Here is a 115,343-nt window from a genome sequence, read left to right as displayed (position 1 = left end):
TGCAGCAGTCGCTCGTAGGCGTAGAACCGGCGCAGCACCGCCTTCACGTACGCCCGGACCCCCGGGTGAGGCGGCACTCCGCCGTACTTCTGCACCGCCCCGGCGCCCGAGAAGTAGCCCGCCGCCACCAGCACCATGTCTCCCCCGAAGCGATTGGCGAGCAGGCGCAGGAACTTGGCCCCGCCGTAGATGCTCTGCCGCGGGTCGAACGGCTGCTGGACCCCGAGGAAGCGCGCCGTCGACGGCATCAGCTGCGTCAGCCCCATCGCGCCCGTGCTGCTGACCGCGCCCGGATAGTAGTTGCTCTCGGTGTGAATCACCGCGCGCAGCAGCGACTCCGGCAGCTGATACAGGCGCGCCGCCCCGCGGATGTGCGTCTCCCAGCGGCGCGAGCGTTCGTCGGCCAGCGCCTCCGCGACCTCCACCTGCGGATCGCGGCGTGGCGCCGCAGGTTCGGCCTCCGCTGCCGCGGTCTTCGGCGCCCCTTCGCCGCCGCTGCCGGGCATCTCCTCGACCTCGCGCCGCCCACCCGCGCCGACAGCGCGGACCGGCGTCACGTGGACCACCCCCTGCGCGTCCGTGTAGCGGCGGTACGTCGGCTCGGCCGCCGCTATCGGCCGCGCCGACAGCCCGACCAGCATCGCCGCCGCCGCGTGGATCGGCCACCGACCCGCGCGTCGCTGCAGCATGGGCCGATTCGCTCCCACGTGTCCAGCCTATCGCCGCCGCGGACCCTTGTCGACCGGCCCCGCCGCTCTGCTACTTTCGCCGCACGACCATGACCGCCAGCACGCCGATCCACCATGCGCGCTACCTCGTGCTCGGCAGCGGGCTCGCGGGCCTCTACTTCGCCCTCGAAGTCGCCGATCGCGGTCCGGTGGTGATCCTCACCAAGCACCGCGCCGAGTCGAGCAACACCCGCTGGGCGCAGGGCGGGATCTCGGCCGTGTTCTCCGGCGACGACTCGCTCGAGGAGCACATCGAGGACACGCTGGCCGTCGGCGCCGGCCTGTGCAACCGCGACATGGTCACCTACGCCGTCCAGCGCGGCCCCGGCCTCGTGCGCCGCCTGGCCGAGCGCTACGGCGTGCGCTTCGACCGCGTCGGCGGCGACGAGCACGCCCCGTTCGAGCTCGGCCGCGAGGGCGGCCACTCGCGCCGGCGGGTCGTGCACCACCGCGACACCACCGGCCACGAGATCGAGCGCGCCCTGCTGGCGGCCGCGCACGCCCACCCCAACATCACGATCCACGAGCACCACACCGTCATCGATCTCCTCAGTTGGTCGAAGGTCGACGGCAGCCGTGGTTGTTTCGGCGTGTACGCCCTCAACAGCGCCGCCGACCGGGTCGAGGCCTTCGTCGCCCCGATCACCGTGCTCGCCACCGGCGGCGCCGGTCGCGTCTACCGCTACACCACCAACCCGGCGGTGGCCACCGGCGACGGCGTCGCCATCGCCTACCGGATCGGCGCCGCGGTGGCGAACCTCGAGTTCATGCAGTTTCACCCGACCTGCCTGCATCACCCGGACGCCAACACCTTCCTCATCTCCGAGGCCCTGCGCGGCGAGGGCGGCATCCTGCGGCGGGCCGACGGCAGCGACCTCATGGCCGAGCGCCACCCCATGGGCTCGCTCGCCCCGCGCGACGTCGTCGCCCGCGAGATCGACGCCGAGCTCAAGCGGTCGGGCGAGCGCTGCGTGTTCCTCGACATGACCCACCTCGATCCCGACTACGTCGTGGCGCGTTTCCCGGCGATCCACGCCCGCTGCATGTCGGTCGGCATCGACATGCGCAAGGATCCGATCCCCGTCGTCCCCGCCGCCCATTACATGTGCGGCGGCGTCGTCGTCGATCGCCACGGGCGCACCGAAGTCCCCGGCCTGATGGCGATCGGAGAGGTGGCCATGAGCGGCCTCCACGGCGCCTGCCGCCTCGCCTCCAACAGCCTGCTCGAGGCCGTGGTGCTCGCCGACGGCGCCGCCCAGGCCTGCGACGACTTCGGCCGCGGGCCACCCGCCCAGGTGCACCCATGGAACGAGGGCGCCGCGCGCGACAGCGACGAGGCCGTGATGGTCTCGGCCAACTGGGAAGAGGTGCGCGCCGCCATGTGGAACTTCGTCGGCATCGTCCGCTCCGACAAGCGGCTCGAGCGCGGGCGCCGGCGCCTCGACCTCATCCGCGAAGAGATCCTCGAGTACTACTGGAAGTTCCGCGTCACCCGCGACGTGCTCGAGCTGCGCAACATCTCGCTGGTCGGCAGCCTCATCATCGAGTGCGCCCGCCAGCGCAAGGAGTCGCGCGGCCTCCACTACACCATCGACTACCCCGGCCTGCGCGACGACCAGGCCCACGACACCATCCTCGACAAGCGCTCCGGGCCGCGGGCCTGACGCCTGGCCTTTGTGACAGGAACCTCCCCACCTGTGCGAAGCATTCGTGACGATTCCGAGCGACGCGCGCGCCTGTCCGCGCCGTCGCGCTGCCCTCGCCGGGCGCCGGCGCGCCGGCTCCTCGCCTGTGTCCTGCTGGTCGCGGCCTGTCGCGGCGGTGCCGGCGCGCGCAGCCCCGAGGCTCTGCGCGAGGCCTATGCCCGCGCTCTCGCCGCCGACGATCCCGCGGCCGCCTACGCCCTGCTCGGCCCGGATCTGCGCGCGGCCACCTCCAAAGAGGCCTTCACGGCCCGCTGGAAGGCGCAGGCGGCCGAACGGGCCGCCGCGAAGGCAGCGCTCGACACGCTGCCGCCTGCTCTGCAGGCTCCTGTCCGCGGCGGCGAGACCCTGCACGAGGGCGCGGTGCTGTCCTGGGCCCAGGTCGGCGACGACTACCAGGTCGTGTCGGGTCTGCCGGGCCTGCCCGACCTGTCGACCCCGGCAGGCGCGATTCGGGCCTTCGTGGCCGCGGTCCGAAGGGCCGATCTCGGCGCGCTCTCCGCGCTGCTCGCGGACGATCTCTCTTCCAGGCTTCGCGACGACTGGAACCGCCGTGCCGACCTGCTGGAGCAACTCCTGAAGCAACCTGGGTCAATTGAGTACACCCCGGGGATGGAGCGCGCGATCCTGCGCTACGAGCCCGGGCGGGCCCTGACGCTCGAGCAGACTCCGCAGGGATGGCGGATAGTGGCCCTGCAGTGAGATATGCCAGGTTCACACCGTTCTTTTCACTGGACGCGCCTTGGCCGGCTGCTATCTACTTTGCCCGACAGGCGGGCAAACCCGCTCGCTCTGAGGTGGCGACAGTCGTGGCCACCTGACTTGCGGTCCGTCGGCCCTGTGTGACCCGGACGGCAAGTGGCCGACCGGTGTCCGGGCGGCCGTCCGCTCTCGACCCCCTTGGCTTGTCGCTGTTCTTTCGCCCTTTCCGCCGCGCCATCGACCGGCCGCGCAGTCAACCCGCAGTAATTGCTCTCAAACGGCCTCTTTGGCCCTTTTTCCGCTTAAAAAGAGCAATCTGCGCCGAACTGGCGAGCTGGCCTGCACCGGGCCCAACTGTCCCGAACTACTTGAAGGTGGGGGATTTTCACCCCACGCCGGACGCCGACGAGTCGGCGGCACAAGAGGTGCAGAAGGGCGCGCGCAAACGCCTGGAGACGAACTGCCGATGCAACCCCGATTCAACGTTGGTGAGAAGGCCGTTTACCCGACTCACGGTGTCGCCGAGGTCATGGCCCTCGAGACGAAAATCATCGAGTCGCGCCCGTTCCAGTTCTATCACCTGCGCGTCCTCGGCTCCGGACTCAAGATCATCGTCCCGGTCGCCAAGGCCGAAGAGAACGGCATGCGTCCGCTCGCTGACGGTGAGATGATCGACGAGCTCTACGATCTGCTGCGCGACCACGAAGTCCCGTGCGATCGCCAGACCTGGAACCGGCGCTACCGCGGCTTCATGGAGAAGATCCGCACCGGTTCGCTGTTCGAGGTCGGCGAGGTCTACCGCGATCTGAGCCTGCTCAAGCACACCAAGAACCTCTCCCACGGCGAGCGGCAGATGCTGCAGACCGCCCGCAACCTGGTCATCCGCGAGCTCTCGACCGTCCGCAACGAGCCCGAGTCCGCCATCGCCGCCGAACTGGACTCGATGCTGCAGGCTTGAGTAAGGTCCGCGCGTGGCCACCGACATCAACGAGTCCGTCGAGATCCAGATCTCGACCTTGCCCTGGGAACAGATCGCGGTCGACGCATTCGTGTGTCCGACCAACTCCGAGGGCGTGATGAGTCACTTCCCGGCCAACAAGATCCGCGACCTCGCCGGTCGTGAGGTCGAGGCCATGGTCAAGGAGCACACGCCGCTCGCGATCGGCGCCGCGTTCGTCACGCCCGCGGGCAAGATGAAGGCGAAGTACCTCATCCACGTGCCCAACACCGATCGCCCCGGCGGTCGCGTCCAGGTCGAAGACGTCCTGCGGGCCACGGCGGCGGTGTTGGTCGCATGCAAGGTCAAGGGCTTCACCAGCGTGGCGGTCCCGCTGATGGGAGCGTTCGAGCTCGGGATCCCGGCCGAGGAGGCCGCGCGCGCGATCCACAGCGAGCTCAAGGTCTACCGCGGCGACCGCCCCCTGCGCGCCTTCCTGATGGCCAAGGACGCCGACGACGTCGAGGTGTTCGAGCTCGCCATGGAAGGGAACATCCCGTAGATGGGCCCGCTGCTCGACTACTTGCCGCTCGCGGCCGCCCTCGGCTTCGTCGGCGTGATCGCCGGCCTGGTCCGCGCCCGCGTGCGACCGGCGACGCCCGACGCGAGCGAGAGTCTGGTCCAGCTGCGCCCCCGCCGACCCGTCGACGCCGGCGGACTGCTCGCCCTCGCCGGCCTCGGCTTCGCCCTCGTCCTCGCCCTCGTCCTGTTCGCGCCGACCGCGGCGGTGTGCCTGTCCAGCACGACATGTCCTGAAGGACCTGCCCTTTGGGTCAGTGCCGCCGGCCTCGGCCTGCTCGGCCTGGCCACCGCGATCGCCTGGCCCTCGCTGACGCGCGCGCCATGACCCTCGCGGTCGTCGCCTCCCCTGCGGCCCCGGAGGCCGCCGGTCCCGAGCCTGTCGCGGGCTCGCACGCATGCCCGGTCGGGGTGCAGTCCTTCGCCGGCGCGCCACTGCTTGCGAGCCCGAGCGTTGCAATACTCTCGCAAGTCGGCGCCCACTCGCTACCGCTTGCGAGCCCGAGCGTCGCCACGCTCTCGCAACCGCGGTCGAGCTCGCGCCGCGCCGCAAGCCTCTGCCTCGCGCTCGGGATGCTCGCGCTCGTCGGCTGCGCCGCTCCACCGACCGGCGTGCGCGCCGAGCCGTCGACGCTGGTGTTCACGCCCGCGGCCGGGCGGCTCGAGCTGCGCCTCGTGAACCATGGCGACACGACGGCGCCGCTGACGGCGATCCGTTTCGACTCGCGCACCCCGGACTGGAGCGCCTTCGCGATCGAGGATCGCGAGTACCCGCGGGAGATCGCTGCCGGGGGAGCCGTGAGCCTGCGCCTCCGGGTCGACCACGACCACTTCACGCGAGGCGGCGCGCCGCGGTCGGGCGGCGCGCGCCTCCTCTTTGCGGCGGGCGCGGCGCCGCAGAGCGTCGAGCTTCGCTACGCGCAGCCCGACCCGACAGGCGATCTGCTGCGCGCCGGGGTCCGCACGGCGGTGCTGCTGGCGCTCGCCGCGCTGGCGTGGCTCGGGACGCGACGGCTCAAACCGCCGCTGGCCTGGCCGGCGTGGTTACCGCTGATCGCCGCGTTCGCGCTGCTGCCGTTCGGCCCCGGTTTCTGCCCCGACGCGATCGGCCGATCGCTTTCCGCTGCCGACGTCGAGCAGTGCGCCGCAGGTCGCGGCGGCGTCCCGCTCGCACTCGTCGCCGTCGGCGAGGGCTGGCTCGTCTATCTCGTCGCGCTGGTGATCGCGTCTCTCGGTCGTCTCACCGACACCACGCCGCTGGCACGGCGGCTCGCGTCGCGCGACCTCGCCCTTGCGGCCGCATTCGCCGGTCCCCTGCTGGCCTTTGGGACCCTCGATCCACGGCGACTCGTGGGCGAGCAAGCTGTGGGTCTCTTCCACGACGCCGCGATCTTCCCTAGCTGGAGTCTCGTCGTGCAACCGATCGCCGCCGCGGTGGCGGTCGCGGTCGCGGCCGCGCCGCCGGCGGGACGACTCGAGCGACTGGGCTTCGCGGCGGCGTTCGTCGCCTGCTTCCTCGGGGGTGCCGGATTGCCGATGTTCCCCCTCGCCGGCGCCGTCCACGGCCTCGCGCTGTTCATCGGCGCAGTCGTGCTGGCGGCGAAGATCGCTGCCGTCGCATGGCTCGTGCAACGACTGCACGCGACGGCCTGCGGCTCGCGTGCGCGCGCCGCTCTCTTCTTCCTCGAGCGGGCCGCGATACCCCTGGCGCTTGCGAATTTGCTGGTGACGTCGGCGTACGCCCTGCTTCGCTGATGCCGCTCGCGAGCAGGACTTGTCGGCCAGGTCCCGAAAGACTCGTTCCGCTTGCGCACTCAGCGCGCGGCTCGTCGAGTGTCTCCAACGTAGCTTTTTTCCGAAGCAGGTGTTAGCGTGGCCCGCGAAAAGCCTTTACCGCAGGCTTGCCCGGCGAGCGCGGATGCTAGTTCGGACGCCAAACCTCGTAATCCGAGTGAGACGGGACACACGCGACGCCGTTACGGCCCCACGGACCTGGGCTGAGATGGCGTCGCCGCAGGCTCGCGTGAAGAACCTGTCCCAAAGATATGAGCAGGCGCGGTATTGTACCCAGACCAATCTCGTGGGGAGCTGTCCCCGCGATCGCGGTCGCGGCCCATGCGGGCCACGGGGAGGCAAGTAATGGCAACCACGATCGCCCAGATCGGTGGCTTTGAACTTTGGGACATCCTGCAACTTGCGCAGACGTCGCGCATGTCGATCAAGCTGTCCGTCGAGTCGCCGCACGGCGTCGGCGCGATGTTCTTCCAGGGCGGCAACCTCGTCCACGCCGAGACCGGCGCGGCCCAGGGTGACGACGCCGTCAACACCATCCTCGACTGGCGCGAGGGTAGCGTCTCGTCTTCGCAGTTGCCCGAGAACTGCCCGCAGACGGTGCGACACACGTCGATCGTCGCGCTGTTGATGGACCGCGCCCGCCAGCGCGACGAGGCCTCGCGCAACGAGCCGCCGCCGCGCAACGAACCACCGCCGCGCAACGATCCTCCGCCGCGCGCCGCCAACCCGCCCTCCCCTCCGCCGGTGCCCGTGATCGAGAAGCCGCAGCGCGCTGCGCCGGTCACCGTGCCGCCACTTCCGCCGCTGCCGATCACGACGCCGTCCCCGGTATTCCCGGCTGCGCCCAACCTTGCATCGCGCGACAAGGAGCTGTCAGACATGGACCTGAAGGTCGTGAAGGCCATCCTCGAGGAGCTCGACGACCACCTCATGGGCGGCCTCATCAGCGTCGACATCATCAGCAAGGCCTCGGGCATGTCGCTCGCGGGGATCAACTCGGCGCCCAAGGCGTGCGCCATGTTCAACCGCCTGTCCGAGCAGCTGCACACCGCGCTGACCCGCTCCGAAGACGCCCTCGCCAAGGGCATCAACAAGTTCATCATCGAGGGCGACAACGGCCTCCTGATCTTCGTCATCGAGCTCGACGAGCGCCACCGCTGGGCGATCCTCGTCGACGGCGTCAAGGCGCAGCTCGGCTGGGTGTTCGTCATCATCCCCGAGCTCCAGCCGCGCCTGATCGCCGCGCTCAAGGGGCGTTGAGCTGTCCTGGGGGACATGCCCTTCGAGGCATGTCCCCTGGCACATGCACCTCGGCACCTGCCCTGCCATACCTGGCCGATCGGACAGCCCCGTGGTCTACATCAGCAAGGTCTACACCAAGTTCGGCGACCGCGGCGACACCATGCTGGCCAGCGGCGACACCGTCGGCAAGGACGCCCCGCGCGTCGCCGCCTACGGCGAGGTCGACGAGCTCAACGCCGTGCTCGGCGTGCTGCGCGTCGAGCTCGCGCGCGTCGAGCCCGCCGCGCAGCGCGAGCTGCTGGCGGCGCTGGACGCCCAGCTCGGGCGGATCCAGCAAGAGCTGTTCGACCTCGGCGCCGAGCTGGCGACGCCGGGCGCGACCGAGGGCAAGGCCCCGCTGCGCGTCGAGGAGGCCGACGTCACGCGGCTCGAGCAGGAGCTCGACGCGTGGAACGCCGACCTGCCGCCGCTGCGCAGCTTCATCCTGCCGGGCGGCGGCCCGCTCGGCGCCTACGCCCACCTCGCCCGCACCGTCTGCCGCCGGGCCGAGCGCACCGTGGTCGCGCTGACGCGCGTCGAGCCGGTCCGCGCCGAGGCCGTCCGCTATCTCAACCGCCTCAGCGACTACTTCTTCGTCGTCGCCCGTGCCGTCGCCCACGCGTTCGCCGTGCCCGAGGTCCTGTGGGATACGCATCGCCGGAGCTCCACCCCGTGACCCAGCCCGGCCCGCCCCTCCTCAAGTTCCGCTACGAGTACCCGCCCGGCGAGGCGCACTTCCTCGAGGCGCCCTCGGCCGAGGCCGCGGTCCGCTTCCTGCGGCGCACGTACCCGCACAACCCCGTCGACGTGCTGCCGACGCTGCGCGAGATCTCGCGCTGGCCCGCCTTCTGGAAGACCGTCGACGCCCAGGGGCTCGTCGTCCCCGACAGCGCCAGGCCGCGCTCCTGAGCCGTTCTGGCGCGCCGAGCCTCGCTTGACAGGTCCCGGGGCCCCGCCCACCCTCCGGGGCGATGGCCGACGACGATCCGATCACCGAGGGTTACTTCGATCGCCACCTGCATCGACCGCTCGCAGCGTGGGTCCTCGGCCGGGTGCGACCGGCGCCGAGCCTCGAGCTGCTGACCCTCGCCGGGCTCGTGGTCGGCCTCACCGGCGCCGTCGCCGTGCTCCTCGCCGCGCCGCGCAGCGTCGACTGGATCTTCCCCGCGTGGCTGCTGTTCGCCTTCACCGTCGCCAGCAGCGCTCGTCGCCTCCTCGCCAGCAACTCGGGCGCCGAGCCCGAGGCCGGGATGCTCGAGTTCGCGATCGGCGCCGCCTTCTGGATCGCGCTGACGCTGCGGGCCGCGCCGGACAGCGCGTGGACGTGCACCGTCGCCTCGATCGCGCTGGTCAGTGCGCTGGTCCACGTCGGCCTCCACGCCGAGCTGCGGCGTCGCTTCGCCGAGCTCACCGGCGGTGACGGCGACGTCGCGCCGCCCTCGCCGCGGCCCTCGGTGGCCGCGCTGGCGCGCGGGCTGGCGCCGGCCGTGTTCCACGACCTCGCGGCCGCGCTGCTCGGGCCCGAGCACCTCGGCGGCCGGCCCCCGCCGGGCGCCGCGCGCTCGCTCCTCGCCGCGCCGATGCGCATGGCCGCGTGGCTGGGTCACGACACCCACCTCGCCCTGCTCTACGTCGCCACCGCTGTGGCCGCGGTCCGCATCGACCTGGCCTTCTGGACAGTCGCCCTCGCGGTCGCGGTCGGCCTCAATCTGTGGGCGCTCCTGGTCGTGGCCGGCTGGCGCCGCGCCGAGGCGCTGGTCCGCCGGCTCGCGCCCGTGTGAGGCCCGGCCGAGGAGCGGGCGAGACGACCGCAGCGCCCGGCGAGCGACGCGCCTGCGGAGCCCGCGACGACGAGCGCGCCCGGGCTGCGACGGACGCAGCGCGGGCGCGGAGGGATGGCCGATCGCACATGTCCCGAGGACCCTGTCCTCGGGGCCATGCACCGGGCTCAGGACGCGGCGGCCTGCTTCTCTTGCAGCGTCTTGTGCAGCAGGTCGACCAACTCGTTGATGTTGGTCAGCTTGTTGAGCTCGGCGCGGGGGATCTTCACCTTGAGCTCGCGCATGCTGCAGGAGACGACCTCGACGATGTCGAGGCTGTTGGCGCCGAGGTCCTTCATCGACTTCGCGGGGTCGACCTGGGCCGAATCGATCCCTTCGACGGTGTCCACGAGGTGGCGCTTGACGACGGCCAAGACATCATCGCGGGTGCTCATTCTCGGTTCTCCTTGGTGGGCGCGGGGCAGACGGCCCGCAGCGAATCTCGCAGGAAATGAAGCTCAAAAACTCAGCCCGTGGCGCTCGCGCGCAGAGAACAGGCGAACGACGTTGTCGGCGAAACCGAGCCCTCTGTCCAGTAGCAGAATCTGCCCCTTGACCCCGTCCATGAGGCCGCTGCAGAGGGCCAGCGCCGCGGCCGCGACCTCGTCGGGGTCGATGAACCAGCCCTCCGAGTAGTACTTCTTGCAGAACGGCACGAAGTCGGGCCCGAAGGTCGCCTCCAGCGATGCAGTCTCGACCGGGTTCGCGCGCAGGATGTTGATGCGAACATCCTCACTGAGCAGATCTGCCGTGAGGTAGCGACAGAAGGTCTCCATCACGGTCTTGCTCGCGGCGACGAAGTCATAGCCCGGCAGGAAGTACTCGGGCCCGCGCGACGACATTCCCACGGCGTACTTCGGCCAGCGGCCGAAGGTCTCGCGCACCGCCTGCAGGTAGCCGACGAACGGCCACGCGCTGTAGCCGAGGCTGCGCAGGAACGACTTCTTGTCGAGGTCCTCGTGCGACTTGCTGACGTGGGCGAACGACACGTTGCTGATCAGCGCGAACACGGCGTCGTGGTCGCGGCGGATCAGCTGCATCAGCGCCTCGGTGTCCTCGTCCTGCGACGCGTCGGCCTCGACGATCGTCGGCGCCGGGGCGCCGGCGGCCTCGAACTGCGCGCGCAGCTCGTCCTCGTCGGCCGAGCCCCAGCGGTGCGTGAGGTACACGTGCGCCCCGTGCTTGCCGAACAAGAGGCCCGTCGCCAGGCCGATCCCCGCCGTCCCGCCGGTGACGACGACGACCTTCCCCTTGAGATCGTTGCGGAGGATCACGACGCCGTCCCTTCCTTGTCGGTGCCGGCGACGAGGCGCGGCCCCAGCGTGGCGATGTTGTCGACGAACGCGGCCCCGCGGTCGAGCGTCAGCACCTGCCCGCCCATCGCGTCGAACAGGCCGCTGCACAGCGCGAGCGCGGTGTCGGCGACCTCGTCGACGGTGCACGCGAACTCGGGGAACTTGCCGGCCAGCGCGCGCTGCTCGGCGGCGAACATCTGCTCGTAGCTCTCGGTCATCACCTGGCGGGTGCGCAGCGCGTTGACGATGCAGCCGTGCTCGTACAGGTGCGTGCTCATGTAGCGCACGAACGTCTCGAGCACCGCCTTCGCCACCGCCACGTAGTCGTAGCCCGGGTAGTGGGTGTCGGGGCCGTCGGACGACATCGCCAGGGCGTAGCGCGGGTAGCGACCGAACGCGGCGTGCAGCGCCTGCAGGTAGCCGACGAACGGCCAGCTCGAGTACTCGAGGCTCTTGTACAGCGCGCGCCGCGAGTGGCTCATCGGCCCGTCGCCGCGCTGGACCACGCACACGTTGCTGATGAAGGCCCACACGCCGTCGCACTCCTCCTTGAGGCGCGCCGTCAGCTTGTCGGTGTCCTCCTCGCGCGAGGCGTCGGCCTCGATCACCAGCGGCGCCGGGGCGCCCGCGGCCACGAACCGGGCCCGCAGCGCGTCCTCGTCGGCCGAGCCCCAGCGGTGCGTCAGCACCGTGCGCGCGCCGTGGCGGCCGAACGCGAGCGCGCACGCGAGGCCGATGCCCCGCGTCCCGCCCGTGATCAAGACGACCCTGTCCTTCAAGTCATGCAGCAAGCGTCTTCCTCCGTTGCCTCGTCCGTGCGCTACCCGGAGCCCTTGGCGTAGTTCGTGCGGATCCGCGCCACCGTCTCCGGGTCGGCGAAGCATACCTCGTGCATCATCGACTCGACCGTGCGCGCCTCCTCGAACGCGCGCCGCCGCGGCAACGCCAGCGCACGCTTGAGCAATAGCAGCGCAGCGCGCGGCTTGTCGGCGATCCGCGCCGCCATGTCGATCGCCCGCGGCAGCACCTCGGCGCGCGGCACGACCGCGTTGACCTGGCCGCGCCCGGCCAGCTGCTCGCCGCGGAAGTACTGCCCGCCGAACAGCATCTCGGCCGCGACGTACTCGCCGAACGCGAACTGCAGCAGCCGCGTCGAGCCCATCCCCGGGGTGAAGCCCAGGTCCATGAAGTTGGCGCCGTAGCGGCTCTCGCGGGCCAGCACGACCATGTCGCAGGCCAGCCCGAACACGAGGCCGCCGCCGACCGCCGGCCCCGCCATCGCCGCGACCGTCGGCACCGGCGCCTCGAGCAGCGCCCGCGTCAGCACCAGGTCGTACGGCGCGATCGTGCCCTCGGCCAGGCCGAGCAGCACGTCGCGGTCGCCGCCGGCCGAGAACACCTCGGGCAGCCCCGCGATCACGCACACGCGCACGTCGGCGCGCCGGCCGAGGTCCTCGAGCGCCTGCGTCAGCGCGGCCGCGAACGCGCGGCTGAACGCGTTCTTGCCGGCCGCGTCGCGCATGGTCAGGACCGCCAGCCCCTCGCGCTCGAGCGTCACGTCGACGAGGCTGTCTGTTGAGACATGCGCGTTCATTCCTGTCCTTTCAGCCTGGCGAACCACGGCGGCGCCTGCCCGTCGGCCAGCAGGGCCGCCAGCGCGGCCCGCAGCTCGGGGTCCTCGAGGTCGGCCGCGGTCTGGGCCACCCCGCCCTGCCCGCCCGTCCCGGTGATCCGCTTGAGCGTCGCCACCGCCTGCGGGCGGGCCCGCAGCAGCGAGCGCAGGAGCCCGCGCAGGGCCGAGTTCGGCTCGGCCGCGACCACGTCGACGAGCCCCCACGGCTCGGCCTGAGCGGCCGTCACGACCTCGCCGGTGAGCGCCAGCCGGCGGGTCCGCCGCGCGCCGATGCGCGCCTCGAGGGCCGGCAGGATCACCGCCGGCACCAGCCCGTAGCGCAGCTCCGGCAGCGCGAACGTGGCCGAGGGGCCGGCGATCACCAGGTCGCAGGCCGCGGCCAGGCCGACCCCGCCGCCGCTGGCCGCGCCGGTGACCACCGCGATCGTCGCCAGCGGCGCGCTCGCCAGCAGCTCGAGGCAGCCGGCGTAGCGCTCCATCGCCGCGCGCATCGGCCCCGTCCCGGTCTTCAGCGCCGCTGCCAGGTCCATGCCGGCGCAGAACTCCGCCGCCTCGCTGGCGATCACCAGCGCCCGCGCCGCCGCGGCGACCGCCTGCTCGACGGCCCCGGCCAGCGCCGCGATCCCGTCCGGGTCCAATGCAACATGTCCCCCAGGACCTGTCCCGAGGTACAGCCGCCAGATCAGCTCGCCCTCTTCGCAGCGGATGCGCATGGCTCAACTCCTGGGCCGAGGGGCGGACGGGCGCGGCATAACATGTCCCTCAGGACAGGCGGTACTCCCGCTGCCAGCCGCGCACCGCGTCGAGGACGAGCCGGCCCTTGCCGGCGTAGGAGCGCTCGTACAGCCCGCGCAGCCCCGATTGGTCGACCTCGTAGTCGCTCTGATCGATGTAGCCGGCGCGCAGCCGCTCGAGCGCCTCGTACTCGGCGATCGTCAGCGGCATGCGGCGGTCGAGGCCGGCGGCGATCTGCTGGGCGGCGACCCGCTCGCGCGCGCGCTCGCCGACGATCGCGCGGTAGAACTCGGCGCACGAGCCCGAGCCGTAGGAGAAGATCGACACCTGGTCGCCGGCGCGCAGCTCGGGGTCGGCGTCGATGAGCCCGAGCATGGCGATGAAGGTCGCCGAGGTGTAGGTGCCGCCGAAGCGCGAGTTGTAGCGCAGCGCGGCCTTCGACTTGCGCTCGAAGTGGGCCTTCGCCTCGCGCAGCGACATCTCGTGCGGCCCGCGGCGCAGCAGCGCCCGGTGGGCGCGGAACGTCATGCCGCCGAACGGCACGTGGTAGATGTGGCGGGCGAACGCGGCGTCGTAGTCGACCATGCCCGAGCGGGCGACGAAGTGGTCGTACGCGCCCTCGAGCGCCTCGAGGTAGCCGTACAGGCTGGTGTCGGCGTGGCCGACCTCCTTGGTCGACGTCGGCCGGTAGGTGTCGAAGATCTCCTGCGTCCAGTAGCCGCAGGTGTCGAGGTCGATCTCGAGGACGTCCGGCTCGGCGCTGACCAGCATCGCCGTGGCCGCCGCGCCGAGCACGTACTCCCACGGCTGCCCGAGGTGCACGCGGCTCTGGTCGGTGCACACCACCAGCGCCTTCTTGCCCGGGGCCGCGCCCGACGCGACCCAGTGGGCCGCCATCATCAGGCCACCGGTGCCGCCGTAGCAGGCGTGCTTGGTCTCGAAGTTGCGGCAGTTGGCCGTGAGCCCGCAGTAGCGCTGCACGTAGGTCGAGATCGGCTTGCCGAAGTCGACCGACGACTCGGTGCCGACGATCACGAGCTCGATGTCCTCGCGGTCCTCGGGCCCGACGATCTGCAGCGCGGCGTTGACCGCCATCGTCACCGGGTCCTCCCACGCGGGGTTCAGCGACCGTTCGCTCACCCACAGCTCCTCGAGCGGGTGGCGCGGATCATGGTCGCGCGCCTCCGCGAGCAGCTTCATGTCGAGCGAGAGCGTGCACGGGTAGGCCGTGATCCGCTCGATGCCGACGCGCGGCCGGTGGTGCCCCATCGTCTTCCCCCTCTCAGTACGTCCAGTCGAGGCCGCCCGTGACCGGCACGACCTGACCGTTGATGAAGCTGCCGCCCTCGGCGAGGAACAGCACCACCGCGGCGAGCTCGTCGAGCGTGCCCATGCGCCCCTTGGGCATCGGGCAGTACTGCTGCCAGTAGTCCTTGGCCGCCTGCGGCATCGTCTCGCGCGTCATGTCGGTGTCGAAGAAGCCGGGCACGACGACGTTGGCGGTGATGCCCTTGCGCCCGTACTCCTTGGCGAGCGACTGGGTGAAGCCGTGCAGGCCGGCCTTGCTGGCGGCGTAGTTGGCCTGGCCGGCCGCGCCGTTGTGCTGGATCGACGAGATGTTGACGATCCGGCCGAAGCGCGCCGCCAGCATCTGCGACAGGAACGCGCGCACGACGTAGAACGGCCCGTGGAGGTTGGTGGCGATGACGTCGTGCCACTCCTCGTCGGACATCGAGACCACCAGGTTGGCGCGGTTGATGCCGGCGCAGTTGACCACGACCTCGACGCTGTCGAAGTCGTTCAGCACCTCGTCGGCGACCTCGGCGACCCGCTCGGCGCGGCTGACGTCGAGCGCGTAGCCCTTGCACTTCGCGCCCGGGCGCAGCGCCGCCGCCTCGGCCTCGATCTTGCGCGCGGCCTCGTCGTTGCTGCGGTAGGCGAACGCGACGTCGTGGCCGGCGCGCACCGCCGCGAGCACGATCCCGGCCCCGATCCCCCGCGAACCCCCGGTGACGAAGAAGTTCATGGCGCGGCTCACAGGGCGTTCGGGTCCCACCGGCGGTACAGCGCGCAGCAATTGAGGCCGCCGAAGCCGAACGAGTTCTTGACCATGAGGTTGATGCGGTGCTCGACCGCCTTGTTGGCGCACACGTCGACGTCGACCTCGGGGTCGAGCTCGTCGATGTTGATCGAGGGGTGCAGCACGCCGCCGCGCATCTGCAGCAGCGCCGCGACCGTCTCGACCGCCGGCGCCGACCAGCAGGTGTGGCCGAGCATCGACTTCGGCGCGTTGATCTTGAGCCGCCTGGCGTGGTCGCCGAACACCTTGCGGATCGCGTTGAGCTCCGACAGGTCGCCGAGCGGCGTGCTGGTCGCGTGGGCGCAGATGAAGTCGATCTCGTCCGGCCGCACCTGCGCGCGCCGCAGCAGGCGCTCGAGCGTGCGCGCCTGGCCCTCGGTCGACGGCGACGGCAGGTGACAGCCGTCCGACGTCGAGGTGCAGCCGAGCACCTCGGCGTAGATCGTCGCGCCGCGCTTCAGCGCGTGGCCGAGCTCCTCGAGCACCAGCGCGCCCGCCCCGTGCGACGGCACGAAGCCCTCGCGGCGGGAGTCGTAGGGCCGGCTGGCCAGCTCGGGCGTGTCGTTGAAGCTCTCGAAGGTGATGGCGCCGAGCAGCGCCATCGCGTGCACGCCCATCTGCGAGAAGTCGAGCACCGCGCCGACCACCATCGCCATGTCGTGGTCGTGGTGGCGGATCTCGTCGATCGCGTTGCGCAGGGCCACGTTGGCGCTGGCGCACGCGCCGCCCAGCGTGTAGCAGGCGCCCTTCCAGCCCAGCATCTCGCTCACCGATCCGGCGTGGTCGGTGTCGAGCATGTGCAGCGCCGCCATCGAGTCGATGTAGTCGGGGTCCTCGGTCTGGAAGGTGACGTAGTTGTCGGCGAAGTAGCGCTCGTTGAGGTTGTGGCCGCCGACCAGCACCGCGCAGCGCGTCGGGTCCGCGACCTCGACCATGCCGGCGTCGCGCCAGGCATCCGCCGCGCACAGCACCGACAGCGACGTCGAGAACGGCGCCTTGTTGCACAGCTGGCGGGCCCGCTTGTGCACCTCGGCCGGCAGCACGTCGCGCAGGCGCGCGAGCTTGGCCTTGACGTCGTACTCCGACAGATCGCCGCCGATCTTCGAGTAGACGCCCTCGTTGTTGTGCCACTTCCAGCGCGTGATGGCCGACTTGCCGGCGACGAGGTTGGCGTAGAACGTGTCGAGTTCGTCGCCGAGCGGCGTGTTGATACCGAGGCCGGTGACGACCACGCGGCGGGGCGATTGTGCCTGCGATGAGACCATGCGTGCTCTCTGCGTGCTCTCTGGGGTCAGTCCATCAGGTAGACCTCGAACACCGCGAGGGCCTGGACCTCCTCGCCGCGGAGGGCCTGACCGACGCAGGTCGAGACGTAGTCGCTGTGCTCGAGCGAGCGGGCGAGCAGCGTCAGCCGGTCGCCCGGGCGGACGCCGCCCTGGAACAGGGCGTGGTGGACCTTGAGCAGCCGCAGCCGCGCCGGGGCGTCGCCCGGATCGATGCTGGCTGTCCCTTTGGCCATGAGGTGCAAGAGACAGATCCCGAGCTGCCCGATCGCCTCGACCAGCAGCACGCCCGGGTACACCGGGTCGCCGGGGAAGTGGCCGGCGAACACGGCGTCGCCGGCGTCGATCGTGCGCACGCCGCGGATCATCCCCGGCACCTCGGCGCCGCGCGGCAGCTCGACCGCGTCGATCGCGTCGACGAACAGGAACGGGTCGCGGTGCGGCAGCATCCGCTCGATGTCCCTGCGGCCGAACTCCACCCGCGTGGAGCCCTCCCCGGGCACGAACACCGGCCGGCGCCGGTGCTGCTTGATCAGCGTGTCCAGGCCGCTCAGCTCGTCCACGACGCCTCCTGAGCCTTGTCCTTGCGCGTCGTCGGCGGCAGGTGCTGGCGCAGCGCCGCGAGCACGCCGGCGAGGTGCCCCGCCGCGTCGTCGCGGCTGTCGGTGGCGTACTTCGGGCGCGTCGACCACTTGCGGTCGAGCAGGTTGTGCAGCACCTGGCGCGGGCCGACCTCGACGAACACCGCGCCCGGGTGGCGCTCGGCGACCCGGTCGATCGACTTGCGCCACAGCACCGGCGTGTGCACGTGCGCCGCGAGCAGGTCGACGAATTCGGCGGTCGTCGGGGCCGGCACGAACTCGCCGCGGCGATTCGGCAGGTACGGCAGCCGCGGCGCGCGGAAGCGGGCCCGCTGCAGGTGCGGGCGCAGGGCCGCGCCCACCGGCTCGAACAGCGACGAGTGCATCGGCACCTGGCGCTCGATGATCGTCGGCACCACGAAGTGCTCGTCCTCCAGCAGCGTCACCGCGGCCTCGACCGCGGCGGCGTCGCCCGACAGCACGTGCTGCCTCGGCGAGTTGAGGTTGACGATCTCGAGCACGCCGAGGCCCTGGCCGCGGATCTGCTCGACCACCTCCTCGAGCGTCTCGAGGTCGAGCGGCTGGACCGAGGCCATCATGCCGCGCGGGCCGGCGTCGTAGGCCTCGCCGCGGGCCTGGACCAGGCGCAGCGCCTCCGGCAGCTCGAGCGCGCCGATGTGCACGAGGTGGTTGTACTCGCCGAGCGACAGCCCCAGCGACAGCTCGGCGTCGACGCCCTCGGCCTGCAACAGGCTGAGCATCATGTGGTTGGCGACGAACACCCCGACCTGGACGTCGACGTTGCGCTCGAACGCCGTCGGGTTGTCCTCGCTGGTGTGGGCGTTGAGGTCGCGGCCGAGGACGTCGCTGCAGACCGCCAGCACCTCGGCCGCGCGGCGATGCAGCCGGGCCAGCTTGCCGAGCATCCCCGGGTAGCGCGAGCTCTGCCCTGGGAACATGAACACCAGCGTCGTCATCGTCGTGCCCCCTGCCCTGTCCCGCTCACTCGGCCGCCTCGTCGACGCGGCCGCGGATGATCGTGTCCTCGAGGATCTCGAGCGCGCGGTCGAGGTCGGCGCGCGTGTGCGCGGCCGTGATCGCGACGCGGAAGCGCAGGCCGTCCTCCGGCACCGAGGGGTAGTCGACCGGCGCGAGGAACAGGCCGCGGCGGTGCAGCGTGCGCGTCAACTCATACAGCCGCCGTCGATCCGATCCGACCATGATCGGCACCACCTGACTCGAACCGTGCCCGAGGTCGAGCCCGATCTGCAGCGCCTTCTCGCGGAAGTAGCGGGTGTTGGCCCACAGCGTCTCGCGCAGCGAATTGTCGCGCGTCGCCACCTCGAGCGCCTTGCGCAGGCCGGCCACCACCGCCGGCGGCAGCGCGCAGCTGAAGCCGTAGGCGTTGATGTAGTAGCGCATGTAGTGCAGCAGCGCGCGCGGCCCGACGGTGAAGCCACCGCAGCCGGCGAACGCCTTGCTGAAGGTCGCGAACTGCAGGCCGATCGACTTCTCGGCGCCGTAGTGCTCGACCACGCCGCGGCCGTTCGCGCCGTACACGAGGATCGAGTGGGCCTCGTCGATCAGCACGCCGACGCCGTGCTTCTCGGCCACCGGCAGCAGCCGCGGCAGGTCGGCCGTGTCGCCGTCCATCGAGTACACGCCCTCGACGACCACCAGCCGGCGCGCGCCCTCGCTGTCGGTCAGCGCCTGGTCGAGCGAGTCGGGATCGTTGTGGTCGAAGAACACCAGCTTGGCGCGCGACAGCTTGACGCCGTCGATCGAGCACAGGTGCGTCTTGGCGTCGAGGACGGCGACGTCGCCCTTGCGCAGCACGCCCGCCAGCGTGCCCATGCCGCCGGCGAAGCCGCTGTTGAAGAGGATGCAGTCCTCCTGGCCGAGGAACGCCGCGAGCTCGCGCTCGAGCCCGCGGTGCAGATCGGACAGCCCCGACAGCAGCGGCGAACCACAAGCCCCGGTGCCGTAGGTGCGCAGGGCCTCCTGCGCCGCCTCGACGACCTCGGGGTGCGTCGCGAGCCCGAGGTAGTTGTACGAGCTGAGGTTGATGACGTCGCTGCGCTCGCCGGCCCGCTCGATCGCCATGCGCGGTGCGACGGCCCCCAGCATGTGGGGCTCGTACATCGACATCGCCCACGAGCCGGCTTCGGCCCACTGCACGAAGCCCTCGGGCGGACAGAGCGGATCGTCGCTGTCCGAGAAGTAGAAGTCGGCCAAACTGTGCTCGGCTTCGCGGCCCATCACGGAACTCCCCTGTACGTCGGGGCCCGGCGTAGTTACAGCGAAAGTATCGCGGCTGTCACGGAAATTTTGTTCGCCAGCGGTTCTTCGGCGCTGTCGAGCACGTGTAGCGCGCGGTGTCGCGTCGCTGCGTGTGTTGCAGAACGCATCGCGCTGGCCTTATCGCCGAACTTTTTAAACCGGTGCATAAGTTGATGCGGGGAAATGCGGTCGCATGCGGCGGGTATGGCCGCTGCTAGTTAATCTCGAGTGCAACAATCTCGCAGGCTCAACGAGCGACCTCGACGGTCTGCTCGCGCATGCGCTCGCGTGTGGACTGCGAAACGCGTCGCACACTGTCTGAATGTCACGCGGGCGCGGACAGCCGACCGCAGAGCGTCGAACGCGTGGCGAAGCTCTCGGGTCCGATGTCACAGCCTTGACGTCGCACCGACCGGGTGGTTATCCCCCGCGTCGTGAGCACGAAGGTGGTCGTCACCGGCGCGAACGGGTTCATCGGCAGTCACCTCGTCGATCGGTTGCTCGCCGAAGGCCACGCGGTGCGGGCGATGGTCCGCGCCGGGGCCAACCTCGACAACCTCGCCGACGCGTTCGCGCGGCCGTTCGGGCGGCCCGAGTTGGTCCACGCGACGCTCGCCGACGTCGACGCGATGACCGCGGCGTTCGACGGCGCCGACGTCGTCTATCACGTGGCCGGACTGACCGCCGCGTTCACGCGCGAGGAGTTCGCGCGGGCCAACGCCGTCGGGGTCGCCAACGTGCTCGCGGCGATCCGCAACGCGCCTCGTCGGCCGCGGAGGCTGGTCTACGTGTCGTCGCTGATGGCCGCCGGCCCCTCGCACCCCGAGGTCGCGCGCCGCGAACACCACGCCCCGCGCGTCGGCTTCACCCTGTACGGCGACAGCAAGCTCGACGGCGAGAAGCTGGTCTTCTTGGCCGCGCGCGCCGGCGACGTCGAGGCCGTGATCGTGCGCCCGCCCGCGGTCTACGGCCCGCGCGACGGCGACATGCTGCAGATGATCCGCTCGGCCAAGTTCGGCGTGATCGCCCAGCCCGGCCTGCGCCCGGCGTGGATGTCGTTCATCCACGCGCTCGACCTCGTCGACGGCATCGCCCGCGCCGGCGCTCGTGGGCGCCCGATCCCCCGCGACGGCGAGCACGCGCTCGACGATCGAGGCTGTCCCTTCGACCATGTCTCGGAGGACCCGTCGCACCCGGCCGGCGCGGGCATCTACTACTTCACCGACGGCCAGCGCAGCACCGTCGTCGGCTTCGGCCGGGCCGCCGCCGCCGCCCTCGGCCGCCGCGCCCTCGCGCTGCCGATGCCGCGCGCGGCCGTGTGGACCGTCGCCGGCATCAACCACGCGATCGGCCGGCTCCGCGGCAAGGCGCCCGTGCTCACCCTCGACAAGGCCCGCGGCAGCATGGCGCCGGGCTGGTGGTGCGACGACAGCAAGGCCGTGCGCGAGCTCGGCTACGCCCCGCAGTGGCCGCTCGCGCGGGGGCTCGAGCACACCGTCGCGTGGGCGCGCGCCGCAGGCCGCCTGTGAGCGCATCAGCATGACCCCAAGCGACCTCGCCGGTCGCGCGTCACCAGCGATGTGGCTCGCGACTGCGAGTCGACGTCGACCTCGCGCCGGGGCCAGTCCGCATCCCCCGCGCAGTCGACGGCCGGCGCCGGGAATCGCCGGGGCCTTCGTCGCCGCGTCTCGATCTCGCGGCCCGCACGTGACCTTCGCCGGCGTCGCTCGACCGATCGACGAACGTGGAGTAAGACCAGCGCGTCATGGTCCGCCCCTCGGTCGCCGACATCGCCTTCGACGCCGCCCTGTTCGACGCCCTCCGTGGCGCCCTGGCTCGCGGCGAGCTGAGCCCCACGCGTTCGCGCTTGCCGGCGCCGCCGCGGCCGCTCGGCGAGGGCGACCTGCTCGACCTCGACCGGGTCGACGCGCGCCCGCGCTGGCGCGAGCGCGGCGAGGCGGCCCTCGGCGCGCGCAAGGTCGCGGCCCTGATCCTCAACGGCGGCATGGCCACCCGCTTCGGCGGCGTGGTCAAGGGCGTGGTGCCGGTGCTGCCCGATCGACCTGACCTTTCGTTCCTGGCCGTCAAGCTAGCCGGGGTCCGCGCCGCCGGCGTCCCCGCGGTCGTCATGCACAGCTTCGCCACGGCCGCCGCCTCCGGCGATCACCTGGCGACCATCGGTTGGTCGGGCGTGCCGGCGGGCGACCGGCTCGAGTTCCTGCAGTCGCTGCTCCCGCGCGTCCTGCCCGACGGCACCCCGCTGCTGAGCCTGCCCGGCGCCGACGTCCTGCCCGACACCACCGTCTACGCCGCGCCCGGCCACGGCGACACCCTCCGCCGCGTGCGTGACAGCGGCGTCGTCGCCGAGCTGCGCGCCCGCGGGGTCGAGCACGTCCTCGTCTCCAACGTCGACAACCTCGGCGCCTCGCTCGACCCGACGATCTTGGGCGCGCACCTCGAGGCCGTCGAGGCCGGCGCCGAGCTCAGCGTCGAGGTCGTCCCGCGCGCCCCCGACGACGCCGGCGGCTGCGTGGCCGAGGTCGACGGCCGCCCGATCATCGTCGAGTCGTTCCGCCTGCCCCCGGGGACAGCCCTCGATCAGTACCCGCACTTCAACACCAACACCCTGTGGATCTCGCTGGCGGCGCTCGAGCGCACGCACCCGCTGACGTGGTTCCCGGTCGAGCGCACGATCGAGTGGCCTGGCCGGGAGGACATGTCCGTCGTGCAATTCGAGCAGTTGATCGGCCAGCTCACCGAGTTCGCGCGCACCGCCTGCCTGCGGGTCGATCGCCGCCGCTTCTTGCCGATCAAGACGCGCGCCGACCTGGCCCGGGCGCGTCCGGCGATGGCCGAGATCGTCCGCGGCGTCGGCCTCGACCCCGGCTGACCGACCGCTTCACCAGGGCACCGGGCAGCTGTTGACAATCCCCACCGTCCAGTAACAACACGCCTCGGGCCGCCGCGGATCCGGCCCGCACATCTCGACGAACTCGACAGGCTCGCAAAACGGGCAGCCATCGATCGCATGATTCGCCGTCTCCGACAGCCGATCGGGACACGCGCTCGGATCGGCGTCCCACAGGCACGCATACACGAGCTGGAGCGGCTCCCTCTTGCCGAACCAGTCGCACGTCACCTCCGCCGGCACATCCGGAAGCACGTCGCAGTCCGGCGCCGGCACCGGCTCCGGCTCGACCGACGAGAGGTCCTCCGCCGGCGCCGGCAAGTCGAGCTTCGGCAGCTCCATCCCCGTCGTCACCGCTCCGCTCGTCGTCACCACTCCGCTCGTCGTCGCGCCGCCGCTCGACGTCACCGTCGTCGACCCCGCATCGCTGCTCGCCTCGGTCGCATGATCGGGCGCCCGCGGCCCACAGCTCGGCGCGAGACAAACTGTCAGCAACACGATCTTCGAGCCCCGGGCGCGCATCACATCCCGCATCATGCCAGCACCGCCCAACCTCGTCGCCCCCCGCTTGCTCGTCCGCCCGAGCTCGTCGCCCAGCACATCGTCGCGCCACGAGCGAGCGCCGGATACCGCGCCCAGAGGTCCGTCCGAGGGATGGCCGGCCCCGGCCGTCCCTCGGGCGGAGTGCACCTGCTCGAAAAGACAGCTCCCAGCGAAGCCCGCGACCGGCGCTCGGGCCACCCACGGGTGGGCCGTGCCAGCGGTCGGGGATGCGGTCCTCCGACCATCCGCAGAGAGATGGGCCCGACGAAGGAGGGTCCATCCGCGAGGACTGGGCGGAGGACCGCATCCCCGGCCGCCCGCGAGGCGCATTCGGCAGTTCGCGAACCCCGAACGCCGGCCCGCCGCGCCCCCCGAACACCAGCCCGCCGCGCCCCCCGAACACCAGCCCGCCAAGAACCCCGAACATCAGCCCACCGGCCCCAGCCGAGGCAGCCGCCCGCCCGCAGCGGCTCGTCGACCCCAGCCGTCCCCGCGCGACGCTGCTATAAAGCGCGCACATGGCCGACACACTCGACCACTACCTCACCTGGCGCCTTTACCGTGCCGAACTCGACATCGAGCTCGACTTCGCCGACGCCCAGCTCGACGAGCCCTCGCTGACCGCCAACGCCTCGCGGCTCGAGGCTGCGCTCGACGCTCTCCACCGGATCGAGGGCGGAGCCGTCGCCAACATCGACGAGGGGCGCATGGTCGGGCACTACTGGCTGCGCGACCCGGAGCGGGCGCCCGACCCCCAGATCGCCGTCGCTATCCACGCCAGCTGGCGGAGCATCGAGGCCTTCGCGGCCGGCGTGCGCAGCGGCCAGATCGCCGGCGACGACGGGCGGCCGTTCACCGGCGCGATCCTCGTCGGGATCGGCGGCAGCGCGCTCGGGCCGCAGCTGCTCGAGGCCGCGTTGACCCCGCGCGACAGCGGGCCCGGCTTCCGCCTGCGCGTGCTCGACAACACCGATCCGGCCGGCATCGCCGACCTGCTCGCAGAGACAGGTACTTTGGCGCAGACGCTGATCCTCGTCGTCTCCAAGTCGGGCTCGACCACCGAGACGCGCAACGGCATGCTCGAGCTGCGGGCCGCGTGTGCGCGCCAGGCCATCGAATTCCCGAAGCGAGCCGTCGCCATCACCATGGAGGGCAGCCAGCTCGACGAACTGGCGACGCGCGAGGGCTGGCTGGCGCGCTTCCCGATGTGGGACTGGGTCGGCGGGCGCACCAGCGTCCTCTCGCCCGTCGGCCTGCTGCCGGCCGCGCTGCTGGGGCACGACTGGCGCGGCCTGCTGCGCGGGGCCGCGGCCATGGACCAGTGGGGCCGCGTGCGCCCGGCGCGGCGCAACCCGGCCGCGCTGCTGGCGTGGCTGTGGTACCAGCAGGGCCAGGGACATGGCCTTCGGGACATGGTCATCCTGCCATACAAAGATCGCCTGTCGCTGCTGTCGCGCTACCTGCAGCAGCTGGTGATGGAGTCGCTGGGCAAGCGGCTCGATCGCCAGGGGCGCGAGGTGTGGCAGGGCCTCGCGGTCTACGGCAACAAGGGCTCGACCGACCAGCACGCCTACGTGCAGCAGCTGCGCGACGGCCTTCACAACTTCTTCGCGGTGTTCGTGCGGGTGCTGCGCGACCTCGACGGCCAGGTCACGGGTCCGGGCCAGGTCGAGGTCGAGCCGCGCGTGAGCTCGGGCGACTGCCTCGACGGCTTCTACCAGGGCACGCGCGCCGCCCTGGCCGAGCGCGGGCGCGCCAGCGCGACGCTCGTGCTGCGCGACGTCGACGCCGCCGCGGTGGGCGCCATGATCGCGCTGTTCGAGCGCGCGGTCGGGATCTACGCCGAGCTGATCGACGTCAACGCCTATCACCAGCCCGGCGTCGAGGCCGGCAAGCAGGCGGCGAAGGGCGTGCTGCAGCTGCAGGGCGCGGTGCTTTCGGCGCTGCCCGGCGGCCCTGGAGGCAAGACCTGTCGCGAGCTCGCCGAGGCGCTCGGCGCCGATCCCGTGGCCGTGTGGCAGGTCTTGCGCCACCTCGCCATCAACGGGCGCGTGAGCGTCGACAGCCTCGTCGATCCGGCGGCTGCCCAGTTCACGCGCGCGCCCTGACGCGCGAGACGGCGCGGGCGCGAGCGAGTATCCTCCCGCGCCCATGTCCACGGCCCCGGGACTCCGCGCGCTCATCACCCTGGCCTGGCCGATCGTGCTCGCACGCTCGGCGCAGTCGGTGATCAGCTTCAGCGACGCCGCGATGGTCGCCCCGCTCGGCGACGACGCGCTCGCGGCCGCGACCACCGGGGCCCTGAACTCGTTCGCGCTCCTCGTGCTGCCGATGGGCATCACGTTCATCGTCCAGAGCTACGCGGCCCAGCTGGCCGGCCAGGGCGACCTCGCCAGCGCGCGCCGCTACGCCTGGTACGGCCTGTGGCTCGCCGCCCTGGCGATGCTCGCAGGCGTCGCTGCGATCCCGGCGATCGACCCGCTCCTCGCGCTGACCGGCCACACGCCGGCGGTGCGCGAGGTGATGGCCGACTACATGGCGATCCGCATGGTCAGCGCCGGCGTGGTCGTCGGCGCCGAGGCGCTCGGCAACTGGTTCGCCGGCCTCGGCGACACGCAGGTGGCGATGCGCGCCAGCTTGACGGCGATGGTCGTCAACATCGTCCTCAACTGGGTCCTGATCTACGGCAACCTCGGCGCGCCGGCCCTCGGGGTCCAGGGCGCCGCGTGGGCCAGCGTGCTCGCCAGCGTCGCCGGCTTCGCCGTCGCCTGCCACGCGTTCTGGCGCGCGCGCAAGCAGTCCGCCGTCGACCCCGCGATGCTCGGCCCCGTCGAACACGCCTTACCTGTCCTTCCAGCCAGCTCGGACGGCCGCCTCAACGCGCGCGAGTTCTCGCGGATGATGCGCTTCGGCCTGCCGAACGGCCTCAACTGGTTCCTCGAGTTCGCGGCCTTCCTGATCTTCATCAACGTCGTGCTCGCCGAGCTCGGGACGGTCGCCGTCGCGGCGCTCATGGCGGTGAGCGCGGTCAACTCGGTGTCGTTCATGCCGGCGTTCGGCCTCGCCTCGGCCGGCGCCGTGCTGGTCGGCCAGGCGATCGGCGGCGGCCACCACGACCAGGTGCCCCGACTCGTGCGCCAGACCTTCTCGGTCGCCGCCTGCTGGCAAGGACTGGTCGGCCTGCTCTACTTCGCCGTCCCGGTGCCGTTGATGATGATCTTCGCCCGCGACGAGGTCGCGGGCTCGAGCGCCGTGGTGGTCCTCGGCGCCCAGCTGCTGGCGATCAGCGCGGTGTGGCAGCTCCTCGACGCCGCCGTGATGACGATCAACGAGGCGCTGCGCGCGGCCGGCGACACGGCGTGGCCGCTCGCGGCCCGCATCACCGTCTCGTGGGCGATCTGGCTGCCGCTGGCGTGGCTCAGCGTGTTCGTGTGGCAGGGCGGCGCGGTCGCGGCGACGTGGAGCATGGTCGTGTACATGGTGTTCCTCGCGCTGGTGCTGGTGCTGCGCTTCCGCAACGGGGCGTGGCGGCGCATCGACCTCACCGGCCAGGGCTCCTAGCGCCTCCCTTTCTCTGGCGAGAAGGACATGTCTTGAGGAGCATTGTCTTTCAGACATGCTTGTTCGGGCATGTCTCTTGTCGCAGGGTGCGGGGCGCGAAGGCCTGGTGCTCGTGCTTCGCGAACTGCCGAATGCGCCTCGCGGGCGGCCGGGGATGCGGTCCTCCGCCCAGTCCTCGCGGATGGACCCTCCTTCGTCGGGCCCATCTCTCTGCGGATGGTCGGAGGACCGCACCCCCGACCGCTGGCACGGCCCACTCGTGGGTGGCCCGAGCGCCGGTCGCGGGCTTCGCTGGAGGCTGTCTCTTCGCGCAGGTACATTCCGCCCGAGGGACGGCCGGGGCCGGCCATCCCTCGGACGGACCTCTGGGCGTCCTATCCGGCGCTCGCTCGCAGCGCGACGATGTGCTGCGCGACGACCTCGCTCCGCGACGATCGACTGCGACAAGGCCGCGTCGGCGTCAGCGGCCGGTGAAGGCGGCGAGCAGTTCGGCGGCGGCGTGGTCGGGGCTGAGGCGGCCGCTGCGGACGGCGGCTTCGAGCTCGGGGCGGCGGGCGAGCACGGCGGGGTCGGCGGCGAAGCGGCGCATCAGTTCGGCCTCGATGGCGCGCCAGAGCCAGTAGACGTGCTGCGCCTCGCGCTGGGCCTGCCAGGCGGGACCTGACTGAAGGGCCAGGCGGTGACGCTCGACGGTCTGCCACAGTGCGGCGAGGCCGGCGCCGGTGACGGAGGAGGTGGTGACGACGGGCACGGACCAGCCGGGGTGCTTGGGGCGGATGAGGCGCATCGCCAGGGCGTACTCGGCGCGGGCTCGCTCGGCGGCGGCGGTGTTGTCGCCGTCGGCCTTGGTGATGGCGAGGATGTCGGCGAGCTCGAGGATCCCGCGCTTGATGCCCTGCAGCTCGTCGCCGGCGCCGGCGAGCATGAGGACGAGGAAGCAGTCGACGAGCTGGGCGACCATGACCTCGGACTGGCCGACGCCGACTGTCTCGACGAGGACGACGTCGAAGCCGGACGCTTCACACAAGAGCACGGTCTCGCGGGTGTGACGCGCGACGCCGCCGAGCTCGCCGAGCGAGGGCGAAGGCCGGATGAAGGCGCGAGGCTCGCGGGCCAGCTCCTGCATGCGCGTCTTGTCGCCGAGGATGCTGCCGCCGCTGCGCACGGAGCTGGGATCGACGGCCAGGACGGCGACGCGGCGGCCGAGGTCCCGCACGAGGTGAAGACCGAGCGCCTCGATCAGGGTGCTCTTGCCGGCCCCGGGACTGCCGGTCACGCCGACGCGCAGCGAGCCGCCGGCGTCGGCCTGCAGCTCGGCCACCAGCTCGCGCGCGAGCGCCTGATCGTCGGCGCGCTGGCTCTCGACCAACGTGATCGCCCGCGCCAGCACCGCCCGCTCGCCTGCCCTCACCCCCGCCGCGTACGCCTCGACGCTGAGCCGCCCCCGTGCCATCGCCGCCGCACCATACCCGCAGGCCGGTCGGCGCGACAAGCGGCGCGCGTCGAAACTGTCTCTTGGGACCTGTCCCGTACTGCCGAGACACGGACGCGAGAGCGACGACGTCGGCGAGGCGTGCCCGCGGTCAGAAAGCTCGACAGCCGACGCGGACGGCGCCGGCTCTCGCAAGGCGAAAGGCTCTATCAGGCTGCTCGCACGCGGCGGCTGGCGCGTCAGGGCGCCGCAGACGCTTGAGCGGCGGCACCACGGCTGGTCGGGCGGCTGTAGAACAGGGTGATGGTCAGGCAGTGAAACTCGCTGTCGGAGCTCTGGGTGACCACCTTGTCGACGATCTCCACGCCGGGGTTGGCCTCGAGCCACTCGTTGATGCGATCGCTGATCTGCTCGCGCTCCCAAGCCTTGGTCGCCGAGAACACTTTGACTCCCGTAAATGCCACCATGTGCCTCTCCCTCTTGCAGCGCCCGGGGGATGATGCGTCACAGCCAACCCCTCATGGGTCGCCGTCGCCGGAGGCGCCGCCCAGATCTGGCCCCGAGGTATGGCAGAGGCTCCGGGGCGAATAAAGTTAAAAAGTGCGCACGGGCCCGCGGGCCGCGTGTCCGGAGCAGCCTATGCCGTTTTTGTAATTGAGCATGCAATTTGATCCGTCGAGTCTGCGACGAACTCGCCTACACTGCCGCGCCATGCGAGAGACAGCAGAGACGAGCGCCGAACCGTGGGCGACGCTTTTGGTCCAGCTCCGCGGCCGGTCCGAGGACGACGGCGCGAGCGATGGCATCGACCCCACGGAGCTGGCGGAGGCGTCGGAGCGGCTCGAGGCGCTGGCGACGCTCATCGCCGAGGACCCGCGCGCCGCGGGCGTCGAGACGCGTGACGCGTCGACCCTCGGCAGTCGGTGCGAGATCCCCGAGTTGACGATTTACACCACCCCCGACGGCCTCGAGGGCCTCGTCGCCGAGGTCGAGCGCCTCGCCGCCGAGCTGCGCCTGGCGCTGCGGCTGACCCCGGCGGTCCGCACCGACGACGACTGGCGCGACACGTGGAAGCAGTTCTACGCGCCGATCGTGTTCGCGGCCGCGAGCACGACGCTGCTGGTGCGGCCGAGCTGGATCGATCGCAAGGACGGCGACCCCGAGCTCGAGCTGGTCCTCGATCCGGGCCGCGCGTTCGGGACCGGGCAGCACGAGACGACGCGGCTCTGCCTCGAGGTGCTGGTCGCCCTGGCCGAGGCCGGCGCCCGCCCCGACCGCGTGCTCGACCTCGGCTGCGGCTCGGGGATCCTGGCCCTCGCGGCGGCGCGGCTGTTCCCGCGGGCCGCCGTGGTCGCCGCCGACAACGACCCCGACGCCGCCGACACCGCCGCCGAGAACGCCGCCGCCAACGCGCTCGAAGACCGGCTCGAGATCCGGGCCGCGACCGTACTGGAACTTTCGGACAGCTTCGATCTGATCCTCGCCAACATCCGCCCGGGCGTGCTGATCCCGATCGCCGGCGAGGTCGCCCGTCGCCTCGCGCCCGGCGGGACGGTGGTCCTGAGCGGCGTGCTCGGCGAGGAGGCCGAGGCGGTGCTCGCGGCCTACGCGGCGGCGGGGCTCGAGCAGGTCGATCGCCGCGACCTCGCCGAGTGGTGCGCGCTGGTGCTGCGGGCCGCCCGATGAGCACGCGGGTGTTCGTCGGCGCGCCGGCCGATCCGGCGCACGTGCTGCTCGACGCCGGCGAGTCGCACTACCTCCGCCGCGTGCGGCGGGTGGCCGACGGCGCGAGGATCGACGCGATCGACGATCGCGGCGGCCTGTGGACCGCCGAGGTCGTCGGCGGCGACGCGCGCGGCACGGTGGTGCGCCTCGTGACCGAGCGGGCGGCGCCGCAGCCGGCCCGCGAGGTCGTGGTCCTGCTCGGGATGCCGGAGCCGGCCGCGGTGCTCGACCTGTTGCCGGGGCTGTGCGAGCTCGGGGTCGCCGAGGTCGTGCTGGTCCGCTGCGCCCGCAGCCAGGGCGCGGCGCCCGGCGCCGACCGGATCGCGCGGGTGCTGCGGGCGGCGCAGCGACAGTGCGGGCGACCGCGCCGGCCCGCGATCTCGGGCCCCGTGGATCTCCGCGAGGCGACGACCCGGCGCGCCGACCTCCCGGGTTTGTTCGCGTGGGAGGAGTTGCGCGCGACATCGAGCGACGCACTGATCGTCAGCGCCGGTGCGCGCGTGTGCGTCGGCCCCGAGGGCGGCTTCACCCCCGACGAGGCCAGCGCTCTGCTCGCCGCGGGCTTCCGCGCGCTCAGCCTCGGGCCCTACACGCTGCGCACCGAGACCGCGGCGCTGGTCGCTGTCGCTCGCGTCATGTTCGCCTGAGCGGCCGCGCCGGGACCGGCCGGGAGGCCCGGGGCCGTGATATGGTGCGCGCCGATGGCGTTTTGGACCCGCAAGGAGCGACCCGCCCCGTGTCCGAGCTGCGACGCGGCGCTGGACATCGGTCTCGTCAAGGACGGGAGCCCGACGTGCCCCGCGTGCGGGCAAGCGCTGGTGCCGGTGCGCGTCGCCGGCTTCTGGCGCCGCCTCGCGGCCGCGCTGGTCGACGCGGCGCTCCTGCTGGTGACGGCGGGCCCGCTGCACCTCGGCCTGCAGCGCGTGCTCGGTCAGCCGAGCCCGGTGCGCGGCGGGTTCTCGTGGGCGGGCCTGCTGCAGCTGCTCACCGTCGACCCGCTCGAGATCCTCGTGTGGTTCGCACCGCTGCTGGTGATGGTCGCGCTGTACTTCGTGCTGTTCATCGCCCTGTCCGGAAGGACACCCGGGCAGAAGCTCACCGGGATCCGCGTGGTCCACCGCGCCGGCGGCAAGGTCGGTCCGGTGCGCGCGACGGTGCGGTTCGCGGGCACGGCCGTCGGCCTGGTGCCCGGCGGCCTCGGCTCGCTGTGGATGGCCTTCGACCGCGAGAAGCGGGCCTTCCACGACTACCTGACGGGCACCTACGTCGTGAGGGAACAGTGAGCCTCCTCCTGCGCCACCTCGAAGCCAACGGTCCGCTGTCGCGCGCCGATCTCGAGGCCGCGACCCGGCGGCAACAGCAGGCCGGCGGCAGCCTCGACACCGCGATCCTCGAGCTCGGCCTGATGACCCCGCTCGCGCTCGACGCCCTGCTGCAGAGCGCCTGCGGCCTCCCGGGCGCGCCGGTGCGGCTGCTCGAGCGCGGACCGACCCGGCCCTGGGAACATGTCCCGAAGGACCTGGTCGACATCGGCTGGGCCATGCCCCTCGCGGCCGAGGACGGGCGCCTGATCGTCGCCGTCCACCCCGACCTGCCCGACGCCAAGCTCGGCCAGCTGTACCGCCTGATCCGCGGCTTCTACCCGGTGGTCGCGCCCGAGTGCTGCCTGGCCAAGGTCGCCGTCGAGCGCACCGGCGCCATCCTGGCCCCGCGCTACGCGCTGATCCTGCTCGACTACCTCGAGGCGCTGCGCAGCACGACCCCCACGGTCCACCTGCCGGCCTCGGACGCGCCGCTCCAGGACGTACCTGTCCCGGGGGACAGGCAGAACGCCGGCCCGCGCCCGGCCGCGATGTCGGGCCCGGCCGTGGCCGCGCGCGCCAGCTCGGCGCCGCCTGTCTCTTCGGACAGCAGCGCGAGCTCGCCGGCGGCCACGCCTGTCGCTTCGGACAGGGCCGGAGCCGCGGACAGCAGCGGCGCGACGCCGGTCTCTGCCGACCTGGCCGCTCCGGTTCCCGAAAGCGTTGCGGATTCACCTGTCCCTTCGGGCAGCAGCGCCGAGGCCCAGGCCACGGCTGTCGTCCCGAGCGGCGCGCCCGACCGTTCGGACGACGGCGTCGAGCCCCGGCCCGCCGCGCCTGACCGTTCGGACAGCAGCGCCGAGGCCGCACCCGAACCTGCCTCTTCAGACAGCACCGAAGCCGCACCCGAACCTGCCTCTTCGAGCAGCACCGCGGCCGCGCCCGAACCTGTCCCCTCGGACAACACCGCAGCCGCGCCCGAACCCGTCTCATCGGACAGTATCGCGGCTGCGCCAGAACCTGTCCCTTCGGACAGCATCAGCGCCGCGCCCGAGCCTGTCCCTTCGGACAGCACCACAGCCGCGTCCGAACCTGCCTCTTCGGACAGCACCGCGGCCGTCGCCCCGCCCACGACCGTCGGGTCGGACGCCCACGACCTCGCCGCAGCTTCACCGGCGCCGGACACCAGCACGGCGCAGGCCGAGGCGGACCGCGCGGACGCCCCCTCCCCGCTCGCCGTCGAGCCGGCGAGTGCCAGCGCGGCGGCCCCGGCCCCTCCTGCCCCAGAGGATAGCCTCGAAGCAACAGCGCCCGCGACCTCGACGGCCGGGCCCTCCGGCGCCGAGCCGGCCGGACCGCCAGCTCCTGCCTCACGCGGACCCGAAGCGCCCGCGCGATCCGAATCTGTCCCGGCAGACAGGGCCGAAGAAGCAGCTCCGCGCCCGGCGCCGTCGGTCACCGACGCCCCCGCCCCCGAGCTCGCCCCCAGCCGGGCCACCGGGACCGCGCCGATGCCGATCGCCGCCGCCGTCGCCAACCGCCCGCCCGTCGGGATGGAGGCGGTCCCGGTGGCTCCCGACGCGCCGCTCGTCGCCCCGCGCGGCTTCGAGGGCTTCGGCGGCGCCTCGCTGTCGGGGCTGGCGATCGCCCCGGACACCCCGCTCATCATCTTGCCGGCCGAGGGCGCCGCCCCGGAGCGCACCGGCCCCGCCAAGTTCGCGGTCACGCCTGTCTCTTCGAGCAGGGAGACCGCGGCGTGGCCGGCCGCCGCCCGTGAGCGGCCCAGCCAGAGCCCGGCGCTCGAGCGCCCGGCCGCGGCCCCCGCTTCCGAACGGCCGTCACCTGTCTCATCGGACAGCCACGCGCCCACCCCGGCCGCGCACGGCCCGAGCAACGGCGTCGCCCACCCGACGGCCGCCGCCGTCTCCGCCCCGATCACGCCTGTCCCGACGGCCAGCTCGAGCCCGGCCGAGCCGGACCAGGATTCACCTGCCTCTTCGACCAGCCATGGGATGGTCGAGTCGTCGTCCCGCAAGCCGCCGCCGCCGCCGCAGGCGATGGTCATGACCCTGGCGCAGCGGCTCGACGCCGCCCGGGCCGCGCTGGCGACCGCGCGCGAGCGCGACCGGATCACCGAGGCGCTGGTGCGCGCGGCGTCGCTGATCGCCCCCCGCGTCGCCCTGTTCGGGGTCAAGCGCGAGGGCCTGCGCGTCCTGGCCGCGCCCGGCAGCGCCCTGCAGCTGGCCGAGGGCGTCGTGCTCGCCTTGCCCGAGGGCGGCCTGCTCGATCGCGCCGTCACCGGCCAGGGTCCGCTGCACCTGCTGGCCGAGCCGAGCCTGTCGTCCGCGGTGGGTCAGCCGCTCGGGATCCCCTGCGTCTTCGAGCCGGTCCTCGCCGGGGGCCGCACCGTCCTGATGCTCTACCTCGACCGGGCCGGCGTCGCCTTCGATCCGCGCGAGCGGACCGTCGTGCGCGAGCTGTGCGACACCGCGAGGCAGAGCCTCGAGGCCCTGCTCCGACTGCTCGGATGGGTCGTGCCCGGCGGCACGCCCGGGGCGGGTCCGGCCGATCGCTCGCGCCCGGCCGCGCGGCCGCACCTCGCGACGCCGGTGGTCACGGTCGACGAGAGCGACGCCGCGAGCACGAACGACGCCGAGGACAGCGCGCCGCAGGTCGCCGCGTCGGCCCCGGCCGAGCCCACCCCCGCGGCCGAAGAGCACGAGGCGTCCCTGCCCCCGGCCGGCGGCACCGTCGAGCCCGGCTTCGGCGACAGCGCCTCGACCAGCCGCTCGCGCGGCCGCGGCAACAACCGCGGGCGCGCGATCATCACGCTGAAGAACCCGATCCGGCGCGACGAGCTGTCGACCGTGACGCCGCTGCCGGTCCGCCCCGAGAGCTCCGCGGCCACGCGCGCGCCGACGCTGGTGCCCGAAGAAGCGCCCACCGAGGCCGACATCGACGCCGACGCCGACGAGTCCGGCGGGCTCGACGCCGCCGAGCTCGAGCGCGAAGAAGAGGAGGACCGCCGCGACGGGCCCGGCCTCGGGCTCGCGCCGGTGCCGGTGCCGCTCGGCCCCGAGGGCGGGGACAGCCCCCTGGTCGCCCGCTTCGCCGCCCTCTACTCCAAGCCGCTGCCGTCGGTCACCATCGACCTGTCCGATCGGCCCAATACTTTTGGACATGCGCGAAGCGACATGTCCTCCACGCCAGCCGAGAGCGGACCCGACATGCCCGGCTGGATCGCCTCCTCCGAGGCCTCGGGCATCGAGGATCCGCTGCCGATGGCGGACGCGCTGCGGGCCGCGGCCGCCGGGGCCGAGCGGGGCCCCGACCTCGATCCCGCCGCGACCTTGCCGGGCGCGCCGCGGGTCGTCCTCGACGAGGCCGCGCGGGCGCGGGCGGCCGGGCCCGACCCCGAGTTCGACGCCTGGCCGCGCGCCGCCTCCGACACGCCGACGGTCCTCGACCTCTCGCCGCCGCCGGCCCACGAGCCGCCGGTGGTGGAGACGCGCGCGGCGCCGGATGCCGAGACGGTCCTCGACATCCCGCCGCTCGATCCCGCGGTCCCGCCGTCGACGTTGATCCCCAACCTGATCGCCCCGCCCGGGACCCCGGGCGCCGGCCGCCGCCGTCGCACGCCCGCGCCGGTCGAGGAGGAGCCGGTGCTCGTGATCCCGAAGACCCTGCGGCGCCAGGGCGGGCTCACGGCCACCCCGCACCCGATGGCGCGCCGCAGCGATCCGAGCGACAGCGAGGACAGCACGGCCACGCTGTCGATACCGACCACGCTGATCGGCCCGCGCAGCGGGCGGCGCCGCGGCAAGCAGGAGCCGCGCTCCGAGGCCTCCTCGAGCGCGCTCAGCATGCCGCGGCTGGTCCGCGAGTCGGGGACAGGCGACGCGCTCGACGAGCCGGCCAGCGCCTCGACCTCCCGCGGCGCCATCCGGCACGCCCCCGACGATTCGGCCAGCGCCTCGACCTCCCGCGGCGCCATCCGGCACGAGCCCGACGATTCGGCCAGCGCCTCGATCTCCCGCGGGGCCACGCGGCGCGGCCCCGACGATTCGGCCGGCGCCTCGACCTCCCGCGGCGTCATGCGACACGGGCCCGACGAGCCGGCCAGCGCCTCGACATCTCGCGGCGCCATCAAACATGTCGTCGAGGACATGCCCCCGGCGACCGGTCCCGAAGAGCAGGTCGCCGAGGACAGCCAGACTCCGGCCCCCGCCCCCGCCGAGGAGCTGGCCGCCGAGGAGCCCGAGGCGACCGGCGCCGGCGCGGCCCTCAGCGACGACGAGATCGACGCGATCATCGAGGGCTTCCTGCAGGACCCGGCCGAATGGACCAGCGTGTCGCGGCTGCGGGCGCTCGACCAGCGCGGCCTGGCCCGCCTGGCCGCGCGCTTCCCCGGGCCGATCGACCTGGCGAACGCGACCAACTTCCCGCCGCCGAGCGCCCACGGCCCGCTGCTGCGCGCCTGCGTCGAGCTCGGGCACGCGGTCAGCCCGCACATCCTGGCGCTGTTCGCCAGCGTGCGGCCGCAGATCCGCTTCTACGCCGCGTTCCTGTTCCAGGAGCTGCGCGACCCCCGGTGCCTGCGCCCGCTCGGCGAGCTCGCGTTCGACACCGACCCCGACGTGCGCCTGATCGCCACCCGCGTGCTCGAGTCGTACAGCCGCGTGCCCGACTTCGTCGCGGTCGCCGCCGAGATCCGCGAGGACCTCGACAGCCGTGACCGCGACCGCCAGCTGCTCGCGGTCGAGGCCGCCGGCACGCTGCGCGACACCCTCGCCGTGCCGCGGCTCATCGACCTCCTTGCCGTGCGCGACAAGCACGTCCGCGAGGCCGCGCTCGAGGCCCTGTGCTCGATCACCGCCAAGCACCACGGCTACCGCGCCGCCCGCTGGCGCGCCTGGTACGCCGAGCACGGCCACGAGCCGCGTATCGAGTGGGTCATCGACGGCCTGCGCCACCGCGACGAGGCCGTCCGCCGCTGGGCCGCCGACGAGCTGGCGCGGATCACCGGCCAGCGGATCCCGTTCCCCGCCGAGGGCGACCGGCGCAGCCGCGACCTCGCCCTGCGCGCCTGGCAGGCCTGGTGGGACAGCAACCGCGAGGACTTCACGCCGGCGGCCGAGGCCCGCCCCGACGAGGCACCCGCCGCCGGCGAGGACTGACCGCGGGCGGCTGCTGCGGCCCGCGGTTCAGGACATGTCGTCGAGGACATGTCACTGAGGACATATCGTCTGCCACATGTGAAAAAGGACATGGCGTCACGGCCATGCCCTTTCAGTCAGGAGCCGCGCGGCTCAGAACTCGTCGATCACCGCGCCGCCGGTCTTCGGGCTGGCGATCTTCCCCATCTTGACCCTGGGCGGCTCGACGGGCGGCGGCGGCGGCTCCGGGGCGACGGCGATGTCACCCATCAGCGCGGGCGGCGGCGACGGCGGCTCCGCCTCGATCGGGACGGCTCCACCCATCAGCGCCGACGGGGGCGGCGGAGCGACGACCGGCGCCGCCGTCTGGCCCATCAGCAGCGAGGGCGGCGGCGGGGCGAAGCCCGGCTGCGGATCGCAGGGCTCCTTCACCTCGGGCATCGCCTCGCCCATCTTCACGTGCTCGACCGGCGGCGCCACCTTGCCCATCAGTTCCTCCGTCACCGGCGGCGGCGGCGGCCGGACCGGCTCCGGGGCGCCCATGAGCGTCGGCGGCGGCGGCGGCGGCTCGACGATCGGGGGCGTCGGCGGTTTGATCTGCTCGCCGAGGTCGGCCACGTTGCGGCACACCTCGTGGCCGCGCGGGAAGTGCATCGTCGTGAACGGCCCGGTCTGGACCTCGCAGCCGCCCTCGGGCGAGGGCTTGGCGTCGCGGGCCATGGTCTCGATGGCGATGTCGCCGAGGTCCTGGATCGGCGGGCCATCGCCGTGCGGGGTGCAGGCCGCCAGCATCATCGCCGCGAAGGCCGTCCGCGCGGTGCGGAGGCGCGACACGGGGACCACGGGCGTGTCGCGGAACGCGATCTGGCCGTCTTCCTGGTTCGAGTAGCGCACGCACAGGTGCTGGCCCTTGTTCGCCTCGAGGAGATCGGTGGCGGCCTGTCGGGTCATCGCCGAGAGGTTGTGCACGTGCTTGGCGCAGACATCGCAGAAGCGGCGCGCATCATCGCCGTGCATGGCGTCCCACGACTCGTGGCAGGGGCTCTTGATCTCGACGTTGCGACTGTGCATGGCGGCGGGACAACGCGCGTGTTCGGGGCCGGGTCTCCGGCGGAGGCCGGCCCGCCGCGTCGTGAGGACCAGCGTATCCCCGGCCCGTGAAGCTTGGTATAGGGGCGACGTGCCCCACGTCCCTGCCCTCTTGGCGCGACTGCGCGACGAGCCGCGCTACCTCGCCGCGCTGGCGACGCTGCTGGTCGACGAGGCCCTCGCAACCCCGGCGCGTCGCCTCGTCGATCCCGCGCGGCTGACCCCGCTGCTCGTGACCGGCCTGCAGGCCGTCGCCGCCACGCCCGGTCACGCGGCGTGGCTCGAGCAGCGCCTGCGCGACGCGCTCGGGCGGATCCGCCCGCGCCCGACCACGCTGCGGGCGCGGATCCCCGGCGACCTGCAGCCGCTGCTGCGCACCGTCGTCCGCAGGCCGTACACGCCGAGCCGCGTGCTCGTGCGGGCCGTCGTCGATCAGGCGACCACGCGCGACCTCTCGCGCACGATCCTCCACACCACCCTGCTCGACTTCGCCAGGAAGGTCGGCTCGATCTTGCCGGACACCAGCAAGATCCCCGGCGCCGGCGTGACCTCCAGGCTGTTCGGGGTCGCCAAGGGCGTCGCCTCGGCGGTCGGGCTCGACGCCTCGGTCGAGGATCGCGTGCGCGGCTTCGTCGACGGGGCCGTCGGTCGCGTAATCGACATGATCGTCGATCGCGTCAGCGACCCGAAGAACGCCGGCGAGGGCGCGGCCTTCCGCGCCGACGTCCTGGCCTCGCTGCTCGATCTGCCGGAGTCCGCCGTGCACGCCGAGCTGGTCAAGCTCGACCCTGCGGTGGTCGCCGCCGACCTCCACGCCGCCCTCGTCGGGCTCGCCGCGTGGGACCGCCTGCCGGCCGAGATCGAGGCCGCGCTGACGGAGGTCGTCGACGGCCTCGGCGACGCGACACTCGGCGAGCTGCTGGCCGGCTCGGGCGAGGTCGAGGCGTGGCGCGGCGCGGTCGAGGCCGAGCTGGCGCTCCACCTCGGCCACGCCTTCACCGGCGAGCGCTTCGCCGCGTGGCTCGGGCATCTGGTCGAAGGGACATTGCCCGAAGCGCATGTCCCCGCAGACAGCCCGGCGACGTGACGCCGAGCTCGGGTACCTGGCTGAAGGGACATTGCTGGGAGCGCATGTCCCTCCGCGCAGCCCGGTGACGTGAGCCGCGCGGGGCGCTCACGCGCCGGCGGCCTGCGCCACCTCGCCGAGCGGGCGGGCGCGGCCGATCGCCGGGTCGGCCGACGCGAGCTCCTCGTAGGCCTCCGGGTTGGCCTGCTTGAGCGCCCCGCCGGGCGCGTCGGCGGTGCCGATGAGCTCGCGGATCCCGCGGAACGATCCGTAGTAGTTGCCGTTGTTGTGGTCCTCGTCGCTGTTGCAGCGGCGGATCAGCGAGCGGGACAGGCGCGGCAGGTGCAGCATGTCGAGCGCCATCTCCCACAGGCCGTCGACGAAGTTCTGGTCGGCCGGGAACTCGAGCAGGCCCGCGAGCAGCAGCAGCAGCCCGGCGCGCTGGCCGAGCGGCGTGTCGAGCGGGGCGGCGTCGCCGAGGTAGCCGAGATCGATCGCGCGCCACCACGCCTCGGCGCCGACCAGCAGGCGCTTCAGCTCCTGCGCGCTGTGACTGAGGTGGCTGTGGAACAGCACGTCGGCCGCCAGCGCCTCGCCGGCGGGGTCGCGGACGTAGCGGACCACCGCGGGCAGGCGCCCCAGCTCGCCGCGCGGGCCCTTGCCGGCCGGCACGTCGCGCGGCGGCTCGGCGCCGCTGAAGAAGCCGCCGGCCCGGAACGCGTAGAGGAGCTCGGCCTGGCCCGGCAAGCTGTCCCAGAGTTCAGAGTACTGCGTGACCCGGTTGAGGCTGCCGGCGGCCCAGCCGAGCCCGCGCGCCGCGTCGCCGCTGATCTGCGACGGCGAGGCGCCGGGGTCGCGCGGGACCGCCGAGTCCTTGAGGCTCTCGGCGATCTCGACCAGGCGGAAGTCGAGGAAGCCGTCGTAGTAGTCGGCCTTGCCGTCGCGGTTGATGTCCTGGTAGCGCGCGACCACCAGCGGGTGGGCCGGGCCGATGAACTGCACGAAGTCCGGCGTGCGGCTCTGGCGGTGGTGCCACTGGGCCTTGCGGATCCGCTGGTCGATCGCCGCGAAGTCCTCCTCCTCGGCGAGCCCGCGCAGGATCGCCACGAAGCAGTCGATGCCCTCGGACGCGACCACCTTGTCGTGCTCGCCGGTGCGGAAGTACGTCGAGTCCCAGCTCGAGAAGATGTCGGCGTCGGGGAACATGCGTGCGACGGCGAAGCGCGTGGTCAGGCCGGCGCACTGGCAGTTCATCATCAGCTTGTAGCCGACCTGCTGGGTATGGATCGCCGAGGCGCGCATGTCGTAGGCGCCGAGGTTGGCGTGGCGGCTGACCAAAAGGCCGGTGAAGAATTCCTGCGACATCTCGAAGTTCTCGTCGCGCGGCGCGGCCGAGCGGGCGAACACCACGATCTCGCGCCCGCCCTTGCCGACGAACGGGGCCTGCAACACCTCGTAGCCGCCGCCCCACATGTTCGGCGGCTTCGGCGTGCCCTCGGGCGCGGCGATCCTGGTGAAGCCGTATTTGGTCTGCAGCAGCTCGACCTCGCCAGGGAAGAACTCGGCCGCCGAGGCGAGCGCGAACCGCCACGGGCCGGACAGCTCGGCGTACGGCGGGGCCTGCCGCGACAGCGAGCGCAGCAGCGCCTGCGCGCGCGCCTGCTGCTCGGGGCGCAGGGCCGGACCGCGCAGCGACAGCAGCGAGATCGCGTGCGCCCGCAGCTCGCTGCGCCCGCCGGGCCCGGCCTCCTCGTCGACCAGCCGGAAGATGCGCTCCGCAGCCGCGTCGGCGGCGGCGCGGAACTCGGGGTCCTTGAGCGCGGTGGCGACCACGTGGGACAGCACCGTCAGCGCCGCGGAGCGCAGCTGCACGGCGTCGTCGACCGCGGCGTTGGGCCCGCCCGGGGCCGCGGCCGCGAGCACGGCCTCGACCTGCCCGAGCAGCGCCCCCGCCTGGCTCGGCGTGAGCCGCTCGGTCCGCAGCGGCTCGTCGGGGAAAAACGCGCTCGGCGGGAACAGGCGCTCGAAGCTCGACGTCCGCCGGGCCGAGATCCAGCGCGCGGCGGCGACGAACACCGGCAGCGCGGACATGTCCTTCGGGGCAGGTCCGGCGGCGTCGCCGGCCAGCTCGCCGCTCGCCAGCAGGAACAGGGGCGCCGCCCCGTGGATGCCCGCGGTCAGGTCGAGCGCGGCCGCCTGCGGCCCTGGCCTGTCCTGAAGGCCCTGTCCCGAGAGACTGGCGAGGCGCTGCCGGACGGCGCGGCGGCCGGGGAAGTCGAGGAGGATCTTGTGGCCGAGGGCGGACAGCAGCAGCGCCCGGTCGGCGGCCGAGGGCTCACCGGCGAGGGCGAGGTGGTAGTTGCGCTCGCCGGTGAGGTGGAGCTGCACGCCGGCGCCGCTGCGGGCGCGCTCGAAGCTGCGGGTGGCCGTGCTGCCCGACTTCACGAGGACAGCGGCGAAGCGGGGCGCCTGATCGCCGCGCCCGATCCGAATTTCGACTTCCTTCATGTCAGCCTCCGAGAGGCCGCGATCGTAGCACGGGGCCACGACCGGCCCTGCGCGCGCGCCGTGGCGCGCCCGCGCGCGGCCGAGGTGGAGCGAACGAAGATGTCCTTTCGGACAGACGTTCACCCGCGCGAGCACATGCGTCGCGCGGTTCGATGTTCCGCGCCTACTTCAGCGCGCCGCGATGGGCGTGCGATTCCGGCGGAACGGGGGGCATCCCCGCCTGCGGAGCGCCGCGGTACTCGTTGAGGCGGTACTGGATCTTGCGCGGCGAGATCCCGAGGATCTTGGCCGCCTTGCTGGTGCTGCCGCCGACGTGCTCGAGCGTCCGCAGGATGGCGTAGCGCTCGATCTCTCGCAGCGACGCGCCCGGGATGACCGGCGCGGAGTCGTCACCGCGCATCTTCGACATCAGCTCGCGCGGCAGGTCGCGCGGCTCGACCTCGGTGCCGCGCGCGAGCACCACCGCCCGCTCGACGCTGTTCTCGAGCTGCCGGATGTTGTCGGGCCAGTCGCAGCCGAGCAGCACGCCGAGCGCCCGCTCGCTGAAGCCGACGACCGGGCGGTGCGCCTGGGCGGCGAACTGGCGCAGGAAGTACATCGCCAGCAGCGGGATGTCGTCCCGGCGCTCGCGCAGCGACGGCATGCGCAAGCTGACGACGTTGAGGCGGTAATAGAGGTCCTCGCGCAGGCGGCCGTCCTGCTTCGCCGCGCCGATCTCGTGGCTCGTGGCCGCGATCACGCGCACGTCGGCGTGCAGCGGTTCGCTGTCGCCGACGCGGCAGAACCCGCGCTCTTGCAGGAAGCGCAGCAGCGCGGCCTGGACCCCGTGCGGCAGCTCGTCGACGTCGGCGAGGAAGAGCGTGCCGCCGTCGGCCTCGCGCAGCCGACCCTCGCGCAGCACGGCGCCACCGTCGCGCACGCCGAACAGCTCGCGCGCGCAGGCCTCGTCGGTGAAGCCGCTGCACTGCAGGCAGACGAACGGGCCGCGTCGCCCGCTCCACTGGTGGATGAGGCGCGCGAGGTGCTGCTTGCCGGTGCCGCGCTCGCCGGTGACGAGGACCGACACCGGCGAGTCGGCGACTTGCCGCGCCAGGCCGAGGAGGTCGCGGAACACCTTCGACTGGCCGATCACGCCGGCGCGCTGGTCGGCGCGCTGACTCTCGAGCGCCGAGCGCAGGTGCCTCGCCTCGCGCTGCAGCGCGCGGTGACGCAGGACCCGCTGCAGCACGATCAGCAGCTGCGGCAGGTCGACGGGCTTGCTCAGGTAATCGTCGGCGCCGAGATGGAGCGCCTCGACCGCGCCCTCGACCGAGCCAAATGCGGTCATCACGACGACAGCGACGTCAGGGTAGATTTCACGGAGCTTGGATATGAGCTCCAGACCACTGAGTCCCGGCATCTTCACGTCGGTGATCACGACGTCGGGCTCCCACTGATCGATCCGTCCGAGCGCCTTGTAACCGTCGGCGGCGGACTGGACCTCGTAACCTTCCTCTCGCAGCAGCTCGCTCAGCGCTGAGCGAGCGCTCGACTCGTCATCGACCACCAAAATTCGGGTCGGCCTGGATTCTTCAAAGTTCGTCATAGGCGGTACCTCCGCGGGCTTCGCCTACTCTGCGGGCGGAAGATGCGCGGGTGTAATGCATACTTTGCGCGCTCGCGCAAACCCGCGACCCCCCGCCGGGATCGATTCTCCTATTGTTGCGGGGTTTTCTCCGCTGGCACGAGATCCGCAACCTGCCGGTCAACCACCGGTGGTTGCGTCGCTCGGAGGCGGCGCCTCGGTGTCGCGCGGCGCTTCACCCTGCTGCTGGCCGTCCGGCTGCCCGTCGGGCATCCCCTGGCCATCGCCCTGGCCCTGGCCCTGACCACCCTCGGGAGGCGGCTCCTCGACCGGCGGCGGTTCGGCGGGCCGCTCCTCCGGCTGCGGCTGGGGTTCGGGCTCCGGCGGCGGCGGCAGCGTCGACGGCGTCGGCGGCGGCTCGGAGGGCTCCGACGGCTCCGACGGCTCCGGCGGATCGGACGGGCGGGCGTCGATCTCCGGCATCTTGTTGTCCCTGTCGGACCCGCCGGTGTCGCCGCCGACCTGCGGCCCCTGGTTGCGCTCGAGCGCGTCCTCGGGCGACTCGCTCTTCTTGGTCGAGCGCGCCTTGCTGCGGGCCTTGCGGGCCGCGTCGCGCTCGGCGTTCTTCTGCCGCCGCTCGAGCATGCGCTCCTCGGCGGTCTTGCTCTTGATGCCCATGAAGCGCGGCTTGCCGACGGTGCCGCGCAGCTTGAAGCCGAGCCAGCCGTCGTCGGGCGGATCCATCTTCGACGACGGGCCGGCGGTCTGGACCGCGAAGCGCAGCGTCTCGCTCTTGTCCTGCAGCGCCTGCGTGACCAGCAGCTTCATCTGGAACGCGAACTCGGACCGCGAGAACGGGTCCTTCAGCGGCATGTCGCCGGTGACCTCGAGCTCGATGTCGGCGCTCTTGGTCTTGAAGTCCTCGACGGTGACCCTGCCCTCCGCGACCTTCAGCTTGCCGATCAGGGTGCCGAGGTCGATCTCGGGGATCGTGATGCCCTTGGCGGTGATGCCCGACGAGCCGGGGATGAACAGCAGCTCCTCGCCGTCGCCGATGGTGCACGAGGCACACTCGAGCGAGATGCTGCCCTCGGCCTTCTCGAACAGGTTCTCCGGCATCGTCATGTCGACGTGCAGGGCGAACAGGCCGCGCAGCGGGGCGCCCAGGGCCTGCTGCATCTTCGGCACCGAGCCGAGCGGCAGCTCGGTGATGTCGATCTTGATGCTCGACTCGCTGTCGCTGCGCGCGTACTCGGCGTGGATCGGCGCCTCGTCGAGCAGGGTGTCGACCTCGACGTCGACGTTGCCGAGCAACATGTACTTGAGGACAGAGAAGTCGACGTCGACGCTGTCGAGCACCATCTGGTGCGGGATCTGGCCCGGGTGCGACGGCGCGTAGGTCCACGTGACGTTGTAGAGCGTCGCGCTGCCCCACGGCCGCACCGACATGTCCTCGATGTCGATGAGGTAGCCGGCGTTGCGCGCCTGCTGACCGATCCGCCAGGCGAGCGCGCGGGTCGGCAGGCTGATCCAGATGAAGGTGAAGAACACGAACACGGCCAGGAACACCCAGCCGGCGGAGCTGCGGAGGCGGCGCGACAGCAGGCGCAGGCGATCGCCGAAGCCGCCGATCGGGGTCGCGGGCGCGACGAGCGTGCCGCTCGGCGGCGGCGCGGACGGGAGGGTGGCGTCGCCGCCGCGGCGCAGGCTGGCGAGGCTGGGCAGGCGGATCTTCACGACTCTCCCTCCTCGGCCGCCACCGGCGCGGCGCCCTCGTCTTGCTTCTGCAGCTCCCAGGTGGCGAGCTCGACCTCGGCGTTGAGGCGGTCCTCGAGCGCCGACGGCGAGCGCAGCATCAGCCGCTCGACGAACAGGATGTTGCCCGGCTGCGCCTCGAGCTTGGCGAGGAAGTTCAGCAGCTCCTCGAGCGCGACGTTGCGGACCTCGAACGCGACCACGGTCTTGACCAGGCCCTTGTCGTCGACGGCGACCGGCGGGCGCACCTCTTCGCCGCGCAGCGTGCCGGTGACGAGGTCCTTCTGCGCCTCCTCGAGCAGGATGGAGAACACGATCGGCTGCGCGTTGGCGATCTTGGCCTCGCGCGCCTCCTTCTCCTTCTTCTTGGTGTCGTACGCGGTGCCCTTGGTGCGCACGAGCGCCAGGCCCTCGCGCAGCTCGGCGATCTCGGCGCGGGCGGCGTCGAACGAGCTCTTGCGCATCATGAACAGCACGCCGACGGCGGTGACGAAGAACACCAGCATCAGCACGCCGAGCAGCGCCCGCTCCCGCGGGTTGAAGCGGGACATGAACCCGAACAGGGTGGAGTCGATGGCGCTCACGAGTCGGCCTCCGTGCTGGCGTAGCAGTCGTGCTCGATGGTCGGGTCGAACACCTTCTTCATGCCCTCGTCGCGCACCTTGGCGGTGGGGAACGGGACGACGCAGGGCAGCGCCTGCAGCAGCTTGGTCTTGAACCGCTCCTGCGCCGACGAGCGGGTGGCCGAGGCGCGGAACTGGATCGCGCGCGGCCGGATCTCGATCAGCGACAGCACGAACTCGTCGTCCCACTGCAGGCCCGCCGTCGGATCGACCGAGGGCAGCTGGACGGTGGTCGGGCCCGCGGGCGTGACGCTCGCGCCGTCCGACGACTCGGGGCTGACGCTGCCGTCCTCGCCGACCGCCGGCGCGAGCACCGGCGCCGGCTTCGCGCCGCTCGGCGTGGCCGCCTTGACGAACCCGGCCAGCACGTCGAGCGCGCCGCGGGCCGGGATGAGCCTGGTGATGTCGCGGCCGTCGACGGCGTTGAGGCGCTCCTCGATGTCGTCCTTGGAGGTGAGCGCCTCGCCGAACACCTTGTGGCTGGCCTCGCCGAGCTCCTCCTCGTAGGCGAGGCGCTCCGCCTCGAGCGCGCTCATGCCGACCACGGTGTCGACGACGCCGAACGCGAGGATGGCGAAGCCGAGCGCGGCGACGGTGGCGATCCGCTCGGCGATCCAGCTGCCGTCGCTGCCGCGCTGCACCGCGGCGTCCTTGTGCAGCTGGATCAGCGGCCGGCGAGCGCAGCCGACCGCGCCGCCGAGCGCGGCGCACGTGGCCGTCCAGTCATGTCCCGAGAGACCTCTGAGCCCGAGGCCCTCGCGCGGGCGGGCGCGCTCGGTCGGCAGCCCGAGCTGCTCGGCGAGGTAGGCGTCGAGGCCGCGGAGGTTGGCGCCGCCGCCCGACAGGCGCAGCTGCACGACCTCGCTGCCGAACTCGGCGCGCAGCCACATGCGCGTGTGCTCGATCTCCCGCACCACCGGCTCGAGCGCGCGGGCCACGATCGTCGCCGACTCGAGCTGCTCGGCGCTGAGGTCGCCCTGGCCGCGGTGAGGCAGGAACGCGTTGGTCCGCTTGGCCACCTCCGCGTCGGCGTCGCTGAGCTGGTAGCGCTGCTGCAGCGCGCGCGTGACGTGCACGCCGCCGCGGCGGAGCATGCGGGCGGCGACGGGGCCCTTGGGCCCGAAGGCGACCAGGTCGGTGGTCGCGTGGCCGATGTCGAGGCCGAGGACCACCGGCGTGCGGGCGTCGGCGGTCGCGCCCTTGGCCGGCTCGGGCAGGTCGGCGGTGAGCACCTGCGCGGTCGCCAGCACGTCGACGGTGATCAGCTTGAGGTCGATCGTCGCCGCCTTGAACGCGGCCTGCACCTGGTCGATGGCCGAGCGGCGCACTGCGACGGCGAGCGCCTGGCCGCCGCCGCCCGCGGCGGTCGCGGGCACGTGGTCGAGCTCGAGGTTCTCGAGCGGGACCGGGAACTGGCCCTCGGCCTCGAACGCGATCGCCTGGGCGATCCGGCGCGGGTCGTTGAACGGGAACTTGAACACGCGATAAGCGGCGAAGCTGCCCGGCAGCACCACGCCGATCGGGTAGTGGTTCCAGCCGCGGCGGCGCAGCACGGCGATGCCGATGTCGAGCGCGGCGGCCAGCGAGGTGTCGCCCTGCGGCGCGAGCGTGACCGGCTCGACGACCACGTCGAGCACCTGGATGGTGCGCAAGCCGGCGTTGATGAGCACGGCCTTGACTTCGGAGGTGCCGAGGTCGAGTCCTACGTACTTCTGAGCCACGGGCTGCTGTCCTTGCGGTTGAAGATGGGAGCCATGGAGGTCAGTCCTCGCGGAGGTAGAGCCACGCGCCGGTGCCCTTGGTGCCCTCGCTGCGGACGAATTGCATGTCGTAGATGGAGGTGACGCGCTTCTTCACGGCGCCGACCTCGGCGATGATCTCGATGCGATAGACCCGCTCGGGCGCGATGGTGGCGATGTCGCTGAGGCCGCCGAGCTGCTCGCCCGTGCTCTTGTCCTCCTCGCTGTTCTCGCGGATCATCATGCCCTCGGGGATCCGCGGCAGGTTGGCCCGGTTGAGCGCCTGCGCGGCCGAGCCGCCGCCGCCGAGCGCGGCCAGCGGGTTCATGAACTTGTCGGGCTTCTCGACGAACTCCTTGAACGCCTTCATGTCGGCGAACAGGCTCATGCTCCGCGAGTCGACGACGTAGCGGGCCAGCGGCAGCGTCTTGATCAGGAAGTTCTCGCCCTCGGTCTTCCACTTGTCCTCGGCGGTGACCGCGTGGCGCAGCACGAGCGCGATCTGGTCGGCGCTGGCGAAGTTGAGGTTGACCTTGCAGCCGCCGTAGACGGTGAGGTCGGCGGCGATCGCCGTCATCAGATCGTCGTCGACGCCCTGGACCAGGTGCAGCTCCTCGATGCTGTCGATCCGGGCGTTGCGCGGCTGGTACGGGTCGAAGATCTCGGTGTAGCGGTAGCGCTCCTGCGTCGACGACGACGCCAGCTTGACCATGTCCCACGCCTTGATGTCCTCGTCGATGTAGTCGACGATCGCCCTGATGACGTCGGCCCGGGTGTAGCGCTGACCGTCGCTCTTCTCCTCGTCGAACAGCGGGTCGTAGAGCGTCGGCATCAGCATCGCCTCGAGCGTCTCGACGGTGCGCGCCTGCGAGTTGTCCTTGCCCTGCCCCGCCTGCGCCAGGCAGTTGACGTTGAGCTTGCCGCTCTCGGCCTCGACGCGGATCTCGAAGCCGCCATGCTCGATGGCGAGGTCCTTGAAGGTCGAGTTGTCGAGGCCGACCAGCCCGGCGATGCCCTCGTGGCCGTCCTTCGTGCCGAACGCCGACATCAGGTACGGCGCGACCTGGGTGATGTCCCAGGTCCCGAGCATCTGCCGGAACTGCTTCTGGTTGAACACCATGCGCTGCAGCTCGAACAGCAGCAGCGACAGGCGCATGCCGCCGCGGGTCAGGTTGCGCGCCGAGATCTCGTCGCGCAGGTTGATCGCGGCCTGCCAGTCGACGCGCGTGGTGTAGCTGAACGCGGCCGTGAACGGCAGCAGCACGGCGATGCAGGCCAGGACCATCAGCAGGGCGATGCCGTGCTCCTTGCCGCCGGCGCGGCGCCGGCCCGCGCCGGACCTGGCCTTACGGACATGTCGATCGGGCGGGGTATGTGCGGGGGTCGCGGTCATGGCGGGGGCTCAGCGGGAGAAGTCGATGCGCTCCTGCAGCGGGATGAGGGCCTGGGTGACGTACTTGACCTCCTTGCCGAGGTCCGGGTCCCACACGCCCAGCGTGATCTTGACCCGCTCCGGCAGGCGGTTCGGCTGCATGTCCTGCTTGATCGTGCGCCACTCGTCGCGCCACTCGATGCGCTTGTTGTCCCAGTACTTGACGTCGAACGACTTGACGTCCTCGCAGAACACGTAGGCCGGGAAGAACTCCTCGAGCTTCTCGGGCAGGTCGCCCATCAGCCGCCGCGCCTCGCGCTTGTACAGGTGGGTGCGCGTGCCGTCGTTGGGGTCCTTGAAGAGGAAGTACTGGATGACCGACTGGTCGCTCTCGTTGGCGTCCTTGCGCATGCGGATGTGGGCGAACGCCGAGAACGTGAGGCTGTCGGAGTAGAACTGGTCGCGGCCCTCGAACAGCGTGTAGTGCTTGTCGTCGCCGGCCGGGCGGTTGTGCGACAGGTAGGCCATCGACAGCTCGGCGCCCATGCGCGCCAGGCAGTTGCGCAGCACCGCGTACTTCTGCTGCACCTTCTCGGCGTGGCGCATGCTGGTCGCGGTGGTGCTGAAGCTGGCGTAGACCGAGGCGATCATCATCGTGATCATGGTGACCGCGACGAGGATCTCGATCAGCGACATGCCGCGCTGGCGAGCTGCTCGCGGGGACATGACCGGAACGACATGGCGGATGGGACTCATCGCTTCATCCCTCCCATCTGCATGCTCGACCCGGGGCCCGAGCCGCCGGCCCCCGGCTGACGGCCCCCGCCGGCGCCGCCCGTCGGCCTGCCCGCGCCGCCGCCCGCGCCCGCGCCCTGCCCCTGCCCCTGCCCCTGCCCCTGCTCGTCGCCCATGTCGCCCTCCTTGGCCTCGCCGCCGAGGCCGGGCAGCTGCTTGAGCTTCTCGGGGTCGGCCCAGAAGGTGTTGACGATGAACTCCTCGTCGAGGTTGCCGTTCTTCCACTTGACCGTGCACTTGACCTTGCGGATCGAGCGCTCGATCGCCTGCTTGACCGGCGTCCACACCATGCCGAGGGCGGTGAACGCCTGATCGCCGGCGCTCTTGTAGTACACGCTGCTCTCGCCGCGCTGGGCCCGGTCGCTGTCGTCCTTGGCCGCGCGCAGCTCGGTGTACTCGGGCAGCTTGAGGAAGTCGACGATGCACTTGTACTTGACGTCGGGCCAGCCCTGGTCGGCGAAGGTGCCCTCGTAGAACTTGTCCTCGAGCACCCAGCCGCCCTCCTTGCGGACGATGTACTCGGTCTCGATCAGCTGGTAGTCGGCCAAGAACGCGACCGAGGTGATCGTCTGCGCGTAGCGGGTGGCGCGGAGGCTGGCCATCTGCGACGTCAACATCGACGTCAGCGACAGCGCCAGCACGGCCATGGCGATCATGACCTCGAGCAGGGTGAAGCCGGCGGCGGCGTAGCGCTGCTCGGGCGGCCGCAGCCGGGTCGGACGGGGGGAGCTCGGCGCGGTCATGTCAGAACGCCCTCCGGTTCATCTTCTTGCCGAGGTCGTCGCGGATCGACGTCGGGTCCTCCGGCAGCGCGAGGTCGACGTGGCCGTCCTTCACCTCGACGCGGCCGGTCAGCGGCTTGACGACGATGGTGAACTCGTTCTCCGGGTTGGCGACCTCCTGCACGTGGATGTGCGCCAGCTGGGTGTGGCCCTGCGGGAAGAAGTACAGGCTCGCCTCGCCCTTGGTGATCGGCTTGAGGTCCTCGGCCGTGCGCACCGCGATCACCTTGACCTCGGCCGGGAACTTGAACGGCTTCTTGAGCTCCGACAGGCTGTTGTCGTCGTCGAAAGCGCCGAAGATCGGCGGCTTGCGCCGCGGGACCTTCTTCGGCGGGGTGATGTACTTGTCGGGCTGCTGCGTCGACGACGTCGGCGTGGTGCCCGGCTTGGCCGGCTGCCCCGCCGCGCCGGCGCTGGCCGGCTGTCCCGGCTGTCCCGGAGTACCTGTCCCAGGGGTCACGCTCGCCATCGGCTGCCCGAGCGGGCCCATGGTCTGGCCCGGCTTGCCGACCGGCGCGCCCTTGACCGCGTCGAGCACCCGCGCCTGCAGCGAGCGGTTGTAGTTCTCCTCGGCCCGCTTGTCGCGCTCCTCTTTCTCCTTCACCTTGCCCGGATCGATGACGACGATCCGGCCGTAGCGGTCGGTCGCCGGCAGGTACATGCGATCGTCGCCGCGCTGCAGGGTGAAGCTGTTCTTGTCGATGTCGATGAGGAGCCGGTAGTAGGTGCCGGTGACGCGCGCCTTGTTGTAGGCGAAGCGGATCGTGTTGGCGAGCTGGTTGGTGACGCGGGCGACCTGCGCCTGCTTGCCGGCGCCGAGGCCGGTGATCACCGAGCCGATGAGCAGCGCGAGGATCCCCATGATCACGAGGACCTCGATCAGCGTGAAGCCGAGGCTCCCTCGCCGAGCGCGCGCCGCTGTGTGTCGGACCCGCATCGCCATCACGATCCTTCTCGCGGAGAAACGACCGGGCTAGCGCCCGATCACTTCTTGTCCTCCTTGGCCGCCTCGATGTCCTTCGGGTCCTCCCAGCTGTTGACGTCGTCGCCGCCGGAGGGCTTCTTGTCGGGGCCGTTGGAGGTGACGTCGACCGGGCCGTGCTGACCCGGGCAGACGATGATGTACTCCTCGCCCCATGGGTCCTTCTTGACGCGCGCCGTGACGCCGGCGGCCTTGAGGTCCGCCATGCTCTTCGGGCACTTGTCGTTCTTCTGCAGCATGTACTGCTCGCTGAGCTTCTGGATCTCGACCACCTCGTTGTAGGCGACCTTGACCTTCGAGTCCGAGAGCGCGTTGAAGGCGACGACGCTGACGCCGCCGACGATGAGGCCGATGATCGCCAGCACGACGAGGATCTCGATCAGGGTCATGCCGCGGCTGCGGCGGCGGCGGCGGACGGCCTGGCGGACGGTGTGAAGTTGCGGGTTCATGGATGGTCTCTCCTGAGGTACTCGGGCTACTGCGCGGCCATTTCGTTGAGCATCATGATCGGCTGCATGATCGAGAACACGATAAAGCCGACGCTGCCGCCCATGACGACGATCATGAGGGGCTCCAGCAGCGCGGTCATGCGCGTGAGGGCGGTGTTGACCTCGCGGTCGTAGGCGTTGGCGACGTCCGTGAGCATCTGCTCGAGCTGGCCGGAGCGCTCGCCGACCGCGATCATGTGCGTCACCAGGGCGGGGAACTCGCCGCTGCGCTTGAGCGCGGGGGCGATGCCCTCGCCCTCGCGGATGTTGTCGCGGGCGGTGGCGACGACCTTCTCCAGCACCCAGTTGCCGAGCAGCGCGCGCACGATGTCGAGCGCCGCCAGCAGTTGCACGCCGCTCGCGAGCATGGTCGCAAGTGTACGGGCGAAGCGCGCGATCGCCAGCTTGCGCGCGAGGTCGCCGATGATCGGCAGCTTGAGCAGGATGGTGTCGCCGGTCGCGCGGCCGATGTCGGTCTTGCGCCAGCGGCGGAACAGCCAGCCGAGGCCGAAGAACGCGGCGATGAGCAGGTACCACCACGCGGCCACGAAGTCGCTGAACCAGATCAGGAACGCGGTGTTCCACGGCAACTGGGCGTTCATGCCCTCGAACATCTCCGTGATCTGCGGGACCACGTTGAGCATCAGCATCATGATGATGCCGCCCGACAGCACGGTCATGATCGCCGGGTAGATCATCGCCGAGGTGACCTTGCCCTTCAGCTCCTCCTGCTGATCCATGAAGTCGGCGATGCGCAGGAGCACCGTCTCGAGGGAGCCCGACGCCTCGCCGGCGCGGACCATGTTGATGAACAGCGGCTGGAAGACGTCGGGGTAGCGCGCGCACGCGTCGGCCAGCGAGCTGCCCTCGTTGACCTTGTTGGCGATGTCGCTGAGGATGCCCTTGAGCCGCCGGCTCTCGCTCTGCTCGGTGATCGCCGCCAGCGACTCCGGCAGCGTGACGCCGGCGCACAGCAGCGTGGCCAGGAGCCGCGTCGTGCGCGACACCGTCTTCTGCGACACGCGGTCGAACAGCGCGCCGAGGTCGACCTCGCGGCCCATGCCCGCGCCGCCGCCCGCCGCCACCTGCGCCGTGGTCTCGCTGACCGCGGTCAGGAAGATGCCGGCGCGCTTGAGGTTGGCCTTGAGCGCGGCGACCGTGTCGGCCGACTCGACGCCCTTGACCGTCTTGCCGTCCTTGCGCAGGCCCGTGTACGCGTACGCCGGCATGCCTCGTTACGACTCCACCGAGGTCGCGCGCAGGACCTCGTCGAGGGTGCTGATGCCGCAGACGACCTTGTGCGCGCCGTCGTCGCGGAGCGTGCGCAGGCCCTGGGCCAGCGCCGCCTGCTTGATCTGCATGGCGTCGGCGTTGCGGATCGCCAGCCGACGCACCTCTTCGCTGACCATCAAGACCTCGTACACGCCGGTTCGCCCGGCGTAGCCGCTGCCCTGGCACTTGTCGCAGCCGACCGCGCGGTAGACGTGCCCGCGCGGCGGCAGGCGCCGCGGCTCGGGCACGGACAGCGGCATGACGTCGCCGTTCTCGTCCCGCACCGGCACGCGCAGCGGCTGCTCGCCGGCGTAGAAGGCGTCGGGGATGATGCCGATCTCCTCGAGCTCGCTGGCCAGCGGGCGGTACGGCTCGCAGCAGTGGACGCACACGCGGCGGATCAGGCGCTGGGCCTGCAGCGCCACCAGCGACGAGGCGACCAGGAACGGCTGCACGCCCATGTCGACGAGGCGGGTGATGCCGGTCGCGGCGTCGTTGGTGTGGATCGTGCTGAGCACCAAGTGGCCGGTCAGCGACGCCTGGATCGCGATCTCGGCGGTCTCGACGTCGCGGATCTCGCCGACCATGATGACGTCGGGGTCGTGACGCAGGAACGAGCGCAGACCTGCCGCGAAGGTCAGGTTGATCTTGCTCTGGACCTGGACCTGCGAGATGCCGGCCAGCTGGTACTCGACCGGGTCCTCGACGGTGAGGATGTTGAGGTCGGGCGTGTTGATCTCGGTCAGCGCCGAGTACAGCGTGGTCGTCTTGCCCGAGCCGGTCGGGCCGGTGACGAGGAAGATGCCGTGCGGCCGGTTGATGACGTCGCGGATCATCCGCAGGTGGTCGGGCGCGATGCCGATGTTGTCGAGCTTCAGCGCGACGGCCGACTTGTCGAGGAGACGGACGGTGACGCGCTCGCCGTGCGCGGTGGGCACGGTGGCGACGCGCATGTCGACCTCCTTGCCGGCGATCTTGCGGCGGATGCGGCCGTCCTGCGGCAGCCGCTTCTCGGCGATGTTGAGGCCGGCCATGATCTTGACGCGGGCGATCACCGAGGGGAGGTGCGCCTTGGGGGCCCGCTTGACCTCGTGCAGCACGCCGTCGACGCGGTTGCGGACGATGATCTCCTTGTCGCCGGGCTCGATGTGGATGTCGCTCGCGCGCTCCTTCGAGGCGTTGAAGATCAGGCTGTTGACGAAGCGGATGATCGGCGCGTCCTCGGCCGAGGCGTGCAGGATGTCCTCGTCCTCCTCCTCGTACTCCTCTTCCTTCTTCTCGAGGTCGACGTCCTTGGTGCGCCGCGCGTAGGTGCGGTTGATGAGGTCGAGGACGTTCGACTCCGGCATCAACGTGACGTCGACGTCGGCCTCGTAGAGGGTGCCCAGGTCGTCGAGGTCGAGGATCCGCAGCGGGTCGGCGGCGTAGACGCTGAGCACGCCGCGGTCGCGCTCGAGGCGGTACGGGAGGACCTTGTTGGCGCGCGCGTACTGGATCGGCAGCTGCTCGACCAACTCGTCCTGGATGTCGCCGATCTCGACGTTCTCGCGCGCGGGCAGGCCGAACTGACGCGCCAGGCCGCGGGCCAGGTCCCACTCGCTGCAGTGCTTGAGCCGCACCAATGTCTCGCCGATCTTCTCGCCCTCGAGGTGCTGCGCCTGCAGCCCCTCGGCCAGCGCCTCGACGGTGATGCAGCCCATCTCGATCAGGATCTCGCCCAGCGGGCGCGCGAGCGGTCGGACGCCCTGCGGCGCCAGCGTGGGGCCGGCGCCGGGGCGTTCTGCGGTGGTCTTGAGGGCGATGTCCATGGCCTGCCTGGAAGATTCGGGCATGTCAGACGAGAGGATAGCCTCAGGGCTCGCGCCGGATCACCGGCGCCGGCGTCACCGTCGGCGCCGGCGTGGCGCCGCCGTCGCCGCCGCCGACGTTGTCGTCGACCGCGGACGAGCGCGGGCTCAGGCCGAGCTCGCCGGTGATGATCTCGCGCCGCATCTCCTCCTCGGCGCGACGCAGCAGCAGCTCCTCCTGCTCCATGCGCCGGGCCTCCTTGTCGATCGCGGCCAGGATCCCCGACTTCTTGCGGTAGTTGATGTTGTTCTTGAGCTCGCGCTTGCGGAAGTTGGTCTCGCGCTCGATGAACTCGAGGCGCTCCCGATCGCGCCGCTCGTGGATCCGGCGCACGTCGTCGGGGCTGTCGATGATGTGCGGCACCATGACGAGCAGGAGGTTGATCTTCTCCTTCTCCTTGACGCGGTTCTTGAACAGCCAGCCCAGGAGCGGGATCGAGCCGAGGCCGGGGACCTGGCGCACGTTCTCGGCCTCGCGGTCGCGGATGAGGCCGCCGAGGACCACCGGCTGGCCGTCGCGGCCGACGATCTTGTCGAGCTTGATGCGCCGCTTGGTGGTGGTGACGCCGAGCACCGGGTCCTTCTCGGTGATGTCGCGGTCCTCGACCTCGACGTCCATCGTCACGTTGCGCTCGTCGTTGATGTACGGCTTGACCTTGATGCGCAGGGTGACGTCCTGGCGCTCGACCGACTGCAGCGGGACCAGGCCGGTGCCGCCGCCACCACCTGCTCCGAAGGACAGGGCGCCCGGCGTCGGGACGTTGCGGCCGACCTCGATGGTCGCCTCCTGGTTGTCGGCGGCGTACATGTGCGGCTCGCTGACGACGTTGACGTCGCTGCTGGTCTGCAGGGCCTGGATCACCGCGCCGAACGCCGGCACGTCGCGGCCGGTGCCGAGGATCGTGCCCGAGTTGGGGAGCAGCGGGCCGATCAGGCCGACGGTGAAGTTCTTCAGCGACTCGGGCGACAACAGCAGCGAGTTGAGCGCGGCAGTCGGCGCGCTGCTGACCAGGCCGATCGCCGGCTGGCCCTGCTGGCCCCCCAGCGAAGTCGGGAACGAGTAGCCGAAGTGACCGCCGGCGCCGGCGTCGGTGCCGTGCTTGATGCTCACCTCGAGCATGTAGATCTCGATGTAGAGCTGGCGCCGCTCGCGGTCGAGCTTCTCGATCACGGGCTCGAGGTTCTTGTAGTCGGCCGCGGAGGCGATGATGACGAGCGAGCGCGTCGCCGGATCGGGCGTGACCTTGACGTCGCCGGAGAACAGGTCGGCGCTGACCGGGTTGCCCGCGGGCGGCTTCTGCCCGCCCTGCTGCGAGGCCTGGGCGGCCTGCTTGGCGCCGGTGGCCAGCTGCGACAGCACCTGCGCGACCTCGGTGGCGTCGGCGTTCTTGAGCTTGTAGACGTGGATCCGGCCGCCGCCGCCCGGCAGCTTGACGTCGAGGCGCTCGATCAGCTTGCGGATGACGATGTAGTCGGACTCGGTGGTGACGATGATGAGCGTGCTGCTGCGCTCGTCGACGATCACGCGGCTGATCGCGGAGTCGGTCTGCCCGCCGCCGCCCCCGCCGCCGCCCCCGCCCCGGCGACCGGCGCGGCTGCCCGAGCCGCCGCCCCCGCCACCGCCGCCGCTGCTCGCCTTGGCTTCGCCGAAGATGTCGCGGATGATCTGCGCGACCTCCTCGGCGTTGGCGTACTGCAGCTGGTAGAAGAAGATCTTCTCGCTGCCCATCGGCTGGTCGAGCTCGGAGACGAAGGTCTCGAGCCGCCGCACCATCGAGCCCTTGTCGGTGATGATGAGCAGGTTGCCGACCATGTCGACGCTGCCCGCCTTGCTCTTCAGCTGGCCGATGACGTCGCTGATCTCCTTGGCGTTGCCGTGGCGGACGCGGAGCAGCTTGGTGACGAAGCGGTCGCTGTTGGGCGCGTCGGCGTCGTCGCCGTAGGTCGGCAGCGTGCGGTTCTTGGCGTCGGCGGTCTCGACGATCTTGAAGTACTTGCCGGAGGGCTCGACCGTCAGGCCCATCGTCTCGAGCGCGGCGTAGAAGGCGGCGTACGCCTCCTCCGCCGTGACTGGCTCGGGGGACAGGATCGTCACCTTGCCGGACCGCACCTTGCGATCCCAGATGAACTTCTGACACGTGATCGACATGATCCAGTTGACGAGGTCCTCGAGCTCGGTCTCCTTCGGCAACGTGATCGTGAACTTGGCCCCGCGCGGGGTCTTCTTGCAGGTGTTGAACGGGATGGGGCCGCCGCCGGGCGAGCCGCCGCCCTCGTCGCCGATCAACTCGCCGCCGCGGCTGGGACCGCCGGTGGTCGGATCCTGCGCGGAGACGGTGGTCGGGCCGAGCGTCAGAGCGGCCAGACCGAGGGAGACGAGGCCCAACGCGGTGGGGCGAACGGGGGTGCTACGCGCAATCATTGGATCGTGATGTCCTTGGTGATCGACTCGCCCTTGCGCTCAATCGTGACCTGAAGGTTGCTGGCGCTGCGCATCTTGGTCAAAAGGCCCATGACCTGGTCGACCGACTTCAGCTCGATGCCGTTGACCGAGGTGAGGAGGTCGCCGTTCTTCATGCCGAGCAGCTTGGGCAGGCTGCCCGGGCGGATCCCGTAGAACTTGAAGCCCTTGGTCTCGCCGTCCTTGATCGACGGCATCACCCGCGCCTGCTTGGTCAGCGCGGCCGGGTTGGCGAACAGGCTGTCGATGAACATGCGATCGACGGTGCACGAGTTCTCGCTCTCGCACTTGATCGCGTCCTCGGCCCCGGGGATGGCCCCGGCCGCCGGCGGCGCCTCTTCCCGCTTCTCGGCCACCTGCAGCGGCTTGGCGGTCGGCTTCGGCGGCTCGACGCCGAGCTCGATGTACTCGAGCGCGCCGCCGTTCTTGACGTGCACGAGGCTGCGCTCGACGCTGACGAGGTAGACGCCGGGGCGGATGCGATCGCCGGGCCAGAACGGGCCGACGCTGCCGTCCTCCTCGTCGCGGATGGTCGCCCACGAGTACTCGGGCATGTTGGTCTCCATCGTGGCGATGAGCCGCAGCGGCTGCGTGCAGGGGGCCTCGCCGGGCTGCTTGCCGGACACCTGCGGCAACTCGCCGGGGCCGAGGTCGGGCACCTCGGCGGGGCCGCCCGTGGGCGACTCGGGCGTGACGACCTTGGTGCAGGTCGGGCAGAACAGGTTGAGCGAGAGGATCGTCTGCGTGACCTTGTTGCGGTCGGCCGCGCTCGGCCCGCGCGAGGGGCTCGACATCATCCGCGGGTTGATGAGCGGCTTGTCCTCGTCGTCTTCCTCGTCGACCTTGGCCTCGCCGTCGGTGTCCGTGCCGGCGGCGGCCGCCTCGTCCTCGCGGGCGTCGTAGATGTACGAGGTGCCGAGCCAGGTGGTCAACGCCGACGCGGCGAAGGCCGCGGCGACGCTCACGCCGAGCGCCTTGACGACCCAGAAGTGCTGCTTGAAGACGGCTTCCATCGCTCTCCGCTAGTGGATGACCTCGTCGCTCTCCGACTCGACGCGCGGCGCGGGCTCTGCAGGCTGCGCCCCGGACTCGAGCTTGCGGTAGATCGTGCGAGTGGCGATGCCGAGCAGGTCGGCGGCCAGCCGCTTGTCGCCGCGGGTGAACTTTAGCGTCTCCGTGATCATCCGGCGCTCGACCTCCTCCAGCGGGGTCCCGACGGAGAATGTGATCTGACGCCCATGGCCGGCCTGCGGGTCGCGCAGCTCGGGCGGGAGGTCGTGCTCGTCGACGAGACCGCCCCGGCACAGCACGACCGCGCGCTCGACCGCGTTCTCCATCTCGCGCACGTTGCCCGGCCAGCCGTAGTTGCTCATGCGATAGAGCGCGGCCTCGGTGAAGCCGGACACCGGCTTGCCGTGCTTGCCGGCGAAGATGCGCAGGAAGTGGTCGGCCAGCAGCGGCACGTCCTCGAGGCGGTCGCGGAGCGGGGGCACGCGGATCGGGATGACGTTGATGCGGTAGAAAAGATCCTCGCGGAAGCGCCCGGCCTTCACTTCCTCGGACAGGTCGCGGTTGGTGGCGCAGATGAGCCGCACGTCGACCTTCGCCATGCGACCGCCGACCGGCTCGATCTCACCCTCCTGCAGCGCGCGCAGCAGCTTGACCTGGATGTGCAGCGGGATCTCGCCGATCTCGTCGAGGAACAGCGTGCCGGTGTGCGCCTCGAGGAAGCGTCCCTCGCGGGCCCGCACCGCGCCGGTGAAGGCGCCCTTCTCGTGGCCGAACAGCTCGCTCTCGAGGATCGACTCCGGCAGCGCGGCGCAGTTGGTCGGCACCAGCGGCCGGGCGGCGCGCGGGCTGTGCTGCTGGATGTAGCGGGCGAACAGCTCCTTGCCGGTGCCGCTCTCGCCGAGCAGCAGCACGGTCGCCGACGAGCCCGCGGCCTGACGCGCCATGTCGAGGGCGGCCCGCAGCACCTGGCTGTTGCCGACGATCGGCCGGTTGGTCGCGGCCGCCAGCTGGGCCTTGAGCTCGCGGTTTTCGGCGACCAGCGCGTGCTTGTCGAGCGCCTTCTGCACCGCGGCGATGATCGCGGCCCGCTTGAGCGGCTTGGAGATGAAGTCGTAGGCGCCGAGCTTCATCGCCCCGACCGCGTTCTCGACGGTGCCGTAGGCGGTCATCATGATCACCTCGACCTCGGGCGTCAGCGCCTTGACCGCCTTCAGCAGGTCCTCGCCGGTCATGCCCGGCATGCGCAGGTCGGTGATCATGACCTGCACCGGCACGGTCCGCAGGATCTCGAGCGCCTGCTGTCCGCTCGAGGCTGTCCGAACGGCCATGTTCTCCTTGGCCAGGACCTTCTGCAGCGCGTCGAGGATGCTGGGCTCGTCGTCGACGACGAGGACGGTGGGGGTACGGGCTGTCGTGGTCATGGGCGCTCGAGTCGAACCCGCGATGTGCAATTCGGGGTCCTGGGTGAAAAGCGAATGATTCTAAGGCATTTCCTGGAGCCAAGGAGGGGCTGTCACGCGCAATTGTCAGGCCGTCCGGGGGCCGCTGCCAAAATGGCAATCGCGCTCCTCGCGCGCGGCCGCCGGCGCCTCAGACGCCACCCCCCTGCCCCACCCTGCCGGCGCGTCGGGCGGCCCGCTTCGCCGGCGCGGAGAAGGCTGTCTTTGCGGCCAGGTCGGGGGTGGAGAGGGCCGAGAACAGGTCGGTCTGAGCTGTCCCTTCGCGCAGGTCCGCCGGCGCGGCCGCCGGGACGCTCGCGGCTGGCTCTCGGGTCAGGCTCGCGGAGATTTCGGCGGCTGTCCCTCGAGGCAGCCGCGTGGGGGCGTCCGCGGCTGTCTCTCGCGGCGAGCTCGTGGGGGCGTCCGCGGCTGTCTCTCCGGTCATGTTCTCGGGGACGCTCGCGGGTGTCTCTCGATCCAGGTCGCCCGCGCCGGGATGGGCCGGAGCTGGCGCGGGGGACAGGTCGGCCGTGGCTGTCCCGGCGGACAGGTCACCGCGGAAGTCGCGGACGCTGCGGATCGCCACCCGCCGCTTCTCGAACACGAGGAAGTACGAGTGGTTCTTGCGCGCGTGGACCTGGGCCTTGAGCCGGCTGACGCCGGGGCTGTTGGGCCGCACGAGCACGAACAGGTCCTTGCAGTAGAGGCCGAGCGACTCGCCGCCTGTTATCAGTTCGACGTGGGTGAGGCGCTGCTTGTTGGCGCTGACCTCGTCCTGGCACTTGACGATCAGGACGCCGCCCGGCACCAGCACGCGCGCGGCCTCGCGGCAGGCTCTCTCGTAGAGGTCGACGACCGCGTCGTGCCACTTCGGGCCGGCCTCGGTGGCGGCCGCGGCCGAGTAGGCGCGACGAAACGCGGCGTGGGTGCCGGAGCCCGCCATGTGGTCGACGCTGCGGCGGTACATGCCCTCCATGTACGGCGGGTCGAGGACGACGCAGTCGAGGCTCGAGTCGCCGTACGGCAGGGCGCGGCAGTCGACGCCGCTCTTGAGCGTGGCCCCGGCACACGCACGCACGTCGGGCTTGAGGGCGATGTCGCTGGCGAGCAGCGTGTAACAACCGGCCGGGACGCCGCGCCAGAACACGCCGAGGCCGTAGGTGACGTCGGCGACGGTGCTGCCCTTCGGGACATGTAGCGCGAGGATCTGCGCGAACAGCTCGGCGTTGTCGCCGACGCGCGCGGACACGACTACGTCCGAGGTGGCCACCCCGCCCTGCACGCGGCGCGCGGCGGGACGCGAAGCGGCTGCAGGCTCGCTGGCCGCGGCGGAGTTCGGCTCCGCGGCGGCAACCTTCGGTCGCCCGCGGCGGGCCGCGGCGGACGTCGAGGCGCCGGCGGACTCGCTTTGCCCGCGAGAGGCGGCGGAGTTCGGCTTCGCGACGGCGCCCTTCGCTCGCCCGCGGGGGGCGGTCGCCGAGGCGCTCTGCACCCGAGGGGCGCCGGCGTTCGGCTTCGCGGCCCCCTTCGGTCTCGCCTGCCGGGGCGCAGGCGGGCGCGCGCCGGTGGCTTCACCTCGACGCGGCTCTCGGCGCGGCGCGGCGGCGGTGCGGGATCGGGCGGCCATGGGGGCCGGACGGTACCCCATCTCGCGCGCGCTGGCCCGAAATGCGCATGCCGGCGCGGCCCGCTCGCGGCCAGGCGGCGCCGGCCTGCGGGCCCGCGATCGGGCTCAGCGCGCCGAGGCGGCCTCGTCCTGCTGCTGCTCGCGGAGCTGGGCCAGCAGGCGGTCGCCCCGGGTCGTGATCTCCTCGAAGAGGGCGTTGCAGCGCGGCTCGGCGCGCTCCAGCCAGCGCTCGAGGATGCTGCGCCGCTCGGGGTGCTTGCGCGACTGCTCGAGGAGGATCTCGACGATCGCGACGTCGGCCATGAGGCGCGTCAGCCGCTCGGCGTGCAGCATGGCGTAGGCGAAGTCGCGCTTGGGGTCCCAGTTCTGGAAGAACTCCTTGGACCACTCGGTGATCTTGTGCTTGCCGAGGCCGCGCAGCTTGTCGGCGGCGGTGCGCTGGATCAGGTGCTGCTGGGCCGCGAGCGACAGCGCGGTGAGGCGGGCGACGCGGCGCTCGAGCGCGTCGAGGGCCGAGAGGCTGCGCCAGCGGGCCTGGGCGACGCGGGTGAGGAAGCGCTGCGGGTTGCGCATGATGTTGCTCATCGCGTCCTTCATCGCCATGAGCGACTGGATCTGGCTGGTGCCCTCGTAGATGGGCAGCACCATGGCGTCGCGCAGCAGCTTCTCGGCCCCGTACTCGCGGATGTAGCCGGCGCCGCCGAGGATCTGGATGCACTTGCGCGACATCTCGACGGCCTTCTCGCTGGCGATGTACTTGAGCAGCGGGGTGAGCCGGCGGGCCCGGTTGCCGTGGCGCTTGGCCTGCTTGAGCACGCGCGCCCGCTCGATGCTGTCGGGGTCGGTGTCGAGGATGCCCTGCATCTTGGTCCGCTGGTGCAGCTCCTCGTGGTAGGCGCACTGCATGGCGAGGGCGCGCAGGCCGAGGATCTCGGTCTGCATCTCGTCGAGGAAGTCGGCGATCATCTCGTGGCGGTCGATCGACTTGCCCATGCTGCGGCGCTCGGCGGCGTAGGCCCTGGCCTTGCGGTAGGCGGCCTCGCAGGCGCCGATCGACTCGAAGCCGACGCCGACGCGGGCGTTGTTCATCAGCAGGAGCATCAGCTGGAAGCCCTCGCCGCGCTTGCCGATCAGGCGCCCGGGCGCGCGGTCGAAGCTGACCGCGGCGGTGGCCGAGCCGTGGTGGCCGAGCTTCTCCTCGAGCCGGTCGATGACGGCGATCCGGCGACGTGTCCCATCGGGCATGTCCTCGTAGGCAGGGACGTGGAACAGCGACAGGCCGCCGAGGCCGGGCTTGTCGGGCTCGGTGCGGGCGATGACGATGTGGTGCTTGCCGTGGCCGGAGGTGAGGAAGATCTTCTGGCCGGTGATGTACCAGTTGCCCTGCTCGTCCTGCTCGGCGCGGGCCTTGAGCGCGGCCATGTCGCTGCCGGCGTCGGGCTCGGTGATGTCCATGCTGCCCCACGCGTCGCCGCGCAGGATCTCGGCGATCTCCGGCTGGAAGCGCGTGCCGGTGATGACCCGCTGCTCGCGGTCGAAGGTGGTGCTGCCCTCGTGCACCGAGTACAGCAGGAGCATCAGGGCGATGCCGCTGTAGAAGTTGTAGTGGGTCATCACGACGTTGTCGGCCCGCGCCAGCAGCTCGCACACCATGAAGTGCACGGTCGCCGGGCAGCCGATGCCGCCGAGCTCGCGCGGCAGCGCCAGGCCGTGGAGGTCGAGGCCCTTGATCTGCTCGAACAGCGCGTCGGTCTCGGGCGCGAGGTGGCCCTCGCCGTCCTTCAGGTGCACGCCCTTCTGATCGATGGCCATCGAGCGCGGCGCGACCTGCTCGGCCGCGAACTCGCCGACCATGCTCAGGATGTCGCGGTAGGCCGAGAGCGCCTCGTCGGCCGAGGCGTACCCGCCCGGGACGCGGAAGTCCTGCTCGACGAGGCCGATGATCGGCGCCCAGTCGAGGCCGCGCTCCAGGTAATACCGAAGGTCTTCGTTGTCGTCGAAGTAGTTGGCCACGAGAGGACACTAGCCGACGGCGATATGCTGAGCAAGCTCAGGAAAAGTCCGTACAGGCGACAAGCTGGAGGCGGTTTGGCCCAATGGGAACCTTGCGCGCCCGGCGCAGCCCGGTCGATTGTCCGCGCCGCCGATCGGCCGCGGGTGGTCTATAAAAGGAGGACCGTGAGCCGAAACTCCCGCATGCGGAGCCGCGAGCACGTGTCGTTCCGCCGCGAGGCCACGTTCCACGCGGCGCCCCACGCGCTCGTGGAATCGGTGCTCGACGCGGAGCGCGAGGCGACCGCCCGCCGCGAGGAGGTGGCGCCGGGGGTGCATGTGCTCCACGGGGTGATGTCGCCGAAGGAGTGCAAGCGCCTGATCGCGGCGGCCGAGGCGATCGGCTTCACCCACGCGGGCCTGGCGATCGGCGATGATACGTACCGCGTCAACCTGGCGGCGCGCAACAACCTGCGCGTGGTGTTCGACGCGCCCGAGCTGGCCGCCGGGCTGTGGCCGCGGATCCGCGAAGTGGCCAACCCTCAGCACGAGGGCGCTGCGCTGCGCGGGCTGAACACCCGCTTCCGCGTGTACCGCTACGAGGTCGGGATGCGCTTCTCGCCGCACGTCGACGTCCGCACGACGGTGCCGCTCGGCGAGACGCGCGAGTCGCTGGTCATCTTCCTCAACGCGGAATTCGAGGGCGGCGCGACCCGCTTCTTCGAGACGAAGGACAAGTCGCAGCGCCGCGGCGAGGGCCGCGGGCGCAAGTTCGACAACAAGGTGCGGTTCGCGTTGACGCCGGAGGCCGGCGGCGCGGTGGTGTTCGACCACCTGCTGCTGCACGAGGGCGCCGAGGTGACGGCGGGCGTGAAGTACGCGGTGCGCTCGGACGTGATCTACGGGCCGCCGCGGTAGATCGGGACATGTCCGTCGGGACATGTCTGTCTCGGAGGACATGTCCTCGAGGTCACTGCGGGATCAGGCAGCCGCAGGCGTCCTTGTCGCCGTCGTCGGGGGCGAAGTCGAAGCAGGTGGCGTCGTAGGCCTCGCACAGCCAGGCGTGGCCGTTGCCGCACAGGGTGAGGACGGCGTCGGGCAGCATCGGCGCGCCGCCGAGGAACGGGGCCTCGGCGAGGCCGAGCTTGGTCGCGGGGGCGACGACGGCGCCGAGCGGGTCGATGATGGCGGCGCGGGCGTCGGGCGCGGTGCTCATGACGAGAAAGTTCTCGCTGCCGGCGATCAGGGCGATGCCGTCGAAGCCGGTCAGGCCGACCTGCCCGGGCATGTCGACGCGACGGATCTCCGTCATGCCGTCGCGCGAGAGGACGACCAGCTCGTCGGTGCCGTAGCTGGCGATGTAGAGGTTGTCGTCGAGGCCGAGAGCGAGGCCGGCGCAGACGCTCATGCCGAAGCCGAGCTGCTGCGGCGGCTCGAGCACGGCGAGGGTGACGGGGTCGACCTCGTTGAGGATGCAGCTCTGATTGATGAGCAGGCCGCGCTGCTGCTTGGCGTCGTAGGTGGCGCCGTCGAGCTGCGGCAGGGCCTCGGGCGGGACGTCGATGACGTCGCCCTTGGGCGTGCCGTCGGTGGTGAAGCGGCGCGCCTTGCCGCTGAACGACATGATCACGACCTCGTCGGCGTCGCCGTTGTAGAACGAGGCCTGCAGGACCATGTCCGGGATACCGGTGTCGAACTTCTTGACGTAAGTGAAGGCGGTCGTGTCCGCCACGGCCTGCGGGTCGCAGAAGTCGGGGCTGGTGGTGCTCGTCGACGCGTCGGTGGTCTGGGTCGTCGACGTCGAATTCGCGGCGGTGGTGCCGGTCGGCTCGTCCGTCGTCGAGGTGGTCGCGGCGCTGCTCGTGGTGCCGGTGAGCGCGTCGGCGGTCGTGCTCGAGGTCGGGGCGTCGACGGTGGTGCTCGCGCCGGAGGTCGTCGTCGACGCGGGGGTCGTCGCCGCACCGCTGTCGTCGGCGCGACCGGGGTCGCCGCAGGCCGCGAGGGCGCACGAGAGGAGCGTGATGACGAACAGGCGCGCGTACATCGGCCGACGATAGCGTGAGGGTGTCGGGCGTGGGGCTCGATCGCGCTCCGGCGATGCGAGCGCGGCGACGCGGTCGCCGGACCGACGATGCACGCAGGCATCGACACCCGCCGTCGGCGCGGGGCGGCACGATCCAGACCTCGGGTCGAACAGGAGTCCGCTCATGCGGCAGGAACCGCGAACACATCGGCCGTGGTCGCGACGCGCGGGCCCACGCGGGCGGGCCTGGGCCAGGCGATACGGTGCTTCTTGATCCGGCGCTTCATCGCCTGCCGCGTGATGCCGAGGCGGTGGGCGGCGTCGACGATGTTGCCGGCGAGCTCGAGCGCCTCGACGCAGAAGTGCCGCTCGATGGCGTCCAGATCGAAGTCTTGCGGGAGGGCCGAAGGCATGGCGCGCCTTGTACTGCCCTCGCCTGGTCTCGCGCAGATCGAGCGCGCGTGTCCGGACGGTCACGGCACGAGGACGATCTTGCCGCGCACCTCGCGTCGCTCGAGCCGCGCGAGCGCCTCGCTTGCGCGGGCGAACGGCAGCGCCTCGTCGACGTGCGGCCGCAGCTGGCCCGCGGCGACGGCGGCGAGGATCCGCTCGGCGTTGGCGCGGCTCCTGGCCGGCTCGCGCGCGGCGAACGAGCCCCAGAACACGCCGACGATCTGGCAGCCCTTGAGCAGCACGAGGTTGAGCGGGATCTTCGGGATCTCGCCGGCCGCGAAGCCGACGACGAGGTAGCGCCCTTCCCAGGCGATCGATCGCAGCGCCGGCTCGGCGAACGGGCCGCCGACCGGATCGTAGACGACGTCGACGCCCTCGCCGCGCGTGAGCTGCTTGCAGCGCTCCTTGAGGTCCTCGCGGGTGTACTGAATGCCCTCGTCGGCGCCGTGCTCGCGGGTAAAGGCCAGCTTGTCGTCGCTCGCGGCGGCCGCGATCACGCGCGCGCCGAGGAGCTTGCCGATCTCGACCGCGGCGATGCCGACCCCGCCGGCGGCGCCGAGCACGAGCAGGGTCTCGCCGGCCTTCAGGTCGGCGCGGTCGACGAGCGCGTGCATCGTCGTGCCGTAGGTCAGCAGCGTGGCGGCGGCGACCTCGAAGCCGACGGCGTCGGGCAGCTTCACGACGGCGCTCTCGGGCATGACGATTCGCTCGGCGAAGGCGCCGTGGACCATCGTCGCGGCGACGCGATCGCCGACGGCGACGGCGCTCACCCCGGCGCCGACGGCCTTGATCACGCCGGCGGCCTCGAGCCCGGGCACGAACGGCGGCGGCGGCTTGAACTGGTACTTGCCGTACGAGAGCAGCACGTCGGGGAAGTTGACGCCCGCGGCGCGGACGTCGACGAGCACCTCGCCGGGGCCCGCCTCCGGCTCCGGCAATTCGTCGACGCAGAGGCCCGAGGGACCGGCGAATTCATGACAGCGGACGGCACGCATGCGGGCGCCACTCTAGCAAACGCGCCGCGGAACGAAACGTCCGAGCTCGGCTCGTCGGCGAGGAGCCGGCGCAGCCGGCGGACGTCCTTCAGCGTCACCGCGGCGAGGTGGGTCCGCGGCGAGCGCCGCGTGCCCTGCCCCCTTGTCCTGCGCCAGCTTGAAGATCGCCCGCATGTCGACGATCTCGAGCTCGAAGCCGAAGACCATGGCGAGGAAGCGCTCGAAGTCGTTCTGCTCGGCGCGGAGGCGGTAGCCGGAGTCGCCAGACGAGGGCCTCGCTCTCGGCGCTGTGCCGGGCGCTCGGCGTCGCGTGAGGGGCAACGCTCGCACCTGTCCGATTCGCCATGTCGGATGTCCCTTCGAACATCCCCCTCGCCGCAGCTCAACCGCAGCGCTCGCAGGCCGCGCCGCGCCCGAGCGCGCCGAGGTCGGCGAGCTGGCGTCGCAGGTGCTCGGCCTCGTCGCGCACGACCTCGGGCAGGCGCGCCGGGTCGAGCAGCTCCAGCCACTCGCCGCGGGCCGCCTCGCCCAGCGGCGACCACAGCTCGACCGGCAGCGCCAGCAACAACAGGGCGGCCGCCTCCGCCGGCCAGGCCGGCGGCTGGGCGTCGACCAGCGCGAACACCTGCGTGCCGCGCAGCGCCGACAGCAGCGCCTCGCTGGCCTGCGCGTGCTCGGCGAGCGCCAGCGGCCGGCGCTCGAGCGCCAGCGGCAGCCGCGGGAGCACCCCCAGGACCGCGATTAACATGGCCTTCAGGTCATGTCGCGGCGCGCCGGCGATCGCCGCCCGCAGCCGCTCCAGCGCCGCCGCGAACGCCTCGTAGCCGCCCTCGCCGACGCACCGCGCCGTGAACAGCAGGCTCGCCGGACGCGGGCTGCGGCGCAGGCTCACCCAGCCGCGCGGGCGCCCCGTGACCGGGTCGTGCGGCTGCATCGCCGCGTACAGCGCGGGCAGCGGGATCCAGTGCGGCGGGTACTTGAAGCGCGCCACGTCGAGCACGAGCACGTGGTCGCTGGCCGGCTCGTAGCCGCCGATCGGCGAGAAGTGACCCGTGCCCGTCTGCCCGAGCGCGCCGCGGTCGTAGCTGACGACCAGCGCCGGATCGACGGCCGAACCAGTCGCCGCGCGGATGGTCGCCCGGAAGCCGGCCAGCTCGGTCGCGTCGGGCCGGAACACCTCGGCGCCGGCGCCGTTGCAGCGCGCGAGGCAGGCGAACTCGTCGAGGCTGATGCCCTGGGCGCGCACCCGCTCGAGCGGCGTGCAGCAGTCGAGCAGCTCCTCGCTGAACCACCGCCACGGGCCCTTCCACAGCCGGCCCGGATCGACGCCGAGCGCGTTGAGGGCGACCACCAGGGTCCCGAGGCCGCAGAACGCCGGATCGGCCTGCGTGTGGAACTGCTCGATGAGCGGGAAGAACGACTCCATCCCCCCTGCCGCCCGCGCCGCGTCGAACAGCGCCCGCCCGGCGGGCGACGCGAACGCGACCAGCTGGGCCGGGAGCGGTCGGCGGTACAGGCTCGGTGACGGTGCGGCGGTCATGCGCGGTCAACCTGCGAGGATGGGAACGGACGGGGAGGCACGGACGCCATTCGCGGAGGATAGCACCGCGCCGCGCATCGCTGACATGCGGCCCGTCGCTGCCCGGCGCGCGTCGTCTTCGAGCTGTCCTTTACGCCACATCACATGTCCCGTCGGACATGCTGGGCGTCCCCTCGCCCGGGGCCGACGGACAGGTCTGGCCCCACCCGATTCGCCTCGGGCCCGGCCCGAAGCACAGGGGAAGACGCCGCCCTCACCCCGGGTGGAATGCCCGTTGCGTCTGTCCCTTGGACCAGATGACACGCACCGGCGCGGATCCGCGCACATGGCTCACATCGACAAGCGCGACCCCTTTTGCGACCCTCGATGGTGTCCTCATGCCGATCGTCCAGCAGCTCGTCCCCACCTCGCGCCTCCGCGTCCACACCCGCATCGCCGGCCCGGCCGGGGCGCCGCTCGTCGTGCTGGTCCACGGCAACGTGTCGACCGGCGCCTTCTTCGAGCCGCTGATGGCGTCGCTCGCCGGGCGCTTCCACGTGATCGCCCCCGACATGCGCGGCTTCGGCGACAGCGAGCCGGCGCCGATCGACGCGACCCGCGGGGTGCGCGACTTCGCCGACGATCTACGCGCGCTGCTGGTCGCGCTCGACCTGTCCTCGCGGCCAGCCGTGCTCGTCGGCTGGTCGGCCGGCGGCGGGGTCGTCATGCAGTACGCGATCGATCACGCGGCCGACGTCGCCGGCCTCGTGCTCGAGAACCCGATGTCGCCGTTCGGCTTCGGCGGCTCGAAGGGGGTGCGCGGCACGCCGTACACCGACGACTTCGCCGGCTCCGGCGGCGGCACGGCCAACCCCGAGTTCGCGCGGCTGATCCGGGCCGGCGACCGCGGCGACGACAATCAGACCTCGCCGCGCAACGTCATGAACGCGTTCTACTTCAAGCCGCCGTTCCGGGTCGAGCCGGCGCTCGAGGACGCGTTCGTGGCGGCGATGCTGAAGACGCGGATCGGCGACGACCACTACCCCGGCGACACGAGGACGTCGCCGAACTGGCCGGGGGTCGCCCCGGGCACGCGCGGCATGAACAACGCGATCTCGGCCAGGTACACCGACCTCTCGGGCTTCGCCCGCGTCGAGCCGCGGCCGCCGGTGCTGTGGATCCGCGGCGCCGACGACCAGATCGTCAGCGACACCTCGCTGTTCGACTTCGGCTTCCTCGGCAAGCTCGGCGCGGTGCCGGGCTGGCCCGGCGACGACGTCGCGCCGCCGCAGCCCATGGTCGGCCAGATGCGCGCGGTCCTCGACGACTACGCGGCCGCCGGCGGGCGCTACCACGAGGAGGTGTTCGCCGAGTGCGGACACTCCCCGCACATCGAGCAGCCCGAGCGTTTCCTTACCGCGGTGCAAAAATTTGCCGACGAGGCCTTCCAGGGCCGCTAGCGCCGCGCCCGAGCACTTCTGCGCCGGTCCGGAATGGGCTAAATTGCTGCACATGCGAACACGCCGTCCCTGCGCCGCCCTCACCCTCCTCCTGGCCTGCACGCCGTCCGACGGCAGCGACACCGACGCGACCGTCGCTACCGACGCGACGAACGCCACGCCGGGCACCGACTCGAGCGACCCGACGGGCACCACCGCGGACGAACCGACGGCGACCGGCGACGAGCCGACGATCGGGACCGGCGAGCCGACGTCGACGACCGACGCGACGGCGACGACCGACGCGCCGCCGACGAGCACGACCGACGGGACCACCGGCGACGACCTGCACGGCCTCGTGCTCGAGGACACCTTCGAGGACGGGATCGCCAACGGGTGGGTCCGCGTCGAGCGGTGGTTCGACCCCGATCCGTTCTTCATTCAGGAAGATCGGTTCGACCTCGACCAGCGGGCCCACCAGACCGGCCAGCGGCTCGAGTTCTTCGGCAACGACCCGGTGCCGCACAGCGGCCGGTTCCTGCTCTACTACGCGCCCGGCTGGAACAACGGCACCAAGGCGACGGTGCTGCTGGCCCACGGCGCCAACGACCAGGCCGACCGCGCGTGGGCCAACCCGGGCGAGAGCGGCGATTTCGGCTGCGGCCAGTCGAGCTGCCCCGACATCGGCCTGATGCAGGAGCTGGCGGCCGCGGGCCACCGCGTGTTCGCCGTCTCGCACGCGCACAGCCAGGGCGACAACGTGTTCTGGGCGCTGCAGATCGCGTGGGCGATCGACATCATCCGCGAGCGCACCGGCGCCGAGAAGGTCGACGTGATCGGGTGGAGCAAGGGCGTGATGTCGACGCGCATGTACGCGTCGGGCCTCACCGGCGGCAAGCTCGAGTACCGCGACGACATCGGCAAGCTGATCCTGATCGGCGGGCCCAACCTCGGCTTCGACTACATCTTCCGCTACGGCACCGCCCACAACGCCGGCGTCTACACCGACTTCGGCGGCAAGATCCACGCGCCCGGGCCGCACGACGAGCTGCTGATCTTCGGCCTGTGGGAGGACCGCTCGGAGTACGGCATCTTCAAGTCGGCCGCCGGCGACAACTACCGCGGCCAGCTGCAGATGCTCGCGGCGTGGGACGACGTCTATCCGCTGACCGGCATCGCCAACAACGGCATCACGCAGTGGCCCGTCGGCGACAGCGAGTCGACCTACTACGGCGAGGGCCAGTACAAGGGCGTGTACGCGCGCGGCAAGGGCATCGACTACGCGATCGAGCAGGGCTCGGTGATCGCCGACATGATCGACGCCGGGATCCCGGCCTCCGTCTCGACCTACCTGCTGTGCGGCGACATCGACCTGAACGACAACACCGTGCTGATCCCCGGGATCCCGAACGAGATCGCCGGGCCGAGCGACGGCGTGGTGTTCGTCGACAGCTGCGCCGCGCCCGACGGCATCGGCGCGCTCGCGGACACGGCTGTCCTTTCGGACATCAACCACCTCAAGCTGGGCTGGCACCCCACGGCCGCCGCCCAGATCTCGACGTGGCTGGCGCAGTGAGGTTCAGGCCGCGGGCCAGGGCTCGCTGTGCTCGCCGAGCCAGCCCGCGACTCTCGGCCAGATGACCTTGGGGCCCTTGCTCGAGGTCGACAGGCCGATGTGCCCGACCGGGAAGCGCAGCAGTGTCTTGTCGGCGCTGGTGACCGCGCCGAGCAGCGCCTCGGACGAGGCCGGCGGGGCGATGGTGTCGTTGACGGCGACCAGCACGAGCAGCGGGCAGGCGATCGCGCCGAGGTCGACGCGGCGGCGGCCGACGACCATGCGGCCCTCGAAGAAGTTGTTCTCCTGGTAGCAGTCCTTGATGTACTGCCGGTACACCTCGCCGGGGAACGGCACGTTGTCGGCCGCCCAGTGCTCCATCGCCAGGAAGTTGGTGACGAACTCGCGGTCTTCGAGGCGGCGGAACACCTCGAACCACTTCGAGATCCGCTGCACCGGCGCCATCATCGAGAAGCCGGCCTCCATGAGGTCGATCGGCACGTTGCCGTAGGCGTCGACCATGGCGTCGACGTCGAAGAACTCGGGGTCGGTCCAGGTGGTGAAGATGCCGCCGTGCTTGAAGTCGACCGGCGTGGCCTGAGCGACGAAGTTGCGCACGCCCTGCGGGTACAGGGCCGCGGCCGCGAGCGCCATGGTGCCGCCCATGCAGTAGCCGTACATCGTCAGGTCGTCGGCGCCGGAGATCTTCAAGACCCACCGCTTGGCCGCCTCGACGAACCCGCCGAGCAGGTCGTCCCACGTCAGATCCTGCTCGACCGGGCCGGGCGTGCCCCAGTCGATCGCGTACACGTCGAAGCCCTGGTTCGTCATGAACTCGATCAGGCTGCGGCCCGGCAGGAAGTCGAGGATGTAGTAGCGGTTGATCAGCGAGTAGACGAACAGGATCGGGGTGCGGAAGCGGCGGACCGCCGGCTCGAAGCGGACCAGCTTCATGCCGCCGCGCGCGTACACCACCCGCTTCGGCGTCGAGTTGACCGGCGGGTCGCCGACGCCGGCGGCCCGCTTGACCAGCGGCGCCAGGTAGCGCGTCGGGCTGATCGCGCGGTCGCGCAGCGCCCGCTGCCACGCGCTCGAGATCGCGGCTGTCCCCTGGGCCATGTCGGCCAGCCGCCGCGCCGCGCCCTTGACCCGCGCGAACGGCCCGCCGTCGCCGGCGCTCACGCGGCCCCCCGCAGCGAGCGCGCCAGCTCGGCCTGCACCTTCTCGAGCAGCTCGAGCGCGAGCTCCAGCTGCGTGGTGGTGATCTCGAGCCGGTCCTCGGCGCGGCGCAGCTGCGCGCGCACCTCCTCGAGGTCGCCGAGGGTCGGCACGCGCCAGAAGTGCAGGACCTCCTCGGTGAGGTCGACCAGGTCGCGGTGGAGGTGGAACATCTTCTTGAGCCCGCGGCCGGCGAACCGCAGGTAGCGCGGGCTGGTGGCCAGGCGGGTCATGACACCGGTCGAGGCGCCCTCGAAGCGCATCCACAGCTTGCCGGGCCCGCTCCTGGGGTCGGTGAGGTAGCCGACCAGCCGGAGGATGCGGGCGGTGAGGTTTTGCGGTGCTGTCTCTTTGGACATGTCGAAGAGTCCTAGGCCGAGGTGGAGAGCATGGCCCGCAGCTCGCGCTTGAGGATCTTGCCGGCGGGCGACAGCGGCAGGGCGTCGAGGAAGACGACCGACTTGGGGACCTTGTAGCGGGCGAGGTGGTCGCGGCAGCGCTGCAGCAGCTCGGCCTCGTCGGCGCTCGCGCCGGGCCGCAGGGCGACCACGGCCTTGCCGACCTCGCCCCACTGCGGGTCCGGCACGCTGATCACGGCGCACTGGGCCACCGCCGGGTGCTCGTAGAGGATCTTCTCGACCTCCACCGGGTAGACGTTCTCGCCGCCGGAGATGAACATGTCCTTCTTGCGGTCGACGATGAAGTAGAAGCCGTCGGCGTCGCGGCGCGCGAGGTCGCCGGTGTGGAAGAACCCGTGCTCGTCGAAGTGCGGGGTGGTGACGCCGAAGTAGCCCGAGCAGGCCGCCGGGCCCTTGAGCACCAGCTCGCCGACCTCGCCGTCGGGGACCGGCTGGTTGTCGTCGTCGACGATCCGCGCGTCGACGAAGTAGTTGGGCCGACCGATGCTGCCGGCCTTGCTCTCGCCGAGCTCGGGCGCCAGCGAGAAGGCCCCCGGCCCGAACTCGGTCATGCCGAAGCCCTGCTTGAACGCGACCTTGTGCACCGCACAAAACGCGCGGATGAGCGGCACCGGCAGCGGCGCGCCGCCGCTGGTCAGGAAGCGGACGCTGGCGAACGAGGTCGCGGCGAAGCGCGGCGAGTCGAGCATCATCTGGTACTGCGTCGGCACGCAGAACAGCGCCGTCACCCTGTGCTGCTCGATCAGCGCCAGCATGTCGTCGGCGGTCCACTTCTTCATGATCACGACGGTGCCGCCGAGGGTGAGCAGCGGGATCGTGTAGACGAACAGGCCGCCGGTGTGGAACATCGGCGTGTGGGTGATCGTGACGTCGCCGCGCTGGATCTCGTGGACCATCGTGTTGAGGGTGTTCCACGCGATCATGCGGTACGAGATCTGGGCGGCCTTGGGCGCGCCGGTGGTGCCGCCGGTGAACAGCAGGCAGGCGATGTCCTCGGCCTCGACGGCGGGGTTGTCGACCGGCTCGGCCGGGCTGGCGAGGACGCTGGCCCACGGCGCGCTGCCGTCGACGGCCTCGCCCTCGAGGTGGACGAGCTGGGCGATCGCGGTGTGCGGGCGCAGCTCGGCGGTGACGGCGGCGAACTCGGGCCCGAACACCAGCACCTTCGGCGCGACCGGGACGATGACGTCGACGAGCTCGCGCCAGTGGCTGCGCCAGTTGAGCGGGACGAAGATCGCGCCGAGCTTGGCGCAGGCGAAGAACACGTCGAGGACCTCGACGCCGCTGTGGGCCAGCAGCGCCACGCGGTCGCCCCGGGCCACGCCGCGGCCGCGCAACCACCCGGCCACGGCGTCGGCGCGGCGGTTCAGCGCCGCGTAGGTGAAGCGCCCGGCGTCGCCCTTGGCGACGTCGACGACGGCGAGGTTGTCGGGCCAGTACTGCGCTCCGCGTCGCATCCAGTCGCCGATGAACATCGTGGATCCTCCGTCGACGAGGCTACCCGAAGGCCGGGCCTTGCTGCACGTGCGAAAAGGTGACCTCGGGCCTGACGGCCTCGCCGGACGCTGCCGAGGGCAAAATCGGGCCGCGAATTGTGCAGCGCACAAAAGCTCACGAGGCGGGCCGCCTGCCCTTGCGGGCGGGCCGGCTGTCCTCGACGGTGCGACGCAGCTCGGCGAGCTCGCGGCGCAGCGCGGCGAGCTCGTCGGACATGTCGGGGCCCTCGGCGGGCGGCTCGTCGGGGAACGGCGGGGGGGCAGGCTCACCGGCCACAGGCGCGCTGCCGCCGCACCAGCGCTTGAGGATCCCCGGCATCGCCAGGTCGGCGAGCGGGTTCCACGGGACCACCGCCCGCGCGTTGCCCTTGAGCTGCAGGTACACCTCGAGGGCCCAGGCGACGTAGCGGCCGAAGAATTCGGCGAGCGCGTCGTCCCGCATGCGCACCAGCTGCTTGAGCAGGGACACCGGCAACAGCCGGGCGGCCCCGCGGCTCTCGAGGATGATCTGCGCGAGCGTGACCTGGGTGAGGTCCTGCCCGCTCTTGGCGTCGACGACCTTGAGGTCCTCGCCCATGCGGACGCGCTCTGCGATCTCCTCGAGGGTGACGTAGCGGCTGCCCTCGGTGTCGTAGAGCCGACGATTGCCGTACTTCTTGACCTGCAACATCGCCGCGACACGGTAGCCGAGGTCGTGCTGCGCGTGCGAGGAGTGATTCCGCACATCGCGTCGGTTCGCCGGCCGTTCGGCGCAGGCTCGGCCATGGTGGGGCCGCGCACGCAGGCGGGCGCGCGACGGTCGACAGCCGCCCGACGTGGCGAACACTCGGAGCATGCGGGGCGGGGGGTCGGTGGTGGGGCTGGCGATCGTCACGGCGTGTTGCAGCTGCACGCCGCGGCCGCTCGGCGACGTCGACGGCGACCGGCACGATGACGCGAGCGGCGCGCCGGCGACGAGCGAGCACGACGACACGAGCGGCGCGCCGACCTCCGGCGAGCCGTCGCCGGCGACGAGCGACGCATCGCCCGACTCGAGCGAGACGGGCTTGCCCCACGACGACTCCACGGGCGGCGCCGAGCCGGGCGACCCGGCGAACACGGTGTGCGGCGAGTTCGTGATCGAGGACCCGGGCCTGGCGGCGAGCATCTTCCATCACCTCGGCCTCAAGGGCGGCCCGCTCTCCGCCGGGCAGGCCGCGTCGCTGCTCAAGCTGGCGCACACCGGCCCGTTGCAGACGCTGGCCGGGATCGAGTGCCTCACGCAGCTCCAGGAGCTCTCGCTCTTCGGCGACGGCCAGGGCGTGCTCATCGATCTCGGCCCGGTCGCGGCCCTGCAGCAGCTCACCTGGCTCTCCGTGTTCAACGCGCCGTTGAGCGATCTGGCCCCGCTCGCAGGCTTGCCCGAGCTCCGCCAGCTCGTCTTGCACAAGGGCCAGGTCAGCGACCTCGGCCCGCTGGCGCAGCTGCCCCGGCTCGAATATTTGTTCGTGAGCGACCATCCGATCGCGTCGTTCGAGCCGCTGGTGGGTTCGCCGCTGCGGAGCCTGACGGCGCACGCGATACCCCTGGCGGCCTTCTCGAGCGTGGGCCAGCTCGTGCAGTTGGAGGAGCTCGATGTGCGGGCGAACGGGCTCACCGACATCTCGCCGCTCGCACCGTTGACCAAGCTCGTGTTCCTCGCGCTGTCCGACAACCAGATCACCGACATCGGGGCGCTGGCGAGCATGAGCGCGCTGCAGCATCTGATCATGGACCGCAACGCGATCGTCGACCTCGGGCCGCTGAGCGGCAAGGACGCGCTGCAGATCCTGGGCGCAGTCGACAACGCCATCGTCGACCTCGGGCCGCTGGCGGGCCTGGGCCAGCTGACGGACCTGTACGTCGAGGGCAACGCGATCGTCGACCTCGAACCACTGGCGGGGCTGAGCGCGCTCGTACGGCTCACGGCGGACGGCAACGCGATCGTCGACCTCCAGCCGCTCGCCGGGCACCCGGCGCTCGCTTCCCTCATCCTGCCGGGCAACGCGATCGTCGACGCGAGCCCGCTGGGCACGGCGCTGAAGCTCGAGTACCTCGACCTCTCCGACAACCCCCTGCAGCTGGGCCTCGACGCGTTCACGGCGCATCCGGCCCTGACCTGGGTGTTCCTGAACGGGGCCGGGCTGACCGAGCTGCCGGTCCTCGCGCCGGGCCGGGTGGAGAGGCTGGAACTGAGCAGCAACGCGATCGCCGACCTCGCGCCGCTCCAGGCCTACCAGTCGCTGACCAGCGTCAGCCTCGTCGACAACGCGATCACGAGCGTCGAGCCGCTGCGCGGCGCGCCCTGGCTCGCCCCCGGGGCCTGGATCGACCTCAGTCTCAACCCGCTCAGCGCCGAGACGCTGGCGCACGACCTCCCGGCGCTGTGCGTCGAGGTCTCCGTCTGGTGGGGCCCGGACGACACATGCGGCGATGACGGCTCGATCTAGCGCCGCGACCGGGCCAGTTCGAGCAGCCCTCGCTAGTTCTCCGCCACGCTGGCCGCGTTGCTCGTCGGTCACATATTGCCCGATATGCTCTTTCCTCGCGCCTTGCCAGCCTGCGGGAGCCCGGCGCGAGGACTGCTCGAAATGGCCCGGTCGCGGCGCTAGCCGGCGAATCGGCGCGCCGATGTCGGCCGACCGGGGCTCGCCGGCCACCTGCCCTCGGGGACATGTCGCTTGAACCCGGCGAGCGGCGGCGTTCAGCGCATGCTCTCAAGGACATGTCGCCGGGGCCAGCTTGCAGTCGACGAACCAGCCGGCGACGTCGCGGCACTGCGGGTCCGAGCTGTCCTGGGCGCAGGCGGTGAAGGCGGCGCGGTCGCGGAGGTTGCACAGGCGCGGCAGCTCCCACTTGCGGTCGCGGCAGCTGTGGTCGCGCGTGTCGCAGGTGCTGCGCATCCAGGTCGCGGTGCCGTCGCCGCGGAGGAACACGCGGTCGTCGACGTTGCGATCGCCCGTGAGCGTGCTGACGCGCAGGCTGGCGGCGGCCGCGGCGGCGAGGGCCTGGTAGAGGCAGGCGTCGCTCTCGCCGCCCGGGCTGTCGACGCAGGGGCGCGGCGAGGCGCAGGCGTCGAGCAGCGCCAGCGCCACGTCGCCGGGGCATCGTCCGGCCGCGCACACGCATGCGCACTCGGGCGGGTCGTCGGTCCCGAGGCCGCACTCGGTCCAGCCTGCCGGGTGCTCGGGCCCGGGGAAATCGCTGGCCTTGCGGCCCACGCGGCGCACGTGGACCACCTCGCCGATCTTCTTGTAGAAGGCGCTGTCGTAGTCCCCGTCGCCGGTCGACGCGCTGGCGGTGGCGCAAACGCCCGCCGGCTCGAGGGCGCAGGTGGCCCGGTCGGCGACGCGCTCGGTGGCGAACCAGATGCAGCCGGCGGCGTCGCAGTCGGCCTCGGCGGCGTGCGACTCGCACGGCTCGACGGGCGTGAGCGCGACCTCGGGCGCGAGGTCGCCGGTCGCGGTCGTCGTCGCGATCGTCGTCGCGTCACCGGTCGACGTCCCGGGCGCGCCGGTGGTGGCACCCTCGCTGGCCTGCGACGGAGCGGCGCCGTCCGAGTCGGTACCACGCGACGACGCGTCGGACCGGCCGGGGTTACACCCGGTCGTCACCAGCCACGAGAGGAAGCAGGCGGCGCCAGCCGGGCGCGCGCCAAAACCAAACCGCACCATCTCAAGATGCCAGAGCGGCCCGCCGCGATCAAGAATCCATCGCGCTGGCGGGTGCGGCGCGAGTGATGCGAGCCGCGACCTGTCGCCAGCCATGTGGGCCCGCGTCGCCGGTGTAAGAAGCCGTTCGCGGCCAACGATCACGCCTCATCGCCGGCCATCCCGCGGACCTCGTGCGCCTGCCCGGCGAGCACGACGCTTCGCACCTCGCGGGCGCTTCTACTTTCGTACCCGGGCCGCAGTGCCGAACTTGCGGGTACCGCTCAGCGAAGTGCAGTGCACGGATCGCGGCGAGAATGCCTCCATGATCGGCGTGTCGTGGTAAGGGCCGAGGTGACAAGGGCAGCTGTCCGGACTCCGCAGCGTCGCCGCGCCCGATGAGCCACCGTTGCTGCCCCCGCGCCGCCTCGCCCACGCGGCGCCGAGCATCACGACCCGCCGAGCTCGCGGCACCTGCAAGAATTCGTCGGCAAGCATCGACACCGGCACTCCGAGCGGAGCCGCCCTGTGCCGAGCCCCCGCGTCGCCCGGCACACCGCCGAGGCCTGTGGAATTCGTCGGCAAGAGTCGACACCACACGACCCGACAGCCGCGCTCCCGGCGGAGCCGCCCTGCGCCGCGTCGCCCCTCGCCGAGAGGCCCTCCGAGCGAAGCAGCCCCCCGCCCCGCTCCCCCGCGTCGCGCAGCAGCACATCGTCGCGTCACGATCGAGCGCCGGCGATGACGTCGAGAGGTCCGCCCGAGGGATGGCCGGCCCCGGCCGTCCCTCGGGCGGAATGCACCTGCGCGAAGAGACAGCCGCCAGCGGAGCCCGCGACCGGCGCTTCGGGCCACCCACGAGTGGGCCGTGCCAGCGGTCGGGGATGCGGTCCTCCGACCATCCGCAGAGAGATGGGCCCGACGAAGGAGGGTCCATCCGCGAGGACTGGGCGGAGGACCGCATCCCCGACCGCTCGCTAGGCGCATTCGGCAGTTCGCGAAGCAGCACGCGACACCCGACGCACGCGAGAGGACATGCCCGAAGCAGCATGTCCCGTCAGACATGCCCTTTCAAACATGCCCCCAGAACCAGCCTCAGCGCACCTCCGGAATGATGTCGAGCCCGGCGAGAAAGCGCCCCAGCTCTCGAATGTAATCCCGCCGCCCGAGCTGCAGAAAGTGCCCCCCCGCGAAGCGAAACCGCCGCGGCCGCTGCCAGTGCTCCCACAGCAGGTCCGCGTGAGCGTCGGTGACCAGCGCATCGCCGCGGGCCGTCACCACCAGCCGGCGCTCCCACGGCACCTTCGGCGCGTACGACAGCGGGCTGTGCAGCGCCCACGACTGGTGAAAGCGCTCGCGCGTCATCCCCAGCGCCTCCGCCTGGCGGCGGAACGGGTCGCCCTCGCCGTGGTCCCACAGCAAGTACGCGAACGACGCCGGCGCCATGATCGGGACCACGAACGACAGCCGCGGATCGATCGAGGCGATCAGCGCCGACGTGTAGCCGCCGAGGCTCGAGCCCATCATCCCGAGCGGCGCCGGGCTGTGGCGGAGGATCGCCGTGATCGCCGCGCGCACGTCCTGGGCCGTCTGGATGAACGCCTCGTTGGTGCGCACCAGGTCGGTCGACGGGAACAGCTCGCCGGAGAAGCGCGCCGACGTCGGCTTGCGCGCGCTGTGGTACGGCTGGACGTAGAAGTACACGTCGAGCCCGAGGTCGCGGTAGAGCGTCGAGATGCTGAACTCGATCTCGTGCAGGCGGCGGTGACCCACGCACCAGCCGTGCGCCAGCAGGATCGACGCCGGCGCCGGGCGGTCGTGCTGCCACGCGTGCAGGTGCACCGTGTCGACCCGGTCGTAGCCGGCGTACTCGCGCGCGTAGTCGGGGTCGCGCGGGCGGTACGGCGACGCGAACGTGAAGTGGGTCGCGCGGCCGTCGGCCAGGCGGCGCACGGACAGCGGGGCCAGGCGCGGCGGCGCGTCCGGGGGCGCGAGCATGCGATCGGGCTCGGCGAGCACCGCGGGGTCGGTGTAGCGGCCGACGGCCTCGAGCCGCCGCTCGTGCTCGGCGCGGGCGAGGCGGTCGAGCTCGTTGCGCTGCATGAGGACGCGGCGGAGGCCGTGGCGCATGACACGGTCGAAGCGGGCGCAGGCGTGGTCGGCGAGGGCGCTGAACATGCGGGTCTCGATTTTCGTTGTAGGCGCGCGGACGGCGTTTGAGAAGCGAAACCTGGCCTTGCGCACGGAGGGCCGCCGGTGCGAGGCTGGCTGCGCATGCGAGTCGCGGTGGCCGGAGCGAGCGGGTTCATCGGACAGGCGACCGTGGCGGCGCTGCTGCAGGCGGGGCACGAGGTGGTCGGGCTGTCGCGGGGCCGTCGCGGCCGGGCCGAGCGCGCCGGGCTGACCTGGCGTGAGGTCGACGTCGGACGCGGCGGCCCCGAGCTGGCAGCGGCGATCGCGGGCTGTACGGCGGTGGTCAACCTGGTGGGCATCAAGCGGCCCGAGCGCGAACAGTCGTTCGCGGCGGCCCACGTGACGACGGTCGAGGCGATCGCGGCGGCGATGCAGACCGCGGGGGTGCGGCGGCTGGTCCACGTCAGCGTGGCCGGGCCGCGGGCGGAGCCGCGGGACCCCGGGCCGTACATGGCGAGCAAGCGCGCGGGTGAACGAACGGTCATGTCCTCGGGGACAGACTGGACGATCCTCCGCCCGGGGCCGGTGGCCGGGCCCGGCGACGACTTCGTGCGCAACCTGGCGGCGACGATCCGCCACGCCGGGGTGTTCCCCGCGCCCGGGGGCGGGAGAGCCCCGCTGATGCCGGTGCTGGTCGAGGACGTGGCCCTCGCGGTGGTCGCGGCGCTCGAGCGGCCGGCGGCGAGCGGGCGCAGCTACGACGTCGTCGGCCCGGAGATCTTGACCCTGCGCGAGGTGGTGCAGCGGGTCGCCGACGCGCTCGCGCTGCCGCTCACGCTGGTGCCCTGCCCTGCCCCGCTGCTGGCGGTCGCCGTGACCGCGCTGGAGAAGCTGCCCGATCCGCTGCTCACGCGGGCGCAGCTCGGGCTGCTCAGCCACGGGCTGGTCGGCGATCCGGGCCCCGCCGCCGCCGAGCTCGGCGTGGTGACGCGGCCGCTCGGGCCCGAGCGGATCGTCGCGCTCGCGGCCGGGGTCGAGCCGTGGCTGGGCCTGTCGCTGCGGCTGCGACGTGGCGACGAGGACATGTTCTTCAGGACATGCTCTCAAGGGCTAGTTCACGTCGCGTGGCTGGTGCCGCTGGCGATCGCGCTGATCTGGGCCCTCGGCGGGCTGACGGAGCACGTGTGGTACCGGATGCTGGCGGCCAACCTGGTGCTGGTGCCGCTGTGCCTGGCGACGGTGCGCCTGCCGTGGGCGGCCCTGTGGCGGCCGAGCAGGCGCGCGCTGCTGCAAGGGGTGATCGCGGCGATCGTGCTGACCGCGGCCGGATGGGTCGGCAGCCGGGTCCTGTTCGCGCTGACGCCGGAGGCGCGCGTCGAGGTGGCCGCGGTGTACGACTGGGTGACGCTGCTGCCGGCGTGGGCGGCGGCGCTGCTGCTGCCGCTGATCGCCGCGGCGGAGGAGGTCGTGTGGCGCGGGGCGGTCGCGTTCGCGGTGGCCTCGCGCGTGGGCCCGTGGTGGGGAGCAAGCGCGTCGGCGGCCGCGTTCGCGCTGGCCCACGTCAGCCTCGGCGTGCCCGCGCTGGTGGTCGCTGCGGCGGGCGCCGGGTTCTTCTGGGCCTGGCTCGGCCTCAAGACCCGCAGCCTGTTCGCGGTGCTTGTCTGCCACGTGCTGTGGGACGCGTGCGTGGCGGTGCTGCGGCTATACTGAGCGATCGCCTGGAGGATCGCGCGCCGGCGCGCCCGTTCGCGCGAGACCGGGGGCTGCAGTGCGCGCCGCGCCGGCTCGCGTGCAGGTATGCATGAGCGATGCACTCCGCCGCGCTCCACGCCTACGCCGTCGCCGTCGCCGCCCTCTTCTTCAAACACTTCATGACCACCGCGATCCAGGGGCGCGAGCGGCTGCGGGCCCGCAGCTTCGCCTACCCCGAGGATGCCGCGCAGTGGCGAGGCGAGCACCACGACGGCCCGCCCTCGCCGCTGTGGGATCGCGCGGCCCGGCTGCTGCGCAACGACGGCGAGAACCACGCGCTGTTCTTCGCCCTCGGCGGGGCCTACGTCGCCCTCGGCTGCCCCGACCGCCTCGGGGTGGCTTACTTCGCCGTCTACGCGGTGGCCCGCTGGGCCCACGCGGTCTTCTTGCTGTGGCCGCGCCAGCCGCACCGCAACCGGGCCTACGTCGTCTCGCTCGCGGTGCTCCTCGCGCTCGCGGTGCACGTCACGATCGCGGGCCTCGGCGCGTGCGCGCTGCGGCTCGCCTGAGGCGCTAGCGGCCCGAGAGGAAGCCGAGGCGCTGGAACAGAGGCTCGGGGGTGTGGCGGACGACGAAGAGGATCGGGCGCCAGTACCACGGGACGAACGCGACGGCGCGGCGGCGGGCGATCGCGCGGTCGATGTCGCGGGCGACCCGCTGCGGCGCGGCGAACAGGGCGTTCTTGGCGTGCGTCGCGGTCATCGGCGTGTCGACGGGGCCGAGCTTGAGGGTGGTGACGGTGACGCCGGCCGGCCAGAGCCGGCTGCGCAGGCCCTGCAGGTACACGTGGAGCGCGCCCTTGGCGGCCCCGTAGGTGTAGTTGCGCGGGCGGCCGCGCTCGCCGGCGACCGAGGTGATGACGGCGATCGTGCCGCTGCGCTGGCGCTCGAGCGCGTCGGCCAGCGGGATCAGCAGCGCCAGCACCGAGACGAAGTTGGTCTGCACGATCCGCGCGGCCTCGGCGACGTCATGCTCGCTCAACGCCTGGTCGCCGAGGTCGCCGTGGGCGACGAACACGAGGTCGACGCGGCCGTCGAGCGCCGCGATGCCCTCGCGCGCGAGCGCCTCGGCGCGGGCGAGGTCGGTGAACTCGCCGCTGGCCGTGGTGACCTCGGCGCCGCCGCAGCGGGCGGCCACGGCCGCGAGCTTGTCGGGGTCGCGGCCGACCAGGTGGAGCCGATCGCCGCGGGCGGCCCAGCGCACGCACACCTCGGCGGCGATCGCGGAGGTGGCCCCGAAGACGATGACGTGGCGCATGGCGGCGAAGGTAGCGCGGCCGGCGGCGGCGCGCCAGCGGGACCTCGGCCGCCCGCTCGCGGCGCCGGCGAGATGGACCTCAGGACATGCCCTCGGCGACATGCCTCGAAAGACATGCTCGATGAGACATTCCCGATCGGACATCCCCAGGAGCGACGGGGACGCAGCGGCCCTGGACAGGCGCCGCGCGACATGTCCTTCGTCGCTGTTCGACCCTCACTTCTGCGGCGCCGCGGCGTCGGCGCTCTCCACGTGCGCGGCGCGCCAGGCGACGGCCTCGGCGAGGTCGATCGAGCCGGCCAGGCCCAGAGCCGTGAAGGTGGCGACGGCCTGGTCGAGGACGACGCGGGCGCGCGGGGGGTCGCGGTCGGACAGCCACAGCGCGCGGGCCAGGCCGTACTCGGCGCGGCCGCGCAGGAGGGCGTGCACGTCGGTGCCGGCGCGGATCGCCAGGGCGCGCTCGAACGCCGGGATCGCGGTGGCGAGGTCGCCCGCGCGGATGCCCCACTCGCCGAGGCCGAGCAGCGAGCGCGCGACCTCGGCGTGGCTCTCGCCGAGCACGCGGCGGCGGATCGCCAGCGAGCGGTCGATGACCTCGCGGGCGCGGCCCAGCTGGCCGGCGCGGAGGTACGACTCGCCGAGGCTGTCGAGCTGGGAGCACAGCTCGATGTGGTCGGGGCCGAGGCGGCGCTCGAGCGAGCGCACCACCGCCTCGAACGCGGCGACGGCGTCGACCCGGCGGCCGCTGCGGGCCAGCGCGGACGCGATGTTGCCCTGGAACACGACCACCAGCGGGTCGTCCTCGCCGCGGGCGCGGAGGATGATGTCGAGGCCGCGGCGCCAGGTCGCCAGAGCGGCGTCGAAGTCGGTGAGGACGAAGTAGAGGCTGCCCTCGTAGCGCAGGGCGGCGGCGACCTCGGGGTGGTCGGGGCCGTAGAGCCGCTCGAGGCGGGCGCGGCTGTCCGGAAGGACAGCTTGCGAGCGGGCGAACTCCTGCCGGGCCCACAGCGCGGTGCCGAACCACTGCCGGGCCCGCGCGGTGTCGGGGTTGTCGGCGCCGTGGAGGGCGTCGTAGGCCGCGACGCTGCGCTCGATGGCGACCTCCGACTCGGCGTAGCGGCCGAGCGACCACAGCAGCTTGCTGCGGGCGAAGTCGAGGAAGGCGGCGGCGACGTCGTCGGGCGCGCGGCCCTGGGCGGCGGTGGCGATCTGCAGCCAGACCTCGGCGTGGTCGAGGCGGCCGAGGCTGTTGAGGGCCTCGACGAGGGCGGCCGCGGCGTCGCGGGCGACGGCGTCCTCGCGGCTCGCGGTGGCGGTGGTGAAGGCCGACATCAGGCTGACCTGGGCCTCGCCGTCGCGGTGCACCAGCGCGAGCAGGCGCCCGCGCGCGAGCAGGGCCTCGGCGACCGCCGGGCTGTACGCGGCAGCCTCGGCGGCGACGACGGCGGCCTCGGCGGCGAGCAGGCCGGCCTCGTAGCGGCCGGTGTGCTCGAGCGCGGCGACGTTGGCGAGCTGGCGGCGCACGGCGTCGACGGCGAGCGCGGTGTTGGGATCGTCGGGCGGCGGCAGCTCGGCCTGCAGAACGGGGAGGTCGGCGCAGCGCTCGACCGGCGGCAGCGCGGTGACGGCGTCGAGCGACCGCTCGACCACGCCGGCGTCGGCGGCGACCAGCAGGTCGGTGACCGCCTTGACCTCCTGGACATGTCTTGAAAGACAGGCCATGCGGCGGTCGAGCAGGCGCTCCGACTGCTCGCCGCGGGCGTGGGCCTCGCAGGCCTCGCGGTGCATGGTCGCGATCGCGTCGGCGCGGGCGTCGAGGCGCGCGGCCACCTGCGTCCACGCCGCGCCGGCGAAGTCGACGCCGGCGGCCTCGAAGGCGTCGGCGGCGGCGTCGCGGCGGGCCGGGTCCCACACGCCGATCAGCCGGGCCTCGCCGCCGCCGCAGCGCTCGGACTCGTGCAGGCTGTAGGCGGCCGCGGCGAGGCCGACCACCGCGGCGAGGCCGAGGCCGACCACGGCGTGGCGGGCTCGCACCTGCGGACCGGCGAGGGCGGCCAGCAGCGCGTCCATGCTCGGGTAGCGCGCGTCGGGGGCGCGCGCGAGGCCGCGGGACAGCGCCCGGTACAGCCGCGGCGGCACGCGCGGGCCGACCTGCCCGCGCTCCGGCAGATCGGCGACCAGGACCTGGTCGCGCAACTCGTCGACGGTCTCGCCGGCGAACGGCCGCACGCCCCACAGCGCCTCCCACAGCGCGACGCAGAAGCTGAACTGATCGGTGCGGGCATCGACCTGTCCTCCGAGCCATTGCTCCGGGGCCATGTAAGCCGGCGTGCCGGCGACGAAGGCGGTGCGCTCGAGCGCCGCGCCGCCGAGCTCACCGTCGTCGGACCGCTCGGCCTGCTCGGCGAGGGCGGCCAGGCCGAAGTCGACCACGCGGACGCGGCCCTCGAGGTCGACGAGGACGTTGCCGGGCTTGAAGTCGCGGTGGGTGAGACCGACGCGGTGGGCCGCGGCCAGGCCGCGACCGGCCTCGGCGAACACGGTGAGGATCTCCTGCGGGCTGCGCTCGCGGTCGGCGAGCCAGGCCGACAGCGTGACGCCGCGGACGAACTCCATGGCGATGAACAGCTCGTCGCCGATCGTGCCGGCCTCGTAGACCTGGACCACGTTGGGGTGCGACAGGCGGGCCAGCGCCTGCGCCTCGCGCAGCAATCGGGCCTGCAGGCGCTCGTCGTTGCGGTGGTGCGAGCGCACGACCTTGATCGCCACGCGCCGCTCGAGCACCTCGTCGTAGCCGGACAGCACGACGCCCATGCCGCCCTCCCCGAGCTCGCTGAGGATCGCGTAGCGGCCGATCCGGCGCGACTGGCGGATCGCCAGCGAGTCGTCGAGCGGAGCCGCGGCCCCGCGCACGCTGATGCCCGAGGTCTGTTGGGCCGTGATGCTGTCCTTGCGACCAGGCGGGGCCAGCGCCGTCTCCTCGATCGCGCTCGGCCGGGCCCGGGCGGTCACGTCGAGCGCCGGGGAGCGCCCGTCGGTGGTCGCGAGCAGGTCCACACCGGAGGGCCCGGTGCGCATGTCGTCCGGCGAGGGGGCACCCACCGCTGAGCACGGTACACGACCTCCGTCCCGCCCGGCGAGCGCGACCTCGCGCGCGAGCGCCCTCGCCCCCCTGCGCGCACCGGCCCACGCGCGGACCTATGCCCGCGCGAGATGAAGCTCTGTCCTTTCGGACATATGCTGGAGCAGACAGGCAACCGCCCGGGCAGGTCGCCAGATCTGCCCGGGCGGTCTGGTGGGGAGGGAACTCAGTTCTCGAAGCCGGTCGGGCACTTGTTCGTCAGGCCGAGCTTGAGGTCGCAGACCGTCTGCGCGAAGTTCGAGGTGAAGACGTCGCGCTGAATGGAGGTGTCGGGCTTGCGCAGGTCGTTGAGGTCGTTGGTGCTGAGGCTGCCGATGAGGGTGCTGAAGTCCGAGGCGGTGAGCCCGAGCTCAGCGGCGGCGCGGCGCAGCGTCACGTCCTCGTCGAAGGCGAGGAACACGGTCAGGACCGGCTCGATGTCGCCGTCGCTGGGCACGCCGGCGGAGTTGACGGCGGCGGTGAAGCGGGTGCTGTCGTCGACGAGCAGCTTGCGGAAGTCGGTGCGGGTCGGGAACAGGTTCTTGATCGCCTCGATCTCCTGGGCGTCGAAGATGCCGATGCCGCCGCCGTTGTCGATCTCGAACCGGAGGTCGTCGTCGACGGTGATCATGCCCTGGAAGTGACAACCCATGCAGGACACGCCGTTGACGACGATGCCGTCGGGCATGTTCTTGTCCTGCACGACCGCCGACGGGCCCTCGTCGATGCGGTTGCCGAAGGCGTCGACGAGCATGTACCCCTGAAGGCCGTTGGGGAGGGTGAAGATGATCTCGCCGCCGTCCTCCTCGAAGCCGAACGGATCGTCGAAAAAGTTCTTCACGCCGTCGTTGCCGGCGAAGTCGTAGCTGACCCAGTAGATCCGGTTGCTGGCGTCCTTGAACTCGTGGCGCTCGATCATGCGGTGGTTGAACGAGACGTCGGAGTTGTGGAAGCCGGCGCGCGCGACCTTGTTGGGGTTGTTCAGGATCTCCTCGTCGATGTTGGCCTGGACGTTGATGTTGAACTTGGCCTCGAGCTGGGCGCGGGTCTCCGGGATGTCGAGGATCGTGTGGTAGAGCGGCGGCTGGGAGGCGGAGGCGAGGAAGGCGTCGCCGGCCAGGACGAAGATCTTGGACTGGACGTCTTTCTTGATCTTGTCGGCGGTGTCCTGCAGGTAGTCGATGGCGTAGGGATCGAAGTCCGCGATCGTGTCCCACAGCGCGGCGTCCCACCCGTAGTCGCGGATGTCGATGCGGTAGATCAGCCGGTTCTCGGGGTCGATCGGGATCGGGGCGCGGATCCCGGGCTCGTCGGACAGGCTGTTGACGAGCTTGGCCAGGGCCTGGCGGTACACCTCGATCTGGTCGGAGCACCACCCGGTGTTGTAGAGGTGGACGAAGCTGAAGTAGCGCGTGAACTTCTGCTGCTCGAGCGGGACGTTGTTGCCGATGTCGCTGAGGATCAGCGTCAGCATCTCCTCGCGGGTGATGAACGGCTGATCGCTGCAGCTCGACTTGCCGGCGCACTCGCTGATCCAGCGCTCGACGACGGCGATGTCGGTGTCGGTCGGCCGCTGGGTCTCGGCGGCCGGCGGCATCGGCGAATTCTCGTCGATCATGCGGAGGAAGACCCGCGAGTCCTCGGGCCGACCGGGGACGACCTTGCCCTCCTTGATCAGGGCGTCGAGGTTGGTGATGTAGTTGATGCTGCCGGCGGGCTGGGGCGCCGAGCCGCCGTGACACTTGGCGCAGTTGTCGGTGAGGATCTTCAAGGTCGCCGGAGAGCTCTCCGAACAATGGGCGGGGACGATGCCGTCCGCGGGCTCGCCGGTGCTGCTGCCGCCGCCCTCGCTGCCGCCGCCGCCGTCGGTGCTCGGCCCGCTGTTCCCGTCGGTGCTCTCGGTGTCCTCGCCGCCGCCGCTCTCGCTGGGCAGGACGACGGTCTTACAGGCGCCGCCGGCCAGCAGGGCCAGCGCAGCGGCGGTGACGAGCGGGGTCGTGGAGTAGGATGAACGTTGAGACATGGTCGAAGGTGCTCCTGGAAGAGATGGCCCGTAGGACAGGTGGGGATCGCGGGGCCCGGGCCGGGGCGACGATCGCGGCCCTCGGGCCAGGTCAGAAGCGTGCGGACAGATACAGGCCCCCGTACGTCGGGGCGAAGGTCGGGGCGACGGAGACGCGCGACAGCTGCTCCATCTTCGCCTTCTTGAAGTCGGTCGCGCCGAGCGCGACCAGGGTGACGCCGAGCGCGACGCCGAGGACCCCCGCGACCGCGCCGGCGGCGGTCATGGTGTCGCCCTGCTTCTTCTGCGCCTCGAGCGGGGCGATGTAGTCGGGGTTGTCGTTGGCCTTGGGCAGCTCGCGGTCGGCGGAGCGGCTGAGGTAGATGCCGCCGGCCATGACGCCGAGGCCCGCGAGGCCGCCGGCGAGGAAGATCGAGCCGGCGATCAGCTCGCCGCGGGCGTTGCGGCGCACCGGGTTGGTGCGGCGCACGAGGTCGGGCAAGGCGCCGTCGGCCGCGGCGCGCAGCTCGGTGCTCCACGCGTGCATCGTCTCGACGTCGTCGGGGCTGACGCGGATGCCGTCGAGGGCCCCGCCGCTGCTGGCCGCCAGCAGCGCGTCGGCGCGGTCGACGTGGCGCAGGCTGGCCTCCCACTCGGCCTTGGCCTGGTCGGCGCTGCGCTTGCGCGCGAGCTTCTGCCGCGCGTCGGCGGCCGCGAGGTGCAGCACCGGGTCGCGCAGGGCCTCGGCCCCGCCGGCGAGCAGGCCGACCGCACCCTCGAGGTTACCGGCGTCGGACAGCTTCTGCGCCTGGTCCTGCAGCGGCGCGCGCTCGGCCTCGGCCTTCTCGACCTGGGCGCTGATCACGGCCTCGCGCGGCTGCGGCTTGGGCGCGGCGGCTTTCTTCTTGCCGCTCTTCTTCTTGCTGCTGCTCGGCCCGGGCGAGTCGTCGAGGACGATGTCGTCGTCGGCGGCCGGCTTGGCCGAATCGGTCTTCCATTCAGTCGTGGACTCCCCCGGCTGCGCGGCCCATGCGGGGGCCGGAGCAGCCAGGGACAATGCGATCCCCACCACCAGGAGCGAACGGCGCCCCTGCGATCGTACTGTCGACATGCGCTCTCCTTGAAGGCCGCGGGCACCCGCCCGGCGGCGACGAATGCTGCCCGACCGGCCGGCCTTGCATGCACATGCAAGGCTGGCGACGGCCGTGTCGGACCGCGAGAAATAGGATTGGCCATCCTGGCCTAAAAGACAGCCTCCCTGGCAGAGCACCCTCCGTGGCGCATGGGCGGGAACACCGCGGCGAACCGTGGAACCCCGACCCACACCTCGAGTAACGGGGCTCGCCCGATCGATCACTGCGGTTCGCCGAAAATTCGCGAACTTCCCGTCACGAGGGTATGGCGGCCTGTTCACGACCCGGGAGCGGGGCTGCGCCGGTCGGTCGCGAGCGCTGGGGGCAGGCGCCCGCGCCGCGATCGAGTGTGCACATTCACCGTTCCGCGACGGCGCATCCGATCATTTAGTAATTCGCATTACCAAACGATCGTTCGCACGCGGCGGCCCGCGCGTCGGCGGTCTCCTGCGATTCGCCGAGGTGGCGCCGGCGCTCGGCGGGCAGCAGACAGGCCTGTGTGGCCGCGACGAGGCGCGCGCGCAGATCGGCGTTCAGGCGCGGCCAGACGACGACGCGGCCGTCGGCGCCGGCCGAGGCCAGGCGGTCGCCGCGCGCGTCGAAGGCGAGCGCGTGCACGCCGGCGCCGTGGCCCGCGAGCACCTCGGGGCCGTCGTCGCCCTGCAGCGACCAGAAGTGGAGCTCGCCGTCGGCCGCACCGGCGGCGATCCACGCCCCCTGCGGATCCCAGGCGACGCTGTCGAGCGGCGCGCCGGCGCGTCCGACCTCGCTGCGCACCCCGGTGGCCGCCGCGATCCGCACCAGCGCCCTGCCCTCGCCCGCGACCGCGAGCGCGTCGCCGGCGGGGCTCCAGGCCAGCGCGCGCAGCGGCTGGCCCAGCTCGATGAACACGGTCTGCTCGACGCGCACCAGCACGAAGCCGGTCGCGGTCACGGCCGCCAGGCGCTCGTCGACCGGCGACCACGCCAGCGCGGTGATCGGCCCCCGGCCCTGCGCGGCGCGAGTCGGATCGGGCATGTTCTCGGAGACATGCCCTGAAGGCCAGATAGAAAAGCTGCCGTCGCTGCCGCCGGCGGCCAGGCGATCGGTGCGGGGGTCCCACGCGAGCGCGGGCACGGACCGGCGATCGACGGCCACGCGCCGGGTCGCGCCCGCGCCGACGGGCAGCCAGGTGATCGCGCCGGAGTCGTCGGTGATCGCCAGCTCCTGGCCGTCGGGGCGCCAGGCCAGCGCGAGCGCGGTGCCGGCGTGGTCGCGGCGGCGCACCGGACCGCCGTCGGCCGGCAGCAACCACACGCTGCGCACCCCGGCCGCCGCGAGCCGGGCGCCGTCGGGGCTCCACGCGACCGCGTGCACGGCCGCGCCGACGTCGTGCTCGCGCAGGGCCGCCGGCGTGAGCCGCCAGACCCGCGCGCTGCCGTCGTCGCTGCCGGTGACCAGGCGGACGCCGGTCGGCGCGAACGCCAGGGCCCGCACCGGGCCGGTGTGCCCGCGCAGCACGTACGGCCGCGCCGCGCCGCCGAGCCGCCACACGCGCGCGCTGCCGTCGTCGCTGCCGCCGGCCAGCCAACCTGTCCCGAAGGCCAGACTCGTGACGCCGCCGTCGCCGACCACCGCGAACACCCGGCGCGCGCGGCCGTCGACGCGCCAGACGTCGACCCCGCCGTCGTCGCGGCCGATCGCCAGCTGGCGGCCGGAGCGGTCCCACGCGAGCGCGCCGACGGCCGGGCCCCGATCGCCGATCGCCAGCGCGCGGCCCTCGGCGATCAGCCAGACCTCGCCGCGCGGCCCGGCCGCCGCCACCTGCGCTCCGTCCGGGCTCCAGGCGACGGCGGCGAGCGGGCCGCTGACGCCGCGCAGGGCGACGACGCGCCCGCCCGCCTCGAGCGAGACCTGCCCGCGCGCGTCGGTCCGCAGCTGCTCGCCGGCCGGGCCGCGCCGCGGGTCGAACGCGGGCGCGCGGGCGGACGCGCTCGCCGGGCCGCCGCTGGCGGCGAACCGGCGCAGCCCCCCGGCGGCGTCGACGGTCTCGATCGCGTGGCTGTCCCGAGGGACAGGCGCGCCTTCGCCCCGCTCGAAGCTGTCCCCAGGGACAGCCTCTGCGCCGGCCGGATCTTGCCTGTCCCCAGGGACAGCTCCACCCGTCGCCTCGACCCAGCGCACCGCCAGCACCGGCCCCTCGTGACCGCGCAGGATCGCCGCGCTGATCGGCTCGGCCAGCACCCGCTGCGCCAGCGCCCCGGGGTCGTCGAGCTCGCGCAGCAGCAGCGCCGCGGTCGTCGGGTCGCGCGGCAGCAGCGAGAACGCGGCGTCGCGGACCCGCAGCGCCTGGGCGTGGCGTTCGGCGGCCGCGCGCTCGGCCGCGAGCTCGTCGACGGGCGCGACCTCGCCGACGCTCGCCGGCGGCCCCTCGCCCGACGCGGCCGGGCCTGCCTCGGGCTGGGCCAGGCTCACCCCGAGCGCGACCAGCCCGGCGGCGGCCGCGGCCGCTCCGCCGGCGATCAGGACCGTCCGCCCGCGACCCGCCCCGGGCTCGCGGGCGAACCGCCGCGGCGGCTGCAGGGCGGCCAGGAGGTCGTCCATCGTCGGCCAGCGGGCGTCGGGCTTTTCGGACAGGCCGCGGGCGATCGCGCGGCGGATGCGCGGTGGCACGCGACTGTTGCGCGGAATCGGTGCGATCTCGACCTGCCCGAAGCGCGGAACCGAGCCGAACGGGCGCAGGCCGAACAGCCCCTCGAACAGCGCGACGCAAAAGCTGAACTGATCGGAGCGCGGCTCGGCGGCGCCGTAGCGCTGCTGCTCGGGCGCCATGTAGGCGGGCGTGCCGAGGATGCTGCCCGTGCGCGTCAGCGGCTCGAGCTCGTCGTCGAGGCTCTCGCCGGCATCGAGGGCGCAGGTGAGGCCGAAGTCGAGGACGCGGGCGCGGCCGCGGTTGTCGACGAGCACGTTCTCGGGCTTGAAGTCGCGGTGGAGCAGGCCCGCGTGGTGAGCCGCGGCCAGCGCCCGCCCGGCCTGCAGGTACACCGTGAGCACCGCGTGCCACGGCCGCGGGCGCTCGCGCAGCCAGGCCTCGAGGGTCACGCCCTCGATCAATTCCATGGCGATGTAGACCTGCTCGCCCCACGCGCCGACCTCGTAGATCCGCGCCACGTGCTCGTGCTCGAGGCGGGCCATCGCCCGGGCCTCACGCAGCAGACGGGCGCGGCCCTGCTCGTCGCCCTGGAGGTGCGGGTGCAGCAACTTGATCGCCACGCGGCGGCCGAGTTGGGCGTCGACGGCCGCATACACGACGCCCATGGCCCCCGCCCCGAGCCGCTGCTCGACGCGAAAACGGCCGATGGTGGTGGGCGCGGCGGGCTCGCCGAACAGTCGGCCCATGACCCGTGCGTGGAGACGATGGACGTCGACGTCGGCCCACGTGCCCGCACCTGCGCCGCGGGCGGACGGTGTGTCGGGCGGCGTGTGGGGCGGCGTGGACATCGTCGGATCGCGCTGAAGATAACAGGCGACGCGGCCCCGCGGGCGCCGCGATCGATGTAAGATCGAGGACGCCATGGACCCCGATTGGGAACTGCTCTCGGCCTGGCGTCGCGGCGATCGCGGCGCAGGAGAGCGGCTGGTGAAGCGACACTTCGGCGCCATCGCCCGCTTCTTCCGCAACAAGGTCTCGAGCGAGCACGACGCGGCCGACCTCGTCAGTCAGACCTTCCTCGAGTGCACCAAGGCGAAGGACGGCTTCCGCGGCGACACCAGCTTCAAGCGGTTCGTCTTCGCCATCGCGCTCAACGTGCTGCGGCTCTACATCCGCACCAAGCACAAGCGCCAGGGCGAGGCGCTCGACTTCGGGGCGCTGTGCGCCAAGGACCTGTCGCCGTCGTCGATGAGCTCGATCGTGATGCGCCGGCGCGAGGCCCAGTTGCTGGTGCTGGCGCTGCGAGAGATCCCGCTCGACCAGCAAATCGTGCTCGAGCTCAACATCTTCGAGGGCCTGTCGGGGCGCGAGATCAGCGAGCTGCTGAGCGTCCCCGAGGGCACCGTGCGCGGCCGGCTGCGCCTCGGAAAAGACCAGCTGCGGGCCCGCCTCGCCGAGCTGGCCCGTTCGCCGGCCGAGCTTCAGGCCACGCTCACCGACCTCGAAGGCTGGGCCGCCAGCATCCGCCGCGCCCTCGACCGCGACGACGGCGACGCCGGCCCGGCCGCGACCGGTTCGTGAGCGCGCGCGGCGGCGGCGGGTCGCGGCGGGCGTCGCCCCGCCTCCCGCGACAATAGCGGCGCGCTATAGTCGGGCCCCCCGAGGTCCCCCCGAATGAACGCCACCGGCACCCTCAGCCGTGCGACCCAGATCGTCTATCGCGTCGGCTCCCGCCACTCGAGCGAGGTCGACACGCTGACGCTCGACCCCGACGGGCGCGCGACGTGGAGCTCGCAAGGCCGGCAGTGCGAGGTGCAGCTGCCGCCCGAGGTCTACGGCGACGTCCTCGGCCGCCTGGCGCAGTACGGCTTCAAGGCGGCGACCGGCCTGCACGGCGACGCGATGGCCGACTACCAGCACGAGATCGAGGTGCTCGAGGGGCCGAAGAAGAAGTCGCGCTGCACCCTGCGCCTCGGCCACGAGTTCGGCACCTACCTCGGCGACGCGCCGACCGGCATGAAGGAGGTCGTGGCCCTGCTCGACCGCGTCGCCAGCCGCGTCGAGTCGGGCGCCGACCTGTCCGAATCGCCAGACGCGCTGATGGGCGCCCTGCTGCGCAACATCGACTTCCCCTACGTCAACCCGCACGGCGAGCCCGGCGCCTTCCAGCTGATCGACCCGCGCGGCGCCGTGCTCGCGGCCTCGGCCCTGCGGTTCGCCCTGCCGCACGCGAGCAACCTCTTGCCGTTCCGCGACGGCGACCGCTTCGGCTTCGCCCGCGCCACCGGCGAGGTCGTCATCGCCCCGGCCTACGCGCTGACGCTCGGCTTCAGCGAGGGCCTCGCGGCCGTGCGGCTCGAGGGCGGCTGGGGCTTCATCGACGTCCACGGCGCGCTCGTCATCCCCGCCGTCTACGCCGCCGCCGCCAGCTTCTCCGACGGCCTCGCGTGCGTGCAGCGCGGCGACCAGACCGGCTACTGCGATCGCAACGGTACGTTCGTGCCGGCCCCGCCGCAGGCCTCGCAGCTCGGCCGCTTCACCGCCGGCCGGGCCCCGTTCCGCGCGCTGTCGCGGATCGGCGTGCCCGCGTGGGGCTACATCGATCGCACCGGCCAGGTCGTCGTCCCCGCCGGCTTCGACTACGCCGGCGACTTCTGCGAGGGCCTCGCCTGCGTCCAGCAGGACGACCTGTTCGGCTTCATCGACGTCACCGGCGCCTGGGCCATCGAGCCGCGCTTCACCGACGCCGGCGACTTCCACGACGGCCTCGCCGCCGTCGGCGACAGCGGCCAGTACGGCTACTGCGACCGCAGCGGCACCGCCGCGGTCGACTTCCGCTTCCTCCGCGCCGGCAACTTCGCCGAGGGCCTGGCCCCGGTCGGCGTCGGCGCCAAGACCGGCTTCATCGACCGCGAGGGCCGCCTCGTCATCGAGCCGCGCTTCGACCTGGCCCAGAGCTTCAGCGAGGGCCTCGCCGCCGTCCGCATCGACCACCGGTGGGGCTACATCGACCGCGCCGGCCGCGTCGTCATCGAGCCGGTCTACGAGGGCGCGGGCCCGTTCGGCGACGGCGTCGCCTGCGTGCGCAGGTTCGCCGACCCACGCCCGGTGATCCATACCGGGTCGAAGAAGGTCATCATCAACATGGGCAAAAAGACATGACCGAAGCGCCAGATCCGCTGGCGCGCCTCGGCTGGGACGAACACGCGGCGAGCGCCTGGGCGGCCCACCGGGGCGACGGTAACCTGCCCGGCCGCGTCGCCGCCGAGCACCGCGGCGGCTACATCGTCCTCGCCGCCGCCGGCGAGCTGCGCGGCGAGCTGGCCGGCAAGCTGCGCAAGGCCGCCGCGAAGGACGCGATGCTCAAGCCCGCCGTCGGCGACTGGGTCGCGCTCGACGTCCACGCCGCCGCCGGCACCGCGACGATCCACGCCGTGCTGCCGCGCAAGACCGTCTTGACCCGCCGCGCCGCCGGCCGCGCCGCCGCCCCGCAGATCGTCGCCGCCGACGTCGACGCCGTCTTCATCGTCCACCCGCTCGACCAGCCGCCCAACCTGCGCCGGCTCGAGCGCTACCTCGCCATCACCCTGGCCAGCGGCGCCGCCCCGGTGCTGGCGCTGACCAAGGCCGACCTGGTCGAAAGCGCAGAACCTGTCCTTTCAGCCATACGCCCGCTGCTCGACAGGGTCGCCGGCGGCCGCCCCGTGCCGGTGCACGTGCTGTCGAGCGTCAGCGGCCAGGGCCTCGACGAGCTCGACGCCTACGTCGCCCGCCCGCAGACCACCGCGCTGATCGGCGCGTCGGGCGTCGGCAAGAGCACGCTCATCAACCGCTGGCTCGGCGAGGAGCGGCTCAGCACCGGCGGCCTGCGCGACGACGGCAAGGGCCGCCACACGACGACGCACCGCGAGCTGCTGGTGCTGCCGCGCGGCGGCCTCGTCATCGACACACCCGGCATGCGCGAGCTCGGGCTGTGGAACGCCGACGAGAGCGTGCCCGAGGCGTTCGCCGACATCGCCGCGGTCGCCGAGGGCTGCCGCTTCCGCGACTGCACCCACGCGCACGAGCCCGGCTGCGCGGTCCAGGCCGCCGCCGCCGCCGGCGCGATCGAGCCGGAGCGCCTCGACAGCTACCGCAAGCTGGTCGCCGAGCTCGCGTCGCTGGCCCGCGACCGCGAGACCGCCGCCCGCAACCGCGCGCGCCGGGCCGACCACCGGGCGCTGCGGTCCTATTACAAAGATCCACGGACCCGCGGGCAGCGCGACTGACAGGCGCCCGGTTCGTGCGCTCGCCAGCGCGGGGCCTGTGGCGATCGTCGAGCGGGCGGCCGAGGGGCGGCGCGGCAGGTCCCTCCGTGCCGCCGCCCGCCGCCCGCTCGGGCCGCGACACCCGCGCCGCTTTACAGTCGTCGGCATCGGCGTTGAACTGGGGGCCATCAGCCAGGCGGCGGCGACCGCGGAATGCCGGCCCTGCTCGCCGTGTTGTCCCGAGACCGTCCATGCGTCTGCGTCCTTTGCCCTCGCCACGCCTCGCCCGCGCTCGCGTGGCCTGGGCGATCGCGCTGGGCCTCGCGGTCGCGCCCGACGCCGCAGCCGCACCGGCGCCGCGCCCTTTGCCGGCAGCGGGCAACGCCACCGCGGCCGCCGCCAGAGCCGTGCGTCCTTCGGTCGACCTCGAGCCCGACGGCGGCGGACGGCTGAAGCACCGCGGCCACGGCTTCACCGCGATCATCTACCCCGACGGTTCGGTCGAGTTCCGCGATCACGGCGGCACCGCGGACATCAATCTTTTCGGCCTCGATCTGTGGCGCCAGCGCTTCCGCGAGCCCGAGCCCGAGCGTCACGCGCCGATCTGGATGGGCGTCATCCACGATCGCCTGTGGCCGGTGCGCGGCTTCGGCCCGGCGCCGGTCCTCGCCGGCGTCGGCGGCCGCTTCGGCGGGCTCGCCGACGGCCGCCGCAAGGACCGCCACAAGAGCGCCAAGCAGGCCTTCCTGCTGGCCACCGAGCAGCTGCGGTTCCGCCTCGCCAACGCCTGGTACAAGCAGCGCCTGCACAGCGAGCTGGCCGACCTCGGCGGCCAGCTGCTCGAGGTGTGGCGCGACACCAAGTTGCCGCTGGCCGAGCGCAAGCGCCGGATCTTCGAGCGCTGGGAGGAGTGCGAGGACGCCACCACCACCCGCCGCACCGAGATCGACGCCATGCGCCTCGAGGTCGCCCGCACCGCCCGCGCCAAGATCGAGGCCTTCGTCCGCCAGGTCGCCCCGTACGGCTCGTCGCAGGCCTACACCGAGGCCGAGCTCGACCGCTTCAACGCCCGCCGCGCCGGCAAGGCCCGCTTCCGCCCCTACGACGCGCCCATCGCCATCGAGGACGTGACCGCCGAGTCCGAGCTCGGCACCGCCGCCGAGAAGCCGCCGCCGCTCCCGCCCGAGCCGCCGCCGCAGGAGCCCGCGAACCCGCCGCTCGGCCCCGCTCCCGGCCCCGTCTTCTCGCCCCGACCATGACCTTCGAGGCATGCCCGATCGGGCATGTCATGGAGAGCATGTCGTCTCGGACATTCTCCCAGCGACATGTGCGGACGCGCAGGCGTCGAGACACGCATCACCCTTCGCTCGCACGCGCAGATCCACCCTGTCCGCCCGGACATCCACGCCCCGCTCTCGCGCCATGTCCCTCCGGACATGTCCTTCTCGCCACGCGCAGCGCTCGCCGCGGCCGCCCCGGTCGAGCCCGCTCGTCGCATTCCGCGCGGTCGCCCCGGGCGCCGACGCGGACCCGCGTACGCCCGCGCGACGGCCCGCGGGGCCGCGCGTGAGGCAGCAGCGTGCTATCCCGAGCGCGCGAGGGAATGGGCAGTCGGCCTGCGCCGTTGTCGCGATCTCCTCGCCCCGTCGTCATGAGCGCCCGCATCGACCTCCTCGTCACTCTCGGCCTCGGCCTCTTCGCCTGCACCGCGCCCGCGGCGACGCCCGCGCCCGCGCCTGCGCCGGCGAAGGCCGAGCCCGCGTCGACGCCACCCCCGCCGCCGCTGCCGCCGGCCGCCGAGGACGCCACGCTCGCCGCTCGCCTGGCCGAGGCCAACACCCCGCCCGAGCTGCTCGAGCGGGGCGCCGCCGCCAAGATCTGGGGCGACCACGCCGTCGATCGCGGCATCAACCCGTTCTACCTGCGCGGCGACTTCGACGGCGACGCCGCGCCCGACTACCTCGTCAGCGTCGTGCCCAAGCTCGGCGGCGGCGCGCTGCCGCGGCTCGTGGTCCTGCGCGGCGGCGGTCGACCGGCGGTCTGGCTCGACGACGATCCCGGGGCCGGCCTCACCCTGCCCGCGCGCGACGCCTGGTACGTCCACGACCGCGGCACCTCGGTCCCCGCCGGCCCCGGCGGCAAGGCCCCCGCGCTCAAGGGCGACGGCATCGTCATGATGAAGCTCGAGTCCTCGAGCGCCCTCGTCTACTGGGACGGCTCCCGCTTCCGCAGCCACTGGCTGTCGGACTAGCTAGGCCCGTCCGCCGCCGGTCCTGGCGATGCGCCGGGATCGCCTACTTCGTCTCGCCTTTTGGCGTGAAGTCCAGGCTCGCGGAGTTGATGCAGTAACGCAGACGTGTCGGCTGCGGACCATCGGGGAACACGTGCCCCAGGTGTCCGCCGCAGCGGCGACACAGGACCTCGATCCTGCGCATCCCGTGGCTGGTGTCCACGCGCTCCTCGATCGCCGAGCGATCGACCGCGTCGAAGAAGCTCGGCCAGCCGCAGCCGGAGTCGAACTTCGTCCCCGCGTCGAACAGCAGCGCCCCGCAGCCGGCACACAGGTAGCGGCCGGGCGCCTTTTGATCCCAGTACGCGCCGGTGAAGGCCCGCTCGGTCCCCGCCTGTCGCAGCACGCGGTACTGCTCCGGGGTCAGCGTCGCTCGCCACTCGGCGTCCGTCTTCGTCACCTCTCGTTCGGCCATGCGCGCACCATAGCGCGTTCGCGGCCGCCAGCCGCTCTCGGGCGCTCGCCCACGCGAGGTTCGTCGCCCCCGCCGATTCTGCGTTGCAAGCCCTCGGGCCGGCCTCTACCGTGGCTTCCGAGGAGGCGACGTGGTGTCACGATCACTACCGACAACCCTGGCCGCGCTGATCCTGGCCGCGCCGATCATCGGCTGCGGCGGAGGCGGCGGCGGGAACGACGACGCCGGCGCGACCGCGGGCGAAACCGATGGGTCCGGCGCGACCGAGGGCACCGCGGGCACCGCTCCGACCGAGGGCGGCGGCACCGACACCAGCGCCGACACCGAGGGTCCGGCCCCGGTCTCGTGCGACGACGGCCCGCAGCCGGGTCCGATGCCGCGGCTCGTGCGGCTCACGCACCGGCAGTACGACCTCACCGTCGCCGACCTGTTCAAGACGACCTTCGACCCCAGGCCCTCGGCCGAGTTCCTCGCCGATCCTGCGGTCGCCGGCTTCGACAACAACGCCGTGCAGATGGTCGTCAAGGATCGACTCGGCCGCGACTATCGCCGCGCCGCCGAGCGCCTCGCCGGCGAGGCCGTCGCGCCCGACGTCCTCGCCGGCATCTTGCCGTGTCAGCCCGAGGGCGACGGCTCGCAGTGCGCCGCCCAGTTCGTCGCCGAGTTCGGCCGCCGCGCCTTCCGGCGCCCGCTCACCGCCGCCGAGCGGACCACCTACGCCGGCCTCTTCACCCAGGGCCAGGGCCTCTACCCCGAGGGCACCCCGTTCGAGCAGGGCATCCGCTTCATCATCGAGGCCATGTTGCAGTCGGGTCACTTCCTCTACCGCGTCGAGCTCAGCGACGCCCTTGACGGCGAGGTCATCCCGCTGAGCGGCTACGAGGTCGCCTCGCGCCTGTCCTACCTGTTGTGGGGCAGCATGCCCGACGACGTCCTGCTCGCCGCCGCCGAGGCCGGCGAGCTCGACACCCCCGCCGGCCTCGAGGCCCAGGCGCGGCGCCTGCTCGACAGTCCCAAGGCCGAGGCGCCCGTGGCCGACTTCCACCGCCAGTGGCTCGAGCTCGACAAGGTCGACAACCTGCAGAAGAACACCGACCTCTACCCCGAGTTCACCGGCGCCCTCGCCGACGCCATGCGCGAGGAGACGCAGCAGTTCGTGCGCCACGTCGTGTTCGAGCTCGAGGGCGACTACGCCGCGCTGCTCACCGCCCCCGTCACCTTCGTCAACGCCGAGCTCGCGGCCCTCTACGGCGTGCAGGGTGAGTTCGGCGCCGAGTTCACCGAGGCCGCCCTCGACCCGCAGCGGCGCGCCGGCCTGCTCACCCAGCCGAGCTTCCTCGCCACCCACGCCTACCAGAGCTCGTCGTCGCCGATCTTCCGCGGCGCCTTCGTGCAGAAGCAGATCCTCTGCACCCCGCCGCCGCCGCCGCCCGGCGGCATCGATCCCAACCTGCCGCCGCCGGGCGACGACATCGTCACCACCCGCGATCAGGTCGAGGCCCACACCCAGCTCGACCCGTACTGCGCCGGCTGCCACAAGAGCATCATCAACCCGCCCGGCTTCGCCTTCGAGCACTACGACGCGCTCGGCAAGTGGCGCGACCTCGACAACGGCGCCCCCGTCGACGCCAGCGGCGAGCTCGTGTCCGGCGCCTGGGTATTCTCGTTCACCGACGCCGTCGACATGGTCAACCAGATCGCCGAGTCGGACAACGGCACCCGCTGCTACCTGACCAACTGGTTCCGCTACGGCTACGGCCGCGACGTCGCCCCCATCGATCGCTGCACGATCGACGCCCTCGACGCCGAGCTGGCCGCCTCGGGCTACAACATCAAGGAGCTGCTGGTGTCCCTCACGCTGACCCGTACCTTCCGCTTCCGCGCGGTGGAGGAGTGATGACCATGAGACGGCGGAACTTCCTGCGAGGCGCGTGCGGAGTCGCGGTCGCGCTGCCCTTCCTCGAGTCGCTGAACTGGCGCCGCTTCATCAAGACGGCCCACGCCGCCGAGCCCGGCGGCAAGCGGCTCGTCGTGTTCTTCATGTGCAACGGCGTCAACATGGAGACCTTCTTCCCGGCCGCGCCCGGCCCGCTGTCGGCGGCCTCGCTGATGGGCACCGGCCTCGAGCCGCTGGCCGACCACGCCGGCAAGCTGCTGATCCCTCGCGGCATGCACATGGTGCCCAAGGGCTGGGGCCAGGACGCCGACACCCCGGGTGACGACCACGCCAAGGGCATGGGCCACAAGCTCACCGCCGAGGCGCTGCACCCCGACACCCTCTACTCCCGCGGGATCTCGATCGACCAGTTCGCCGCCCAGCAGCTCAACACCGACGGCGCCCCGGCGATGACCCTCTCGGTCGGCTGGCGTCACACCAACTGGCTCGGCCACATCTCCTACGCCGGCTCCAACACGCCGGTCACGCCCGAGGGCAACCCGTGGCTGACCTACCAGGACCTCATGGGCCTGGGCGGCCTCGACGAGGCGGTGAAGATGCAGATCGCCGCCCGCCGCCAGAGCGTGCTCGACCTCGTCGAGGAGGAGTTCAAGGCGCTCAAGGCCAAGAACCTCAGCCAGGCCGACGTCACCAAGCTCGAGATGCACGCCGACTCGATCCGCGACCTCGAGGTCGACATGGTCGGCAACGGCCTCATCGAGTGCGCCCTCGACCCCGCGCGCGCCGCCGAGATCGAGGCCATCGACCCCAACAGCGTGCTCGAGGACTGGCAGTTCAAGACGATCGGCCAGATGCAGCTCGACATCCTCGCCATGGCGATCGCCTGCGGAGCCACCAGCGCCGGCTCGATCCAGTTCGCCTCCGGCTCGGGCGGCCCGATCTACAAGTGGGACGGGATGAACCACGAGTACAACCACCACAAGCTGTCGCACGGCAACACCAAGGACGACGACTCCGGCGAGGAGGTGGCGGGTTACCTCGACATGATCGCCCAGATCGATCGCTGGCACGCGGAGCAGTTCAAGCACCTGCTCGACCGCCTGTCGGGCTACAGCGAGGGCGACGGGACGGTGCTCGATCACAGCGCGGTGGTGTGGTTCAACGAGCTGTCCGACGGCAAGGCCCACTCGTACCTCGACCTCCCGATCATCATCGCGGGCGGCGCGGGCGGGTACCTCAAGCAGGGGCACTACATCGACCTCATCAACGGGCAGGACCCCTGGGTCCAGTCGCATCCGCACAACCGGCTGCTCATCACGCTGCTCAACGCCGTCGGCTGCACCGACAACGGCGGGCCGATCACGCAGTTCGGGCGGGCCGGGCTCGAGCCGGGCGAGTACGCCGAGCTCCTGGCCTGACACTCGCGGCGTGCGTCGTTCGTGCGCGACGCGCGGCACGCGACGCGGGATGGAGGGCAATGTCCAACGTCCTCCTCTCAGGCGATTCCCCGGGCGAAAGGTTCTGCGCGACCAAACGCATCTCGAGCTGCAGGCGGAATCTGTGTCGACTGTCCACCTCGCACTCTCATGCGATCTATTAGCGACACGTGAGAAATAGACAGGTTGCGCAGGTCGCAGCATATTGGCTGCATTCACCACCGCATGTCATGGTTCCCGTCGCCACACCATTCGCGTGGCGGTAGGAGATTCTCTGAACATGGTGTTGTCTAGTTCGACGAGGAATTGGGTCGGCCTGTGTGCGCTCTTGTCGTTCGGATGCGGCGACGACGAGGGCACGCACGAGGGGGAACCGACGGAGATTCAATGTCATGACCCGGAACACACAGTGTTGTGCTACCGGGAGGCCGCGACGTGCACCACGCTGTCCACCACCCCGGAGCAGGCGTGCTCCCTCTACCACTATGCTACCAAAGACAAGGCCGGTGAATTCCCGTACGCCGAGTTCGCCGGACACTGCGACGAGAGCGCAGGAGAGTTCTACCCCACGCCGCCGTGCCTGTGCGACTACGGGGATTCCCCGCCGACGGCGGATATCTGCATCCCTGTCGACGACGGCGGCGGCAGCGGTTCCCCGACCACCACGGCCGACCCGACCGGCGACCCCGTGCTGGAGAAGTACGTCTGCTCGCAGGTCGCGCAGTCGACATGCCGCGAGTACGACTACCTGGATTTACCGGACCCGCCCAACGACAAGCAGTGCTGGGTCCACGATCAGTTGTCTGACAATCACAAGCCGTGCGTCGACGCCTACTCGATCGAGGAGGCCGAGATGAAGTGCGCCAGCTTCTGCTCGAAGGCCGAGGCGTGGGGTAAGGCCGAGTACATCGACGCCTACAACGAAGACGACACGACGGGCGATCCGAAGGATTGGGTCACGCCGGCCATGGACTGCGTCATCGACGGCGATCCACACGTCGTCAGCCTCAAAGATCCGCTCGACATCTGCGTGGAGGAGGACGTGTATCCCCTGCCCGAGTGGGACGGCGCATCACCGTTGGTCATCGTCGAGCTCTCCGCCGCGCTGACCACCTTGAACGGCGGCTCCACCGCCCTGCAGGACGTGACGGGCTACATCGGCTACCAGGTGACGAACTGCGTCAGCGGCGTCTGCGACATCACGATCGACGCCCTCGAGGGCATCCAGACCGACGTCGCCGGCATCTTCACCGCCGCCGACGGTAGCCGGACCGACTACGCGATCGAGGGCCTCGACTTCCGGCTGATCCAGACCTGGCGCGGCAAGCTGAACGAGGCCCGCGGCACCGTGACCTTCCCCGACAGCCCGTTCGTCGGCAACGTCAGCGCCGAGGCCTACTCGATCGGCGGCGTCCCGATGGGCGACTGGAAGACCACCGCCATCGTCGAACAGGCGGTCGGTTCGCTGCGCAACAACACGTTGACCCTCAACCTGACCGTCAACCTCACAGACGGCGTCTTCCTCGTCTCTCTTCAGACGATGTGACCCTCAGGAGCGACCATGATTGCCAACAAGCTGTATCTCCCCGTCGGGCTGATGGGCCTGGCCCTGACCGCCTGTCCGAGCCCGCCCGATCCGAACGCCGGTAGGCCACTCCAGGTCCAGTGCTACGACCCCGCCGAAACCAAGCTGTGCTGGTCCGAGCGGCTCAATTCGGACTGCGGCGGCAAGAACTTCAGCGCCCAGGAAATCTGCTCGAAGACCCTCCACGGCGATCTCGATCACACCCAGGACTATCCGGACGCCGAGTTCTCCGGGCACTGCGTCCCCGAGGTCGGCGACGACTACCCGACCCCCCCGTGCATGTGCAGCTACGAGAATGGTCCGCCGGACGGCGAGGCGTGCGTGGAACTCACCGAGGACCCGGACCCGACCGACGGCGTATTCCTCACCACCTACGTCTGTTCACGGGTCGCGGCCGACACCTGCCGAGAGGTCGACTACGTCGACCCGGACCTGAAGATCGACCCGAACCTCGAGTGGTGCTGGCAGCCGCCTTATGTCCCGCCCACCGAATTGCCGTGCGTCCAGGCGTACGACGAGACGGAGGCCCTCGAGAAGTGTGAGTCCTTCTGCGGCAAGGCGCAGACCGACCACGCGAACGACCTGGCCGCGCACAACAAGGACATTGACCAGAGCCACGGCGGCGTCGGCAAGTTGCAGTTCGAGACCCCGCAGTTCGAGTGTACGATCGACGGGGACCCGCACGTCCTCAGCGTCTGGGACCCAGTCAACGACGGCGAGTGCTTCTACGAAGACGCCTACCCCTACCTCACGTGGGGCGGGACGACCGGCCTGTTCGCCGCGCAGGCCTCCTCGACGTTCACGATGAACGGCGGCTCGGCCGGCAACCAGACGATTCTGGCCACGATCGGGTACGAGATCACCAACTGCGTCAACGACATCTGCGACGTCACGATCGACGCGCTCGAGGGTGTCCAGTCCGACATCTCCGGCATCTTCACCGCCGCCGACGGCTCACAGACCACCTACACGCTGGCCGACCTCGACTTCAGCCTCAAGCAGACCGTGAGGGGCCGGTACTATCAGGCTCGGGGGACCATCGTGTTCGCCGACAGCCCGTTCGTGGCCAACGTGCGGGTCGGCTCGGCGACCATCGGTGGGACGGCGATGGGTACGTGGGATCAGCTCGCCGTCGTCGAGCAAGCTGTGGGCTCGCTGCGCGGCAGCTCGCTCGTGCTCAACCTGACCGTCAACCTGACCCAGGGTGTGTTCCTGATCTCGTTCCAGACGATGTAACCTTGTGTGGAAGCGCACAAGGTGTGCGCGAGGCGGTCCTGCCACGGGTGCTAACCTGGTGCCCGTGGAGCTCGCATTGCTCGCACGCTCCGGCTCTCGCATATTCCTCCGCGGTGCGGTCCTTGCGGCCGTCGCGACGGTCACGCTCCAGACCGGCTGCGGTGATTGGCGCGACGGGCTCGAAGTCTGGCACGGCGAGCACATCGACTTCTACCACGATCCCACGTTCGAACTATGCGGAGGCACGCGGGCGTATGTCGACGCGTACGTGCCGTTCGTCGCCACCGAGCTCGGGCTCGCGGTCCCCGAGGGCATCGCATTCGCCTGGCTCGACGACCAAGCGTACGAGGATTTCGACGCGTGCGCCGAGACCAGCGGCTGCCAGACGGGGCGGCGCGCCCTGAGTCGAAGGCCGGTGTTCCTGCACGAGGTCGCCCATGCCGTCGCCCAGGTCCACGGGCTGAACGAGCAACCCTTCTTCACCGAAGGTCTGGCCAAGGCCCTCGACTGGTTCGAAGATTTGGTGGTCCCGAGCCAGTGGGTGGCGATTCCGGTCGGAGAGGAGAAGCTGCCGGATCCGCGACCGACGATGGAGCTCCCCCGCATCGACATCCCGTACGCCGGCCCGGGCAGCTTCGTGATGTTCTTGCTCGCGCGGCACGGCGCCGCTCCGTTCGTGGCGTTCACGCGTGCTCTCGGGACCTCGACCGACCTCGCCACGATCCGCCGACAGTTCCGCGCAGCCTACGGGCTCGATCTCGACCACGAGACGGCAGAATACATGCAGTTGACGCCGGACGCGGCAAGCACTGCGGCACTTGAGTGCGTCGCCGACTCGGTGCGCCCGTACGATTGCGCGATGCCGGAGATCGCCTGGGAGTCGCCCGATGCCTGGTCGCACACACAGCAGATGGACTGCGCGGACGAGGCCGTCGTCGGCGGCTCGAGCGCGGACTGGACGTGGCCGAGCCTGCACGCGGTGACGCTCGAGGTGCCGATGACCGGCACGTACACCATCGCCGCGACCGGCGACGGCGACTTTCAGGCCCAGCTCGGCGCGTGCTTCGGCTGCCCATGGCAGCACGCCGCGGTCACGCTGCGCGCGGGCGGTCAGGAGACCGTTCACCTCGAGGCCGGCTCGTATTACGTGCGCATCCGGGTGGACGACGGTTCGGCTCCGGAGGTCCGGTTCACGCTGAACCGGACCCCATGACGTGCGCAGTGTGACCGCGCACGCGTCCGTGCGCCGAGCGCCGCCGACGTCGTGCTAGCATTCGCCGGGTTCATGGTCGTACGCTCGAGCGCAACTGCCCGTCGACTGTTCCTTTCAGCGCTCCTCGCTCCGGGGCTGGGTTGCGACGATTGGCGCGACGGGCTCGACGCGTGGTACGACGGCGAGAACCTGACGTATTACAACAGCCCGTCGCTGGTGGCGTGCGGCGGTACGCGCGCTCACGTCGATGGTTTCGTGCCGTTCGTCACCGGCGAGCTCGGCCTCTCGCCGCCGGCCGGCATCGCCTACGTCTGGCTGGACACCGACGACTTCGCCGACTCCACCTGCGACCCGGAGATCGCCAGCGGTTGCGCGCACGGGCGCCGCGCGCAGAGCACCAGTCCAACGCACCTCCACGAGCTCGTCCACGCCGTGACGTGGGCGCACGGGATGAATCGCCTGCCGTTCTTGACCGAGGGGATCGCCGTCGCCTATGAAGGGCCGCTCGGTTGGCCCCCGGTCGGCGAGGAGCTCTCGGACCCGCGTCCGGTCATGACCGTCCCAGGCTCCGAGGTGCCGTACGGCACCGCTGGCGCATTCGTGCAATTCCTGCTGTGGCGCCACGGTCCGGCGCCGCTGGTCGACTGGGCCCAGCAAACCGCGGCAGGCGACGACCTGGCCCGGATCGCCGCCCTGTTCGCCGACGCCTACGGGCTCGATCTCGACGACGAGGTCGAGGCCTTCCGGAGCACGTGGTCGTGCGGCGACGACCCCCTGCCCGTGCGTCCGTACGCCTGCGCGGCGCCGACGATCCCGTGGACGACCCCGGAGACGTGGACGCACACGCAATCGATGGACTGCAGCCGCGACGACGTCGTCGGCGGCTTCAGCCCGTTGTACGCTTGGCCTAGCGCGAGCGCGGTGACCCTGGACGTCGACCACCCCGGGCCGTACACGCTGGTGGTCGAGAGCGACGGCGACTTCACGGTCCGGCTCGCCCCGTGCTTCGGATGCCCGTGGGACGGGCAACAAGTCGTGCTGCGAGAGCGCGGCGCCGAGAGCCTGGAGCTCGCGCCGGGGCGGTACTACCTGCAGATCCAGGCCAACTCCGACGAGGCCCCCGAGGTCACGGTCTCGCTGCAGTGACGCCGGGCGCCCGCGATCACCGCCTACTTGTGAGTCACCGCCGCCTCATGGCCGGCCTGACATCGAGCGGGCCCTTCCCTGAAGGAATTGGTGTGCACATTCGGCCCCGTATTCCTGCTGCGCAAGATTCGGCGCAGCATGACCGCCGGTGTGCAACATCACGGAAGCTGCAAATTGCTCGGGGCGGGTCGCGTGGTACTTTTCGCGCGAGCGTGTTGCGATGAATCGCTGTTCACGAGAGGACACGACATTCGCCGGGGCTCGCCGGTCGCTCGTTGTCGCGCTCGGTCTGCTGGCCGGCTGCGGCGATTGGCGCGACGGCCTGTCGCACTGGGACGGCGAGTACGTCGATTACTACGCCAGCAGCGCGATCGAGGTGTGCGGCGGCACGCCCGCGCACGTCGACGGCTTCGCCCCGTTCGTCGCCGCCGAGCTCGGATTGCCCGCGCCCGAGCTCCTTGCGTACTCATGGCTGCGCGACGGGGGCCTCGACGAGGGCGACTTCGTCGGCGCGCACTGCGGCGAGGGCGAGATCGGCTGTCAGGAGGGCCGGCGAGCGATGGGCAACAGTCCGCTGCAGCTGTCGCAGATCGTGCACGCGATCGCGGAGCTGCACGGCGTCGACGCCCAGCCGTTCCTGTCGATCGGCCTGACCCGCGCATACGACTGGTTCGGCGGCACGGTCGTCCCTAGCCGGTGGGTGTACCGCCTGGGCGAGATCGTGGGATCCGACGAACTCCGCGATCCGCTGGAAGAGCTCACGCGGACGGAAGACGCACTCCACTTCCCGACCGCCGGGAGCTTCGTCATGTTCTTGTTGTCGCGCCACGGGCCTGCGCCATTCCTCGAATGGTCGCGCGGCGTCGGCAGCTCCCGCGACCTGGAGCGGCTGCGCGACGGCTTCCGCGCGGCTTATGGCGTCGAGCTCGACGCCGAGGCCAAAGCCTATCAGGCGGGGCCAGTATGCCAGGCGGACGCCTTCCCCATCCGTGCCTATGATTGCGTCATGCCCGAGATCCCGTGGGCCAGCGGCGACCGGTGGTCACACACGCAGAGCCTGGACTGCGCGAGCGCCGAGGTGATCGGTGGCTTCGATCCGGAGGTTGCCTGGCCGAGCCTCCGCTCCGTCACGATCGAGATCCCCGAGTCACGAACCTACACGATGACTGTCACTGGCGAAGGCACGGTCGCGGCCCAGCTCGGCGCATGCTTCGGGTGTCCGTGGGATGGGCGCGAGCTCACCATCGAGGAGAACGGCTCGCATACCGTCGAGCTGGCGGCAGGCACCTATTACCTGCGCATGAAAGGCATCGCCGAGACGCCGACGACGCTCACCGTCACGCTCGAGTGACGTCGTCGAGCGCGGCCAGCGGCGCCTCGTCGGCGATCACCCTCGCCAAGGCCGCCAGCAGCTCCGGCTGCGGGTGCCCGTCGCGTCGCGCCCGCGTGACGGGGCACAGCTCGGGCGCATGGGCGAACGCGTAGAAGTACAGCTCGCAGCGCTGCGCCGTCCCCTCGGACGCCTCCAGCGCTCGTCCTCGGCTCCGATGGTTGGATGTCCCTTGGGACAGATTACCAGTGCATGGTCGACGGCCAGGGCTGGCCGCCGACCAGACGCTTTCTCGCGTCATTACGGCACCTCCGCGGCGGGCGAGATCCGGTGCACTTGTGGACATGAACTTCAAGACATGCCTTTTGAGGCATACCCGGACCGTCCACGGAATCGCGCTGGCGCGCGGGGGTCCTCCAAGCGCGACCGCCAGGACCGGTCGCCCGCCATCACCGCCTACTTGTGATTCACGGGCGGACGGCGCCCACGCCATCACGCGCCCGGCCGCACCCACGCCACGAACGCGTCGAGCGCCGCCAGCGGAGCCTCGTCCGCGATCACGCGGGCCAGCGTCGCCAGCAGCTCCGGCTCCGCGTGGCCGTCCTGGCGGGCCCGGGCCACGTTCGCGGCCAGCTCCCAGCCGGGGGAGCGCACCCCGCTGGTCAGCATCTCTCGCAGCTGCGCCAGCGCGTCGGAAACGACCTCGGGCGCGTGCGCGAGGGCGTAGAAGCACAGCTCGCAGCGCAGCGGCGACCCGGCCTCCGACAATGCCAGCGCTCGCGCCAGCAGCTCGCGCCCCTCCGCGCCGCGTCCGTCTGCGAACAGCAACCTGGCGAAGTTGCCGAGCAGGTTGGCGTCCTCCGGATCGGCCGCGAGCGCGCGGCGGTACAGCGCCTCGGCGCCGGCGACATCGGCGAACGCCGCCACGCGGAAGTTGGCGTAGTTGCCGAGGTGGTGCGCGTCGTCCGGCGCGGCCGCGATCGTCGCCTGGTAGCACGCGTCGGCCCGCGCCCGATCGCCGCGCACCAGCGCCAGGAAGTTGGCGAAGTTGCCGCGGTGATCGGCGTCGTCCGGCGCGGCCGCCAGCGCCTGCTCGTAGTACGTCTCGGCGAGGTCGTGCTCGCCGCACACGTCGCTCAGGAACGCCGCGAAGTTGCCGAGCATGTCCGCGTGGTCCGGCGCGTCGGCCAGGAACTTCTCATAAAAACCGCGCGCCAGCGGATTGCCGGCCGAATGCAGCGCCGTGGCGAAGCTCGCCAGCCGCGGCGAGTCGACCGGCAGCGCCTCGGCGAGCAGCGCGAACAACGGGTCGCTCGCGGCGGCCGGCGCCGTGTGTTCGCGCAACCGCGGGAACAACGACCCCAGCGACGCCCCCGTCGGCTCGACCACGATCGCCACCCGCAGCAGCGCCAGCGCGCGGGCCCACGCCTGCGCCTCGATCGCCGCCTCGACGCCGCGGAGGATCGCCCGCGCCTCGAACCCCGCGTCGACCAAAAGCTCGCGCGCCAGCGCCACGTGGGCCGCGTGCACCGGCCCGCGCTCGCTCGCCTGTTCGTGCAACGCCAGCCGCGGGTGCTGCGGGATCGGCCCCGACAGCGCGATCGCCTCGTCCGCGAACGCCTCGCGCGCCGCCTCCTCGCGCGCCGCCGTCAGCTCGTCCTCGCCGAGCGGCAGCGGACCGTACACCACGCGCGCCGGCAGCTCCGCGGCGCGACAGCGGCGCAGCAGCTCGGCCGTGCCCGCGACCTGCTGCTGATTGAGCGCCGTCAACACCACCACGCGATCGGCGAGCGCCCGCACCACCCGCTCCGCCGCCCGCGACAGGCCCGCCGGGCCGTCGACCAGCACCACGTCGGCGATCTCGGCGGCCTCGATCCGGCGCCGGAGCTCGTGCAGCGCCGCCGCGCGCTCGCCCTGCGGCCACGCGTCCAGACGATCCCAGTACGCGGCGTCGAGCCGGCCCGCCCGCAACACCCGCAGCGTCCCCGCGATCGTCGCGCAACATCCTGCCACCGCCGCGGCTTCCGGCACCCCCGCCGCCATCCACTCCACCAGCCCGTCGCCGTCGCCGCCGGCCAGCCGCGACAACCCCGGCGCCTCGAGATCGGCGTCGACGAGCAGCACCCGCAGCCCACGCGCCGCGAGCACGCGCCCGACGCCCAGCACCGCCAGCGTCCTGCCCACACCGCCATGGGCCGACCAGAACGTGATGAACGGCGCCACCTGCATGCCTGCGACCCCTTCTACCCGCGTGCGCCCGGCGCCGCACGCCGCCCGGGCGCCCGCGCGGCGTGCGGTTTCACCCGTCGCGCCCCGCCGGCCCGCCCGGCCCCGACGAGCCCGACCGCGTCTTTACGGACATGTCCTTTTCGCCATGAGCGCACCCATGTCGGCTATGGTTCAAAGGACATGTCCTTTTCGCCATGACTGAAATCACATGTCCACCGAAGCATGTCTCATCGCCACGCCCAGGATCGCCCTCTTCGGCGCAGCCGGCCAGCGCTGCGAAGACCTGTCCGTGACGCCCTGTCCTGCGAATCACCCGCCGGCGCGCTCCCGCCGATCCTCGCGCGCCCACCTCGCCAGCGCCGCCAGCAGCCCCAGCGCCGCCAGCGGCCACAAGGGCGCCAGCGGATCGCGACGCGTGCGCCGTTCGGCCCACGTCGCCGCCCGCTCCGGCGCCCAGACGAAGCGCAGCGATCCGGGCGGCGCGGGCGGCAGCCCGTGGCGCGCGCGCACCTCGGGGGCCAGCTGGGCGAACGGCTCCTCCGCGCAGTTCACCTGGGCCAGCACCCGCGTCTCGACGTGCGCCGCGAAGTGCTCCCGGCGATCGCTGCCGGGCGGAGCCAGCGGCGCGCGCAGCCCCTCGAGCCGCGCCTCGCGGGCCGGCTCGCCCGCGTGCTCGAGCGCCCAGCGGCGGCACAGGTAGCGCACGTGCCACAGCGACATGCGCTCGCGCTGCCCGAGCAGGCCGTCGCCGATCTTGCGCCAGCGATCGTGCCACGGATGCGGCAGCGGCAGATCGTCCGCGCGCTGCGGCCCCTCGGCGAAGCGGTGGCGGACCCCGGCCGCGTCGACCACCGTCGTCCGCACCAGCATCTGATCGCGCGGAGGATTGGGCGCGAACATCGACCACCTCTGGCTGGTGTAGCTGAGCTCGATCCACGGCCCGACCAGCGCCCGCGCCGGCCCGCGCCACGGCAGGCTCGACCACGCCGGCAGCTGCCACACCAGCAGCGCGACCACGTGGTACGCCACGAGCCCCCCGGCCGCGAGGCGACCCGCCGGACCGTGCGCCCACGGCTCGACCAGCGCCGTCGTCTCGCTGCGACGGCGCCGCGCGGCCCTCCAGCCGACGATCGTCAGACCTGTCCCTGCGGCCAGCCAGGCCGCGTGCCACGCCCGCGGTCCGGCGCCCGCGGCCAGCCCCACCAGTCCGCCCGCCAGCACCAACCCGCCCGCGGCCGCGATCGCCCACCCCGGCAGCGCTGCCGCGTCGCGGTGCAGGTGCGGCAGCGACGGATCCTCCGCCGCGACGGCTGTCTCTCGGCGCAGGTGCTCAGGGACAGGTACGCCCAGGCGCGCCAGCCCGCGCAGCGCTCGCTGCGACATCGCCACCGCCCACGGGCCCGCCCCGCACACCAGGTAGGCCGCCAGCGTCGCCGGCGCGAACGCCCCCACGGCCAGCAGCGCGTGGTTGGCCAGGTGGAACAGCGCCCCGAACCCCAGCCACCAGCGCGGCGCCAGCGGTCCTGCGGCCAGCCGCCGACCCACCGCCGCCGCCCGCGGCCCCGCGATCGCCACCGCCGCGGCGATCGCCGCCACCACAGCCAGCGTCGCCGCCCGCTCCGACCCCCCGAGATCACCTGACTTTTCCACCAGGTCCTGGGGGACAGACGCGGCCAGCCCCGCCGCCACCGCGATCCCGGCCCAACACAGCCGCGCCCCCGCGCTCGCGGCCCCCTGCAGCCCCGGCGCCCCGCTGCGCGCCACGGCCCGCAGCGCCAGCCCGACCAGCACCAGCGGGAACAGCCGCTCCCACCACGCCACGCCCCAGCTGGCCAGGCGCAGCGGCCACGGCCCGACCGCGGCGATCGCCGCGGACATGTCCCAACGGACATACGTGTCGCGCGACAGCACCAGCAGCAGCGCGTCGCCCGAGCGCCACGTCGGGCCCGACTTGGCCCAGCCGTTGACCACGTAACACAGCGCCAGCTGGCCGGCGATCAATGCCTGCGGCCACGCCGGGATCCGGCGGTAGATCGCCACCAGCCCCCGCGGCGCCGCCGGCGAAGGAGCCAGGCCCGCTCCCTCGCCTGGTCCCGAGGACATGCTCAAAAAGCCACGTCGTCGCAGGGCCCGGCAGCGCCGCCAGTTGTCGACGCTGAACGCCGCCCCGCAGCGCGACCACATCAGCAGGAACAGGAACGCGCAGAACACCTGCTCGCCGCCCCAGTGGGCGTCCCCGCGGCGCAGCAGCCCGGCGTACAGCAGCCAGCAGAGGATCGTGCTGACGCGGGTGCGCCAGCCCAGGGTCAGCCCGAGCGCCGCCACCACCAGCGCCGCGAAGTGCAGCCGCACCGCCGTCGGGCTGTCCCCGAAGTACAGCGGCGACCAGCGTCCGCTCGTCACGAACTCGAGCAGCGCCGCCAGGTCGCGCGGGCCCGCGGGCTCGCGCACGCCGTCGCCGAAGCCGATCGTCGCCCCGCGCCCCATGAGCTCCGGCACCACGGCGCGTGGCAGCAGGCCCTCGTCGGAGAATAGATAATCGAGCAGCGGCGCGATCTCGACCATTGTCGCCAGCAGACAACAACCGAACGCGATCCGGAACAGCGCCAGCGGTCTCGGGTCGACCGCACGCAGCAGCACCCGCCGCAGCGCCTCACGGTGCAGCGCCATCAGCCCGACAAGGCTCGCCGACAGGAGGACGAGCGCCAGCGCGAGCACGAAAGACACCGCGTGAGTGTATCCCACCCCACCGCGGGTCCGCCCGCGGGCCCGCGGTTTTTCTGGTCACCGGCGGGCCGCCTCTGCTATTGTCCGTCCATGTCTGCTCTTATCGATTGCCCTGAGTGCGCCTGTCTATTCCGAGCCTCCGACGCCAGCTGCCCGTTCTGCGGCCACATCCAGCGTCACACGTTCAGCCCCTCGTGGACGGCAGTCGCCTTGAGCGCGAGCCTCGGTGTGTTGGGCGCCGCCTGCCAGATCGACAAGGACCTCGGCGACACGGCGAGCACCGAGTCGGGCACCGAGTCGGGCACCGACGCGGACAGCGAGACCGCCGGCGACACCTCGACCTCCAACGGTCCCCTCACCACCACCTCGGGCGGGGACAACACCATCGGCGACTCGACCCTCGATCCGCCCAACCCCTCGGGCGACGGTGCCACCTACGCCGGCCCGGACGAGGAGTGGACCACCGAGGATTGGGGCACCTCCACCGAGGGCCCCTCCACCACGACGACCACGACGGACTGGAGCACCACGGACGCCTCGACCTACGCGGGCCCCGACGAGGGCTGGACCACCACCGGCACCGGCGAGCCCGAGAGCACCAGCACCACCGGCACCAGCACCACGGGTGAGACCACCACCACCGGCACGACCGGCGGCTGAGCTCGCGCCCCCGCCCCACCGCGAACGCCCTCGCGGCCCCGCGGGTCTGTCAGGACATGTCCTGACGGTCACGTCACACCATTGTTTATGGTGCCCGTCTCGGCGCCGACGCGCGTCGATGCAGCCCCCGCGCGAGCATCTCCCCGCGCCGGAATGACGCGGCGTATATGACTTGAGAAAGCGCCTGTTCGGCGGCCAGCCCTGGCCGTCGAACAGGCGCTGGCGATCTGCCCCATGGGACATCCCCCATCGAAGCCGACGACGCCGCGTCGGCCCCTCACGGCTGCAGCCGTGCCAGGGGTCCGGGGAAGGGTCGGCCGCGAATACGAGGGCAAGATGACCACGACGAAGTCGGGGTCATCGGCACGCTGAACTCGCGGCCGACCCTTCCCCGGACCCCCGCGAGGCGCAGTCGGCAATTCGCGAAGCGCCATACCGGACCCCCCGCGCTGGCCACTCAGCCCCCGCCGCAAACCAATCACAGCACGAGCGTCCGCCCCGCCCCGAACGGCTCCTCGGCCCGCGACACCCGCGGCTCCTCGACCGCGACCGGCCCATGCAGCTCCCGCAGCGCCGGATCGGCGTGCTCGCGGATCACCCGGAACAGCCCGTTGTCGAACGGCTGCCCGCCCGCCCCGCGGATCTGCTCGATGCGCTCGCGCAGCCCCGCCCGCTCCATCATCAGCGCGCGGTGATGGCAGAACGGATTGTTGCCCGGGCGCCCGAGCAGCGGCTCGGCTGCTGCCGTGCAGCCGGCCATGCACGTCTCGGCGTAGTAGCATTCGCGGCAATAACCCCACAGGTCGTCGACCGTGCGCGCGCGGATGTAGCCGAGCTGATACGACTCTTCCCACACCTTCTTGACCCCGTGCACGCGCCAGTTGCCGCCGATGTTGTTGCCGCCGCCGAGGCTCGGGCAGTTCTTGATCGAGCCGTCGCTCTCGATGCCCATCACCGACACCCCGGCCGTGCAGCCGCGCCAGTGCTTGCGCTGTGAATTCCGCATGCGCCGCTCGAGCGGGCCGAAGTAGCCGAGGTTGTTGCCGGGCCACAGGCGGACCCCGCGGGCCTCGCAGCGGTCGAGCACTTGCTCGAGCGTCTTGAAGATGTCGATGAACATGTGCGGCTGCAGCAGGATCTCCGGGTGGTCGGCCGCGTTGCCGTGCGGCACCGTGATCTGCAGCTGCCACGAATGGATGCCCTCGTCGGCCAGCAGCTCGAACAGCGGCAGCAGCTCGGTGCGGGTCAGCGCGTTGATCTGGGTGTTGCTGGCGATCCGGCCGCCGGCGTCGCGGATCCGCCGCATCGCCGCGAACGCACGCTCCCAGCTCCCAGGCACCCCGCGCAGGCGATCGTGCGTGGCTTGCAGGCCGTCGACCGAGAACGTCACGCTCCCGATCCCCGCCTCGATCATCGCCGCGGCCCGCTCCTCGCTGAGGTTGAGGCCGCCGGTCGTCATCGTGCACGCCATCCCGGCCTCGCGGATGGCCCGGATGATCAGGATGAAGTCGTTGCGCAGATACGCCTCGCCGCCGATCAGCACCACCTCGCCGCAGCCGAGCTCCTTCAGCTCGCGCACCACCTGCAGGCACTCCTCGGTCGTGAGCTCGTTGGGCCGCCGCTGCCCCGCCCGCGGGCCGCAATGGGC

General features: G+C 71.9%; 91 protein-coding genes (2 of these 91 cut by a window edge). 39 read left to right on the top strand and 52 right to left on the bottom strand.

The features are described 5' to 3' along the window. Positions 1 to 689 carry the 5' portion of a lytic transglycosylase domain-containing protein gene (locus tag K7C98_RS06950; RefSeq protein WP_224190770.1) on the bottom strand. Its footprint begins 49 nt before the window's first position, so the window shows 689 of its 738 coding nt (coding positions 1-689); it begins with the start codon at positions 687 to 689; its stop codon lies off the left edge, out of view. 89 nt (positions 690 to 778) lie between these two features. Between K7C98_RS06950 and nadB the strand changes: the two genes are divergently transcribed. The 10 genes from nadB (at position 779) to K7C98_RS06900 (ending at position 9,505) form a co-directional block, all read left to right on the top strand. Beyond that, positions 779 to 2,392 carry an L-aspartate oxidase gene (gene nadB, locus K7C98_RS06945; RefSeq protein WP_224190769.1) on the top strand — a complete coding sequence of 538 codons (1,614 nt, stop codon included), beginning with the start codon at positions 779 to 781 and terminating at the stop codon, positions 2,390 to 2,392. Between the two features lie 33 nt (positions 2,393 to 2,425). Continuing rightward, positions 2,426 to 3,133 (top strand): hypothetical protein, encoded by a 708-nt coding sequence (locus K7C98_RS06940; RefSeq protein WP_224190768.1) that lies wholly within the window; start codon positions 2,426 to 2,428, stop codon positions 3,131 to 3,133. 466 nt (positions 3,134 to 3,599) lie between these two features. Beyond that, complete coding sequence (locus K7C98_RS06935; RefSeq protein WP_096333423.1) at positions 3,600 to 4,091, top strand: CarD family transcriptional regulator; 492 nt, start codon at positions 3,600 to 3,602, stop codon at positions 4,089 to 4,091. Positions 4,092 to 4,104: 13 nt separating this feature from the next. Next, entirely contained in the window at positions 4,105 to 4,632 is a 528-nt protein-coding gene (locus K7C98_RS06930) for a macro domain-containing protein (RefSeq protein WP_096333424.1), read from the top strand. Beyond that, positions 4,633 to 4,977, top strand: coding sequence for a hypothetical protein (locus tag K7C98_RS06925; RefSeq protein WP_224190767.1), 345 nt, complete (start codon positions 4,633 to 4,635; stop codon positions 4,975 to 4,977). Positions 4,978 to 5,222: 245 nt separating this feature from the next. Then, complete coding sequence (locus tag K7C98_RS06920; RefSeq protein ID WP_224190766.1) at positions 5,223 to 6,404, top strand: NADH-quinone oxidoreductase subunit H; 1,182 nt, start codon at positions 5,223 to 5,225, stop codon at positions 6,402 to 6,404. 384 nt (positions 6,405 to 6,788) lie between these two features. After that, positions 6,789 to 7,703 (top strand): DUF4388 domain-containing protein, encoded by a 915-nt coding sequence (locus K7C98_RS06915; protein ID WP_224190765.1) that lies wholly within the window; start codon positions 6,789 to 6,791, stop codon positions 7,701 to 7,703. A 43-nt stretch (positions 7,704 to 7,746) separates the two neighbouring features. Further along, the gene (locus K7C98_RS06910) at positions 7,747 to 8,400 is read left to right on the top strand and encodes a cob(I)yrinic acid a,c-diamide adenosyltransferase (protein ID WP_224190764.1); all 654 of its coding nucleotides are present in this window, start codon (positions 7,747 to 7,749) and stop codon (positions 8,398 to 8,400) included. Then, entirely contained in the window at positions 8,397 to 8,633 is a 237-nt protein-coding gene (locus K7C98_RS06905) for a hypothetical protein (RefSeq protein ID WP_224190763.1), read from the top strand. The genes K7C98_RS06910 and K7C98_RS06905 overlap by 4 nt, the downstream gene beginning before the upstream one ends. 62 nt (positions 8,634 to 8,695) lie before the next feature. Further along, positions 8,696 to 9,505, top strand: coding sequence for a hypothetical protein (locus K7C98_RS06900; protein ID WP_224190762.1), 810 nt, complete (start codon positions 8,696 to 8,698; stop codon positions 9,503 to 9,505). Positions 9,506 to 9,672: 167 nt separating this feature from the next. On the opposite strand, the gene K7C98_RS06895 is transcribed toward K7C98_RS06900, so the two are convergent. The 11 genes from K7C98_RS06895 to K7C98_RS06845 form a co-directional block, all read right to left on the bottom strand. Then, a complete protein-coding gene (locus K7C98_RS06895) occupies positions 9,673 to 9,939 on the bottom strand; it encodes a phosphopantetheine-binding protein (protein WP_224190761.1) in 267 nt (88 codons plus the stop codon). Positions 9,940 to 10,002: 63 nt separating this feature from the next. After that, entirely contained in the window at positions 10,003 to 10,818 is an 816-nt protein-coding gene (locus tag K7C98_RS06890) for an SDR family oxidoreductase (RefSeq protein WP_224190760.1), read from the bottom strand. Further along, a complete protein-coding gene (locus K7C98_RS06885; protein WP_224190759.1) occupies positions 10,815 to 11,630 on the bottom strand; it encodes an SDR family oxidoreductase in 816 nt (271 codons plus the stop codon). Before K7C98_RS06885 ends, K7C98_RS06890 begins: the two co-directional genes overlap by 4 nt. 29 nt (positions 11,631 to 11,659) lie before the next feature. After that, entirely contained in the window at positions 11,660 to 12,397 is a 738-nt protein-coding gene (locus K7C98_RS06880) for a polyketide synthase (RefSeq protein WP_346660267.1), read from the bottom strand. Positions 12,398 to 12,429: 32 nt separating this feature from the next. After that, positions 12,430 to 13,185 carry an enoyl-CoA hydratase/isomerase family protein gene (locus tag K7C98_RS06875; RefSeq protein WP_224190757.1) on the bottom strand — a complete coding sequence of 252 codons (756 nt, stop codon included), beginning with the start codon at positions 13,183 to 13,185 and terminating at the stop codon, positions 12,430 to 12,432. 49 nt (positions 13,186 to 13,234) lie between these two features. Further along, positions 13,235 to 14,476, bottom strand: a complete 1,242-nt coding sequence (locus K7C98_RS06870; RefSeq protein WP_224190756.1) for a hydroxymethylglutaryl-CoA synthase family protein — start codon at positions 14,474 to 14,476, stop codon at positions 13,235 to 13,237. A 13-nt stretch (positions 14,477 to 14,489) separates the two neighbouring features. Then, positions 14,490 to 15,233 (bottom strand): SDR family oxidoreductase, encoded by a 744-nt coding sequence (locus K7C98_RS06865; RefSeq protein WP_224190755.1) that lies wholly within the window; start codon positions 15,231 to 15,233, stop codon positions 14,490 to 14,492. An 8-nt stretch (positions 15,234 to 15,241) separates the two neighbouring features. Further along, positions 15,242 to 16,552, bottom strand: a complete 1,311-nt coding sequence (locus tag K7C98_RS06860) for a beta-ketoacyl-[acyl-carrier-protein] synthase family protein (protein WP_224190754.1) — start codon at positions 16,550 to 16,552, stop codon at positions 15,242 to 15,244. A gap of 26 nt (positions 16,553 to 16,578) precedes the next feature. Then, the gene (locus K7C98_RS06855; protein WP_224190753.1) at positions 16,579 to 17,133 is read right to left on the bottom strand and encodes a 3-hydroxyacyl-ACP dehydratase FabZ family protein; all 555 of its coding nucleotides are present in this window, start codon (positions 17,131 to 17,133) and stop codon (positions 16,579 to 16,581) included. Continuing rightward, positions 17,121 to 18,110 carry an ACP S-malonyltransferase gene (locus K7C98_RS06850; protein ID WP_224190752.1) on the bottom strand — a complete coding sequence of 330 codons (990 nt, stop codon included), beginning with the start codon at positions 18,108 to 18,110 and terminating at the stop codon, positions 17,121 to 17,123. The genes K7C98_RS06855 and K7C98_RS06850 overlap by 13 nt, the downstream gene beginning before the upstream one ends. A gap of 43 nt (positions 18,111 to 18,153) precedes the next feature. Continuing rightward, positions 18,154 to 19,410 carry an aminotransferase class I/II-fold pyridoxal phosphate-dependent enzyme gene (locus tag K7C98_RS06845; protein ID WP_224190751.1) on the bottom strand — a complete coding sequence of 419 codons (1,257 nt, stop codon included), beginning with the start codon at positions 19,408 to 19,410 and terminating at the stop codon, positions 18,154 to 18,156. Between the two features lie 455 nt (positions 19,411 to 19,865). Here K7C98_RS06845 and K7C98_RS06840 point away from each other — a divergent pair, with 455 nt between their 5' ends. The 5 genes from K7C98_RS06840 (at position 19,866) to K7C98_RS06820 (ending at position 26,443) form a co-directional block, all read left to right on the top strand. Beyond that, positions 19,866 to 20,960 carry an NAD-dependent epimerase/dehydratase family protein gene (locus K7C98_RS06840; RefSeq protein WP_224190750.1) on the top strand — a complete coding sequence of 365 codons (1,095 nt, stop codon included), beginning with the start codon at positions 19,866 to 19,868 and terminating at the stop codon, positions 20,958 to 20,960. A gap of 236 nt (positions 20,961 to 21,196) precedes the next feature. Then, positions 21,197 to 22,321: a UTP--glucose-1-phosphate uridylyltransferase gene (locus tag K7C98_RS06835; protein ID WP_224190749.1), complete on the top strand. Its 1,125-nt coding sequence runs from the start codon at positions 21,197 to 21,199 to the stop codon at positions 22,319 to 22,321. Between the two features lie 226 nt (positions 22,322 to 22,547). Further along, positions 22,548 to 22,787, top strand: a complete 240-nt coding sequence (locus tag K7C98_RS06830; RefSeq protein ID WP_224190748.1) for a hypothetical protein — start codon at positions 22,548 to 22,550, stop codon at positions 22,785 to 22,787. 613 nt (positions 22,788 to 23,400) lie between these two features. Beyond that, a complete protein-coding gene (locus tag K7C98_RS06825) occupies positions 23,401 to 24,990 on the top strand; it encodes a glucose-6-phosphate isomerase (protein ID WP_224190747.1) in 1,590 nt (529 codons plus the stop codon). Between the two features lie 43 nt (positions 24,991 to 25,033). After that, positions 25,034 to 26,443 (top strand): MATE family efflux transporter, encoded by a 1,410-nt coding sequence (locus K7C98_RS06820; RefSeq protein ID WP_224190746.1) that lies wholly within the window; start codon positions 25,034 to 25,036, stop codon positions 26,441 to 26,443. Between the two features lie 460 nt (positions 26,444 to 26,903). Here the strand turns inward: K7C98_RS06820 and meaB are convergent, their stop codons facing one another. Beyond that, a complete protein-coding gene (gene meaB / locus K7C98_RS06815; protein ID WP_224190745.1) occupies positions 26,904 to 27,896 on the bottom strand; it encodes a methylmalonyl Co-A mutase-associated GTPase MeaB in 993 nt (330 codons plus the stop codon). Positions 27,897 to 28,114: 218 nt separating this feature from the next. Further along, a complete protein-coding gene (locus K7C98_RS06810; RefSeq protein ID WP_224190744.1) occupies positions 28,115 to 28,342 on the bottom strand; it encodes a hypothetical protein in 228 nt (75 codons plus the stop codon). Positions 28,343 to 28,586: 244 nt separating this feature from the next. Here K7C98_RS06810 and K7C98_RS06805 point away from each other — a divergent pair, with 244 nt between their 5' ends. The 4 genes from K7C98_RS06805 to K7C98_RS06790 are packed head-to-tail and all read left to right on the top strand — an operon-like array spanning position 28,587 to position 36,078. After that, positions 28,587 to 29,561, top strand: a complete 975-nt coding sequence (locus tag K7C98_RS06805; RefSeq protein WP_224190743.1) for a 50S ribosomal protein L11 methyltransferase — start codon at positions 28,587 to 28,589, stop codon at positions 29,559 to 29,561. Next, a complete protein-coding gene (locus K7C98_RS06800; protein WP_224190742.1) occupies positions 29,558 to 30,247 on the top strand; it encodes an RsmE family RNA methyltransferase in 690 nt (229 codons plus the stop codon). Before K7C98_RS06805 ends, K7C98_RS06800 begins: the two co-directional genes overlap by 4 nt. 54 nt (positions 30,248 to 30,301) lie before the next feature. Then, the gene (locus K7C98_RS06795; RefSeq protein WP_224190741.1) at positions 30,302 to 30,883 is read left to right on the top strand and encodes an RDD family protein; all 582 of its coding nucleotides are present in this window, start codon (positions 30,302 to 30,304) and stop codon (positions 30,881 to 30,883) included. Next, positions 30,880 to 36,078 carry a hypothetical protein gene (locus K7C98_RS06790; protein ID WP_224190740.1) on the top strand — a complete coding sequence of 1,733 codons (5,199 nt, stop codon included), beginning with the start codon at positions 30,880 to 30,882 and terminating at the stop codon, positions 36,076 to 36,078. The genes K7C98_RS06795 and K7C98_RS06790 overlap by 4 nt, the downstream gene beginning before the upstream one ends. A gap of 132 nt (positions 36,079 to 36,210) precedes the next feature. Here K7C98_RS06790 and K7C98_RS06785 read toward each other — a convergent pair whose 3' ends face one another. Continuing rightward, the gene (locus K7C98_RS06785) at positions 36,211 to 37,128 is read right to left on the bottom strand and encodes a hypothetical protein (protein ID WP_224190739.1); all 918 of its coding nucleotides are present in this window, start codon (positions 37,126 to 37,128) and stop codon (positions 36,211 to 36,213) included. A gap of 109 nt (positions 37,129 to 37,237) precedes the next feature. Here K7C98_RS06785 and K7C98_RS06780 point away from each other — a divergent pair, with 109 nt between their 5' ends. Next, positions 37,238 to 38,233, top strand: a complete 996-nt coding sequence (locus K7C98_RS06780; protein WP_224190738.1) for a hypothetical protein — start codon at positions 37,238 to 37,240, stop codon at positions 38,231 to 38,233. Positions 38,234 to 38,320: 87 nt separating this feature from the next. On the opposite strand, the gene K7C98_RS06775 is transcribed toward K7C98_RS06780, so the two are convergent. The 17 genes from K7C98_RS06775 to K7C98_RS06695 all read right to left on the bottom strand — a co-directional run bounded on the left by K7C98_RS06775 (position 38,321) and on the right by K7C98_RS06695 (position 62,490). Continuing rightward, positions 38,321 to 40,720 carry a hypothetical protein gene (locus K7C98_RS06775; protein WP_224190737.1) on the bottom strand — a complete coding sequence of 800 codons (2,400 nt, stop codon included), beginning with the start codon at positions 40,718 to 40,720 and terminating at the stop codon, positions 38,321 to 38,323. Positions 40,721 to 40,883: 163 nt separating this feature from the next. Further along, positions 40,884 to 42,305 carry a sigma-54-dependent transcriptional regulator gene (locus K7C98_RS06770; RefSeq protein ID WP_224190736.1) on the bottom strand — a complete coding sequence of 474 codons (1,422 nt, stop codon included), beginning with the start codon at positions 42,303 to 42,305 and terminating at the stop codon, positions 40,884 to 40,886. Positions 42,306 to 42,464: 159 nt separating this feature from the next. Then, on the bottom strand, positions 42,465 to 44,021 hold the full coding sequence (gene gspN / locus K7C98_RS06765; RefSeq protein WP_224190735.1) for a type II secretion system protein GspN: 1,557 nt from the start codon (positions 44,019 to 44,021) through the stop codon (positions 42,465 to 42,467). Further along, a complete protein-coding gene (locus tag K7C98_RS06760) occupies positions 44,018 to 44,623 on the bottom strand; it encodes a hypothetical protein (RefSeq protein ID WP_224190734.1) in 606 nt (201 codons plus the stop codon). Before K7C98_RS06760 ends, gspN begins: the two co-directional genes overlap by 4 nt. Then, complete coding sequence (pilM, locus tag K7C98_RS06755) at positions 44,620 to 46,383, bottom strand: pilus assembly protein PilM (protein WP_224190733.1); 1,764 nt, start codon at positions 46,381 to 46,383, stop codon at positions 44,620 to 44,622. The genes K7C98_RS06760 and pilM overlap by 4 nt, the downstream gene beginning before the upstream one ends. Positions 46,384 to 46,423: 40 nt before the next feature. Then, on the bottom strand, positions 46,424 to 47,794 hold the full coding sequence (locus K7C98_RS06750) for a general secretion pathway protein GspK (protein ID WP_224190732.1): 1,371 nt from the start codon (positions 47,792 to 47,794) through the stop codon (positions 46,424 to 46,426). A gap of 9 nt (positions 47,795 to 47,803) precedes the next feature. Then, on the bottom strand, positions 47,804 to 48,499 hold the full coding sequence (locus tag K7C98_RS06745) for a type II secretion system protein GspJ (protein WP_224190731.1): 696 nt from the start codon (positions 48,497 to 48,499) through the stop codon (positions 47,804 to 47,806). A gap of 26 nt (positions 48,500 to 48,525) precedes the next feature. Further along, positions 48,526 to 49,311 (bottom strand): type IV pilus modification PilV family protein, encoded by a 786-nt coding sequence (locus tag K7C98_RS06740; protein WP_224190730.1) that lies wholly within the window; start codon positions 49,309 to 49,311, stop codon positions 48,526 to 48,528. A 1-nt stretch (position 49,312) separates the two neighbouring features. Further along, a complete protein-coding gene (locus tag K7C98_RS06735; RefSeq protein ID WP_224190729.1) occupies positions 49,313 to 50,287 on the bottom strand; it encodes a pilus assembly FimT family protein in 975 nt (324 codons plus the stop codon). A 47-nt stretch (positions 50,288 to 50,334) separates the two neighbouring features. Beyond that, complete coding sequence (locus K7C98_RS06730; RefSeq protein ID WP_224190728.1) at positions 50,335 to 50,781, bottom strand: type II secretion system protein GspG; 447 nt, start codon at positions 50,779 to 50,781, stop codon at positions 50,335 to 50,337. A 26-nt stretch (positions 50,782 to 50,807) separates the two neighbouring features. Then, complete coding sequence (gene gspF, locus K7C98_RS06725) at positions 50,808 to 52,049, bottom strand: type II secretion system inner membrane protein GspF (RefSeq protein WP_224190727.1); 1,242 nt, start codon at positions 52,047 to 52,049, stop codon at positions 50,808 to 50,810. A gap of 6 nt (positions 52,050 to 52,055) precedes the next feature. After that, on the bottom strand, positions 52,056 to 53,924 hold the full coding sequence (locus tag K7C98_RS06720) for a GspE/PulE family protein (protein ID WP_224190726.1): 1,869 nt from the start codon (positions 53,922 to 53,924) through the stop codon (positions 52,056 to 52,058). A gap of 19 nt (positions 53,925 to 53,943) precedes the next feature. Then, positions 53,944 to 56,325, bottom strand: coding sequence for a type II secretion system secretin GspD (gene gspD, locus K7C98_RS06715; protein WP_224190725.1), 2,382 nt, complete (start codon positions 56,323 to 56,325; stop codon positions 53,944 to 53,946). Positions 56,326 to 56,357: 32 nt separating this feature from the next. Then, positions 56,358 to 57,413: a type II secretion system protein GspC gene (gspC, locus tag K7C98_RS06710; protein ID WP_224190724.1), complete on the bottom strand. Its 1,056-nt coding sequence runs from the start codon at positions 57,411 to 57,413 to the stop codon at positions 56,358 to 56,360. Positions 57,414 to 57,422: 9 nt separating this feature from the next. After that, on the bottom strand, positions 57,423 to 58,832 hold the full coding sequence (locus K7C98_RS06705) for a sigma-54-dependent transcriptional regulator (protein ID WP_224190723.1): 1,410 nt from the start codon (positions 58,830 to 58,832) through the stop codon (positions 57,423 to 57,425). A gap of 169 nt (positions 58,833 to 59,001) precedes the next feature. Then, positions 59,002 to 60,099, bottom strand: coding sequence for a DNA methyltransferase (locus tag K7C98_RS06700; RefSeq protein WP_224190722.1), 1,098 nt, complete (start codon positions 60,097 to 60,099; stop codon positions 59,002 to 59,004). Positions 60,100 to 60,582: 483 nt separating this feature from the next. Then, positions 60,583 to 62,490 carry an acyl-CoA dehydrogenase family protein gene (locus K7C98_RS06695; protein ID WP_224190721.1) on the bottom strand — a complete coding sequence of 636 codons (1,908 nt, stop codon included), beginning with the start codon at positions 62,488 to 62,490 and terminating at the stop codon, positions 60,583 to 60,585. Between the two features lie 165 nt (positions 62,491 to 62,655). Here K7C98_RS06695 and K7C98_RS06690 point away from each other — a divergent pair, with 165 nt between their 5' ends. Beyond that, complete coding sequence (locus tag K7C98_RS06690; protein WP_224190720.1) at positions 62,656 to 63,387, top strand: 2OG-Fe(II) oxygenase; 732 nt, start codon at positions 62,656 to 62,658, stop codon at positions 63,385 to 63,387. A 52-nt stretch (positions 63,388 to 63,439) separates the two neighbouring features. On the opposite strand, the gene K7C98_RS06685 is transcribed toward K7C98_RS06690, so the two are convergent. From K7C98_RS06685 to K7C98_RS06670, 4 genes are all read right to left on the bottom strand, one after another. After that, on the bottom strand, positions 63,440 to 64,513 hold the full coding sequence (locus tag K7C98_RS06685; RefSeq protein WP_224190719.1) for a hypothetical protein: 1,074 nt from the start codon (positions 64,511 to 64,513) through the stop codon (positions 63,440 to 63,442). 161 nt (positions 64,514 to 64,674) lie between these two features. Further along, positions 64,675 to 64,905, bottom strand: a complete 231-nt coding sequence (locus K7C98_RS06680; RefSeq protein ID WP_224190718.1) for a helix-turn-helix domain-containing protein — start codon at positions 64,903 to 64,905, stop codon at positions 64,675 to 64,677. A 60-nt stretch (positions 64,906 to 64,965) separates the two neighbouring features. Further along, on the bottom strand, positions 64,966 to 65,940 hold the full coding sequence (locus K7C98_RS06675) for an NADPH:quinone oxidoreductase family protein (RefSeq protein WP_224190717.1): 975 nt from the start codon (positions 65,938 to 65,940) through the stop codon (positions 64,966 to 64,968). A 382-nt stretch (positions 65,941 to 66,322) separates the two neighbouring features. Next, positions 66,323 to 67,480 (bottom strand): phytochelatin synthase family protein, encoded by a 1,158-nt coding sequence (locus K7C98_RS06670; RefSeq protein WP_224190716.1) that lies wholly within the window; start codon positions 67,478 to 67,480, stop codon positions 66,323 to 66,325. A gap of 377 nt (positions 67,481 to 67,857) precedes the next feature. On the opposite strand from K7C98_RS06670, the gene K7C98_RS06665 reads away from it, so the two are divergent. Both K7C98_RS06665 and K7C98_RS06660 read left to right on the top strand, forming a co-directional pair. Next, positions 67,858 to 68,919, top strand: coding sequence for an alpha/beta hydrolase (locus tag K7C98_RS06665; protein WP_224190715.1), 1,062 nt, complete (start codon positions 67,858 to 67,860; stop codon positions 68,917 to 68,919). 52 nt (positions 68,920 to 68,971) lie between these two features. Then, positions 68,972 to 70,474, top strand: a complete 1,503-nt coding sequence (locus K7C98_RS06660) for an esterase/lipase family protein (protein WP_224190714.1) — start codon at positions 68,972 to 68,974, stop codon at positions 70,472 to 70,474. Positions 70,475 to 70,477: 3 nt separating this feature from the next. On the opposite strand, the gene K7C98_RS06655 is transcribed toward K7C98_RS06660, so the two are convergent. The 4 genes from K7C98_RS06655 to K7C98_RS06640 all read right to left on the bottom strand — a co-directional run bounded on the left by K7C98_RS06655 (position 70,478) and on the right by K7C98_RS06640 (position 74,310). Then, complete coding sequence (locus tag K7C98_RS06655; protein WP_224190713.1) at positions 70,478 to 71,635, bottom strand: alpha/beta fold hydrolase; 1,158 nt, start codon at positions 71,633 to 71,635, stop codon at positions 70,478 to 70,480. Further along, the gene (locus tag K7C98_RS06650) at positions 71,632 to 72,030 is read right to left on the bottom strand and encodes a hypothetical protein (RefSeq protein ID WP_224190712.1); all 399 of its coding nucleotides are present in this window, start codon (positions 72,028 to 72,030) and stop codon (positions 71,632 to 71,634) included. The genes K7C98_RS06655 and K7C98_RS06650 overlap by 4 nt, the downstream gene beginning before the upstream one ends. An 11-nt stretch (positions 72,031 to 72,041) precedes the next feature. Continuing rightward, entirely contained in the window at positions 72,042 to 73,565 is a 1,524-nt protein-coding gene (locus K7C98_RS06645) for an acyl-CoA synthetase (protein ID WP_224190711.1), read from the bottom strand. A gap of 136 nt (positions 73,566 to 73,701) precedes the next feature. Next, positions 73,702 to 74,310, bottom strand: a complete 609-nt coding sequence (locus tag K7C98_RS06640) for a polyhydroxyalkanoate synthesis regulator DNA-binding domain-containing protein (protein ID WP_224190710.1) — start codon at positions 74,308 to 74,310, stop codon at positions 73,702 to 73,704. A gap of 109 nt (positions 74,311 to 74,419) precedes the next feature. Between K7C98_RS06640 and K7C98_RS06635 the strand changes: the two genes are divergently transcribed. Next, the gene (locus K7C98_RS06635; protein ID WP_224190709.1) at positions 74,420 to 76,054 is read left to right on the top strand and encodes a leucine-rich repeat domain-containing protein; all 1,635 of its coding nucleotides are present in this window, start codon (positions 74,420 to 74,422) and stop codon (positions 76,052 to 76,054) included. Between the two features lie 267 nt (positions 76,055 to 76,321). Here K7C98_RS06635 and K7C98_RS06630 read toward each other — a convergent pair whose 3' ends face one another. Together K7C98_RS06630 and K7C98_RS06625 are read right to left on the bottom strand one after the other, a co-directional pair. Then, the gene (locus tag K7C98_RS06630) at positions 76,322 to 77,275 is read right to left on the bottom strand and encodes a hypothetical protein (RefSeq protein WP_224190708.1); all 954 of its coding nucleotides are present in this window, start codon (positions 77,273 to 77,275) and stop codon (positions 76,322 to 76,324) included. Between the two features lie 1,074 nt (positions 77,276 to 78,349). Further along, positions 78,350 to 79,432: an alpha/beta hydrolase family protein gene (locus K7C98_RS06625; protein WP_224190707.1), complete on the bottom strand. Its 1,083-nt coding sequence runs from the start codon at positions 79,430 to 79,432 to the stop codon at positions 78,350 to 78,352. Between the two features lie 96 nt (positions 79,433 to 79,528). Here K7C98_RS06625 and K7C98_RS06620 point away from each other — a divergent pair, with 96 nt between their 5' ends. Both K7C98_RS06620 and K7C98_RS06615 read left to right on the top strand, forming a co-directional pair. Continuing rightward, the gene (locus tag K7C98_RS06620) at positions 79,529 to 81,097 is read left to right on the top strand and encodes a complex I NDUFA9 subunit family protein (protein ID WP_224190706.1); all 1,569 of its coding nucleotides are present in this window, start codon (positions 79,529 to 79,531) and stop codon (positions 81,095 to 81,097) included. Positions 81,098 to 81,195: 98 nt separating this feature from the next. Beyond that, positions 81,196 to 81,648, top strand: a complete 453-nt coding sequence (locus K7C98_RS06615) for an MAPEG family protein (protein WP_224190705.1) — start codon at positions 81,196 to 81,198, stop codon at positions 81,646 to 81,648. A 4-nt stretch (positions 81,649 to 81,652) separates the two neighbouring features. Here the strand turns inward: K7C98_RS06615 and K7C98_RS06610 are convergent, their stop codons facing one another. From K7C98_RS06610 to K7C98_RS06590, 5 genes are all read right to left on the bottom strand, one after another. Continuing rightward, positions 81,653 to 82,396 carry an SDR family NAD(P)-dependent oxidoreductase gene (locus tag K7C98_RS06610; protein WP_224190704.1) on the bottom strand — a complete coding sequence of 248 codons (744 nt, stop codon included), beginning with the start codon at positions 82,394 to 82,396 and terminating at the stop codon, positions 81,653 to 81,655. A gap of 216 nt (positions 82,397 to 82,612) precedes the next feature. Then, a complete protein-coding gene (locus K7C98_RS06605; protein WP_224190703.1) occupies positions 82,613 to 85,498 on the bottom strand; it encodes a protein kinase domain-containing protein in 2,886 nt (961 codons plus the stop codon). Between the two features lie 206 nt (positions 85,499 to 85,704). Continuing rightward, on the bottom strand, positions 85,705 to 87,540 hold the full coding sequence (locus K7C98_RS06600) for a c-type cytochrome domain-containing protein (protein WP_224190702.1): 1,836 nt from the start codon (positions 87,538 to 87,540) through the stop codon (positions 85,705 to 85,707). 91 nt (positions 87,541 to 87,631) lie between these two features. Next, positions 87,632 to 88,630, bottom strand: coding sequence for a hypothetical protein (locus K7C98_RS06595; protein ID WP_224190701.1), 999 nt, complete (start codon positions 88,628 to 88,630; stop codon positions 87,632 to 87,634). A 409-nt stretch (positions 88,631 to 89,039) separates the two neighbouring features. Next, complete coding sequence (locus K7C98_RS06590) at positions 89,040 to 92,132, bottom strand: WD40 repeat domain-containing serine/threonine protein kinase (protein WP_224190700.1); 3,093 nt, start codon at positions 92,130 to 92,132, stop codon at positions 89,040 to 89,042. 73 nt (positions 92,133 to 92,205) lie between these two features. Here K7C98_RS06590 and K7C98_RS06585 point away from each other — a divergent pair, with 73 nt between their 5' ends. The 5 genes from K7C98_RS06585 (at position 92,206) to K7C98_RS06565 (ending at position 97,782) form a co-directional block, all read left to right on the top strand. Continuing rightward, complete coding sequence (locus K7C98_RS06585; protein WP_224190699.1) at positions 92,206 to 92,865, top strand: RNA polymerase sigma factor; 660 nt, start codon at positions 92,206 to 92,208, stop codon at positions 92,863 to 92,865. Positions 92,866 to 92,958: 93 nt separating this feature from the next. Beyond that, positions 92,959 to 94,446: a WG repeat-containing protein gene (locus K7C98_RS06580; RefSeq protein WP_224190698.1), complete on the top strand. Its 1,488-nt coding sequence runs from the start codon at positions 92,959 to 92,961 to the stop codon at positions 94,444 to 94,446. After that, positions 94,443 to 95,552 carry a ribosome small subunit-dependent GTPase A gene (gene rsgA / locus K7C98_RS06575; protein WP_224190697.1) on the top strand — a complete coding sequence of 370 codons (1,110 nt, stop codon included), beginning with the start codon at positions 94,443 to 94,445 and terminating at the stop codon, positions 95,550 to 95,552. Before K7C98_RS06580 ends, rsgA begins: the two co-directional genes overlap by 4 nt. A 230-nt stretch (positions 95,553 to 95,782) precedes the next feature. Then, on the top strand, positions 95,783 to 96,790 hold the full coding sequence (locus K7C98_RS06570) for a hypothetical protein (RefSeq protein ID WP_224190696.1): 1,008 nt from the start codon (positions 95,783 to 95,785) through the stop codon (positions 96,788 to 96,790). A 392-nt stretch (positions 96,791 to 97,182) separates the two neighbouring features. Continuing rightward, entirely contained in the window at positions 97,183 to 97,782 is a 600-nt protein-coding gene (locus tag K7C98_RS06565; protein WP_224190695.1) for a hypothetical protein, read from the top strand. A gap of 43 nt (positions 97,783 to 97,825) precedes the next feature. On the opposite strand, the gene msrB is transcribed toward K7C98_RS06565, so the two are convergent. Next, the gene (gene msrB / locus K7C98_RS06560) at positions 97,826 to 98,236 is read right to left on the bottom strand and encodes a peptide-methionine (R)-S-oxide reductase MsrB (RefSeq protein WP_224190694.1); all 411 of its coding nucleotides are present in this window, start codon (positions 98,234 to 98,236) and stop codon (positions 97,826 to 97,828) included. A 133-nt stretch (positions 98,237 to 98,369) separates the two neighbouring features. On the opposite strand from msrB, the gene K7C98_RS06555 reads away from it, so the two are divergent. The 7 genes from K7C98_RS06555 (at position 98,370) to K7C98_RS06525 (ending at position 108,100) form a co-directional block, all read left to right on the top strand. Next, a complete protein-coding gene (locus K7C98_RS06555; protein WP_224190693.1) occupies positions 98,370 to 100,133 on the top strand; it encodes a DUF1592 domain-containing protein in 1,764 nt (587 codons plus the stop codon). 5 nt (positions 100,134 to 100,138) lie between these two features. Next, positions 100,139 to 101,551, top strand: coding sequence for a DUF1552 domain-containing protein (locus tag K7C98_RS06550; RefSeq protein WP_224190692.1), 1,413 nt, complete (start codon positions 100,139 to 100,141; stop codon positions 101,549 to 101,551). A 430-nt stretch (positions 101,552 to 101,981) separates the two neighbouring features. Next, positions 101,982 to 103,115, top strand: a complete 1,134-nt coding sequence (locus K7C98_RS06545; protein WP_224190691.1) for a hypothetical protein — start codon at positions 101,982 to 101,984, stop codon at positions 103,113 to 103,115. 15 nt (positions 103,116 to 103,130) lie between these two features. Further along, positions 103,131 to 104,390: a hypothetical protein gene (locus K7C98_RS06540; protein WP_224190690.1), complete on the top strand. Its 1,260-nt coding sequence runs from the start codon at positions 103,131 to 103,133 to the stop codon at positions 104,388 to 104,390. A gap of 64 nt (positions 104,391 to 104,454) precedes the next feature. Continuing rightward, positions 104,455 to 105,603, top strand: coding sequence for a hypothetical protein (locus K7C98_RS06535; protein WP_224190689.1), 1,149 nt, complete (start codon positions 104,455 to 104,457; stop codon positions 105,601 to 105,603). A gap of 72 nt (positions 105,604 to 105,675) precedes the next feature. After that, positions 105,676 to 106,749: a hypothetical protein gene (locus K7C98_RS06530; RefSeq protein ID WP_224190688.1), complete on the top strand. Its 1,074-nt coding sequence runs from the start codon at positions 105,676 to 105,678 to the stop codon at positions 106,747 to 106,749. Between the two features lie 148 nt (positions 106,750 to 106,897). Next, on the top strand, positions 106,898 to 108,100 hold the full coding sequence (locus K7C98_RS06525) for a hypothetical protein (RefSeq protein ID WP_224190687.1): 1,203 nt from the start codon (positions 106,898 to 106,900) through the stop codon (positions 108,098 to 108,100). Here K7C98_RS06525 and K7C98_RS06520 read toward each other — a convergent pair. From K7C98_RS06520 to K7C98_RS06510, 3 genes are all read right to left on the bottom strand, one after another. Then, on the bottom strand, positions 108,087 to 108,380 hold the full coding sequence (locus K7C98_RS06520; RefSeq protein ID WP_224190686.1) for a hypothetical protein: 294 nt from the start codon (positions 108,378 to 108,380) through the stop codon (positions 108,087 to 108,089). The genes K7C98_RS06525 and K7C98_RS06520 overlap by 14 nt on opposite strands. 191 nt (positions 108,381 to 108,571) lie before the next feature. After that, positions 108,572 to 110,308, bottom strand: a complete 1,737-nt coding sequence (locus K7C98_RS06515) for a KGGVGR-motif variant AAA ATPase (protein ID WP_224190685.1) — start codon at positions 110,306 to 110,308, stop codon at positions 108,572 to 108,574. A gap of 309 nt (positions 110,309 to 110,617) precedes the next feature. Further along, positions 110,618 to 113,035 (bottom strand): HTTM domain-containing protein, encoded by a 2,418-nt coding sequence (locus K7C98_RS06510; RefSeq protein ID WP_224190684.1) that lies wholly within the window; start codon positions 113,033 to 113,035, stop codon positions 110,618 to 110,620. A gap of 210 nt (positions 113,036 to 113,245) precedes the next feature. Between K7C98_RS06510 and K7C98_RS06505 the strand changes: the two genes are divergently transcribed. Then, positions 113,246 to 113,695 carry a hypothetical protein gene (locus K7C98_RS06505; RefSeq protein WP_224190683.1) on the top strand — a complete coding sequence of 150 codons (450 nt, stop codon included), beginning with the start codon at positions 113,246 to 113,248 and terminating at the stop codon, positions 113,693 to 113,695. Between the two features lie 478 nt (positions 113,696 to 114,173). On the opposite strand, the gene K7C98_RS06500 is transcribed toward K7C98_RS06505, so the two are convergent. Further along, positions 114,174 to 115,343, bottom strand: the 3' portion of a protein-coding gene (locus K7C98_RS06500; protein ID WP_224190682.1) for a radical SAM/SPASM domain-containing protein. Its footprint extends 81 nt past the window's final position; only the last 1,170 of its 1,251 coding nucleotides appear in the window; its start codon lies beyond the right edge, outside the window; its stop codon occupies positions 114,174 to 114,176.

It is taken from the genome of Nannocystis pusilla (assembly GCF_020073745.1).
GTDB classification, from domain to species: domain Bacteria; phylum Myxococcota_A; class Polyangia; order Nannocystales; family Nannocystaceae; genus Nannocystis; species Nannocystis radixulma.
The sequence above is the reverse complement of the archived record's forward strand: the minus strand, read 5'-3'. Positions and strand labels throughout refer to the sequence as shown.

What these genes read in the sequence shown, in the direction of transcription:
- nadB (WP_224190769.1), top strand. Translation starts at nt 779, where the DNA reads ATGACCGCCAGCACGCCGATCCACCATGCGCGCTACCTCGTGCTCGGC.
- K7C98_RS06935 (WP_096333423.1), top strand. Translation starts at nt 3,600, where the DNA reads ATGCAACCCCGATTCAACGTTGGTGAGAAGGCCGTTTACCCGACTCAC.
- K7C98_RS06925 (WP_224190767.1), top strand. Translation starts at nt 4,633, where the DNA reads ATGGGCCCGCTGCTCGACTACTTGCCGCTCGCGGCCGCCCTCGGCTTC.
- K7C98_RS06920 (WP_224190766.1), top strand. Translation starts at nt 5,223, where the DNA reads ATGCTCGCGCTCGTCGGCTGCGCCGCTCCACCGACCGGCGTGCGCGCC.
- K7C98_RS06915 (WP_224190765.1), top strand. Translation starts at nt 6,789, where the DNA reads ATGGCAACCACGATCGCCCAGATCGGTGGCTTTGAACTTTGGGACATC.
- K7C98_RS06910 (WP_224190764.1), top strand. Translation starts at nt 7,747, where the DNA reads ATGCACCTCGGCACCTGCCCTGCCATACCTGGCCGATCGGACAGCCCC.
- K7C98_RS06900 (WP_224190762.1), top strand. Translation starts at nt 8,696, where the DNA reads ATGGCCGACGACGATCCGATCACCGAGGGTTACTTCGATCGCCACCTG.
- K7C98_RS06895 (WP_224190761.1), bottom strand. Translation starts at nt 9,939, where the DNA reads ATGAGCACCCGCGATGATGTCTTGGCCGTCGTCAAGCGCCACCTCGTG.
- K7C98_RS06875 (WP_224190757.1), bottom strand. Translation starts at nt 13,185, where the DNA reads ATGCGCATCCGCTGCGAAGAGGGCGAGCTGATCTGGCGGCTGTACCTC.
- K7C98_RS06870 (WP_224190756.1), bottom strand. Translation starts at nt 14,476, where the DNA reads ATGGGGCACCACCGGCCGCGCGTCGGCATCGAGCGGATCACGGCCTAC.
- K7C98_RS06865 (WP_224190755.1), bottom strand. Translation starts at nt 15,233, where the DNA reads ATGAACTTCTTCGTCACCGGGGGTTCGCGGGGGATCGGGGCCGGGATC.
- K7C98_RS06860 (WP_224190754.1), bottom strand. Translation starts at nt 16,552, where the DNA reads ATGGTCTCATCGCAGGCACAATCGCCCCGCCGCGTGGTCGTCACCGGC.
- K7C98_RS06850 (WP_224190752.1), bottom strand. Translation starts at nt 18,110, where the DNA reads ATGTTCCCAGGGCAGAGCTCGCGCTACCCGGGGATGCTCGGCAAGCTG.
- K7C98_RS06845 (WP_224190751.1), bottom strand. Translation starts at nt 19,410, where the DNA reads ATGGGCCGCGAAGCCGAGCACAGTTTGGCCGACTTCTACTTCTCGGAC.
- K7C98_RS06835 (WP_224190749.1), top strand. Translation starts at nt 21,197, where the DNA reads ATGGTCCGCCCCTCGGTCGCCGACATCGCCTTCGACGCCGCCCTGTTC.
- K7C98_RS06825 (WP_224190747.1), top strand. Translation starts at nt 23,401, where the DNA reads ATGGCCGACACACTCGACCACTACCTCACCTGGCGCCTTTACCGTGCC.
- K7C98_RS06820 (WP_224190746.1), top strand. Translation starts at nt 25,034, where the DNA reads ATGTCCACGGCCCCGGGACTCCGCGCGCTCATCACCCTGGCCTGGCCG.
- meaB (WP_224190745.1), bottom strand. Translation starts at nt 27,896, where the DNA reads ATGGCACGGGGGCGGCTCAGCGTCGAGGCGTACGCGGCGGGGGTGAGG.
- K7C98_RS06810 (WP_224190744.1), bottom strand. Translation starts at nt 28,342, where the DNA reads ATGGTGGCATTTACGGGAGTCAAAGTGTTCTCGGCGACCAAGGCTTGG.
- K7C98_RS06805 (WP_224190743.1), top strand. Translation starts at nt 28,587, where the DNA reads ATGCGAGAGACAGCAGAGACGAGCGCCGAACCGTGGGCGACGCTTTTG.
- K7C98_RS06800 (WP_224190742.1), top strand. Translation starts at nt 29,558, where the DNA reads ATGAGCACGCGGGTGTTCGTCGGCGCGCCGGCCGATCCGGCGCACGTG.
- K7C98_RS06795 (WP_224190741.1), top strand. Translation starts at nt 30,302, where the DNA reads ATGGCGTTTTGGACCCGCAAGGAGCGACCCGCCCCGTGTCCGAGCTGC.
- K7C98_RS06785 (WP_224190739.1), bottom strand. Translation starts at nt 37,128, where the DNA reads ATGCACAGTCGCAACGTCGAGATCAAGAGCCCCTGCCACGAGTCGTGG.
- K7C98_RS06775 (WP_224190737.1), bottom strand. Translation starts at nt 40,720, where the DNA reads ATGAAGGAAGTCGAAATTCGGATCGGGCGCGGCGATCAGGCGCCCCGC.
- K7C98_RS06770 (WP_224190736.1), bottom strand. Translation starts at nt 42,305, where the DNA reads ATGACGAACTTTGAAGAATCCAGGCCGACCCGAATTTTGGTGGTCGAT.
- K7C98_RS06750 (WP_224190732.1), bottom strand. Translation starts at nt 47,794, where the DNA reads ATGACCGCGACCCCCGCACATACCCCGCCCGATCGACATGTCCGTAAG.
- K7C98_RS06745 (WP_224190731.1), bottom strand. Translation starts at nt 48,499, where the DNA reads ATGTCCCCGCGAGCAGCTCGCCAGCGCGGCATGTCGCTGATCGAGATC.
- K7C98_RS06740 (WP_224190730.1), bottom strand. Translation starts at nt 49,311, where the DNA reads ATGACCGCGCCGAGCTCCCCCCGTCCGACCCGGCTGCGGCCGCCCGAG.
- K7C98_RS06735 (WP_224190729.1), bottom strand. Translation starts at nt 50,287, where the DNA reads ATGCGGGTCCGACACACAGCGGCGCGCGCTCGGCGAGGGAGCCTCGGC.
- K7C98_RS06730 (WP_224190728.1), bottom strand. Translation starts at nt 50,781, where the DNA reads ATGAACCCGCAACTTCACACCGTCCGCCAGGCCGTCCGCCGCCGCCGC.
- gspF (WP_224190727.1), bottom strand. Translation starts at nt 52,049, where the DNA reads ATGCCGGCGTACGCGTACACGGGCCTGCGCAAGGACGGCAAGACGGTC.
- K7C98_RS06720 (WP_224190726.1), bottom strand. Translation starts at nt 53,924, where the DNA reads ATGCCCGAATCTTCCAGGCAGGCCATGGACATCGCCCTCAAGACCACC.
- gspC (WP_224190724.1), bottom strand. Translation starts at nt 57,413, where the DNA reads ATGGAAGCCGTCTTCAAGCAGCACTTCTGGGTCGTCAAGGCGCTCGGC.
- K7C98_RS06705 (WP_224190723.1), bottom strand. Translation starts at nt 58,832, where the DNA reads ATGACCACGACAGCCCGTACCCCCACCGTCCTCGTCGTCGACGACGAG.
- K7C98_RS06685 (WP_224190719.1), bottom strand. Translation starts at nt 64,513, where the DNA reads ATGTACGCGCGCCTGTTCGTCATCACGCTCCTCTCGTGCGCCCTCGCG.
- K7C98_RS06680 (WP_224190718.1), bottom strand. Translation starts at nt 64,905, where the DNA reads ATGCCTTCGGCCCTCCCGCAAGACTTCGATCTGGACGCCATCGAGCGG.
- K7C98_RS06675 (WP_224190717.1), bottom strand. Translation starts at nt 65,940, where the DNA reads ATGCGTGCCGTCCGCTGTCATGAATTCGCCGGTCCCTCGGGCCTCTGC.
- K7C98_RS06670 (WP_224190716.1), bottom strand. Translation starts at nt 67,480, where the DNA reads ATGACCGCCGCACCGTCACCGAGCCTGTACCGCCGACCGCTCCCGGCC.
- K7C98_RS06665 (WP_224190715.1), top strand. Translation starts at nt 67,858, where the DNA reads ATGCCGATCGTCCAGCAGCTCGTCCCCACCTCGCGCCTCCGCGTCCAC.
- K7C98_RS06660 (WP_224190714.1), top strand. Translation starts at nt 68,972, where the DNA reads ATGCGAACACGCCGTCCCTGCGCCGCCCTCACCCTCCTCCTGGCCTGC.
- K7C98_RS06650 (WP_224190712.1), bottom strand. Translation starts at nt 72,030, where the DNA reads ATGTCCAAAGAGACAGCACCGCAAAACCTCACCGCCCGCATCCTCCGG.
- K7C98_RS06645 (WP_224190711.1), bottom strand. Translation starts at nt 73,565, where the DNA reads ATGTTCATCGGCGACTGGATGCGACGCGGAGCGCAGTACTGGCCCGAC.
- K7C98_RS06635 (WP_224190709.1), top strand. Translation starts at nt 74,420, where the DNA reads ATGCGGGGCGGGGGGTCGGTGGTGGGGCTGGCGATCGTCACGGCGTGT.
- K7C98_RS06625 (WP_224190707.1), bottom strand. Translation starts at nt 79,432, where the DNA reads ATGTTCAGCGCCCTCGCCGACCACGCCTGCGCCCGCTTCGACCGTGTC.
- K7C98_RS06620 (WP_224190706.1), top strand. Translation starts at nt 79,529, where the DNA reads ATGCGAGTCGCGGTGGCCGGAGCGAGCGGGTTCATCGGACAGGCGACC.
- K7C98_RS06615 (WP_224190705.1), top strand. Translation starts at nt 81,196, where the DNA reads ATGCACTCCGCCGCGCTCCACGCCTACGCCGTCGCCGTCGCCGCCCTC.
- K7C98_RS06610 (WP_224190704.1), bottom strand. Translation starts at nt 82,396, where the DNA reads ATGCGCCACGTCATCGTCTTCGGGGCCACCTCCGCGATCGCCGCCGAG.
- K7C98_RS06600 (WP_224190702.1), bottom strand. Translation starts at nt 87,540, where the DNA reads ATGTCTCAACGTTCATCCTACTCCACGACCCCGCTCGTCACCGCCGCT.
- K7C98_RS06595 (WP_224190701.1), bottom strand. Translation starts at nt 88,630, where the DNA reads ATGTCGACAGTACGATCGCAGGGGCGCCGTTCGCTCCTGGTGGTGGGG.
- K7C98_RS06590 (WP_224190700.1), bottom strand. Translation starts at nt 92,132, where the DNA reads ATGTCCACGCCGCCCCACACGCCGCCCGACACACCGTCCGCCCGCGGC.
- K7C98_RS06585 (WP_224190699.1), top strand. Translation starts at nt 92,206, where the DNA reads ATGGACCCCGATTGGGAACTGCTCTCGGCCTGGCGTCGCGGCGATCGC.
- K7C98_RS06580 (WP_224190698.1), top strand. Translation starts at nt 92,959, where the DNA reads ATGAACGCCACCGGCACCCTCAGCCGTGCGACCCAGATCGTCTATCGC.
- rsgA (WP_224190697.1), top strand. Translation starts at nt 94,443, where the DNA reads ATGACCGAAGCGCCAGATCCGCTGGCGCGCCTCGGCTGGGACGAACAC.
- K7C98_RS06570 (WP_224190696.1), top strand. Translation starts at nt 95,783, where the DNA reads ATGCGTCTGCGTCCTTTGCCCTCGCCACGCCTCGCCCGCGCTCGCGTG.
- K7C98_RS06565 (WP_224190695.1), top strand. Translation starts at nt 97,183, where the DNA reads ATGAGCGCCCGCATCGACCTCCTCGTCACTCTCGGCCTCGGCCTCTTC.
- msrB (WP_224190694.1), bottom strand. Translation starts at nt 98,236, where the DNA reads ATGGCCGAACGAGAGGTGACGAAGACGGACGCCGAGTGGCGAGCGACG.
- K7C98_RS06550 (WP_224190692.1), top strand. Translation starts at nt 100,139, where the DNA reads ATGAGACGGCGGAACTTCCTGCGAGGCGCGTGCGGAGTCGCGGTCGCG.
- K7C98_RS06540 (WP_224190690.1), top strand. Translation starts at nt 103,131, where the DNA reads ATGATTGCCAACAAGCTGTATCTCCCCGTCGGGCTGATGGGCCTGGCC.
- K7C98_RS06530 (WP_224190688.1), top strand. Translation starts at nt 105,676, where the DNA reads ATGGTCGTACGCTCGAGCGCAACTGCCCGTCGACTGTTCCTTTCAGCG.
- K7C98_RS06520 (WP_224190686.1), bottom strand. Translation starts at nt 108,380, where the DNA reads ATGACGCGAGAAAGCGTCTGGTCGGCGGCCAGCCCTGGCCGTCGACCA.
- K7C98_RS06515 (WP_224190685.1), bottom strand. Translation starts at nt 110,308, where the DNA reads ATGCAGGTGGCGCCGTTCATCACGTTCTGGTCGGCCCATGGCGGTGTG.